Here is a 112,112-nt window from a genome sequence, read left to right on the forward strand (position 1 = left end):
TGCAGAGCAAGACGCCTATGCAGGCTATGAGTGGGTGGTATGATTCACACCCTCATTTGTTCCATCGGCGGCCTTATGATCGTCCGGGACTCGACAATTAAAGACATTTTTTTAAGACAGGAGGAGGAAACGGCGGAAAAAGCGGAACGCCCGATCCGCGCCTTTGCGGAACCGGCGGATGTGTTGCATTGCGCCACGTTGTTTTGGTGCGATGCGCCATACCCGGGCGTTCTACTGTGCCCAGGCATGGTGCGGGCCACCGCCCGGCGGCTACACTTCTCGGCCTGACACCCTCCGAAAGGCCGCCGTCGTGGGTTCATCGCTGCCATCCCGCCTGATTTCCCCGTTTTTCGTCCTGATCTGGAGCACCGGTTTCGTCGTCGCCCGCTACGGCCTGCCCTACGCCGAACCCCTGACTTTCCTGTCGATGCGCTTCGCCGGCGTGCTGATGGTGCTGGCGCCGTTCAGCGTCGGCATCGCCTGGCCGGGCCGGCGGCAGGGCGTCCACATGGCGGTGGCCGGCGTGCTGCTGCAGGCCGGTTACCTGGGAGGCGTCTGGATCGCCATCCACCTGGGCATGGGGGCGGGCCTGGCGGCGCTGGTGGTGGGGCTGCAGCCGCTGCTGACCGCGGTGGCCGGACGCTGGATGGGCGAGCCTCCTTCCGCGCGGCAGTGGGCCGGGCTGGTCCTGGGGTTCGTGGGCGTGGCCCTGGTCGTGGGGAACCGTATCGGCACGATGGGCCTGACCTGGCAGGCCCTGGCCTTTGCCGTGGCGGCGCTGCTGTCCATCACGGCGGGCACCGTTTATCAGAGACGCTTCTGTCCCGGGGTGGACCTGCGGGCCGGGCTGCTGCTGCAGTTCGGTGCTTCGCTGATCGTCGTGCTGCCGGCGGCGTGGATGTTCGAGACCATGGCGGTGCAGTGGACATGGCCGCTGGCGGGCGCCTGGGCATGGTCGGTCTTCGCCTTGTCGATAGGCGCCATCTGCCTGCTGTTCCTGTTGATCCGGCGCGGGGCGGCCACGCGCGTGGCCAGCCTGATGTATCTGACTCCGGCGGTGACGGCGCTGATGGCCTGGGCCGCCTTCGACGAGCCGCTGACCGCGACCATGGTCGCGGGCATGGCGCTGTCGGCGTTCGCGGTGGCCTGGGCTCAGGGGAAACGATAGGCGAAACCGTCACGGCTTCGTGGTTTCCATCCCTTAAACTCGTCTCACCGCCGCGGGAGTTGTCGGCTCGCGGCGCAACTATTTAACGAGGCAGGAGATAAAAGAATGGCTATCCACAAGAAAGCTGTGTCCGCGACGATCGGGGCCGCGGCCCTGGCCAGCGCGGCCGTCCTCGCACCTACGCAGGCGATGGCGCAGGGCTATCCCACTCGACCGGTCACGATGATCGTCCCGTTTGCCGCCGGCGGTCCCACCGACGTGGTGGCGCGCTCGCTGGCCGAGGCCATGCGCAAGTCGCTGGGCCAGACCGTGGTGGTCGAGAACGTCGGCGGTGCCGGCGGCACCATCGGTACCGCCCGCGTGGCCAAGGCGCCGAACGACGGCTATACCGTGCTGCTCATGCACATCGGCTTCTCGACCGCGCCCGCGCTGTACCGCAAGCTGAGCTACGACCAGGCCCATGACTTCCAGCCCATCGGGCTGACCGTCGACGTGCCGATGACGCTGATCGCGCGCGAAAACTTCCCGGCCGCCAACATCAAGGAATTCCTGACCTATGTGAAGGCCAACGCCGGCAAGCTGTCGATGGCCAATGCCGGCATCGGCTCGGCCTCGCACCTGTGCGGCCTGATGTTCATGAGCACGATAGGCTCGGAATTCCAGACCATTCCCTACAAGGGTACCGCGCCGGCCATGAACGACCTGCTGGGCAAGCAGGTGGACTTCATGTGCGACCAGACCACCAACACCACCGGGCAGATCAAGGCCGGCAAGGTCAAGGCCTACGCCGTCACCAGCAAGACCCGCGTGCCCAGCCTGCCTGACCTGCCCACGCTGGACGAGTCGGGCCTGAAGGACTTCTCGGTGGGCATCTGGCACGGCCTGTGGGCGCCCAAGGGCACCTCGCCCGAGATCGTCGCCAAGCTCCAGGCCTCGCTGCAGGCCGGCCTGGACGATCCCGCGTTCAAGCAGCGCATGACCGAACTGGGGGCCATCGTGCTGAACGACAAGGCCACGCCGGCGGCGCTCGACACGCTGGTGAAGTCCGAGACCGCCAAGTGGGGCGCGGTCATCAAAAAGGCCGGCGTCTACGCCGACTGACCTCGCCGTTTGCCGGGTGCGGGGGGCGGCTGTCCTGGGGATGCCGCCCCCCTCGTTGCATTTTTTGTAATTTTTGCCGTGGCATTTAAATAACGACTTAAAAAGTGCGCGCTAAGTCGTTCATTTAATGGAGATTTTTATCCAAAAATCTGATATGCTGCGGCGCCTGGGCTGAGTCGTTACCGGAGGAAACATGGCGCGCATCAGAAAGAGCATTCTGTCGGTTTCATTGATGTGCGCGCTAACCGCCGGGCTGGTCCTGCCCGCGGCTGCTCCCGTTGCCTACGCGGCCACCACCACGACGTCCAAGAGCGCCAAGGCGAAGCCGGCGAAAAAAGCCACCGCGACCAAGACCAAGTCCGCCAAGGCGTCCAGAACGGCTTCCGTTCCCGCCAAGAAAAAGCGCGTCGCCAAGGCCGCCCCCAGGAAGGCGGTCGCCTCGGCCGGCATCCGGCACGCTTCCTATGCGCCTTCCGCCCCGCTCGAGGATGCCGATGGCAATCTGTCGCTGCGTTCCAGCGTGGCCTTCGTGCAGGACCTGAATTCCTCGGACGTGCTGTTCGCCAAGAACGAGGGCGCGGTGGCGCCCATCGCCTCCATCACCAAGCTGATGACCGCGCTGGTCGTGGTCGACGCCGGCCTGCCGCTGGACGAGATGATCGAGGTCACCACCGACGACATCGATACGCACAAGTTCACGCATTCCCGCCTGTCGGTCGGTACGCGCCTGTCGCGTGCCGACATGCTGCACCTGGCGCTGATGTCTTCCGAGAACCGCGCCGCCAACGCGCTGGGGCGCAACTACCCCGGCGGCCTGCCGGCGTTCGTGCAGGCCATGAACGCCAAGGCCGCGGCACTGGGCATGCACGATACGCACTACGTCGAGCCTACCGGCCTGTCGAGCGAGAACGTCTCCAGCGCCCGCGATCTCGTGCGCCTGATGCGCGAAGGTTCACAACGCCCGCTGATCCGCCAGTACACGACCGATACCGAATATTCCGTCGATATCGGCGGCCGGCACCAGACCTTCCGCAACACGAATCGCCTGGTGGCCCGTTCCGACTGGAACATCATCGTGTCCAAGACCGGTTTCATCAACGAAGCCGGACGCTGCCTGGTCATGCTGGCCAATATCGGCGGCCGCGACATGGCCATCGTGCTGCTGGATTCGGTCGGCTCGCTCACGCGCACCGCCGACGCCCAGCGCATCCGCCAGTGGGTCCAGCGCGAGATCGGCTCGCTGTAGGCCACCCCGCCTTCCGGCCATGACGACGCCGCGCTTGCGCGGCGTTTTGTCTTTCCGGCGGCTTCAGGGCGCGTCGGGCGGGAATCTTTCCTCGTACAGGGCCCGCAGCCAATCGATGAACACCCGCACCCGCGGGGACAATTGGCGGTGCGAGGGGTAGAGCACCGACAGCGGCAGGCCCGGGCTGCGCCATCCGGGCAGCACTTCCACCAGCCGCCCGTCGCGCAGTTCGTCCTGGACGTGGAAGCGCGGCAACTGGATCAGCCCGCAGCCCCGCAGTGCGCAAGTCACGTAATTCTCGGCATCGTTCACCGACATCCAGCCACCCAGCGCATAGCTGCGGACCTGGCCGTCGACCACCAGCTCCAGCGGATAGTCGGACGTGCCCTGGCTGGCGAAAAAGCGTACGACCTGGTGCCCCGCCAGATCGTCGGGATGGCCAGGCGTGCCGAAGCGGGCCAGGTATCCGGGGCTCGCGCAGAGGACCTGGGGCATGACCGCCAGCGGACGTGCCACCAGGGACGAGTCGCGCGGATGGCCAGCCCGTATCACGCAATCGACGCCTTCGCGTACCAGGTCGACCAGCCTGTCGCCGCTGCTGACGACGAGGTCGATGCCCGGATAGCGGTCGTGGAACCGGTCTATGCTGGGCAGGACGATCCGGGTCGCGTGCGTGCCGTGCATGTCCACGCGCAGGACGCCGCGCGGATTCGACGCCACATGCTGCAGCGAGGATTCGGCCTCGTCCAGCTCGCTCAGCACGTGTACGCAGCGTTCGTAGAAGGCCTGTCCGTCCAGCGTCGGGCGGACATGGCGCGTAGTGCGCTCGAGCAGGCGTGTCGCCAGCCTGGCCTCGAGCTCCTTGATGGCGTGGGTGGCGGTAGCCCGGGGGATGTCCAGCGCCATCGCGGCCCGGCTGAAGCTGCCCAGTTCCACGATGCGGGTGAACAATTGGAGCGATTCGAAGCGGTCCACGGGGATTGTTGTCTGTCATTGAATTGAGATACCAATTTAGCAGGGTTTATCTCAACAACATAAACAAGAAGAATGCTCGCCATCCTTTCTTCTTTCCAGGATTCAGCATGAGCACGGACATCACGAAGGCCGCCATCGTCACCGGGGGATCGCGGGGCATCGGGCAGGCCATTTCTCGCCGGCTGGCGGCCGACGGCTATGCGGTGGTCGTCAACTACGCGGGCAATGCCGCCAAGGCCGGGGAAACCGTGGCCGCGATCGAGGCCGCCGGGGGCCGGGCGCTGGCGGTCCAGGGCGACGTGGGCCGCGAGGACGACGTGGCCGCGCTGTTCGCCAGGGCGCGGCAGGCCTATGGCCGGATCGACGTGGTGGTCAATAGCGCGGGCGTCATGCCGATGGTGCCTGTCGCCCCGGACAGCCTGGCCGACTTCGATCAGGTGATCGCCACGAACCTGCGCGGCGCCTTCCTCGTCCTGGCACAAGCCGCCGCGAGCATGGGCGAGGGCGGGCGGATCATCGCGCTTTCCACCAGCGTCATCGCGCGCGCCTTCCCGTCCTACGGCCCCTACATCGCTTCCAAGGCGGGGGTCGAGGGACTGGTGCGGGTGCTGGCGAACGAACTGCGCGGACGAGGCGTGACCGTCAACGCCGTCGCGCCCGGGCCGGTCGGCACCGAGCTGTTCTTCAATGGCAAGACGGCCGAGCAGATCGACCAGATCGCGCGGCTGGCGCCGTTGGAGCGCCTGGGCACGCCGGAGGAGATCGCCGCCGCGGTGTCATTTCTGGCGGGCCCGGACGGCGGTTGGGTCAACGGACAGGTATTGCGGGTCAACGGCGGCTTCGCCTGAGGCGGACCGGGCCGACGCCCGCGCGGGGTCAGGCCGCCGATACCGCGTGCGACGGTTCGTAGCCCAGGGCTTCGGAGATCTGGCTGGCGGTATCCACCAGCGCGTCGATCCAGCCGTCCTGCATGCGGTCGGCCGGCGCCGAGATCGACAGGCCGGCAATCAGCTTGCCCGTGTCGTCGTGGATCCCGGCAGCGATGCAGCGCACGCCCATTTCCAGTTCTTCATTGTCGCGGGCATAGCCCTTCGCGCGCACCTGGTCCAGCTCGCGCTCGAGCTTGGCCAGGTCGGTCAGGCTGTTGGAGGTGTGGCCTTGCAGGCCCGTGCGCAGCGCATAGGCGCGGATCAGGCGGGCATCGTCGGCCGACAGGAACAGCTTGCCCGTGGAGGTCAGGTGCAGCGGGGCGCGGCCGCCGATGGCGCGCACCACCTGCATGCCCGAACGTTCGCTGTAGGCGCGATCGATGTAGACGATCTCGTCTCCCTGGCGCACGGAAAGATTGACGGTCTGGCCCGTCAGGCGATGCAGCATGCGCATGGGCGTGATGGCGGCGTCGCGCACGTTCAGCCGGCCCTTGACCAGGTGGCCCAGCTCCAGCAGCCGCATGCCCAGGCTGTACATGCCGCTGTCGACGCGGTCGACGTAGCGGCCGGCGACTAGGTCGTTCAGGATGCGGTGGGCGGTGGAAGGGTGCAGGCCGGTGGCCTGGGCCAGCTCTTTCAGGCTGACCGGATCGGGGTGCCGGGCCAGGGCGTCGAGCAGGTGCATGGTGCGTTCGAGCACCTGGATGGCGATCTGCGGCGCGGGGGCCGCGGACGGGGCGATCATGGCCGCGTCGGGGGTCGTGACTCTTGGCATTGTCGTGGTGAGTCTCTACGCGATGAAGCTAGTTTATCCCATATGGTGAAATTTCATAGCTTTATTACACCGCAGATGGGTGGCCTTTCTGCGTTGCAGCAGGCCATTTCTTATTGGGTCAGTATAACGCCTGTGCACAGAATTTCCGCGACGCAGCATCCCCGTTGTCATACAAGGCACACGGGGATATCCCCAGTGCCTAGCTCCGAAGCCGCGAGACGGCCGACAGGCATTCCCCGACCAGCGCGGGGCCGCGATAGATGAGACCGGTGTAGAGCTGGACCGCGTCCGCGCCCGCCGCGATCTTCTCGGCCGCGTGGCGGCCTTCCAGGATGCCCCCCACGCCGACGATGGCAAGCGCGTTGCCGGCCTGGCGCCGCAGGCGTTCGACCACCCGCAGCGACATTTCCCGTACCGGCGTGCCGGACAGACCGCCGGCCTCGCCCGCATGAGGCAAGCCGCGGACGGCATCGCGCGACAGCGTGGTGTTGGTGGCGATGACGCCGTCGATGCCATGGCGCGGCAGCAGGTCGGCGATGGCATCGATCTGGCTCTCGTCCAGGTCCGGCGCGATCTTGACCGCCAGCGGCACGCGGCGGCCGTGCCGGGCCGCCAGGGTGTCCCGCGCCTGGTCGAGCTGGCGCAGCAGGACGGACAGTTCGTCGGCGCCTTGCAGGCTGCGCAGGTTCTGGGTGTTGGGCGATGAGATGTTGATGGTGACGTAGTCGGCGTGGGGATAGACCGCCTCGAGCCCGGCCAGGTAGTCGTCGGCCGCCTTGTCGATGGGCGTGTCGGCGTTCTTGCCTATGTTCAGCCCCAGGATGCCGCCGCGCGCCCGGTAGCCGCTGCGCTGGACGTTGGCCAGGAACACGGCCAGCCCGTCGTTGTTGAAGCCCATGCGGTTGATCAGCGCCTCGGCGCGGGGCAGGCGGAACAGGCGGGGCAGCGGGTTGCCGGGCTGCGGCCGGGGCGTGACCGTGCCGATTTCCATGAAGCCGAAGCCCAGGCTGCCCAGCGCGTCGATGTGCCCGCCGTTCTTGTCCAGGCCGGCGGCCAGGCCGACCGCGTTGGGCAGCGTCAGGCCCATGAGGGCGACCGGACGGTCCGGGGCGCGGGAGGGGCGTGTCCATCCCATGTCGTACACGCGCTGCAGCGTGGACAGGGTCAGGGCATGGGCGGTTTCGGGTTCCAGGGCGAACAGGGCTGGACGCAACAGCGGATAGGCTTGAAAAAACGCGGACATCAGGCGGATGGGGATCAGGAGGTGGAGGACGGCGCATCGTCGGGATGGCCGTGGCGAGAGGAGGCGTGCAGGCGGCTGGTATCGATGACGGCCGGCCCGGCTGGCCTGGCGGCCGGCGGGCCGGCGTATTCGCGCCATTCGCCGTTGACCAGCATTTCCAGGGGCCGGAAGTTCACCTTGTAGGCCATCTTCGGGCTTTGTTCTATCCAGTATCCCAGATAGAGATGGGGCAGTTCCAGCAGCCGGCATTGCTCGAGCTGCCAGAGTATGTTCCAGGTACCGAGGCTGCCCTTCATGTCGGGGTCGAAAAAGGTGTAGACCGACGACAGGCCGTCGGACAGCACGTCCATGATGGACACCATGCGCAGTTGTCCCTGCCGGTCGCGGAACTCGACCAGGCGCGTGTTGACGCGGCTCTGGAGCAGGAATTGCGCGTATTGCTCGCGGCTGTCCTGGTCCATGCCGCCGCCGCGGTGCCGGGTCGACTGGTAGCGCTGATAGAGCGAGTAGTGCTCGGACGAATAGGCCAGTTCGGCCACGAACACCTGCAGATCGGCATGACGCTTCCAGGTGCGGGACTGGGTGCGGTTGGGCCGGAAGCGGTTCACCGGCACCCGCACCGGCACACAGGCGCGGCAGCCGTCGCAGTGGGGCCGGTAGGTGAATACGCCGCTGCGGCGAAATCCCATGCGCACCAGTTCGGAATAGACGTCGGCGTTGATCAGGTGGCTGGGCGTGGCCACTTGCGAGCGCGCCATCCGGTCTCCCAGGTAGCTGCACGGGTAGGGAGCGGTCGCATAGAACTGCAGCGCGGCGAAGGGGAGTTCTCGAAGGTGGGTCATGCGCGGTTCAGCCGGGGTCGGCCGCAGCGTGGGGCGCGTCCAGGTCGACGATCTCGCCGTCGTGGCGCAGCCTGCCCGAGCGCCACGGAAGCTCGGGCATCCGGGTGAATTTTACAATCAGGCGCTCGAATTCCGCGCGGGCAATCGTGGCGCCACCCAGCGAGGCCAGATGGCGCGTGTCCTGCTGGCAGTCGATCATCTCCACGCCATGGCGACGCAAGAAACGCACCAGGTAGGCCAGCGCGATCTTGGATCCGTCGGCCACCCGGGTGAACATGGATTCCCCATAGAACATCCGGCCCAGGCAGACGCCGTACAGCCCGCCGGCAAGTTCGCCGTCGATCCAGGTTTCCACCGAATGCACCTGGCCTTGCCGGTGCCACAGCCGGTAGGCCCGCTGCATGGGCAGCGTGATCCAGGTGGCCGGACGCTCGTCGCTGCGTGGCGCCGCGCAGGCACGCATGACGTCGTCGAAAGCCGTGTCGACCCTGACCTCGATGGCGGGATCGCGTTCGACCTGCCGCAGCTTCTTGCGCAGCGAATGCGAGGGCGAGAAGCGGTCGGTGAACAGCACCATGCGGGGGTCCGGGCTCCACCACAGGATGGGCTCGCCCGGCAGGTACCAGGGGAAGATGCCGTGCGCGTACGCGGCGCGCAGCCGTTCGATGGACAGGTCGGCCCCCACGGCCAGCAGGCCCGGGGGATCCTCGAGCGCCTGCTCGAGCGGCGGGAAGGGCGTGTCCGGCTCCAGCAGGGCCGGCATGCGCGGGCGCGAGGGACTCAAGGGGCGGGCGTGGAGAACGCGGGAACCGGCTCGGGACCGCGCAGCAGGGTGTCGCTGTGGATCTGGAACGTGCCGCGCGCCCGGTCGGCGAAGAACAGCCTGAGCGCGGTGGAGACCGAACGGAAGGCCAGGTCGTCCCAGGGAATCTCGTCCTCGTCGAACAATCGGGCTTCCAGGCTTTCGGGGCCCGGCTCGAACTCGACGTCGGTCAGGCGCGCAAGATAGAAGATGTGGACCTGGTCCACGTGCGGAATGTCCAGCACGGCGAACAGCGGCCCCATCTCGATGCGGGCGCCGGCCTCTTCCTGGGTCTCGCGGGCCGCGCCCTGGGCCGTGGTCTCGCCCAGCTCCATGAAGCCGGCGGGCAGGGTCCAGTAGCCATGGCGCGGCTCGATTGCCCGGCGGCACAGCAGCACCTGCTTTTCCCAGACGGGAATGGTCCCGAGCACCATGCGGGGATTCTGGTAGTGGATCGCGCCGCAGTGGTCGCAGAGATCGCGTTCGCGGTTGTCGTCGTCGGGAACGCGGCGGGTCAGCAGGTTGCCGCATTGCGAGCAGTAGCGCTGGGAGCGCGGAGCCGGGAAATACGTGAGGGCGCGTTCGGAAGCGGTCATGGCGTGTCCAGGGGGCGGAAGCGGCGCTGCGCCCCGGCGGTTGCGGAGATCCGGGAGGTCCGTCAAGTATACGAGAGGTCGCCGGGCGAAGCGGGCTGGCGTTCGCAGCCCACCTCGTAGACCACCGAGCGGAAGAACTGGTTCGCCGGATCGCCGGCCACGCGCGAGTGCCAGTACTGGTGCACGTCGATGGACGGAATGCGCAGCGGCAGCCGCACTTTCTTGATCGGCGCGATAGGCTGGAACAGGTGGTAGACCTCGTCCGGAATGATGGCGATCAGGTCGCTGGCGGCCACGATGAAAGGAATCGCGGCCACGTGTTCGGTGGTGAGCCGCACCTGGCTCTGCGCGCCGTGCTTGCGCAACTGGTCGTTGATCCAGGCGAAGGTGATGGGCACGGACGGCGACTGGACCTGCGGCGTGCGGCCGAATTCGCGCAGGGTCATCGTATCGCCGATGCGCGGATGGTCGCGGCGCGCCACGCAGACGTAGGCGCGGCGATAGAGATGCTGGCGCAGCAGGGCGTCGTGCGGTCGCGGGACGTGTCCGGCGACGACGTCCAGTTCGCCCGATTCCAGCGCGGCGGCCATGGTGTCGGCCGAGACCTGCGTGGGGGCGAGGCGGGCGTGCGGGGCGACCTCGGCCAGGCGCTTCATCAGCTTGGGCACCAGCACGATGGCGCCGATCTCGTTGACGCCGATGCGGAACTCCCGGTTGGTCTGGGCGGGATCGAAACGCGCCAGCCCGGCGATCTCGGTTTCCACGATGCGCAGCACCCGCGAGGCCGGCTCGGCCAGCCGCTGGGCGAACGGCGTGGGCGCCATGCGGTTGCCCACGCGGACGAACAGCGGATCGGCGAAACGCTTGCGCATGCGGTCGAGGTGGTAGCTGAGCGCCGACTGGGTCAGCCCCAGGCGCCGGGCGGCGCGGGTGACGGTGCCGTCCTCGATCAGTGCCAGCACCGCCCGCAAATCGGCGATCTGCGGGTCCTGGTTATCTGAATTGTTCATAACCTATATCAAGGTAATGATCTTTCCAGAGCATCGCCGAATGCCTAAGCTGCTGTCAATTCAAGAACACAGGAAGGAGACGGCATGGCGGGCGAGACGCTGCTGGAGACCGACGTGCTGGTGATCGGGGCGGGCCCCGTTGGGCTTGCGCTGGCCATCGAGCTGGGCATGCAGGGGCGGCGCTGCCTGGTGGTGGAGCAGCACGACCGGGTGGGACTCGCGCCCCGCGCCAAGACGACCAACGTGCGTTCGCGCGAGCTGATGCGGCGCTGGGGCGTGGCGGGCAAGCTGGCGCAGGCGGCCCCCTTCGGTGTCGACTATCCGTCCAACGTGGTGTTCGCGACCAGGCTGGCCGGCCGGGAACTGGCGCGGTTCACCAACGCGTTCTATTGCTCGCCCAGGCGCGACGAGCGCTTTCCCGAGCACGCGCAGTGGGTGCCCCAATACAAGGTGGAAGAGGTGCTGCGCGACCACGCGCAGAGCCTGCCGGGCGTGCAGGTGCGCTTTTCGACCCGGCTGGAGGATTTTTCGCAGTCGGCGCAGGGGGTCGAGGCCGTGCTGGCAGGACCGGATGGACCGCTGCGCGTGCGGGCCGCGTACATGGCCGGCGCGGATGGCGCCCGCAGCACCGTGCGCGCCCGGCTGGACATCCGGATGGAGGGGGTCTCGCCGCTCTCGCATCACCGCAACATCATCTTCCACGCCCCGGGCCTGGCCGGCATGCACGGGCTGGGGCCGGCGGTCATGTACTGGCTCGTCAATCCGGAGGCGCCGGCGGTCGTCGCGCCGCTGGACGCCAACGACATGTGGACCTTCGGCTATGCCCGCCGCGACGGCGAGGAGCCGGCCATCGAAGGCCTGATGCGTGCCGCGCTGGGCCTGGACATCCCGATCGACATCCGCCATCGCGACGAATGGACCGCGCATCGCCTGACCGCCACGCGCTATCGCGACGGCAGGGTGTTCCTGGCCGGCGATGCCTGCCACCTGCACCCGCCCTTCGGCGGCCATGGCATGAACATGGGCATCGGCGATGCCGTGGACCTGGGATGGAAGCTGGCGGCGGCGCTGGACGGCTGGGGCGGTCCCGCGCTGCTGGACAGCTACGAAGTGGAACGCCGCCAGGTGCATCGCCGGGTGGTGGACGAGGCCGTGCACAACCTGTCGCACAGCTCGGGCAGCCTGTGGCGCGATGGCCTGGAGGACGACGGGCCGGCGGGGGACGCCGCCCGCCGGGAAGCGGAGCGAGCCATCCTTGCCTCCAAGCGCCAGGAATTCGATTCGCTGGGCGTGGTGCTGGGCAGCCGTTACGAGCAGTCGCCAGTGCTGGCGCACGGACCGGAGGCGGGCGGCGAGGCCTGGGACTCCACACGCTACGTGCAGAGCGCTCGCCCGGGCTGCCGCGCGCCGCATGCCTGGCTGGCGCCGGGCCGGGAGCGCGGGGCGTCGTTGTTCGACCATTTCGCCTTCCGCGGGATGACGCTGCTCGCCACCCGCCCGGCCGCGCGGGACGCGGCCCAGGCGCTGGCCGCGCAGGCGGGCACGGACGTTCCGCTGACGGTGGTCGCGCCTCCCATCGACGGCCTGCGCGAGCTCTATGGCGCCGACCTGGTCCTGATCCGGCCGGACCAGTACGTGGCATGGCGCGGCCACGATCCGCAAGAAGGCGCTATGGCACTGGAACTCGCGGCCGGGCGTGCCGCGGTCCACGCCTGAACCGGCATCGCACCACCACACAAGACAAGACCATCCAGGAGACAGACACATGAACGCATCACGACGCAAATGGATCGCCGCCGGCCTCGCGCTGGCGGCCTGCCTGGCCGGCACGGCCCAAGCGGCCACCTGGCCATCCCGGCCGGTGCGGCTGGTCCTGCCGGCTGCGGCCGGGACGGCGCCCGACATCATGGCCCGGCTCCTGGGCGACAAGCTGTCCAGGATCTGGGGCCAGCCGGTCATCGTCGAGAACAAGCCCGGGGCCGGCGGCCTGGTCGGGCTGGCGGCGGTGAAATCGGCCGAGCGCGACGAGCACATGTTCGTGTTCACCCCCGCTTCGGTACTGACGCTCACGCCCTACATGTACAAGAGCTCGCAGGTCGACATCGTCCGCGACTTCCAGCCGGTGGCCATGGTGGGCATCAGCCCGATGATGGCGGCGGTCAGCGCCTCGTCGCCCGCCAACACGCTGGCCGACGTGCTGGCCATGGCCCGTCGCCAGCCCGACACCTTCGTGGTATCGACCACCTTCCTGTACTCGGTGCCCAACCTGGCGGTGGACATGCTGTCGCGCGCCGCCGGCGTGCCGCTGCGCGCCGTGCCGTTCTCCAGCAGTTCCCAGAGCATATCGGCCGTGGTCGGGGGCGATGCCCAGATGCTGATCGACGGCGTGCCGCCCATCGAGCCCATGATCAAGGGCGGCCGGCTCAAGCCCATCGTGATGTTCTCCGAGGGACGGGTACCCAATCGTCCCGACCTGCCCGCGGCGTCCGAGTCCTATCCCTCGCTGGTCATCAACGGCTGGTTCGCGGTCGTCGCGCCGCAAGGCACGGGCAAGCCGGCCATCGAGCGCGTCAACCGGGACCTGGCCACGGTGCTGGCCGAACGTGACGTGATCGACAAGCTCGACACCCTGGGCGTCTACCCCAAGCCCATGTCGGTGGATGAGTTCGGCAACTACTGGCGGGCCGAGCGCACGCGCTGGGAAAAAGTGCTGCGCGACGTGAACGCCCAGCCGGTGCAGCAATAGGAGGCCGGTGTGAGGACAGGACTGGAAGCGGCCTACATCGGCCTGGACAGCACCGCGCCGGCGGACCTGGGGCGCTACCTGACCGACGTCGTGGGCCTGATGCCCGGCGAACCCGCCGCCGATGGGGCGGCGACCTGGCGCGTCGATGGCAAGGCCCAGCGGGTATGGGTGCGCGAGGGCGCGCGCAACGATGCCGCCTGCATCGCCTTCGAGGCGGTCGATGCGCAGGTATATGACCGCGTGCTGGGGCGCTTGTCGGCCCAGGGGTGGCGCATGCGCGCCGGCACGGCGGACGAGCGCGCGGCCCGGCGCGTGCGGGACCTGACGGTGATCCAGACTCCCTGGGACGTTCCGCTGGAGCTGGTGACGGGGCTGGAGGAGGCGGCAACGCCTTTCGCGAGCCCGCACTTTCCCGAAGGCTTCGTCACGCAGGGGCAGGGCTTCGGCCACTTCGTCTTCGCTGTGGGCGACGCCGGCGAATACGACGCGGCGCGCCGCTTCGCCATCGACGGCCTGGGCCTCGTCCTGTCGGACTGGCTGCGGCTGCCGATGGGGGAGATCGAGATGCACGTCTCCTTCTTCCATTGCAATCCGCGCCACCATTCGCTGGCCATCGCCTACCTGCCGCGGCCCGAAGTCCCGCAGCGCCTGCACCACATCAACTTCGAAGTCGCGCACGTGCGCAGCGTGGGACTGGCCTACGACCGCGCGCTGCGCGCCGGCACGCCGCTCGCCAACACGCTGGGCCAGCACGCCAACGACGGCATGGTCAGTTTCTACAGCCTGGGCCCCGACGGCTGGCGCGTCGAGATCGGCGCCACCGGCCGCACCGTGGGCGAGGACTGGAACGACGTGCGCGAATACGACCGCATCAGCGACTGGGGCCACCTGCCGCCCGACGCACTGGCGCAGGCCCTGGCCGGACCACCTTCTTCTTCCGCTTGAACAAGGAACCCATGAAACTCGTCACTTTCTCCCATCGCGGCAGGACCTCCATCGGCAAGGTCGAGGGCACGCGCGTGATCGACCTCGCGGCCGCCGACCCGGCGCTGCCCGCCACCATGCGTGGCCTGCTCGCCGGCGGGCGCGCGCTGCTGCAACGCGCGCGCGACGTCGATCCCGAACAGGCGCCGGCCTATCCGCTGGCCGACGTCAGGCTGGAGGCGCCCGTGCCCGATCCCGGCAAGTATCTCGCCATCGGCATGAACTACGGCAAGCACGTGATCGAGGCCAAGCGCGCCGGCGTGGACGTGCCCGACAGCCAGGTCTGGTTCAACAAACAGGTCAGCTGCATCAACGGTCCCTACGATCCGGTGCACATGCCGCGCGTCTCGGACAAGCTCGACTACGAAGCCGAACTGGGCGTGGTCATCGGCACCCGCTGCCGCCACGTCCCGGCCGAGCGGGCCCGGGAGGTCATCGCCGGCTACCTCGTGTGCAACGACGTCTCGGTGCGCGACTGGCAGCGGCGCTCGGCCACCATGACCCTGGGCAAGTCGTTCAACACCACCGGCCCCATCGGCCCATGGATCGTCACCGACGACGAAGTGCCCGATCCGCTGGCGCTGACGCTGCGCATGCGGGTCAACGGCGAAGTGCGCCAGGAAGCCCGGACCAGCGAGATGATCTACAGCATCTACGACCAGATCGCCTACCTGTCCACCGTCATGACGCTCGAGCCCGGCGACATCCTGGCCACCGGCACGCCCTCGGGCGTGGGCGCCGCCATGGATCCGCCTTCCTTCCTCAAGATCGGCGACGTGATGCGCGTCGAGATCGACGGCATCGGCCACATCGAAAACCGCGTCGTCCCCGAGCCGGCATAACGCCAGACCAGGAGCCTCTTCGTGCCCAGAAAAGTCATCATCACCTGCGCCGTCACCGGATCGGTGCACACCCCCAGCATGTCGCCGCACCTGCCCATCACGCCCGACCAGATCGCCGAACAGGCGGTGGACGCGGCACGGGCCGGCGCCGCCATCCTGCATCTGCATGCCCGCCACGCGGCCGACGGCAGGCCGGCCTTCGAGCCCGAGGTCTACCGCCAATTCCTGCCGCGCATCCATGCCCAGACCGACGCCGTCATCAACATCACCACCGGCGGCTCGCACACCATGACGCTCGATCAGCGCCTGGCCGGCGCCATCGATGCCTCGGCGGAAATGGCCTCGTGCAACATGGGATCGATGAACTTCGCCTTGTTCCCCGTGCTGGACAAGATGAAGGACTTCGACTTTCCCTGGGAGCGCGAGCACCTGGAGAAGACCCGCAACGCCATCTTCCGCAACACCTTCGGCGACATCGAAACCATCTTCGAGCGCCTGGGCCGCGCGCACGGTACGCGCTTCGAGTTCGAATGCTACGACGTCGGCCACCTGTACAACCTCAAGCACTTCGTCGACCGGGGCCTGGTGCAGGGGCCGATCTTCCTGCAATTCGTGCTGGGGGTGCTGGGCGGCATAGGCGCCGATCCCGAGAACCTCGTGCACATGAAACGCATCGCCGACAAGCTGTTCGGCGATAGTTACCAATGGTCCGTCCTGGCCGCCGGCCGCCACCAGATGCCGCTGGTCACCCAGGCCGCGCTGATGGGCGGCAACGTGCGGGTCGGGCTGGAGGATTCGCTGTCCATCGGACCCGGCGAAATGGCCACTTCCAATGCCCAGCAGGTGGGCAAGATACGCGGCATCCTGGAGTCCTTCGGCTTCGGCATCGCGACGCCCGACGAGGCGCGCGAGATGCTGGGATTGAAGGGCAGGGAGAAGGTGGCGCTGGCGGCGTGAGGCATGGCCGCGCGAGTACGTGTATAATCTTTTTCTTCAGACGCGGGGTGGAGCAGTCTGGCAGCTCGTCGGGCTCATAACCCGAAGGTCACAGGTTCAAATCCTGTCCCCGCAACCAAACAAGAAACGGCCTCGATCGCAATGCGACGAGGCCGTTTTGCTTTGTGTCTGCCTTGGTGCTCTCGTTCGAGATCACTCACGAAATAAACCGAGGAAATGATCCTAGCCGCCCCACTATCAATGGCTCTTGAATCATCGCGTATTGGTCTGCGCTCTTCCCTTCACTTCCAAGCCCCTATCGAGGTCGTGGCAACCTGAACGGCATTGGACACGCATGCGCCTTCGAAGCACCCATACCGAGGAATGGGCCGCGCAAATGCAAACGGCCTCGATGCGTAAAGCGATCGAGGCCGTTTCTTGTTTGGTTGCGGGGACAGGATTTGAACCTGTGACCTTCGGGTTATGAGCCCGACGAGCTGCCAGACTGCTCCACCCCGCGTCTGAGAAAAAGATTATATCCCTGTCATGTTCCCAATGCAAACTGGAGCATGGGAAGCTGCCTTCATGCGCGTTCCCTGCCTTGCCTTGCGCGGGAAGAAGAAAGATCGGCAACCTGCGGCGCCCATGCTTTCCTTGCCGGCTGCGTGCGGAAGAATGCCGTGTGTTCGGTCAGGTGCTCCGCGGCTTCCTCCAGCCAGCGGACGGCGGGCATGGTGGCGGAGGCGCCCGCCGCGCGGGCCCGGGTGGCGTAGTTCTGCAGCGTTGCACCGGCGTCGTGCGGCATGGCCAGCGGCTTGCTCATCGTGTGCAGGGCCTGGCCTATCCACGGCGCTTCCGGCGCGTCGGGGCGCCGGTCGAGCATGTGGCCCATGCGGGCAAGCGCGTGCCCCAGGGACAGCGCCGCCAGCGCGCCGTCGGCGGTGGCCGCCTCCGTGCCTGAGCGCGCGATCAGCGCCAGGATCAGGAAGCGCAGGCGAGCCAGGTGGCGCACCGCGCGCGCGGGCGTGCCGGCCTGCTGGGCGATGGCGGCGATCTCGGCGCGTATGGCGCGGTGGAGGTGCCGGCGGCGGCGCTGGGTGGTCATCGGGATCAGCCAGCGGTAGGCGGCGTAGCTGCATGCGATGCCTGTCAGCAGCATGAGCTCGACCGTGAGCAACGCCATCGGTTCGGCGGGTCCGATATTGACCGGCTGCGCCAGCACCGCGAACAGCATGTTGAAGGCCAGGCCGATGAATGCCGTGCCGCGGTGTGCCTGCGCCGTGGCAGCAGCCAGGATGAGCGGCGAGGCCAGGGCCAGCGACAGCCAGGGGTGGGACACGACGGGCGCGATGCCGACGCGCCACGCAAAGGCCGCGACCGCCGCGGCGGTCGCGCCGGCCAGCACGCGCCGCATCAGCGGCACGGGTTCGTCGACCGAGGCGAACAGGGCGGTGAAGATGCAGGCGCCCAGCATGAGGTAGCGCAGAGGTTCCCACCCTGACGCCAGCCACGCTCCTGCCGCCAGGGCCGGGATGGCCACGCCACGCCAGGCGGCGATGCGCACGCCGGCGATATCAGGATGGTGGACGCTGGCCGAGGCTGCGGGTTCCGGCAGGGTCGCCGCCATGTTCCGGTAGCTGGCCGCGATGGCTGCCAGCGCCTGTTCGAATTCGTCCAGGCAGGTGTCGAACAGGGGATCGGCGCCGCGCAGGCGGCGGGTCGCGGTGCGGACGATGGCCAGCGAGGTTCCGCGTCCCGCCTGGATGGTCTCGGCCAGGTCGTCCAGGCTGGCACGCAACTGGTCCAGGTCTTCCGCGTGGGCCGGGGCCAGCGCCGTCGCGTGCTGGCGCAGCGCCGGCATGACGGCGACCAGGTCGAGCAATCCCGCCAGCAGTCCGCGCAGGGGTTTGAGGCGGCGCCGTTGGGACAGGGACCCGGCGGTCGCGTCCTCGGCCGTGGTTTCCAGTTCCGCCAGGGCGGCCACGAGCCGGCGTGCACGCGGCACGAGGTCCGTCGGCAGCTCCGGCCCCAATTGCAGGGCGGCATGGGCAAGGGTGGCGCAAAGCAGGTCGCGGGTCTTCTCCAGCAAGGCGGCCGCGGGAGAGGGCGGATTCCATAGCGCGATGACGAGCAGCGAGGCGGCGATGCCTATCATGTTGTCGAGCATGCGCGCCGTGGCGAAGGTGGCCGTGTCGAGCGGCGTGCCGACGGTCAGCACGACGATGACGGCCGTGGTCAGCCCGCACAAGGCCGCGCCGTAGGCGCGCTGGTGCCGCAGCAGGTTGCTGGCGCCACAGCACAGGCCCAGCCACACGCAAAGCGCGGTCAGCAGCAACGCCGGGGCGCCGTCCGTCAGCGCGGCCAGTCCTACCGCGGCAAGGCCGCCGGCCAGGGTGCCGAGCAATTGCATCAGGCTGCGCTCGAGCAGCAGTCCGCGCGTGGGCTGGCCGATCATCCAGACGGCCATGGCGGCCCACCACGGGTTGGCGATGGAGAAAGCGGTGGCGGCCGCCATGGCCAGTATCGAGGCGGCGGCCAACCTCAGCGCGTAGCTGCGCGAGGCGGGATGGCGTAGAGCCGGGAACAGGAGGAAAGGCTGGATGTGCATCGATGGCCCGTTGAAACTGAGCCTCCTCCAGCTCCGCCGGATCATGGCGTCCGGCTTTGCGGTGCCGTCCAGGCGGACCGCGGGAAGATTATAGAGGCTCGGGCCCCATCGTCGTATTTCGGCGTTCGGCGCCGTCGGGCAAGGCCGTCAGACCTCGGACAGTACGATGCAGTCGCGGCCCCGGCGCTTGGCCTCGAGCAGGGCCGCGTCGGCCCGCTCGACGGTGTCGGAATAGTGCTCGCCATGGCGATAGGCGCTGATGCCCACGCTGGCGCTGATGGATTGGCCGACGTCCGGCGCGCCGGCGTGTTCGCGGATGCGTTTGCAGACCCGCTGCGCCAGCGTCTGGGCCGACACCAGGGTCGTCCCGGGCATGATCATCATGAATTCCTCGCCGCCCCAGCGCCCGCACAGGTCGTATTCGCGCAGCGAGCTTTGCAGGATGCGGCCCACCTCGATCAGGGCGCGGTCGCCGGCCGCATGGCCGAGCGTGTCGTTGATGCGCTTGAAGTGGTCGATGTCCAGCATGGCGATCGTGTAGGGCTGGCCCGAGCGCGAGGCGCGCTCGCTTTCTTCCTTCAATCGGTGCATCAGGTGCCGGCGGTTGGCCAGGCCGGTCAGGACGTCGCGGTTGGAGGCATCGCTCAGGGCGACGTTCAGGTCCTGCATCATGCGCTGGTAGTGGTCCGAGATGCGGGCCAGCTTCTCCAGCTTGCGCAACTGTTTCTGGAACCGCTCGTCCAGGTCGTTCTCGCGCTCCTTGGCCAGGGTCTGATAGCCGTCGGAGATGTGGGTGACGCGCTCCAGCCGGGTCGTCTGGTCGAGGAAGGCGCGCCAGAGTTCGTCCAGGGCCACGCGCAGCGGGTGGTCCTGGTACTCCGGCTGGGCCAGCAACTGCTCGATGCGCCGGCCTAGGTCCTCGATGTCGCGTTTCATGGTCGTCAGGTCAGTCGTGAGCGAGGATGGCGAAAGGAAAGCTGCAGTCTTCCTTGAATTCCTCGGCCAGCTCGGCCACCCGTTCGTTGCGCCTATCGTAATGCCAGTTGACCGCGACAGGGTGGCCGCGGCCATGCGCGTCCTCCAGCAGGTCGAATACGTCCATGATGGCGCGGACGCTGCTGGTGTTCAGGTAGAGCAGGTGCAGCTCCAGGGACAGGGGGCGCCTGGTTTCGGCCAGGAAGCGTTCGACCCAGTCGATGACCTGGTTAAACAGGTCGAAGGAATTTTCGGGATAGGAATCGCCGGCCATGGTCAGGACGCCGGCTTCCCAATCGCCCGAGATGGCGGGAGTGGACTGGCTGCCTGTAATCGTGAGGTTGCTCATGGTGCTGGTACTCGTTTGCTAGATGACGGCGCTCAGGCTGAAGAAAGCCCGGCCGGCGTCGATTTCCCGCAGCGAGGCGCTGAGCGGCTCGCTGGCCTTGCGGGCGATATCGATCAGGCCCAGTCCGGAGCCGCTGCTGGCGCCGGCTTCGCGCGGCTTGCGCAATTGTTCCTTGTAGCTGGCCTTGAGCTGGGCCTTGTCCTGCCGGGCCAGGGCGTTGATCCGTTCCAGCAGCGAGTGGCCATCGGCGATCTCCACCACGTTCCCGGCCGACACCACGTGGCGGCCGTCTTCCTTGTTGGCGACGATGACCGTGGCCGTCGCCTCGTGCTCGGCGTAGCCCTGGGCGCTGGCATAGTGCCGGATGTTCTGCGTCATTTCGATGTATGCGCCGAAAACATCCATGGCCGCCGAGGGCTGCACCTGCTCCGCCTGGAGATAGTTGCGCAGCGCGTTCCCGATTTCCTCGATCAGGCTGCGCGATATGGGTCCGTTGAAACACAGCATGATGCGGTCGCGGGTGAAGCTTTCGCGCATGGCGAAGAGGTCGATCGAATCCATCATGACTCCGCGCTAAGGTTGGCCTGCTCGAACTTGAATGACAAGACGGTAATATCGTCGCGCTGCGGTTGGCGGCCCTGGTAGTCTACCAATGCCTGGGTAACGGCGCGGGCCTGCTGGTCGAGCGGCAGCCCGGCCACCGATTGCAGCAGGCCGACCAGGCGCCTGTTTCCGAAACTGAAACCATGCTCGCCTCCGGATTGGTCCAGCAGGCCATCGGTGACGAGGTAGAACGTGCGGTCGGCCAGGGGCAGGGTGACATTGGCATATTCGCCGACGCGCTTTTCCCCCAGGGCGCGGCGGGCGCCCTTGTATTCCTCGACAGCGTCGCCGCTGCTGGCGTAGAGCGCCATTTTCGCGCCGGCGAAGCGCAACTGTCCAGCATGCCGGTCGACGTAGACCAGGGCCGCGTCCATGTTGGTGGCCAGCGCGCGCGGCAGTTCCGCATCGCTCAGCATGGCGCGCATGGCCGCGTCCGTGCGGGTCAGGATGGCTGCGGGGTCGCCCGGTCCGGCCTCGGCGATGGCGTGGTCGATGGCGGCGCGGGCCAGCATGGTCATCAGCGCGCCGGCGACGCCGTGGCCGGCGCAATCGACCACGCCCAGCAGGCAGTTGTCGCCATCGGCGCGGAATACGTAGAAATCGCCGCCCACCACGTCGCGGGGCTTCCACAGCACGAAATGGTGTCGTCCCAGGGACTGCACCAGCTGGCGGTCGGGCAGGATCGCGCGCTGTATCAGGCTGGCGTAGTCGATGGAGTCGTCGATGGTCTTGTGGGTGGCGGCCATGCGCTCGTTGGCTTCTTCCAGCGCCTGGGTGCGCTCGCGCACGCGCTGTTCCAGCTCGGCGGTATGCGAGCGGACCTTCTCGGCCATGACGCCGAAGGCCCGGCTGAGCTCGCCGATCTCGTCGCTGCCGCCTTCGGGCAGGGTGACGTCGTAGCGGCCGGCCGAGATCGCCTGCGCCGTGTGCTGCAGCCGGCGCAGGGGCGCCAGCATCAGCCGGTCCACGGCGTAGCCGAAACCCAGGAGCAGCAGGAACAGCACGGCGGCCAGAGCCAGCAGCGCCGGTACCAGCCACTGGTAGTTGACGATGCGCGCGATGCCCAGGTCCACCGACGTCAGGACGTACCACCGCAGTTCGGGCAGGTAGACCAGCGCGACGGCCGATTTCGCGCCGTTCAGCGTGGCGAACAGCGGAACGGCGTGGCCGGGGTTCGCCAGGGCGTCGGCCATGGCCTTCTGCAACTGGTTGCGCTCGGTATCGCGGCCCACCAGTCCCTGGACCGTGCGCTGGGCGGTTTCCTCGGCCGTCATGGACTTGTAGGCGATGCGGTCGGCGTCGGGATGGACCTGGATGTTGCCCTGGCGGTCGAAGATGATGGTGGTCACGCCCGGCTCCACTCCCTCCATGAAGCCCTTCAGGAAGGTGGTCAGGTCCAGGCCGGTGCCTATCATGCCCAGCCGCTGCTCGCCGTCGCGCACCTGCACGTTGAACCAGAACTTGGTCACGCCCAGGACGTGGTTCACGTCGATCTGCAGGTCGTAGGGCGAGCTGTCCTGCATGGTCGAGAAGAACCAGGCGTCCTTGGGTTCGGAACGTTTCAGTGTGTAGCGGGGCGTTTCGATCGTGGGCCCCTTGTCGTCGTTGTAGTAGTAGGAAGGCGTGCCGTCGATGACGAAATAGGAGTGGTCGCGGAAGTCGCGCTGGTAGCCCCGGGCCTCGCGGAAGAAGCGGCGGCGTTTTTCGGGGTCGGCCGGATCGCGCATCCAGTCCAGCGTCAGCGTCGAGTTGGCCATGCGCTGGGCCAGCGCCAGTTCGCGCATGACCGGCGCCAGCAGCTTCTGCTCGCTCAGCAGCGTATGGTTGCGGGCGTAGGCGACGCCGAAGTATTCCCGGACGGCGTTGATGCCCTGCCAGGCCAGCAGCGCCGCCGGCACCAGCGCCACGGCGCAGGCGAACAACAGTGCCAGCAGCGATTTTCCCCTCAGACCCAGCATGGCCATGCGGATTTCCTTGACAAGCGCGACATGCCGATCCGGCAAAGCCGCGATTGTGCCGGGCGCGCGCGGCGCATGCAACGAAACGTTGCACCGCCGCAAGCCGGATGGGTTGGGGCTTATGCATCGCATTACCCCGGGTGCAGTGGACGCGCGCGGCCATTGGGCCTAGAGTCAAGGATCGCGATGCGCGAATCGGTCGTCGCTAGGCCCTAGGGACGGCCGCTGGTTCAGACTATCGGAGACAGGCTTATGACCACGGAGCTTGCCAGAGAAGTCCGGCCCGCCGTGCTTGACGGCGCCGTTCGCTTCACCGCCCGATTCGAGGGCCGCAAATCCCAGGAGTTCGAGATTTCCGCCGATGTGCTGCGCGAGCACTTCGGCGCCTCGGATGCGTCCGCCGACGCGTTGCTGGCCGCGTTCCACCGGGGCCGGCACGAAATCCTCAGCGCGGCGGCGGAAACCCTCGGCACGCCCACCAGCGGAATCGTCCAGCTGGGAACGGGCGACTTCCGCCCCTAGCCGCGCCGGCCAGGCGCCGGTCTTTCCTCGTCACGATGACGGCCGCCGCCCGGCGGCCCGCCTGCGTGCGGCCGTCGCCAGCGCGATACCCGTCGCGATGAGGCCGATGCCGGCCAGATGGAAAAGGTGGACCCGCTCGCCCAGGAACACGACCGCCAGCAGGGTGCCGAACACCGGCATCAGGTGGATGAACAGGCTGGCGGGTCCCGCGCCTATCAGTTCCACGCCGCGGTTGTAGAAGAAGTTGGCGACGATGCCGGGCAGCAGGATCACGTAGGCGATGGCCAGTGCCCCCGGCAGGCCGGCTTCGATGCGCGCGCCTTGCGCGTGCTCGTACAGGTACAGGGGCAGGAGCATCAGCGTGCCCATCAGGAAGGTGACGGTCAGCAGGCTGAGGGGATGGATGGCGGGCCGGCGGGCGAGCAGGGTGGTGTACAGGCCCCAGACGGCGACCGCCGCGACGATCCAGGCGTCGCCCGGATTGAGCGCGAGGGCGAGCAGGTCCTGCGGGCGGCCGCGGGTCGCGATGGCGGCGATGCCCGCCAGGGAGATCGCCACGCCGGCGATCTGCGGCAGCGACGCGCGCTGGCCCAATAGCAGGAACGAGAACAGCAGCGTCACCATGGGGATCGCCGACTGCATCAACAGCGCGTTGACCGCGGACGTCTGCCGCAATCCGATGTAGACCAGCGTGTTGAAGCCGGCGATGCCCAGCAGCGACAGCAGGAGCAGGATCGGCACGTGCCGCCTGATGGCCGGCAGGTCGTTCAGCCAATGCCGGCGGGCCAGCACCAGCAGGATCAGCGTGCCGCCGGCCCAGCGCCAGAAGGCCAGCGCAATGGGCGGCACGGTGCCGCCGGCCGCGCGTCCCACGATGAAGTTGCCCGACCAGAACAGCACGGTGGTGATGAGCAGGAAATAGGCGGAGTTCCAGAGTCGGGAGGCAGGCATCGAGAGGCAGGAATGGGTTGGGGCCCGTCAACCGCGCGGGACCGGTTTGCCCGGAGGCTTGTGACAAGCGCGTGCAGACGCTACACTAAGAACCGCTGCAGGGGCTTGCGCCCGCGCCGACAAGGCGCGGCCGGTCTTGCCGGTGGTCACGAACCCGGCTCCCAAAACGCTCCCGCATCATCACAGGCCGGTTCAGCATAACGTAGAACTCCGCCAGCTCGCCTGAAGGTCGGTCGAGCCGGTCGTCCAGGCCACATGCTCTAAGAATCAGAACCCGTATTGGGAACCATACGGATTACGCCCGTTTGATCACACGCTCATGAACACCAGCGAGGCAAGGCTCGTGCTGGAGACTGCGCTCTTGTGCGCGCAGGAACCGTTGCAATTGTCGGAACTGCGCAAGCTGTTCGCCGACGAGGTCGGCAACGACACGATACGCGGCCTGTTGCAGGACATTCACCAGTCATGGGCCGAGCGAGGCATCGAGCTCGTGGCGCTGGCCAGCGGCTGGCGGTTCCAGAGCCGGCCCTCCATGCGGCCCTATCTCGAACGGCTCAATCCCGAGCGGCCGCCGAAGTATTCGCGGGCCGTCATGGAAACGCTGGCGATCGTGGCCTACAGGCAACCGGTCACGCGCGGCGACATCGAGGAAATCCGCGGCGTGACCGTGTCCTCGCAGGTCATCAAGACCCTCGAGGACCGCGGCTGGATCGAGGTGATCGGCCATCGCGACGCGCCCGGCCGTCCGGCGCTGTTCGGCACGACGCGACATTTCCTGGACGACCTGGGGCTGAAGGCGCTGGACGAGCTGCCGCCCCTGGAGTCCGCCGAATCCGTGGCCGCGTTGAGCGGGCTGGACGGATCCGGAGACCTGTCCCTGGCGGTGGACGGGGCCGAGCAGGACATCCCGGGCGAGGCCTCGGCGGCTGCCAATGATGACGCGGCCGCGGAGGCCGCCGGAGCCGGCGAAACGCGCGAGGCCGCCGTTGAAGAAGTGGCCGTCGCCGAGGGCGCGGCCACCGTCGAGGAAGCGGCCGCAGCGGATGAATGGACTGCCGTTGACGAGGTGGTCGCCGCGGAGGATGTGGCCGTCGCCGATGAGGTGACTGTCGCCGATGAAGTAGCCGTCGTCGAAGGCGCCGACTCCGGCGGCGCCGGGGCGGACGATGCTTCTGCCCAGGCGGCGCAGGCCCGGGAGCCGGTGGGCGAGGAAATCGCCGCCGGCGATGCGGCGGACGAGTCCGCCAGCCAGCAGGAAACCGAAATGCAAGCGCCCGACGCCGAGCCGGCGCCGAGTGTCGAGGACGAGGAGTCCTCGGTTACGAAGACAAGCAACCAAGACCATACATGAACGAAACCACGCACGATATGCCCCCCGCCGAAAGCGTGGAGGCGTCCGCTCCGTTGGAGGCAGGTGCGCCCACGCAGGAAAAGGCCCGGGGCCGGCGGAATTTGCGTACGCCTTTCCGTCGGCGCCGTCCGGCCGATGAGGCTGCTCCGGAAGCGGGGGCCCCGGCCGAGGCGCCTGCCGCCGAAGACGGCCAGGCTACGCTGTTTCCCGCCGAAGCCAAGCCGCCGCGCCGCAAGCCGCGCGAGGCGAAGGGTGCCCAGGATGCCAAGGGCCCCAGGGGCGCCAAGGGTCCGAAGCCACCGCAGCAGCGGCGCGCGGGGCAGAAGCGCCGCGAGGCGGGTGTCCAGGCCGATGACGGCGCCCAGATGGCGCTGCCCGAACTGAGTCCCGAGGAACTGCGCGCGGCCGAGAAAGAGGCCGAACAGGCGCTGTCCTTCCTCGACAAGGCCCCCGACCTCAAGCGCCGCCTGGGCAAGTACCTGTCCAGCGAGGCCGTCATGCCCAAGCTGCACAAGGTGCTGGCCGATGCCGGCATCGGGTCGCGGCGCGAAATGGAAGAGCTGATCGTGGCCGGCCGGGTGTCGGTCAATGGCGAGCCCGCCCACATCGGGCAGCGCGTGGCGCCCAATGACCAGGTGCGCGTGAACGGCAAGCTGGTGCAGCGGCGCCATACCTCGCGTCCGCCGCGGGTCGTGCTCTACCACAAGCCCGCGGGCGAGATCGTCACCCAGGACGACCCCGAGGGCCGTGCCACGGTGTTCTCGCGGCTGCCCAAGATCAAGAACGGCAAATGGCTGTCGGTCGGCCGGCTGGACCTGAACACCGAGGGCCTGCTGATCTTCACGACCTCCGGCGACCTGGCCAACCGCCTCAGCCATCCCCGCTATGGGCAGGAGCGCGAATATGCGGTGCGCGTGCTGGGCGAGATGACCGACGAGCAGCGCCGGGCGCTGGTCGAGGGCGTGCAGCTGGATGACGGCATGGCCGCGTTCGGTTCCCTGGACTACCTGGGCGGCGACGGCAGCAACCGCTGGTACCGCGTCACGCTGCAGGAAGGCCGCAATCGCGAAGTGCGGCGCATGTTCGAGTCGCAGGGCGTGGTGGTAAGCCGCCTGCTGCGTACCCGCTTCGGTGACGTGTCCCTGCCGCGCAACCTGCGCCGCGGACGGTGGGAGGAGCTCGATCCTTCGCTGGTGACGGCGTTGCAGGTCCAGCTGGGCCTGGTCCGCGCGGACGACGAGGAAGGCGGGCGCCGGGGACGGCGCAGCACGCAGCCCGTATCGCACGAGGCTGCGCTGCCCCCGGGGTTCGGTACGCTGGAGCAGAACGGCATGCATGGCGCCCGGGTCGGCCGCAAGGGGCGCATCCAGGGCGGCAAGGCCGCCATGCCGGGAGTGGGGCAGAGTTTCCCCTCCGACCCCTATGGCACGGGCCAGAGTTTCGCGGGCGGCCTGCCCAATGGACACCCCCACGGTGGTGCCGAGCGCGCCGGCGGACCCGGCGGCCGCAAGCACGGCAAGAAAGGCCCGGCCCGTCCGGGGGCGCGGCCCGACGGCCGCAAGCCCGAGGCCGGGGCGGCGGCCGGTCGCCGCGCCCAGCGCGGCCGGGGCAAGGGCGGCAACGGTCCCAAGGCGGGGAAGGGCGCCGGTCGTGGCGCCGGCGAAGATCGCCAGCCTCGCAGCGCTTCGGCGCACGAGTCCCACCTGGGATTCCTGGGCGGAGCGAACGGACGGGCACGCCGGGGCCGCGGCTAGGCCTCTCCTGTGGCGCGGTGGCCATTGGCTTGAAAAAAAGGCCGATTTGGCTTAACATCTACAGGCTAGACACCGCGTTTAGGGTTCAGTGCGCGAACAGGGCACTTTTCGAGCCGGTCTCCACCTTGCGCGATGGCTGTCCGACGTTTTGCGTGGGCGGCTGGTGTGTTGTAGGGCAGGAGGGTTCTCCGGTTGAAAGGCGGCTTGCGGCATTCGTGCCCGAAGGCTGGTCCCCGGTTGAGTCCTCCGACAACAGAACAGGCGGTCGTTCGGACCTCGCGGCGCGTAAGCGCGCGATCCGGGCGATGTCGCAAAATGGGCTGGGCCGTGCAGCCCATTTTTTTTTGGTTTTCCGGTTCGTGTCCGTCGGATCCCTGGCCAGCGCCGGGCGACGGGCCACGGCCGATACACGGCGGCATGCCAGGCATGCCGTTCACGAACGAGGGCGCATAACGAGGCATGGCAGATCTTTTTCAGCTTACCGAACAATCCCTGGCGGGCCTGGGGGTTGAACTGGTCGACGTGGAACGCGCCGGGCAGGGGCTGCTGCGTGTCACGATAGATCGCGAAGGCGGGGTGCGCATCGAGGACTGCGAGGCGGTCTCCCGGCAGTTGTCGCGCGTCTACGAGGTCGAGAACATCGACTACGCGCGGCTGGAAGTCGGTTCCCCCGGCACCGACCGGCCGCTGCGCACCGCCAGGGACTTCATCCGGTTCGCCGGCGAGCGCGCGCAGGTCAAGCTGCGCCTGCCGTTCGAGGGACGCAAGGTTTTCGCCGGCACGCTGGTCGTTCCGGAAGCCGATCCGGCCGCGCAGGCGGATGGGGCAGACAAGGGCGCCGAACCCGAGACGTTCGGCATCGAATTCGAAGCAAAGGAAGGGGATATCCAGGTATTGCGGTTCACGCTCGACGAGATCGAGCGGGCCAAGCTGGATCCGGTTCTGAATTTCAGGGGCAAAAAGCGATGAGCCGCGAGATTCTGTTGTTGGTGGACGCGCTGGCGCGCGAGAAGAACGTCACGCGCGACGTGGTGTTCGGTGCTCTCGAGAGCGCGCTGGCCTCCGCCATGAAGAAGCTCTACAAAGAGGATGTCGACATTCGTGTCGCGATCGACCGCGAGACGGGCGACCATGAGGCGTTCCGCCGCTGGCTGGTCGTGCCCGACGAGGCCGGCCTGCAGATGCCCGACCAGCAGACGCTGCTGTCGGAAGCGCGCGAGGTCGTGCCCAACATCGAGCTGGACGAATACATCGAAGAGCCGCTCGAGCCCATCGAGTTCGGCCGCATCGGCGCGCAGGCCGCCAAGCAGGTCATCCTGCAGCGGATCCGCGACGCCGAGCGCGAGCAACTGCTGAACGATTTCCTGGAGCGCGGCGAGTCGATCGTGTCCGGCACCATCAAGCGCATGGACAAGGGCGACGCCATCGTCGAGATCGGCAAGGTCGAGGCGCGCCTGCCGCGTTCGGAAATGATCCCCAAGGAAAACCTGCGCGTGGGCGACCGCGTGCGTGCCTACCTGAAGGGCATCGACCGCCAGGCCCGCGGCCAGCAGATCATCCTGTCGCGCGCCACGCCGCTGTTCATCGCCCAGCTGTTCGAGAACGAAGTGCCCGAGATCGAGCAGGGCCTGCTCGAGCTCAAGGGCGCGGCCCGGGATCCCGGCGTGCGCGCCAAGATCGCCGTGGTCGCCCACGACCGCCGCATCGACCCGATCGGCACCTGCGTCGGCATGCGCGGTTCGCGCGTGCAGGCGGTGCGCAACGAGCTGGGCGGTGAGCAGGTCGATATCGTGCTATGGTCCGAGGATCCTGCGCAGTTCGTGATCGGCGCGCTGGCGCCGGCCAACGTCCAGTCCATCGTGGTCGACGAAGACCGCCATGCCATGGACGTGGTGGTCGACGAGGACAACCTGGCGATCGCCATCGGCCGCAGCGGCCAGAACGTACGCCTGGCGTCCGAGCTGACCGGCTGGCAGATCAACATCATGACGCCTGACGAAAGCCAGGCCAAGCAGGAGCAGGAGCACAGCTCCCTGCGCCAAACCTTCATGTCCAAGCTGGACGTCGACCAGGAAGTGGCCGACATCCTGATCGAGGAAGGCTTCACGGGCCTGGAGGAAATCGCCTACGTGCCGATCCAGGAACTGCTGGAAATCGAAGCCTTCGACGAGGACACGATCAACGAACTGCGCAATCGTGCCCGCAACGCCTTGCTGACCGAGGCCATCGCGCAGGAAGAGCGGGTCGAGACCGCGCAGGATCTGCTGAGTCTGGAAGGCGTGACGCCCGAACTGGCCGCCAAGCTGGCGGAGGGGCAGGTGCTCACGCGCGACGACCTGGCGGACCTGTCCGTCGACGAACTGATCGAGTTGACCGGCATCGATGAAGAGCAGGCCAAGCAGCTCATCGTCCGTGCGCGCGCGCACTGGTTCGAGCAGGCTTGAGTTTGCCCATACCGTCGATCAGCCACACCGGGGAAGAGAAACGAATGTCGAGTAACACTGTCGCCCAGTTCGCAACCGAGCTGAAATTGCCCGCCAACGTACTGCTGGAGCAGCTGCGCGCCGCGGGAGTAAGCATCAAGTCGGTCGACGATACCGTCACCGAAAGCGACAAGGCACAACTGCTCGAATCGTTGCGCCGTGCCCATGGTGCGTCCGAAGACCGCAAGAAGATCACGGTCACCCGCAAGCAGACGTCCGAGATCAAGCAGGCCGATGCGACCGGCAAGGCCCGCACGATCCAGGTCGAGGTGCGCAAGAAGCGCGTCTTCATCAAGCGCGACGCGGGCGACGGCGCCGAACTGGAAACCAGCCAGGCGCGCCCCGAGGACGAGGCGCGCGCCAGCCAGGCGGAAGCCGAGGCCCAGGAAGCCGCGCGTCTCGAGCGCGAGCAGCAGGAGGCGCAGGCGCGCGAGCGTGCCGAAGCCGAGGAACGCGAGCGCCGCGAGGCCGAGGCGCGCCTGCGCGAAGTCGAGGAACAGGCCCGCCTGGCCGCCGAGCGCGCGGCCAAGGAAGCCGAGGAAGCCGCGGCCGAAGCCGAGAAAGCCAAGCGTGCCGCCGCCGAGGCAGCCGCTGCCCAATCTACCCACCCTGCCGTGCCCGAGGGAGGGGCTGCAGTGAGCGATGTCGTAGCAAACCAGGCTGCGTCGAGCGCCGAGGCGGCGCGCGTCAAGGCCGAAGAGGCCCGCAAGAAGGCGGAAGAAATGCGCAAGGCCGACGCCAAGGCCGCCGAGGCGCGCGACAAGGCGCGCCGCGCCGCCGAAGCCGAGGCCGCCGCGTTGCGCGAGATGCTGAGCCGTCCGCGCAACAAGGTCCTGCACGCTCCGCAACCGGCGCCCGCGCCGGCTGCCGCCCCGACGGCGCCGATCGCCGGTACGCTGCACAAGCCGGCCGCGAAGGCCGCTGCCGGCCAGGACAACAAGGCAGCCGCCGCGCCGGCCGCCAAGAAGGACGACAACAAGGCCGCGCCGGGCAAGAAGGTCCTGAAGGCCGGGGCCGTCGCCTCGACCTGGTCCGACGATGCCTCGCGCAAGAAGGGCCTGAAGACCCGCGGCGACGCGACCGCCGGCGCGAGCCGCGACGGCTGGCGCGGCGGTGGCCGCGGTGGCCGCAACCGTCACCAGGACCAGAAGGCGCAGCAGGTGGTCGAGAACATCGTGCGCGAAGTGCACGTGCCCGAGACCATTTCGGTGGCCGACCTGGCCCACAAGATGGCGGTCAAGGCGGCCGAGGTCATCAAGGTCCTGATGAAGATGGGCCAGATGGTCACCATCAACCAGGTGCTGGACCAGGAAACGGCGATGATCGTGGTCGAGGAACTCGGCCACACCGCGATCGCGGCCAAGCTGGACGATCCCGAGGCCTTCCTGGACCAGGCGCCGGCCACCGATGCCGTGGAGATGCCGCGTGCGCCGGTGGTGACCGTCATGGGCCACGTCGACCACGGCAAGACCTCGCTGCTGGACTACATCCGCCGCGCCAAGGTCGCCTCGGGCGAAGCGGGCGGGATCACGCAGCACATCGGCGCCTACCACGTGGAAACCGAGCGTGGCGTGGTGACCTTCCTGGATACCCCGGGCCACGAGGCGTTCACCGCCATGCGGGCGCGCGGCGCCCAGGCCACGGACATCGTGATCCTGGTGGTGGCGGCCGATGACGGCGTCATGCCCCAGACCAAGGAAGCGATCCACCATGCCAAGGCGGCGGGCGTGCCCATCGTGGTGGCGATCAACAAGATCGACAAGCCCGAGAGCAACCCCGATCGCGTCAAGCAGGAACTGGTGGCCGAGGAAGTCGTGCCGGAAGAGTACGGCGGCGATTCGCCCTTCGTGCCCGTGTCGGCCAAGACCGGCGCCGGCATCGACGAACTGCTCGAACAGGTGCTGCTGCAGGCCGAAGTCCTGGAACTGAAGGCGCCCGTCGATGCGCCGGCCAAGGGCCTGGTCATCGAAGCCAAGCTGGACAAGGGCCGCGGCCCGGTCGCCACCATCCTGGTCCAGAGCGGCACGCTCAAGCGCGGCGACGCCGTGCTGGCCGGCGCGAGCTTCGGCCGGGTGCGCGCGATGCTGGACGAAGTGGGCAAGCCGATCGCCGAGGCCGGCCCGTCCATTCCCGTCGAGATCCAGGGCCTGACCGAGGTCCCGGCCGCCGGCGACGAATTGATGGTGCTGAGCGACGAGCGCAAGGCGCGCGAGATCGCGCTGTTCCGCCAGGGCAAGTTCCGCGACGTGAAGCTGGCCCGCCAGCAGGCCGCGAAGCTGGAATCGCTGTTCGACAACATGGGCGAGGGCGTGCAGACGCTGGCGCTCATCGTCAAGACCGACGTCCAGGGTTCGCAGGAAGCGCTGGTGCAGGCGCTGACCAAGCTGTCCACCGACGAGGTGCGCGTGCAGGTCGTGCACGCGGCGGTCGGCGGCGTGTCGGAAAGCGACATCAACCTGGCCATCGCCTCGAAGGCGGTCGTCATCGGCTTCAACGTGCGGGCGGATGCCAGCGCCAAGAAGCTGGCCGAGAACAACGGCATCGACGTGCGCTACTACAACATCATCTACGACGCCGTGGATGACGTGAAGTCGGCCATGTCGGGCATGCTGGCCCCCGAGAAGCGCGAGGAGGTCATCGGCCTGGTCGAGATCCGCGAGGTCTACAACGTGTCCCGCATCGGCAACATCGCCGGCTGCATGGTGCTCGATGGCGTGGTCCGCCGCAATTCGCAGGTCCGCCTGCTGCGCAACAACGTGGTCCAGTGGACCGGCGAGGTCGATTCGCTGCGCCGCTTCAAGGACGACGTGCGCGAGGTCAAGTCCGGCTTCGATTGCGGTATCACGCTGCGCAACAACAACGACATCGCGATCGGCGACCAGCTCGAGGTGTTCGAGGTGAAGGAAGTGGCGCGTACCCTGTAAAGGGGCACGTGCAGGCAGATGAGTCGTCACAGGCAGAAGAAGCTCCCCGGCGGCCGCAACCAGCGGCTGGCCGACCAGATCCAGAAGGACCTGGCAGAGATGATCCAGCGCGAGGTCGATACGGCCCGCGCCGGACTGGTCACGCTCACGGGCGTGGACCTGACGCCGGACTACGCCCATGCCAAGGTGTATTTCACCGTCATGGGCGCCGAGCCGGCCGCGGCCGAAACCGCGCTGAACGAAAAGGCGGGCTGGCTGCATTCGCTGTTGTTCAAGCGGCTGCATATCCACACCGTCCCCACGCTGCATTTCTTCCACGACCGCCAGATGTCGCGCGGCATGGAAATGAACCGGCTGATCGCCCAGGCCAACACGCCGGGCGTCAAGGCCGACGAACTGACCGAATCCGGCCAGACCGGCCAGGACGAGCGCGAGGGCATCGCGCCGGCAGAACCGTCCGCTCCTGACGACGACCGCGCGTAAGCCGCGCCGCGTCCTTTTTTTCCGACGATTGCGATGGCTTCCCGACGCGGGCGTGCGCTGGATGGTGTGTTGCTGCTGGACAAACCCGAGGGCTTGTCCAGCAATCATGCCTTGCAGCGCGCGCGCCGCATCCTGGATGCGCGCAAGGCGGGACACACGGGGACGCTGGATCCGTTCGCGACCGGCCTGATGGTGCTGTGCTTCGGCGAAGCGACCAAGTTCTCCGGCGGGATGTTCGATGCCGACAAGAGCTATACCGCGACGCTGGCGCTGGGCGAGGAAACGGACAGCGGCGACCGTACGGGCATGCCGGTCGGTTTTCCCGGACAGGATCCCGCCCTGGCCGTGGACGAGGCGAGGATGCGCGACGTGTTGTCACGCTTCGTCGGCAGGATTTCGCAGGTGCCGCCCATGTATTCGGCGCTCAAGCGCGACGGCAAGCCCTTGTACGAATACGCGCGCGAGGGCGTCGAGCTGGAGCGGGAGCCGAGGCAGGTCACGATCCATGGGTTGCGGCTGCTGTCGCTGTCCGGACGATCGGCGACGATCGACGTCTCGTGCAGCAAGGGCACCTACGTCCGTACGCTGGCGCAGGACGTCGGCCGGGCACTGGGATGCGGCGCGCACCTGACGGCGCTGCGGCGCACGCGTACGGCGGGGTTCGACCTGGCACAGGCCTGGACCCTGGAACGGCTGGAGGCGCTGGCCGATCCGGCCGGCGCGCTGCTGCCGATGGAGTCGCTGCTGGCCGACCTGCCGGTCGTACGGCTGGAGGCGGCGGCGGCCCAGCGCTTCATGCAGGGGCGCAAGGAAAGAATGGCCGCCGGCGAGGCAACCGGCACGGCGGCCGCCGAGACAGAAGCAGGCAAGGTCCGGGTTGCCGGGCCGGACGGTGGATTCCTGGGAACGGCTCGCTGCGAGGACGGCTGGCTGCAGCCCGACCGATTGATTTCATTCAAGGAAACGACATGACACGCGCATTGCGCAACGTGGCGATCATCGCCCACGTGGACCATGGCAAGACGACCCTGGTGGACCAGCTGCTGCGGCAGGCGGGCACCTTCCGCGAGAACGAGCAGGTGGCCGAACGGGTCATGGACTCGAACGACATCGAAAAGGAACGTGGCATCACGATCCTGGCCAAGAACTGTGCGGTCGAATACGAAGGCACGCACATCAACATCGTGGACACCCCGGGGCACGCCGACTTCGGCGGCGAGGTCGAGCGGGTGCTGTCCATGGTGGACGGCGTGCTGCTGCTGGTCGACGCGGTCGAGGGGCCGATGCCCCAGACCCGCTTCGTCACCCGCAAGGCGCTGGCCCTGGGCCTCAAGCCCATCGTCGTTATCAACAAGATCGACCGCCCGGGCGCGCGTCCGGACTGGGTGATCAACCAGACCTTCGACCTGTTCGACAAGCTGGGCGCAAGCGAGGAACAACTCGACTTCCCGGTCGTCTACGCGTCGGGCCTGAACGGCTACGCGGGCCTGACCGAGGACGTGCGCAGCGGCGACATGAAGCCGTTGTTCGACGTGATCCTGGACAAGGTGCCCGTGCGCAACGACGATGCCGACGGTCCGCTGCAACTGCAGATCGTGTCGCTGGACTATTCCAGCTACGTCGGCAAGATCGGCGTGGGCCGCATCACGCGCGGCCGCGTGCGTCCGTTGCAGGACGTGGTGATCAAGTTCGGCCCCGAGGGCAACCCCATCAAGGGCCGGGTCAACCAGGTGCTGAAGTTCCGTGGCCTGGAGCGCGAGATCGTTCCCGAGGCGCAGGCCGGCGACATCGTCCTGATCAACGGTATCGATGAACTGGGCATCGGCTGCACGGTGTGCGCACCGGAGGCGCCCGAGGCCTTGCCCATGATCAAGGTCGACGAGCCGACGCTGACCATGAATTTCTGCGTGAACACGTCACCGCTGGCCGGCCGCGAAGGCAAGTTCGTGACCAGCCGCCAGCTGCGCGACCGCCTGGACCGCGAGCTCAAGTCCAACGTGGCGCTGCGCGTGCGCGAAACCGGCGACGATACCGTGTTCGAGGTGTCGGGCCGTGGCGAACTGCACCTGACCATCCTGCTGGAGAACATGCGCCGCGAGGGCTACGAACTGGCCGTCTCGCGTCCGCGCGTGGTCTTCAAGGAGATCGACGGCGTCAAGTGCGAGCCGTTCGAGCTGCTGACGGTGGATGTCGAGGACGGCCACCAGGGCTCGGTGATGGAAGAACTGGGCCGCCGCAAGGGCGAACTGCTGGACATGGCGTCGGACGGCAAGGGCCGTACCCGCCTGGAATACCGCATTCCCGCACGCGGCCTGATCGGCTTCCAGGGCGAGTTCATGACGCTGACGCGCGGCACCGGCCTGATCAGCCACGTGTTCGACGAATATGCCCCGGTTCGCGACGGCACCCTGGGCGAACGCCACAACGGCGTGCTGATCAGCCAGGAGGACGGCGATGCCGTGGCCTACGCGCTGTGGAAGCTGCAGGACCGCGGCCGCATGTTCGTCTCGCCCGGCGAGGCGCTGTACGAAGGCATGATCATCGGCATCCACAGCCGCGACAACGATCTGGTGGTCAACCCGATCAAGGGCAAGCAGCTCACCAACGTACGCGCCTCGGGCACGGACGAGGCCGTGCGCCTGGTCCCGCCCATCCAGCTGACGCTGGAGTACGCGGTGGAATTCATCGCCGACGACGAACTGGTCGAGATCACGCCCAAGAACATCCGGCTGCGCAAGCTGCACCTGAAGGAGCACGACCGCAAGCGCGCCAGCCGCGAAGCCGCCTGACGGCGGTTGGCAAAGCCAGGAAAAAGGGGAGCGAAAGCTCCCCTTTTTCTTTTCATGTTTGCCGGCTGGCCCGGTCCCGTGTTCCGCCATACAGATCCCGCCGGGCATGCCGTTAATGGCTTGAGTGAGTTTTCGTCGCCGCGCCGGTGCGCCATGCCCCGGCGGGTCGCGTGCAAGGGGATCGAATGAGCGCGGTAATGCATGATACGAGTGGTTTTTCCGGCGGCGAGACACGTCCCGCCCCGGCGTCCTTGACGGCCAGGTCGTCGCTGAAGGGCCGGCTGGCGGCGCTGGTGGCCCTGGCGGTGGTCCTGCTGCTGGCGGTGCAGGGATGGTCCATCTACAGCGAGCGGCAATTGCTGCTCGAAGCCAAGAAATCGGAGATCCTGGCCGTCGCCCAGGGCGCCTGGGGCGTCGTCAACCACTACCAGGAACTGCAGCAGAAGGGCCAGATGACCCAGCAGCAGGCCCAGGAGGCCGCCAAGGCGGCGTTGCAGGGCTTCCGTTATGGCGGCAGCAACGGCAAGACCGAATACATCTTCGTCACCGACGAGCAGGGCCTCATCGTGATGAACGGGGGCAATCCGGCGCTGGCTGGCTCCAACGCCATCACCCGCTCGGGCGACAAGCGCGATCCGGGCGTGGCCATGCAGGAGCGCCTGGCGGCGATGCGCGAGGGGGGCGGGCAGAGCACCATGCGCATCCTGTTCGCCCGGCCCGGCGAGACGGAGCCCGTGCCCAAGCTGAACATCTACAAGCATTTCCAGCCCTGGAACTGGGTGATCGGCACCGGCGTCTACATCGACGACCTGGACGAGGCCATCTCGCGCCAGCTCGTCACGGGCATCGGCACGGCGCTCGTACTGGCGGTGGTCCTGCTGCTGGCCAGCGGCCTCATCGCCCGCGGCGTCATCCGCCAGATCGGCGGCGAGCCCCGCGCCGTGCTCGAGATCATGCGCCGCGCCGCCGGCGGCGATCTCAGCCAGAAGCTGCCGGATGCCGAACCGGGCAGCCTGCTGGACGGCTTCGCCAGGATGTCGGAGTCCGTGCGCAACCTGATCTCGCGGGTTCGCGAGGAAGCGGCCACCATGAAGCGCGACGCCCATCGCATCGCCGAGTCGGTGAACCAGGTCTCCACGGCCGCGGTGCAGCAGAGCGACGCGACGTCCTCGATGGCCGCGGCGGTCGAGGAATTGACCGTGTCGGTGGCCCACATTTCGGATGCGGCCAGCCAGACCCAGCACAACTCCGAGGGCGTGGCCGAGAAATGCCGCGACGGCGAGACCCGCGTCATGAGCGCCGCCGAAAGCATGAAGCGCATCGCCAGTGCGGTGGGCGAGGCCTCGCACAAGATCCGGGGCCTGGAGGAAAGGGCGGTGCAGATCAACTCCATCGCCGCTTCCATCAAGGAGATCGCCGGCCAGACCAACCTGCTGGCCCTGAACGCGGCCATCGAGGCCGCCCGGGCCGGCGAGCAGGGCCGAGGCTTCAGCGTGGTGGCGGACGAGGTCCGCAAACTGGCCGAGCGTACGTCGTCGGCCACGGTCGAGATCGAGGAAATGGTCAGCGCGGTTCAGCGCGAGACGGCCGAGTCCACCGTGACGATGGAGCACATCCTGCCCATGGTGGCCGAGGGCACCAGCCTGGCCGACGAAGTGGCCGTGTCGCTGCGCGAGATCAGTTCCAGCGCGGACACCTCGCTCGAGCGCGTGCGCGAAGTGGCGCATGCGACCAAGGAGCAGTCGGCGGCCAGCACCTCGATCGCCCAGCAGGTGGAGAGCATCGCCCAGATGGTCGAGGAAACCACCGCGGCCATGGGCGAGACGGCCCGCTCGGCCGAGGAAATGCGCGAGATGGCCGAGCGGCTGGACCGGATGGTGGGAATGTTCCGGGTCTAGGCCCGGGGGAGGGGGCTCCCCAGGCGGCCCGGCTCAACCGGCCGCCGACCCCAGCCGCGCCAGGGCCTCGCCTGTGACGCGCACGATGCGCCAATCGGGCAGCACCTCGGCGCCCATGGCTTCGTAGAAGTCGATGGCGGGCTGGTTCCAGTCCAGCACGCTCCACTCGAAGCGGCCGCAGCGGCGCTCCACCGCCAGGGCGGCCAGGGCGCGCAGCAGGCGCTTGCCCAGCCCGCGGCCCCGCTGGTCGGGGTGTACGTAGAGATCCTCCAGGTACAGGCCACGGCGGCCGAGGAAGGTGGAGTAGTTGTGGAAGAAGAGGGCATAGCCCACCACTTCGCCTGCCACGTCCGCCACCAGGCATTCGGCCGCCGGATGCGGCCCGAATAAGGCGTCCCGCAGGTCCTCGTCGCGGGCCAGGAACAGGTGGGTCAGGTTCTCGTATTCCGCCAGTCCGCGCATCAGGGCGAGGATGGGCGCGACGTCCTGCGGCCGCGCCGGCCTGACCGAAGCATGCCCGCTCACTGGACTACCTTCCTGTCGCTGCGCGACATCCTCCCCGAGGGAGGTCGCGCGCCCTTCGGGCGGCCGGGCGGGCACGCTCATATCCCGCCCAGGCACACGTACTTCATCTCGAGGTAGTCGTCGATGCCGTAGACCGAGCCCTCGCGGCCCAGGCCCGACTGCTTGACGCCGCCGAAGGGTGCGACCTCGTTCGAGATCAGGCCGGTGTTGACGCCGACCATGCCGTATTCCAGCGCCTCGGCCACGCGGAAGATGCGGCCGATGTCGCGGCTGTAGAAGTACGAGGCGAGCCCGAACTCCGTGTCGTTGGCCAGGCGGATGACGTCGGCCTCGTCGCGGAAACGGACCACGGGGGCGACCGGCCCGAAGGTTTCCTCGCGCATGCACAGCATGTCCTCGGACACGTCGGCCAGTACCGTGGGTTCGTAGAAGCGGCCGCCCAGCGCATGCCGCTTGCCGCCCGCCAGGATCCGCGCGCCCTTGCCCACGGCGTCCTGCACGTGCTGGTCGACCTTGGCGATGGCGGCCTCGTCGATCAGCGGGCCCTGGGCGACGCCGGCGTCGAAGCCGCTGCCCACCTTCAGGCCGCCGGTGCGCTCGGCCAGCTTCTGGACGAAGGCATCGTAGATGCTGTCGTGTACGTAGAAGCGGTTGGTGCAGACGCAGGTCTGCCCGGCGTTGCGGTACTTGGAAGCGATGGCGCCGTCCACGGCGGCGTCCAGGTCGGCGTCTTCAAAGACGATGAAGGGAGCCAGGCCGCCCAGCTCCAGCGACAGCTTCTTGATGGTGGGTGCGCTTTGCTGCATCAGGATGCGGCCCACCGGCGTGGAGCCGGTGAAGGTGAGCTTGCGCACCACCGGGCTCGCGCACAGTGCCTTGCCGGCGGCGATGGAGCGTTCGCTGTCTGCCGTCACGATGTTCAGCACGCCGGCGGGCAGGCCGGCGCGGTGCGCCAGTTCCGCCAGCGCCAGCGCGGACAGCGGGGTCTGCTCGGCGGGCTTGAGCACCATGGTGCAGCCCGCGGCCAGCGCGGGGCCCGCCTTGCGGGTGATCATGGCCAGCGGGAAATTCCACGGCGTGATGGCCGCGCACACGCCTATGGGCTCGCGCAGCACCAGCATGCGCGTGCCGGCGGCCACGGGCGCCAGCGTATCGCCGGCGATGCGCTTGCCTTGTTCGGCGAACCACTCGACGAACGAGGCGGCATAGGCGACCTCGCCCTTGGCCTCGGCCAGGGGCTTGCCCTGTTCCAGCGTCATCAGCGCGGCCAGGTCGTCGGCATGCGCCAGGATCAGCTCGAACCAGCGCCGCAGGATGGCGGCCCGGTCCTTCGCCGTGCGCGCCCGCCAGGGGCCGAACGCCGCCTGGGCCGCGGCGATGGCTTCCTCGGTCTGCGAGGCGTCCAGGTCGGCGACGCGGGCCAGCGTCCCGCCGTCGGCCGGATTGTCGACCGCGAAGGTGGCGCCATCCCGGGCATCCACCCATGCGCCGCCTATGTAGGCCTGGTTTCTGAAAAGACGGGAATCCGCCAGTTGGGGCGGGGCGACAGGGCGATCCATGGACTCGTCTCCGGGCGTGGGGCTCCGTTCTGGAGCATCCCGTCCATTCTAGCGGATGGCTGCCCGCCGCTAGGGCGACTTGGGGGCCGGCGCAGCGGCGTCGCCCTGCGGCGTCGGCGAGGCGGACGGCATGTACTGTTCCAGCAACGCGAAGAAACGGCTGTAGAAATCATCCGAGGCGATGGTCTCGCTGCCGGTCTTGACCATGGAGTCGTCCGACGAGGTGAAGGGCATGGACACCGAGCCCAGCAGCCCGACGCCGACGCTGGCCGAGTTGTTGGTCTTCTTCAGCGCGAAGGTCGATTCGACCGCGTTGACGAAGGCGATCGACCGGGTGGTTCCGGCGTGGTCGGGTTCGCAGACCAGGCGGAAGGTGATCTCCTTGTAGTTGTCGCCGCTCTGGAACTGTTTGTGCCCCTCGATCGAGCGCGCGCCGGCGTCGGCCAGCGTGTAGCCCTGGCTGAGCAGCGAACGCTTGCCGGCCTCGCACACCATTTCGGGCGCCTTCGGATAGGCGCGCGAGTAGGTGTCGGTGCGGGCGAATTCGTTGCGGGTATAGGCCAGCGGATCGCTCGGGTGGGAACAGCCCGCGGCCATGGCGCCGGCCGTGGCCGCGCATACGGCGAACAGCCGAAGGCGGGGAACGAACATCATCGCGTACCTCCTGTACAAACCCGGCGCGCGTAGCTCGCAAGTTCCGTTCCCAGGAGCGGCGGGGTGCCGGCGGACGATATTGACAAGCCGCGGGGCGTCGGGTGAAGATGCAAACCGTCACAAGCGGGGGCCGCCAGGCCCCCGTTGATTGTAAGGTCGCCGCGGCGCTTCGCATCTGGCGCGACCCGTCCTGCTCACAGCGCCCGCAGTGGTGAGCATTGCTCTGGCAGGAAGGGCATGGAAGCCTATATCCTTGATTGGGCCAATCTGCTGCTGCGTTGGCTGCACATCATCACGGGCATCGCCTGGATCGGATCCTCGTTCTACTTCGTCTGGCTCGACAACAGCCTGATGAAGCCGCAAGACCCGGAACTGATCGACAAGGGCGTCTCCGGCGAACTCTGGGCCGTGCACGGCGGCGGGTTCTACAACCCGCAGAAGTATCTCGTCGCCCCCAAGCGCCTACCCGAACACCTGCACTGGTTCTACTGGGAAAGCTATTCCACCTGGATGTCGGGCTTCGCGCTGCTGGTGGCGCTATACCTGTTCAACGCCCAGACCTACCTGATCGACCGCAACGTGTTCGACTGGGGGCCGGTGGCGGCGGTGGTGGCGGTGCTGTGCTTCCTGGTGGTGGGCTGGCTGGTGTACGACATCATCTGCCGTGTCGCGGGCACCGACGAGCGCGCGGACCGCAAGGTCGGCATCGCGGTGGCGCTGTTCGTGGCGGCGGCGGCCTGGCTGGCCTGCCACCTGTTCGCGGGGCGCGCCGCCTTCCTGATCGTGGGGGCCATGATCGCCACCATCATGAGCGCCAACGTGCTCATGGTGATCATCCCGGGGCAGCGCAAGGTCGTGGCCGCCATGCGCGCGGGCGAGCCGGTCGATCCCATCCACGGCAAGCTGGGCAAGCAGCGCAGCGTCCACAACACCTACTTCACGCTGCCGGTGCTGTTCGCCATGCTGTCGAACCACTACAGCATGGTCTATTCCGCCCCCCACAACTGGCTGGTGCTGATCGCCCTGATGCTGGCGGGCGCCCTGATCCGACAGTTCTTCGTGCTGCGCCACAAGGGCGTCACCAACCCCTGGTATCCGGCGGCGGGCATCGCGCTGCTGCTGGGGGTGGCCGTGGCGATCGCGCCGCCCGGCCTGGACAAGGCCGCCGCACCGTCGGCGCCGCTGGGCGCCCAGGACATCGGGCAGGTCCGGCAGGTGGTGGCGCAGCGGTGCGTGGTGTGCCACAACGCCCAGCTCGCGAACAAGGGCATACAGCTGCAAACCCCCGAGCTGCTGAAATCGCATGCGCAGGTGGTCTACCAGCAGGCCGTGGTGCAGAAGACCATGCCGCTGAACAACGCCACCGGCATGACCGACGACGAGCGGGCCCTGCTGGCGCGCTGGTTCCAGGATGGGGCGCCGGTACACTGACGTGGCCGGGGGAATCGGGAAGGGGAAGAAGGGGGCTGCGGCGCAGCCCCTTTTCTATTTTGGCGTCGGTGCTAAAATTGTATGCGGTAGATTGTTTTTGTAGACAATTTTCGAATCGCAACCGCCCTCGCACAAGGTTCCCAGATGACGGACAAAGGACCCGGCAAGACGCTCTCGCAGACCGTGGCGGATCAACTGGCCGAGGAAATCGTGCGCGGCCGCTTCCAGCCCGGCGAACGCCTGGACGAACAATCCATCGCCACCCGCTTCAATGTCTCGCGCAGCCCGGTCCGGGATGCGCTGCGCCAGCTGGCATCGACCCGCCTGGTCGAGTATCTGCCGCGGCGCGGATTTTCCGTCGCGGTCATGGCCGAGTCCGACCTGGATGGGCTGTTCGAGGCCTCGGGCGAGGTCGAGGCGCTGTGCGCCAAGCTGTGTGCGTTGCGGGCCGCCCCCAGCGACCGCAAGCGGATCGAATTCATCCACCAGCAGGCGACCGACGCGGTGGCGCGCGGGGATTCCCAGGCCTATGCCGCCCTGAACGAGGAGTTCCATGCGCTCATCTATGCGGGCGCGCGCAACAAGACCTTGCAGGAAATCGCGCTGGGGCTGCGCCAGCGGCTGGCGCCTTTCCGCGCGCAAGGTTTTTTCGTGGCCGAGAACCGGCTGCAGCATTCCCACGTCGAGCACGAGGCCCTGGTCAAGGCCTTGCTGGAGCACGACGGCGAGGCGGCCGCCCAGGCCATGCACAGCCATGCGGCGAATTCCGCCATGAACGTCCTGCAGCATTTCGGCCGCGAGCGCCATCCATCGGCCTCCGCCGCCTGAACCTTCCCTCCGGCCGTTCGTCCTGAACGCCACTCCTTCATTCCCGCGCCTGGCGGGCCGGCTCCGTACCGGAGTTGGCCTCGTCCTGCCGCCGCCTCCCATTTCCTTCCTCTTGCCTGGCATCGTTTCTTCGCGTTTCCCCCTATGCATATTTTCTTGACCAATTTGCGTGCTGGAAAATAATATTGCACACAATTTATGGAAAGTGAATGCAAAGCCATGCCGGATGTCATCAACAGAGGAGTTGTCGAATGTCCTGGATTGCCCTTGCCACTTACCGCCGGTCCGACCGGCTGGCCCCCGCCCTGGTCCTGGACCAGCGCCTGTACGACCTGGACGCGGCCCTGGCGGCAGGATTGCCGGCCTTGCCCGAGGCCTGCCGCGGCGGCATCGCCCGCATGCTGGAAGCCTGGCCGCAGACCGCCCCATGGCTGCGCGAGGCAGGTCCGGCGGCCGAACGCCTGGCTGCCTCGGGCGCCATCCGGCCGGTGCCCGCCGGTGAACGCACGGTCGCCGCTCCCTACGTGCCGCAGCGCATCTTCTGCGCCGCCTCCAACTACGCGGCCCATGCCAACGAGATGGGCACCGTCCTGGCTGCCAAATCCCAAAGCAAGCCCTACATGTTCCTGAAGCTGTCGAACACCGTGGTGGGCGATGGCGACGTGGTCCAGCTTCCGCCGGAAACGGCCATGCTGGACTGGGAAGTGGAACTGGCGGCCGTCATCGGCACGCGGTGCCGGCGCGTGTCGGCCGAGCGGGCGCTGGACCACGTCGCCTGCTACACCATCCTGAACGACGTGTCGGCACGCGACCTGAACGTGCGGTCCGACTACCCCTTCAAGCACGACTGGTTCCAGGGCAAATGCCACGATACGTTCGCGCCGCTGGGGCCCTGGCTGGTGCCGTCCTGGCAGATTCCCGATCCCCAGGCCGTGCAGCTCAGGCTGGACGTCAATGGCGAGCCGATGCAGCAGGACAGCACCGCCAACATGATCTGGACGGTGCGCGAGCAGATCGCCTACCTGTCCACCATCGTCACGCTGGAACCGGGCGACGTCGTCGCCACCGGCACGCCCACCGGCGTGGGCATGGGACGGGGCATCTACCTGAAGGCCGGCGACACCATGGTCGCCACCGTCGACGGCATCGGCCGTCTGTCCAACCAGGTGCAAGCCGAGAAGGTCTGAGCGCGCCGGGTAGTCGTGGTCATTCGCTGTACGTCGTATGGAGAAGAAGACATGCAACCCTGCAAGCAAGGTTTTGCGGCGTGGGGCCGGGCACTGGGCCTGGCGGCGCTGATCGGTTGGGCCGGCGCGGCGCACGCCCAGGAGAAGGTCGCATACAACATGGCCTGGCTGCCCCAGGGCAGCTCCGTGGGCGTGATCGTCGCGCAGGAACTCGGGTATTTCAAGGAAGCGGGCCTGGACGTCAACATCCAGCGCGGCTACGGCGGCAACCGTACCGCGAACGAACTGGACCAGGGGCAGTACGAGTTCGGCTACGTCGACCCGATCAGCCTGGTCTTGAACCGGTCCAACGGCGGCAAGATCCGCATGGTGGGCGCGCTCAACACGCGCTGGCCGGCCGGCATCTGCTTCGATACCCGGCGGCACAAGCCCAAGTCGCCTGCCGACATGAAGGGGCTGACGCTGGGGGGCGGCTCGGCCTCGCCGGTCCACAACGTGGTGCCGGCGTGGCTGGAACTCAACGGCCAGCCGCGCGACGGCATCCGGCTGCTGCGCATGGACCCGGCCGTCGTGGACGCCTCGCTGATCGAGGGACGCATCGATCTGGCCGAATGCTGGCGCGCGAGCAACCGCGCGGTCACGCAGAAGCAGGCCGATGCGGCGGGCGTGCCGCTGGGCTGGGTCGAATACAGCGATTTCGGCCTGGATGCCTACGGCAGCGGCTTCGCCGCCAGCGAGGACACCATCCGCAAGCGGCCCGACATGGTGCGCAAGTTCCTGAAGGCTTCCTATCGCGGCTATGCATACGCATTCGCCAATCCCGAGCGGGCGGCCGACCTCATGGTCAAGATGTTCCCCGTCACCGACCGGAGCGTGGCGCTGGCCCAGATCCGCGACATGGCGGACCTGCTGGTCGACCCGCAGGCCAAGGACCAGGGTTGGGCTATCTGCGCGACGACCGCGTGCGCTCGACGGTGCAGTTCGTCGACAAGGCCTTCGGCCTGAACGGCAAGGTCAAGCCGCAGGACACCTATACCAACGATCTGCTGAAGTAGGAGGCAAGCATGGCGACTCGACCCTGCCCCCGCAGGCTGGGGCACGTCGTATTGAACGTGCGCGACCTGGCGGCCTCGGTGCGCTTCTATACCGACATCGTCGGGCTGGAGGTGTCGGACTACATCGAGGACCAGATGGCGTTCCTGCGTTGCGGCCGCGACCACCACGATCTGGCGCTGGCGCAGATGCCGGCGGTCCCTTGCGCGAAGCCACCTATGCGCCCGGGCGCCCGGGCATGGAACATTTCTCGTACGAGCTCGGCTCCCTGGCCGAGATAGAGGATGCGGCGCGCTACCTGCAGGACCGCGGCGTGGAGATCGTGCGCGGCATAGGCAAGCACGGGCCGGGCGAGAACCTGTTCCTGGTGTTCAAGGATCCCGACGGCAACTACTGCGAGTTCTATGCGGAAATGGTGCAGGTCACACCCGAGCAGCCGCATACGGCGCGGGTCTGGCGGAACGATCTCGCGGCCTTCGACCAATGGCATTTTTCCCGCTTCGTCGTGCCGGCTCCCGACTGGGGGCCCCGCGGCGGTGGGCAGGAGGGGCAGGCATGAACGCGCACGTACAACCCACCACGCTGCCCGCGGCCGGACGGCGCGCGCTGCGGCTGCTGCCATCCGGCGATGCCTGGCGCCGCGTGATCGATCCCGCCGTGCTCTGCCTGATGCTGGCGCTACTGTGGGAGCGGGCCGTCGACATGTTCGGCATCAAGCCCTACCTGTTGCCGCCGCTTTCCAAGGTGCTGGAAAGCCTGTGGGCCAATCGCGCCGCGCTGGTCCTGTAATCCTGGGTCACGACCCAGGAAGTGCTGGCCGGCTTCGCGATGGCGGTCATCGGCGGCATCGCGCTGGGGCTGGCCATCCATGCGATGCCGCTGCTGCGGCGGGCGCTGTATCCGCTGGTCGTGGTGTTCCAGGGGCTGCCCAAGATCGCGCTGGCGCCGCTGATGGTGATCTGGTTCGGCTACGGGTCGGCGTCCAAGATCCTGATGGCCTTCCTGTTCGCTTTCTTCCCGGTCGTGATCGCGACCATGGGGGGACTGGCCGGCACGCCCGCCCACCTGATCGAGCACTTCAAGGCCATACGCGCGCCGGCCTGGACCACGTTCCGCCGCCTGTACGTGCCGGCGGCGCTGCCCTCCATCATGGACGGGTGCCGCTCGGCCATGCCGCTGGCGGTCATCGGCGCCATCGTGGGCGAGTTCGTGGGCTCGGACAGCGGCCTGGGCCACCTGATACTCGAGGCCAACGCCAATGGCCGCACCGACTATCTGTTCGCCGCGCTCATCGTCGTCTCGGCCGTGGCCGGCCTGCTGTATCTCTTGGTCGAACTGGCGGCCAAGCGCATCTGGTGGCGAGGCTTCTGAGCCTCGCGTCCATCTCACATCTTTCAGGAGCATTTCGCATGGCCAAGCTACGTCACATCGCCCTTGCCGTTCCCGATCCCGAGAAGGCCGCCAAGTTCTACAGCGAGGTATTCGGGCTGGAGATCGTCGAACCCACGCATTCGCCGCTGGCCGATGGCGTGTACCTGTCGGACGGCACGATCTGCCTCGCGCTGCTCAACTACAAGACCGACGATGCCGCCGGCCGCGACCGGGGCAAGGATTGGGTGGGCACCCATCACTTCGGCTTCTGGGTCGACGACCTGGACGAGCAGCGGCGCCGCATCGAAGAGCATGGCGGCACCTTCTTCATGGACCTGCCGCACGACAAGAAGAGCCTGTACTACGAGATGAAGTTCCGCGACCTGGACGGCGTCGTGTTCGACATCTCGGAAGGGGGCTGGGTCGGGGCGCGCAAGTGAGAGCCGCGGCCATGACGGGCGGGGATGCGGGAGCGGTGCGGATCGAGACCGCCGTCCAGGTCGAGCGGACCGCCAAGACCTTTCGTTCGCGCAACGCCGTGCGGGCGCTCGACCAGGTCGATTTCTCCATCGCGCGCGGGGAGTTCGTGTCCATCCTGGGGCCGAGCGGCTGCGGCAAGAGCACGCTGCTGCGCATCGTCGCGGGCCTGATCCAGCCCGACGCGGGAGGCGAGATCCGGGTGTTCGGGCATTCCCAGACGCGCATGTCCAGCGACGTGGGCGTGGTGTTCCAGACCCACAACATGCTGCCGTGGGAAACGGTGGAGGCCAACATCCGGCTGGCGGCCGAGGTGGCGGGCGTGGCGCCCGCCGAGATCGACCGCCGCGTGGAGCAGATCCTGCCGGTGCTCAAGCTGGAGCGGTTCCGCCGCAACCATCCGCACGAACTGTCGGGCGGCATGCGCCAGCGCGCGGCGCTGGGGCAGATCCTGATCACGCATCCCAAGGTGCTGCTGCTGGATGAACCCTTCGGCGCGCTGGACGCGCTCACGCGCGACCAGTTGAACGTCGAGCTGCTGCGGCTCTGGCAGGAGATGCGGCAGACGGTGCTGCTGATCACGCACAGCATCGCGGAGGCCGTTTTCCTGTCCGACCGGGTGCTGGTCATGAGCGAGAGTCCGGGGCGCATCGTCGAGGACATGCGGATAGACCTGCCGCGTCCGCGCGACCCGCGCACCACCAAGGAACAAGCCGCTTTCGGGCAATACGTCGGCCGCCTGGGCCGGCTCATGGGCGTCGGCTACTGACATCGTCCTATACGGGAGTACACATGCAGATTTCGAAATTCCACGGCGTCGTGCCGGCCATGGCCACGCCCTTCACCCGCGACCACCGCCTGGACGAGGCGAGGGTGGGCGAACTGATCGACGGGTATATCCGGGCCGGGGTGCATGGCATCTCGGTGGCCGGCAGCCAGGGCGAGTTCTTCGCGCTGGACACCGACGAGCACATCCGGCTGCTGGAGCTGTCGATGCAGGCCATCGACGGCCGCGTGCCGCTGTATGCCGGCACGGGCGGCGCGACCACGCGCAAGTCCATCGAACTGACCAAGGCCGCCGAAGCCCTGGGCGTGGACCTGGCGCTGGTCATCACGCCGTATTTCGCGCAGCCGTCGCAGGACGAGCTGGTCGAGCACTACACCGCGGTCGCGCGCGCCACCCGGCTGCCGGTCATGCTGTACAACAATCCGCCGCGCACCAGCGTGAACGTGCTGCCGGCGACGCTGGCGCGCTGCATGCGCGCCGCGGAGAACATCGTGGGCATGAAGGACTCCAGCGGCGACCTGACGCAGTCGGTGGAGTACCTGTTGACCGCGCCGCGCCCCGCGCTGCTGTTCTCCGGGCGCGATACCGTGGCGCTGGCCATGATGTTCCATGGCGGGCAGGGCACGATCTCGCCGGCGGCCAACGTCTTTCCCGAGCTGATGGTGCGCATGTACGACGCGCTGCGGGCCGGCAACCAAGACGAGGCGGTGCGCATCTCCAACGTGTTCGCGCCGCTGCGCGCCGCCTGGGCCTGGGGATCGTTTCCGGTGGTGATCAAGGAGGCCATGGCGCTGGCCGGCCGCGATGCCGGTCCGGCGCGTCCGCCCATCGCCGGCCTGAGCGAGAAGGTCCGCGCGGACCTGGCCGCGGTGGTGGAACGAATCGGGGCGGCGGCCTAGGCGGCCGCCCAAATGAATGGCCCCGGGGCGCGAAGTCCGCACGTCCGGGGCCGGGGGTAAAGCGTCGTCAGCCAGTGCGCGGCGGTCAGGCCAGCGGCTTGAAGCGGTAGAGTTTCTCGGGATTCTCGACCAGCAGCTTGCGGCGCAGGGCGGGATCCGGGCAGAAGTCCAGCATCAAGTCGACCAGCTCGCCGTCGTTGGGCATGTCCTTCGAGATGTTCGGGTGCGGCCAGTCGGTGCCCCACAGCACGCGGTCCGGCGCGGCTTCGATCAGCCGGGCGGCGAAGGGCGCGGCATCGGCGAAGGGGCGCTTGCCCACGGACACGCGCTCGCCTCCGCAGACCTTGACCCAGGCCAGCGGGTTCTTCATCAGTTCCAGCAGCGCGCGGAAGGGCTCCTGGTCCAGGCCCTTGGCGGCCTGCACGCGGCCCATGTGGTCGATCACGAAGGGCACGTTGATGCGGTTGATGCGATCGCTGTAGGTCAGGATGTCCTGAGCGTCCAGGTGCAGCACGACGTGCCAGCCCAGGCCGTCCAGGCGCTCGATGGTCTTGTCGAAGATTTCCAGGTCGGGCGCGCCGCCCAGGTGCTGCACGAAATTGAAGCGCACCGCGCGCACGCCGCCGGCGTCCATGTCGGCCAGTTGTTCGTCGGTCTCGGAGCCGTTGACGATGGCCACGCCCAGGTAGCGGCCTTCGCTGCGGGCGATGGCGTCGAGCATGGCGCTGTTGTCGTCGCCGTGGCAGCTGGCCTGAACGATCACCGCGCGGTCCAGGCCCAGGAAGTCATGCAACTGGCGCAGGCGCTCGAAGGGCGCGTCGGGCGGCGTGTAGCTGCGGTCGGGCGCGTACGGGAACTTGTCGGCGGGGCCGAAGACGTGGCAGTGGGCATCGCACGCGCCGGCCGGCAGGGCCTCGCGCGGTTTGACGGGATTCGGATCGGGTGCGGCGCAGGTTTTCATGGTTCAGCTTCAGGTTCGGGGACTGCCGCGGCAGGCCGCGGCGAGGTCTGTTGGAGACGGGTCTCCCCCAAGGGGCGGTCTCAGCCGTTCAGTTCGTCCAGCGAGTCGACATAGCGCAGGCCGGCCTCGGCCAGCCTGGGTCGCATGTTGTAGATGTCCAGGCCGAGCTCGCCGGCGGCCAGGCGGGCGCGCTTGCCTTCCTCTTCCTGCACGCGCTTGTCGGCCTTCTGGATGACGGTGGCGACCTGGGCGTTGGGCACGATGGCCACGCCGTCGTCGTCGGCCACGATGGCATCGCCGGGATGGACCAGCGCGCCGCCGCAGACAATGGGCACGTTGACCGAGCCGATGGTGGCCTTGACGGTGCCGCGGGCATTGATGGCCTTGGACCAGACGGGGAAGCCCATCGCGGTCAGGGTGGCCACGTCGCGCACGCCGGCATCGATCACCAGGCCGCGCACGCCGCGCGCCTTGAGCGAGGTGGCGAGCAGGTCGCCGAACATGCCGTCGGCGTTCTCGGTGGTGCAGGCCACGACCAGGATGTCGCCCGGCGAGCACTGCTCGACCGCGACGTGCAGCATCCAGTTGTCGCCCGGTTGCGCCAGCACCGTCACCGCCGGCCCGGCAATCGACGCGCCCGCGTAGATCGGACGCATATAAGGCCGCATCAGGCCGACGCTGCGCCCCTGGGCCTCATGCACCGTGGCCACGCCCTGCGCAGCCAGCTTCTCCGCCGCGCCCTCGGGCAGCGCCGGCTTCTTTCGTACGACTACACCCAGCATTCTTTTCTCCAACCGTTAAGCAACACGTCGCATCGTGTCCACCACTACCAGCCAGCCCTGCCAACAAAACGCCAGTCATCGCCAGCCCATTGGTACCCCAGGAAACCGCGGATCCGGCTCCGCCGGTCCGCCAGTTTCGCCCCCTGGGGGGCGCGCGTAAGCGCGTAGGGGGGGGACTATTGTTTTTCTATTTTTGCCGTATCGATCACCTTGCTCCACTTCGCGATCTCGGCCACCAGGAAGTCCTGGAATTCCTTGGGCGTGTTCGTCTGCGGAATCATGCCGACCTCGACCAGCTTCTTGTTGATGGCCGGATCCTTGACCACTTCGCGCACGGCGGCGTTCAGCTTGTCGACGATGGCGGGCGGCGTGCCGGCGGGCGCGGCGAAGCCGTTCCACGATACGGCCGTGTAGCCCGGCACGGTTTCGGCGATGGTCGGGGTGTCGGGGAACAACTGGCCGCGCTTGACCGAGCCCACGCCCAGCACGCGCAGGCTGCCGCCCTTGATGTTGCCGATGACGGCAGGCACCGTCTCGAACATGACCTGCACGCTCTTGCCCTTGACGGCGCTCAGGACCTCGCCGCTGGACTTGAACGGAATGGTGGGGACGTCCAGGCCGGCCATGGAGCGGAACATCTCGGCCGACAGGTGCTGGGTGCTGCCGACGCCGATGGTGCCCAGGTTGAAGTGCTGCGGGTCCTTCTTGGCCGCGGCGATGGCGTCGGCGACGGTGTGCAGCGGGCTGCTCTGGTCCACGGCCATGACGATGTCGAACGAGCCGACCATGGAGACCATGGCGAGCTGCTTGACCGGATCGTAGGGCAGCGACTTGAACAGCGACGGGCTGACGGCCTGCTGGTTGCTGACCAGGAAGAGCGTGTGTCCGTCGGGCGTCGCGCGCGTTACGGTGACGGCGCCGGTGATGCCGCCGGCGCTGGGCATGTTCTCGACCACGACCGGCTTGCCGAACTTCTCGGCCAGGCCCTGGGCGACGATGCGGGCGGTGACGTCGGCCACGCCGCCGGGCCCGAAGGGCACGATCAGGCGCAGCGGCTTGGTGGGGAATTCCTGGGCCTGGGCGCCGGCGGCGACCAGGGTGGCGGTGGCGCCGAGACACAGGCGCGCGAGCAGGGTACGGATCATTGTCGTCCTCAAATCGTTGGAGGGGGTGGCGACGGGTCGCCTGCCCGCCTTCTGGTCATGGATGGCGCCACGGACGCCATCCAGTCAGCTTGCCATTTTGACCCGGAAATCCCCATTGGAAACCACAAATCAGAACTAGCTGTTATGCTTAAAAAACATGAATCGGGGCTTTCCATGGACTTGAAACAACTCGAGTGCTTCGTCCGGGTCGTCGAGTTCGGCAGCGTCACCCGGGCCGCGATCACCCTCAATCTATCGCAACCCGTGGTCAGCCGCCACGTCCGGCAGCTCGAGGTCGAACTCAAGGAGCACCTGCTCGAACGCAATGGCCGGGGCGTCATACCCACCGACGCCGGCAAGCGGCTGCTGGAGCGGGGCCGCGGCATCCTGCACCAGGTGCGCCTGGCCAGGCAGGAGATCGAGGACCTGCGCGGCTCGCCGGCCGGCAAGGTCGTGGTCGGCATGCCCCCCAGCGTCGGCAAGTCGCTGACGGTGGACCTGGTCAGCGATTTCCGTGCCGAGTTCCCGCGGGCCTCGCTGGGCGTGGTCGAGGCCCTGACGGTGTCCATGTACGAGTGGCTGCTGCTGGGCCGCCTGGATTTCGCGCTGTTGTACAACCCGCCCGTTACGCAGCAGGCGGCCTACGAGCATGTGTGGTCCGAGGACCTCTATCTGATCGGCAGCCGGGGACTGGACGGCAAACCCATGCCGGCCAGCGTCAAGATGCGCGAGCTGGCGAATTACCCGTTGATCACGCCGGGGCAGCCCAACGCCATCCGCAATCTGCTGGACGTGCAGTGCGCGCGCCTGGGCGTGCCCTTGTCGGTCTCGCTGGAGGTGGATGCGATCGAATCCCTGCTGGACCTGGTGGACCGGGGCATGGGCTACGCGGTCCTGTCGCGCAACGCCATCTACGGCCGCGCCCATCGTCCGAACCTGCACGCGTCCCGCATCGTCTCGCCGTCGCTGACCAGCCAGCTGGTGATCGCGACGGTGTCGCAGCGGCCGCTGACGCGCCTGGCCCAGGCCACCATCGACCTGATCCGCAAGCGCATCCAGGGCGGCATCCTGGCGGGCGACGGGCAGCGCGACGCGGCCCGGGGCAGGGCGTGACCAGATGTGAGCGCGCGGCCCGGCCGTGTTGCGACGCCGCATCGCCGCCGCCATAATCGGGCCATGTCCTGGAGGCGGCAAGCGATGGATTCCCCGATGAACAGGCAGGCGCCGATGGCGTTGCAGCCTGCCCCGCGTTGTACCCTGGTCATCTTCGGCGCGACCGGCGACATGACCGGCCGCCTGCTGGTGCCGGCGCTGTACAACCTGGCGCGCTTCAACCTGCTGAATTCCGATTTCCGCGTGATCGGCGTCGGCCACCGCAAGCTGGACGACGACGAGTTCCGGCGCGGATTGAAGCATTCCATGGACCAGGTCGTCGCCTCGCGGGGCGGGCAGGCCTCGGCCAGCTTCGACGTCCAGGCCTGGGACTGGCTGATGGGCCGCACGTCCTTCCTGATGGGCGATTTCGAGGGCGAGCAGACCTACGCCCAGCTCGCCACGATGCTGGCGCCCGAGCCGGGCGGCGTCATCTTCTATTTCGCCACCGCGCCCACGTTCTTCCAGTCCATCGCGCGCCACCTGCACGATGCCGGACTGTTGAAGCAGGGACACGGCCGCTGGCGCCGCGTGGTGATCGAGAAGCCGTTCGGCCGCGACCTGCCCTCGGCGCGCGAGCTGAACAAGCAGCTGACGCGGGTCGTGCACGAGAACCAGATCTTCCGCATCGACCATTTCCTGGGCAAGGAGACGGTGCAGAACATCCTGGTTTCCCGCTTTGCCAACAGCGTGTTCGAAAGCAACTGGAACCGGCTGTACATCGATCATGTCCAGATCACGGCGGCCGAGGCGATAGGCGTGGAGCGGCGGTCGCAGTTCTACGAGCAGACCGGAGCACTGCGCGACATGGTGCCCAACCACCTGTTCCAGCTGCTGGCCATGGTGGCGATGGAGCCGCCCAACTCCTTCGATGCCGACGCCGTGCGCACCGAGAAGGAAAAGCTGCTGGACGCCATCCGTATCCAGACGCCGGCCGAGGCGCTGCAGAACAGCGTGCGCGGACAGTACCGCGCGGGCCTGGTGGGCGGCCAGCCCATGCGCGGCTATCGCGAGGAAGAGGGCGTCGCTCCGGATAGCCGGACCGAGACCTACGTGGCCCTCAAACTGGGTATCGACAACTGGCGCTGGGGAGGCGTGCCGTTCTACCTGCGCACCGGCAAGGCGCTGGCGCGGCGCCAGACGCAGATCGTCATTGCCTTCAAGGATGCCGGCCATGCGCTGTTCCGCCAGAACGCGCAGGAAAAGCCGCCCTCCAACTCCCTGGTGCTGCAGATCCAGCCCGACGAAGGGCTGTTCTTCCACATGAAGGCCAAGGTGCCGGGATCGAAGATACGCATCGCGCCCGTCAGCATGGATTTCCGCTACGCGGATCATTTCATGACGGGGCACAGCTCGGGCTACGAGACCCTGATCTACGACTGCATGGTGGGCGACGCGACCCTGTTCCAGCGCGCCGCCGACATCGAACTGGGCTGGGAGGCGGTCATGCCGTTCCTGCAGGCCTGGGAGGACGGCGGCGAGATCCATCCCTACCGCGCCGGCAGCCAGGGGCCCGTGCAGGCCGACGTGCTGCTGGCCCGCGACGGGCGGCAATGGCTGTCGCTGGACTAGGGTCCGCTAAAAAGAGGCTCGCACGGGGCGGGAACGCTTCTTGCGGCAGCGGGCCGCATGAACACCGAGATCGATGGCAAGAGGCAAGGCGGCCCGGACGGGCTGACGTTCCGCGTCCTGACCGTGAATGTCCACAAGGGATTCAATTTTTTCAATCGCCGCTTCATCCTGCATGACCTGCGGGAGGCGGTGCGCAGCGTGTCGGCCGACATGGTGTTCCTGCAGGAAGTGCTGGGCACGCATGCCCGCCATTCGCTGCGGTTCGCCGATTGGCCCGCGACCCCCCAGTACGAATTCCTGGCGGACACCATCTGGACGGACTTCGCCTATGGACGCAACGCCGTTTATCCGGACGGCCACCATGGCAACGCGGTGCTGTCCAAGTTTCCCATCGTCCACTACGAGAACCGCGACGTTTCCATCAGCGGGCCGGAGCGGCGCGGCCTCTTGCATTGCGTGGTCCGGGCGCCCGGCACGACAGCAGACATCCACGCGATATGCGTCCATCTCGGGTTGCAGGAGCGCCATCGCGTGCGCCAGTTGCAACTGCTGTGCCACCTGGTGGAGAAGGAGATTCCCGCCGACGCGCCGCTGGTGGTGGCCGGCGATTTCAATGACTGGCGCCGCCGCGCAGGCAGGGTGCTGAACGGCTGCGCAGGTTTGCGCGAGGTGCACGCCCACGCGAGCGGGCGGCTGGTGCCCACCTTTCCCGCGTGGTATCCGGTGCTGCCGCTCGATCGGATCTACGTGCGCGGCGCGCGCGACCACTGGCCCATGCCCCTGGGGCGCCGGCCCTGGACGTCGCTGTCGGACCACGCGCCACTGGCGGCGGAGATCGTGCTATGAGCGGGCCGGCCCGTGGCAGCGGCGGCCGCCAGCGCGGCCCGCGCCGGCCCCCCGCCAGCACGCAATGGATGCCGGGCAACGCGGTGTCGCTGCTGGAGAACGGCGAAGCCTTCTTTCCCCGCGTGTTCGAGGTCATCCGAGGGGCCCGCCGCGAGGTGCTGCTCGAGACCTTCATCCTGTTCGAGGACAAGGTCGGACTGGCGCTGCGCGAGGTGCTGCTGGATGCCGCCAGGCGCGGCGTCTTCGTATCCGTGCTGGTGGACGGCTACGGTTCGGTGGACCTGTCGGAGGCGTTCCTGGCGGACCTGATCGCAGCCGGCGTGCATTTCCGCGTGTTCGACCCGCGTCCCAAGCTGCTGGGCATGCGCACCAATGTCTTCCGGCGCATGCATCGCAAGCTGCTGATCGTCGACGGCGAGACGGCCTTCGTCGGCGGCATCAATTTCTCGGCCGATCATCTGGCGGATTTCGGCCCGAGCGCCAAACAGGACTATGCCATCGAGGTGCGTGGCCCCATCGTCGCGCGCCTGCGCAGCTTCGTGCGCACGGGAGAGGTCAGGCGCGGCCACCCGGACGCCCGGCCGGGCACGGATGCCGAACGCGCCGGCGACGCGGAATGCCTGTTCGTGGTGCGCGACAACGATGCGCACCGGACGGACATCGAGCAGCACTACCGCATCGCCATCCGTGCGGCCCGCCGCGACCTGACGATCGCCAACGCGTATTTCTTTCCCGGCTACCGCCTGCTGCGCGACCTGCGCCATGCCGCGCGCCGCGGCGTGCGCGTGCGGTTGATCCTGCAAGGAGAGCCCGACATGCCCATCGTCAAGGTGGGCGCGCGCATGCTGCACGACTACCTGCTGGATGCCGGCGTGAAGATCTATGAGTATTGCGAGCGGCCGCTGCATGGCAAGGTGGCCGTGGCCGATGACGACTGGTCCACCGTGGGGTCGAGCAATCTCGATCCGCTGAGCCTGTCGTTGAACCTCGAAGCCAATCTCGTCATCCGCGACCAGCGGTTCAACCAGGTGTTGCGCGAGCGGCTGGATACGCTGGTCAGCAGGCATTGCCGCGAAGTGAAGGCCGTTGCGTCGCACCGGCGGCCGATATGGCGGGCGGCGGCGTCGTTCCTGGCCTTCCATTTCCTGCGGCGCTTTCCCGCCTGGGCGGGTTGGCTGCCCGCGCACACCCCCAAACTGGAGAAGGTCGAGGCGCCCCCGCGGGGCCAGGCCGAGCCACCCGATGCCCACTCTCGCCAAACCGGATAGAAGCTGCACACCGTCCCGCACCCGAAGCCGCCGCCGCTCGTGGTGGTGGTGGGGCCGGCACGCGCTCACGCTGCTCTTCATCGCCGTGGTGGTGCTGCTGCTGGCCGAACAGGTCACCAAGATCGACTGGAGCAAGGTGCTGCAAGCGCTCAAGGCCTACACGGGGTGGACCCTGGCCGCGGCGGCTGGCCTGACCATGGTCAGCCATCTCCTGTTCGGCGGTTTCGACCAGCTCGGCAGGCGCTACGTGGGCAGCCCGTTGCGTCCGGCCCAGGTCGCGGTGGTGGCGGGAATCTGCTATGCCTTCACCCTGAACATGGGAGCGCTGATCGGCGGCATCGCCTTTCGCTACCGGCTGTATTCCCGCCTGGGGCTGGCGGCGCCCGACATCACCAAGATCTATGCGCTGAGCGTATTGAGCAACTGGCTGGGCTACCTGATCCTGCTGGGAGCCCTGCTGCTTGCAGGCGCGGTGCATGTGCCGCCGCGCTGGGGGATACCGGCGGGCCTGCTGCCCGTGCTGGGCGTGGCATGCTGGGCGCTGGTGGCCGGGTATGCGGCGATGTGCGCCGGGGTGGGACGCCGCCGTTTCACGCTGAAGGGAGTGCCCATCGAGTGGCCGGGATGGCGGATGGCGCTCGTGCAGGGCGGAATGTCGATCGCCAACTGGCTGATCATGGGATGGATCATCCATCTCTTCATCGGGGGGCGGGTCGACTATCCCACCATCCTGGGCGTGATGTTGCTGAGCGCGGTGGCCGGGGCGCTGACGCATGTGCCGGCGGGACTGGGCGTGCTGGAGGCCGTGTTCCTGACGCTGCTGGCAGGCGCGCTGCCTCCCTACGAGATCCTGGCCGCGCTGCTGGCGTATCGCGCGATCTACTACCTGTGCCCGCTGGTGCCAGCGGTGGCCGCATACGCCGTGCTGGAAGCCCGGGCGCGCCGGTAGCTGCCGCCAGGGCTAGGCGCGCGCGCCGCGCACGATCTTGGCCAGCAGTTCGCCCAGTATCTGCCGTTCCCCTTGGGACAGCGGCGCCAGGACGGTTTCTTCCATGCCGTGCGACAGTCGCTCGGCCTCGAGCGCCAGCCGGCGGCCTTCCGGAGTCAGCACCACGTGATGGGCACGCCGGTCGGTGTCGCTACGCTCGCGCGACAGCAGTCCGCGCTCTTGGAGCCGGTCCAGGACCAGCGCCAGGCGCGGCGCGGACAGCGACAGGCTGCGGCACAGGTTCTGCTGGTTGGCCTTGTCGTTGTGGGCCAGCAGCACCAGGATGGCGAACTCCACGGGTCGCAGGTCCAGGTCCTTCATGTGCGAGAAGAAGGCCTTTTGCAGCTTGACGTGCGCGAGCGAGGTCTGGAAGCCCAGCAGGTGGGAGAGTCGGGATTGGTCCAGGTCGGATTTGGCCGGTCGCGGCGTGGTGGTGGTGCGCGGCGAGGTCTTGGGCATGTGGTGGCGAGTGCGAGTCGATGCGGGGGCGCGGGGGCTTTCCTCGGGGCGGCCCGGCGGCAAGAAATGCCCCCACGCTTGCCGCTACGCGGCGGCGCTGCCCTCCGAGGGGGCGCTTTTTGCTTGGGGGGCGGCCCGGCGGCAAAAAAAAGGCCGCCGCGAGGGCGGCCCGGTCCAGTGCCACAACATACCACACGGGGCGGCTGCGCGCCGCCCGGACTTCAGAAGCTGTGCCGCATGCCCAGCATGACGCCGGTCTGGTTCAGGCCGTTGGGAAGACCAGCCAAGGCCTGACCGCCGCTGACCGAGAGGTTGGCGTTTTTGTTGTTGTCCATGTAGCCCACCAGGCCGTAGACCGCCGTGCGCTTGGAGAGCGAATAGGTTGCGCGCACCGTGGCCAGCGTGGAGCGGGCGTCGGTGGTCTTGTTCTTCAGGCGGGCCACCTGGCCGTCCAGGGTCCACGCCGACGACAGGGCATACGTGACGCCCAGGTAGTACAGGTTGGCCTCCGAGCGGGTGGCCGCGCGCGTGATGCGGCCGATCCAGCCGCCGCCGATCTTCAGGTCGCCGAAGCGGTAGTAGCCGTTGAGCAGGGTGCGGGTGTCGGACGTGTCGCTGCTGGAGAGGCCGCCGGCGGCGCCGGTGCCGCCGCGCATCTGGTCGTAGGCGGCGGCGATGCCGCCCGGACCCATGTCGTACTTGAGCAGCGCGGTGACCTGGCGGCAGGCCTTGCGGTCGCCGGGAACCTCGCCCGCGCAATTGGTGGCGGCCGGACCGCCGGTGGCCGCGGCATCGCGGCCGAAGCTGTAGGTGGCGCCGACGGTCAGGCCCGAGAACGTGCCGCGATAGCCGATCGCGTTGTCCGACCGCGTGTTGGGGATGTAGTTGTCGAGCGACCCCAGGCCGTACACCGCGGGCCCCATGACGTCGGAGTCGAGCAGGGCGTAGAAGGTCATGTTGGACTGGCGGCCCAGCGTGACCGTGCCCCAGTTGCCCGACAGCCCGACCCACGCCGCGCGGCCGAACAGGCGGCCGCCCTGGCCCGATACCCCGGTATCCACGCCGAAGCCGCTCTCCAGGGTGAAGAGCGCCTTCAGGCCGTTGCCCAGGTCTTCCGTGCCGCGCAGGCCCCAGCGCGAGGGCATGAGCCCGCCGGTGTTGCTCGGCATGCGCCAGGTCGCGTCGCCTTGCGCGTTGGCGTGGTTCACGTATTCGATGCCCGTGTCGAGAATGCCGTACAGCGTGACGTTCTGCGCGTGCGCGCCGGTGGCGGCCAGTCCGAGGGCGCTGGCCAGCAGGATGCGTTTCATGTGTCTCCTTCCCTGTTTCCGGGTTTGATTTGTTTAACAATGATAAATATTAATTTTGTTAAGTAATTAGGGGCTTACCCGTATCGGATTGCAACAAGCACGAATTGTTCGCATTCCATGTTGTCCATGCACACTCGACCCAGATTGCGTCCGCCTCGCCCGTGTCCACCACTTCCAACTTCGCTCCCGCTCCGCCGCCCGTTTCGTCCCGCCGTTGGGAACTGGACGCGCTGCGCGGATTGATGCTGGTCCTGATGACTTCCACGCATCTGCCTACCTGGTTCGCGATACCCGCGGGCCAGCCTTTCGGCTTTGTCTCGGCCGCGGAAGGCTTCGTCTTCCTGTCTGCGTACATGGCCGGGCTGGTGTACACCCAGCGCGCCGTGCGCGACGGCATTCCCGCGATGCGCCGCGCGTTCCTGCGGCGCGCATTGGTTATCTACGCGTGCCAGGCGGCGTGCCTGCTCTTCCTGTTCACGGTCATTGCCGCGCTGGGCATGAAATTCCACCAGCCGGCCGCGAACAACCTCATGTCGTTCTATCTGCATGCGCCGCTGACCGGCCTATGGACCGGACTGTTGATGATCTACAACCCGCCGCTGCTGGATATCCTGCCGGTCTACATCGTCTTCATGCTGGCGAGCCCGTGGATCCTGAGCCATGTCCTGCAAGGGGGATGGAAAACCGTGATGGCGGCCAGCATCGCGCTGTGGGGCGCCGCCCAGTTCGGCCTGTCGCGCGTGCTGTACGACGCGCTGGTGGCGGCGACCGGCCTGCCGGTGCCGTTCCGCGAGACCGGCTCCTTCGAGACCTTCGCCTGGCAACTGCTGTGGGTGCTGGGCCTGTGCCTGGGGGCCTACCATGCGCGGGTGCCGTCCGAGCGCCGCATCGTCTTCCCGTCATGGCTGGTCAAGGCAGCGGTGGGTATCGCGATACTGTTCTTCGTCTGGCGCCACATGACCGGGCTGGAACCTTTTCCCCAGAACGATCCGCTCAACCTGTGGTTCGACAAGTGGCACGTCGGGCCGCTGCGGCTGCTCGACTTCCTGGCGCTGGTCGTGGTGCTGCTGCACTACGGCGGCTGGCTGACCCGTCATCTGCCCCGCCTGCGGCTGCTGGAAACGCTGGGCGCCGCGTCGCTGCCGGTCTTCTGCGCCCATCTGGTCATCGTCCTGGTGGCGCTGGCCGTGGTGGGCGAAAGCCATCCGGGCAGGCCGCCGTGGTTCGATCCGCTGATGTTCGCGCTCAGCATCGCCGCCATGTACGCCGTGGCCCGGCTGGTGCGCATGTTCGGCTCGGGGCCGAGGTCCGGGCAGGGCCGGCGGGCGGCGCCGGCGGCGCGTACGGGCGGCTCAGGGACGACGCTGAGCGTGGAGGCGGGGCAGGGCTAGGGACGCGCCTAGCGCACGTGGCTCGCGATGACCGACGTCCAGAGCGCGTAGCCGGCGTCGTTCAGATGCAAGGCGTCGTCGCGGAACAGCTCGGCCCTGGGCATGCCCTCGGACGTCAGCATGGGGGTGAAGACATCGATGTAGTCGGCGTTGGGCACGCTTTGCGTGTAGGCCTTGATGAGCGCGTTGGTGGCGCGTGCCTGCGGAATCAGCGAGTAGCGCGCCGGGCTCGGCTTGATCGAGATGTAGGCGATCCGGGTATCGGGCAGGGCATGGCGCACGCCTTCGACGAAGACCTTGAAGCTGTCCAGGATCTGGCCGGGCGACCGGCCCTCGGCCAGGTCGTTGTCGCCGGCGTAGACGAGGACGATGCGGGGCTGGTAGGGAACGACCAGCCGCGTCAGGTGGCGGGCGCAGTCGATCATGCGCGAACCGCCGAAGCCGCGCTTGAGGACGGGGAGATCCTTGAACCGGGTTTCCAGATCGTTCCACAGGCGTATGGACGAACTGCCTATGAACAGGATGCCGCCGGGAGCCGGCGCATGCAGGCGGTCGGCCTGATCGAACGCGGCGAAGCTGGCCGCCCACTGCGTATCGGGCACGGCCGGCGCGCTGTCCGCCGGATCGGCCGCGCAGGCGCTGCCCGCCGCGAGCAACAGGGCGAAAACGGCAAGGCGAGACCTCATGGGGCGTGCGGGAACAACGCGGCGACGAAACATCCATCATACCGGCAGCCGCGCGCCTGCGGCCTCGAATTTGTTGCCGATGTGGTGCCAGTCGCCACAAGAATGGCACGAATGTAAACTTTTGATAGCGCGGCGGACCTCTTCGTAAATCCTGCACTCCAATGGTCTAGGATCGAAAGACGGACTCTCGGAGGCCAGCCATGAACCAAGTCGTCGAACACGCCGCCGTTCAATATTTCCTGAAGTCCCGGGTGCACGATCTGCCGGAGGGACAGTTCCGGGGTTATGTCGAGGTGAAGGCCCGCTCCGGCAAGGACATGCTCGACAGCCGGCTCAAATACTGCCCGTTGATACGCGGTACCTGGAACGAGGCCATCGAGGACGCCGAGCGCCTGGCCGAGAGCATGCGCGCCTCGGAGTACCACGACGGGGAGTGCTTCGTCTTTTCCACCCGCGGCGCCAGCAGCTTCGACGCGCTGATGAACATGTTCGCCAGCGCGCGCTGATACGGTCTAGCCGTTGATGATTTCCCCACCGTTGGGGTGCAGCACCTGGCCAGTCATGTAGCTGGCGTCGTCCGACGCGAGGAATACGTAGCAGGGAGCCACTTCCTCCGGCTGGCCGGGCCGCTTCATGGGAACCTTGGACCCGAAGGTCGAGACCTCCTCGGCACTGAACGAGGCGGGGATCAGCGGGGTCCAGATCGGCCCGGGCGCCACCGCGTTGACGCGGATGCCACGCTCGACCACGGCCGACGACAGTGAACGGGTGAAGGCGACGATCGCTCCCTTGGTGGCGGCGTAGTCGATCAGATGCGAACTGCCGCGATAGGCGGTGACGGACGTGGTGTTGATGATGGCACCGCCGGACATCATGTGCGCGAGGGCTTCCCGGGTCAGGTTGAACATGCCGAAGAAATTCGTGCGGAAGGTCCGTTCCAGCTGGGCGCTGTCGATGTCTTCCAAGGCCCTGCGCGGATGTTGTTCGCCGGCATTGTTCACGAGGACGTCGATGCGGCCGAGCTCTTCCATTGCGCGCCGCACGACTTCCCGGCAGTGCGATTCGCTGCCGATGTCCCCCGCCATTCCCACGCAACGGCGTCCGGCCTGGGTCACCAGCCGGCGGGTTTCCTCGGCGTCGGCGGTCTCGTCCAGGTAGGTGAAGAGGATGTCCGCGCCTTCCTTGGCGAAGGCCACCGCCACGGCGCGCCCGATGCCGCTGTCGCCGCCGGTGACGATGGCGCAGCGGCCCTCCAGCTTGCCCGAGGCCCGGTAGTCCGGCCGTGTCGTCCTGGGCTCCGGATGCATGTCTTCCTGCATGCCGGGTTGCCGGGGTTGCTGCTGAGGGGGCAGGGTCTGCGGATTGGATTTGCCTGGCATCGTCGTTCTCCCATGAAAAAGAAACGGGCCGACGAGTCCAGCAACTTGCGTGCCGCGGCTTCTACCGCGGCGCGGCGAAGGCCTCCGGACTTTCGTACTGAATGTCCAGCAGTTCGAACACCTGCATGGCCAGCTCCACGCAGGCATTGGTGAGCTGCCAGGGAAGCGTGGCCGGGATGCGGTCCTGCAGCAACAGCTTGGTTGCCGCGAGGTGGGGGATAGGGTCCAGCAGCCGATGGCCGAAGGCGCCCAGCAGCTCGTCGGTAGCGGCCTGCGCCATGCGATGGGCCGCCGGGTCCGCCGGCCATTGCGAGGGCAGCCCCCAGGCGCGCGGCATCCACTCCAGGTCGCGCAGCACGGTGCGCATGTCTTCGTGAGAGTCGCGGAAGGGCAGCAGGACCAGATCGGCCAGGTTCGCGAGATGGCTGTCGGTGTCCGAACGGTTGCCGCCACCGTCGATGACGCCGAACCAGTCGCCCACGTCGTTCAGCGTGGCGACGACCTTGGCCAGGTTGCCGGCGTCGCGCGCGTCGAAAGGCAGGTAGAGCCGGTTTTCCTTGGACAGGCGTTCACGCTCGAGATCGGTCAGCACGCACACCACGCGCTTGCCCAGCAGCGCCATGCCGTGCGAGATCATGTGCGACAGCGTGGTCTTGCCGGTACCTCCCTTGTTTCCCAGCACGCATACGATCTGGGCCATGACCTCCCCTGGGCGGGCACGGACGCGGGCCGTACCTGTCCAGCAGTATGGACGGGGCACGGCCGCGCCGAAAGCGCGAATAACGGGGGATAGCGGCGGTTGTTCGGCGCCGGATGCTCAGGCGGCGCGGCGTTCGGCCGCGTTGGCCACGACCTGCCAGGCGGCGTCGATCAGGGCGGGATCATTGGCGGCCAGCAGGCGGTTGTCGGAAAGCATCTGGCGCCAGCGGCGGGCCCCGCCCTGCGTGTTGAACAGGCCCAGCATGTGGCGGACCACCGAGCGCAGCGGCACTCCGCCGGCCACCTGCCGGCCGGCGTAGTCCATCATCGCCCGCACCACGGCTTCGTCGCCGGGAATGGGGGTTTCCGGCCACAGCCGGCGGGACAGCTCGGACAGCACGCGAGGCCGGTGATAGGCCTCGCGCCCGAGCATGACGCCGTCCAGCTCGCCGCCGCCTTGGCCGACGTGCGCCAGCGTGTCGCCGGGGTCCGTCAGGCCGCCGTTGAGCACGATCAGGGTCCGCGGGAAGTCGCGCTTGAGCTGGCGCGCCACGTCGTAGCGCAGCGGCGGAATTTCGCGGTTTTCCTTGGGCGACAGGCCCTTGAGCACGGCGTTGCGGGCGTGGACGATGAAGACCTCGCAGCCCGCCTCGTGCACGGTGCCGACGAAGTCGCGCACGAAGCCGTAGGACTCGTCGTAGTCCAGGCCGATGCGGTGCTTGACCGTGACCGGGATATCGACCGCGTCGCGCATGGCCTTGACGCAATCGGCCACCAGCGCCGGCGTGGACATCAGGCAGGCGCCGAACGCGCCTTTCTGCACCCGGTCCGACGGACAGCCGCAGTTCAGGTTGATTTCGTCGTAGCCCCAGTCCTGGCCGGCCCGGGCCGCGCGCGCCAGGGCCTCCGGTTCGTTGCCGCCCAATTGCAGCGCGACCGGATGTTCGCTGTTGTCGAAATCCAGGTGCCGGGCCGCGTCCCCGTAGAGAATCGCGCCGGTGGCGATCATCTCGGTGTACAGGCGGGCATGCGGGGACAGCAGCCGGTGGAAGTAGCGGCAATGGCGGTCGGTCCAATCGATCATGGGCGCGACACACAGCGCCCAGCCGCCAAGTCGTTGATTTGAAAGCATAATGCCGCAATCATAACCCGCCGTGCGGCTTAACCGATATCATTGCCGTCACGTCCAGACCCGGAGATCTCCTTCATGCGCAAGCAATTCCTTGCCGCCACGCTGTTGCTGGCCGCCTCGGCGGGCACGGCCTACGCCGCCAATCTCAGCTTCCTGAACCAGTCCATCCTGGTGCGTATTCCCAAGGCCCAGGCCCCCGCGTTCTCGACCGAGGTGGGACGCGTCCTGAACGACGTGGCCGATGGCCAGCAGGCGACCTGGACCAGCAAGGCCGAGCGGTCGCGCCAGGTGCCCGTCAGCGTCACGCTGGCGCCGAAGAACACCACTCGCACCAGCAAGGGCCAGACCTGCCGCTTCCTGGCGGCCGACGTCGCGCAGGGAACGGCGAAGGAGAACTGGGGGTTCTGGTTCTGCAAGCAGGAGAACGGCGCCTGGCGCGCGAGCGGGATGTAGGCCGGCAAAGCGAATGCCGCGGCGCCTGCGCGCCGCTATTCCAGCTTGAGTCCCAGCCGCTTGATCACCCCGCCCCAGCGGCGCGTGTCGGTCTCGATGCGCGCCGCCATCTCGGCTGGCGAGCCGCCCGTGGCGTCCCAGCCCTGCGCCGCCAGCTTGGCCCGCACCGGGGCCGACCGCAGGATGGCGTTGATCTCTTTCGCCAGCATGGCCGCCACCGGCGCCGGCGTGGCGCGCGGCGCGTAGGCGCCTATCCACAGCTCCGCGGCAAAGCCCGGCAGGCCCGCGGCCTGGGCGACGGTCGGCACCCCCGGCGCCAGCGGCGAAGGCTGCGCCGACGTGACGCCCAGTACGCGCACCTTGCCCGCCTTGGCCTGTTCGATGGCCCCCGAGGGCGCCATGAACCCCGCCTGGATCTGTCCGCTCATCACGGCCATGGTGACCTGCGGGAAGCCCTGGTAGGGGACGTGCATCATCCGGATGCCGGTTTCCTGCGCGAACAGTTCGCCCGTCAGGTGCGAGCCCGAACCCACACCCACCGACCCGTACGAGATCTCCTTGTGGTGGGCGCGCGCGTCGTCCACCAGCTCGCGCAGCGTGGCATAGGGCAGCTTGGGATCGATGACCAGGATCTGCGGGCTGACCGCGGCCAGGGACAGCGGCTGCAGGTCCCGGGCGACGTCGTAGGGCAGGTTGGGATAGAGCAGGGCCGAGGTGGTCAGCGGACCGTGGGCGGTCACGCCGAAGGTATGGCCGTCGGTGGCGCGCGCCACCAGGTCGACGCCGATGTTGCCGGCGGCGCCGGGTTTGTTCTCGACGATGACCGGCTTGCCCAGCTTCTGCGACAGCGGCTCGGCGATCAGTCGGGCCACGGTGTCGGGCGAGGTCCCGGCGGGAAAGCCCACGATGAGCTTGACCGGCTGGGTGGGCCAGGGGGCGTCGGCGCCGCGCGCCATTCCCGTGGCGAGCAGGCCCCCCGACAGGACGGCGAAGGCGAACAGCGTGCGCCGACGCGGCGCGGAACGGTGCGAAAGGCAGGGCATGGGGTGTCTCCTGTTCTTGGATGGATGAAGGACGGGCGGGGATCTCAGGTTTCCAGGGCCACGGCGGGGGGCAGGACCTGGGCCATGCGGCGTATGCCCGCTTCGGCGGCCTCGCCCAGTTCGAACTCGAAATTGCCGAGCAGCGCGCGCAGCGCCGCGGGCGCCGAGGCCACGCCGTGGCGCGCGCAATGGCGTTCGATGGCCAGGTCCGGTTGGCTGGCATATCGGGACAAGGAGGCCGCCAGGCCGGCGCGCAGCGGTTCCAGCGCGTCGTCCGCCAGGTCCCGGCGGCGTACCCACACCGCCGAGACCACCGGGGTGCCTTGCCACTCCCACCATTCCCGCCCGAGGTCGTGGACGTGTGGGAAACGTCCACGCGCCGCTTCCTCGACAGCCTGGTCCTGGATCAGCAATCGGGGCATGGATGGGTCGGCGGGCAGACCGCGCCGCCAGCGGCCGATGCGCAGCCCGTACTTGTCGGCCAGGATGGCATGCAGCACCCGCAGCGACGTGGCGGTCTCGTCGCAGATCGCGATGTCCGCGCCGTCCAGCTCATGGATGGGGCGCGGCGAGAACAGCAGCACGCTGCCCGCGCGCTCGCGGTAGGCCAGGCCCAGCCCGCCCAGGCGCGGCCATTGGTCGCCGCGCGCCAGCCAGTCCACGGTGGCCATGGGCGTGGCGTCCAGCAGGCCGGCATCCGCCATGGCCAGGACCGTGCTGGAGACGCACGGAACGCGCCGGACGGGCCAGTCCTCGCTGCCGACGTAGAACGGGATCCAGGGCACCGACTGGAAATGCCCGACGCGCAGGCCGGCCTCACGCATAGTGGACGTAGGCGTAGCCGCGATGCATCAGCCGCTGGCCGCCCTGATAGTCCGCGGGCGAGGCCGAGTGCAGCGAGGCGCGGTTGTCCCAGAAGACCAGGTCGCCGACCTGCCATTTGTGGCGGTAGACCGCCTCGGGGCGGGTCGCGTGGGCGACCAGTTCGGCGGACAGCCGCTGCGCTTCCTCGTCGGAATAGCCGCTGATGCCCCGGACCAGGGTCGGGCTGATGAAATACAGCGGGCGGCCGGTTACCGGATGGCGCTGCACCAGGTCGTGTTCCCGATCGGGCCACTTGGCGCGGTCGGCTGCCGACAGGGGCCGGGCCGAGCCGGGGTTGCGGGCCAAGAGATAGTCGTTGTGCTGGTTGAAGTTGTGGACCACGGTCCTGCCGTCGATGCGGGCCTTCAGGTCCGCCGGCAGCGTGTCGTAGGCCCTGCCCATGCTGGCGAACAGGGTGTCGCCGCCGATTTGCGGCGTCATCACGCAGTACAGCATCGTGACCCCGTCGACGTGCTGGTCGCTGGCCGTGTCGCTGTGCCACAGGTTGCCGTAGCGGTCCAGGAAGGCCGACGGCGTGCCGTCGGGATGCCGGGTGTTGCCCACGCGGCCGATCTCGGGCGTGCCCGGCACGTGGAACTCCTTGCGCTGCGAGATCTTGGGCGTGCCGAAGCGGCGCAGCAGCCCGGCCTGCGCGGGCGCGGCCAGCGATTGCCCGCGCACGACGACGACGGAATGGCGGTGATAAGCGTCCAGCAGCGACTGGAACTGCTCGTCGTCCAGGGGTTGGCTGAGGTCGCAACCCAGGATTTCCACTCCCACGTCGGGGTGGAGGGGGCGCAAGGCAAGCGGCATGGCGGGGTCTCCGGAAAAGTTCTTGACGTGCCGCCACCTTAATCCTCATTCTATTTCTATAGAATCCACCAAAAAGCGCGATCATTGTTCGCGAAAACAGAGAGGTCATGGACACCATCGTCAATTTCCGGACCTTCATCGCCGTGGCGCAGGCCGGCAGCTTCTCCAAGGCGGCGCGCCAGTTGGGCATCGCCGCCTCCGTGGTGACCAAGCGCATCGACCAGCTCGAATGGCGCGCCCGAACCCGGTTGTTCGAGCGCAGCACCCGCCGCCTGGCCCTGACCGACGAAGGCCAGCGCCTGCTACCCGTGGCCCGGCGTATCGTCCACGACGTCGAGGACGCGTTCGGCAGCGCGCTGGGCCATGCGCACGAACTGGAGGGCCACCTGCGCATCAAGGTGCCGACGTCGTTGACCGCCACGTGCCTGGGCGATGCGCTGGGGCGTTTCCTGGAGGTCCATCCCAAGCTCAGCATGGACGTGGTGGTGATCGACCGGCCCGTGAACCCTATCCAGGAAGGCTTCGACATCGTGGTCGGCATGCTGCCGGCCTCGTACGACAGCGTGCTCGAGGCCGGACTGTGCCCGCTGCCGCGCATGGCGGTGGCGGCGCCGTCCTATCTGGCCGCGCGCGGCCGTCCCGCCCATCCCACGGATCTGGCGCGGCACGCACTATTGAATTTCCAGCCCACGGGGCCGGTCTGGACTTTCCAGGGGCCGAACGGGCCGATCGCGGTCGAGGTGACGCCGCGCCTGAGCACCAACGACGGACACGTGTTGCTCAATTCGGTGCTGCGGGGCAATGGCATCACGATCCTGTCGGCCTACATCGTCGACGGCGCGCTGGGCCGGGGCGAACTGGTCCGGGTGCTGGAGGACTTCGCCATTCCCGAATACTGGATCCGGGCCCTGGTGCCCCACAGCCGGGCCCACCTGGGCCGGGTGCAGGCCCTGCTGTCCTGGCTCAGGAATGAATTCACGCCGCTGCCGCCCTGGGCGCGGCACGAAAGTTGCGGCTTGCCGGCCTTCTCGTGAAGGAGTTCGCCATGCCGAATCATCCCGCATCCCCGCCCAGTCCCCGCCAGGCGGACGACCAGCCGCGCGAGCAGCAGCGCAGCCATGGCGATACGCAGAATCGCACCAAGAAGGACGGGCATACCGACCAGATCGGGACCGGCGGCAACCAGACCTCGCAGCGCCAGCGCGGCGGCGGCGCCAGGCGCACCGGGCCGTAGGCTTAGGGCAGGACCTTGCCCGGGTTCATCAGGCCGTCGGGATCCAGCGCCTGCTTGATCCGGCGCATCAGGTCCAGGGCCACCGCGCTCTTGTAGCGGGCCAGTTCGCCGCGCTTGAGCTGGCCGATGCCGTGTTCCGCGCTGATCGACCCGCCGTGCGCGTGCACGCTGTCGTGCACCAGGCGATAGATCTCGTCCTGGCGCAGCAGGAAGTCGGGCTCGGCCATGGCGGGCGGCCGGCTGACGTTGTAGTGCAGGTTGCCGTCGCCCAGGTGGCCGAAGGTGATGTGGCGCACGCCGGGGATGGCCGCCTGCAGCAGCGCGTCGGTCGCGGCCACGAAGGCGGGGATGCGAGAGGCCGGGACCGAGATGTCGTGCTTGATGTTCTTGCCCTCCCAGGACTGGGCGGCCGAGATGCTTTCGCGCAGGTGCCACAGCGCACGGCTTTGCGCGAGGCTGGCCGCAACCGCGGCGTCCTGGGCCAGGCCCTGCTCCAGCGCCCGCTGCAGGACCGCGTGAAAGCGTTCCTGGGCGTGTTCGGCGCTTTCGCTGTCGGATACCTCTAGCAGCGCGTACCAGGGCGTGGGGCCGAGCGGCAGTTTCTGGTCGGGGAAGGCGCGCGTCACCACGTCCAGGCTGGCATGCGACATGACTTCGAAGCCGGTCAGCGCCGCGCCGAATCCCGAGCGGGCCAGGGCCAGCAGCGCGACCGCGGTTTCCAGCGAGGGCAGGGCGACCAGGGCCGTGCATTGCGCCACGGGCAGGGGATAGAGCCGCAGGGTGGCGGCGGTGATGATGCCGAGCGTGCCTTCGCTGCCTATGTACAGGTCGCGCAGGTCGTAGCCGGTGTTGTCCTTGCGCAGGCCGCGCAGGCCGTCCCAGATCTCGCCCTGGGCGGTGACCACTTCCAGCCCCAGGGCCAGTTCGCGTGCGTTGCCGTAGCGCAGGACCTGGGTGCCGCCGGCATTGGTGGCCAGGTTGCCTCCCACCGTGCAGCTGCCTTCCGAGGCCAGGCTGAGCGGGTAGAGACGGCCGGCCTCGCGCGCCCAGTCCTGTACCGCCTGGAGCACGCAGCCGGCTTCGACGGTGATGGTGTCGTCGTCGATGTCGAGGGCGCGCAGCCGGTCCAGGCGCCGCGTCGACACGACCACCGCGCGGCCTCCGGCGTCGGGCGTGGCGCCACCCGCCAGACCGGTGTTGCCGCCTTGAGGGACGATGGGAACGGCGTGGCGGCGGCACAGGCGCACGACGCGCGCGACCTCGTCGGTCGTGCCGGGGCGGACGACCGCCAGCGCGGCGCCGGTATAGCGGCCGCGCCAGTCGGTCAGGAAGGGCGCGGCGTCCGGCCCGGTCAAGACCTGGCCGGCCCCCAGCAGGTTCGTGAGCTCGGTCAGCAGGTCCATGCCGGTGTCTCCTTGGCGGCGGTCAGCCCGCCTGTTTGTCCGCCGCCTTGGCGGCCTTGCGGGCGGCCTGCGCGGCGCGCTTGGCCGGGCGCACGTACAGGATGGCGCACCAGAAGAAGACCGTGGTCAGCGCGACCTCGGCCCAGGCCACGTGCGCGGACGGAGCTGGATCGGTGGTCGCGCGCACCACGCCTTCCATGAAATACAGCAGGATCAGCATCGATGCCCATTGGTAGGTGTACAGGTTGCCGCGCAGCACGCCGCGCAGCGGCAGCAGCAGCGGCAATGCCTTGAGCGCCAGCAGCGAGCCGGGCCGCAGGGGCGCCAGCACGGTTTCCCAGGCGATGCACAGCACGATCAGGGCCAGCAGCGAGATCGAGGCGACCAGGCGCAGCCGCGGGTTGAGGTCGACGGAGGGAGCGTTCATCGGGTGCGGGCCTGCCGGCCGGTGTGGAGTTCGAGGGCGGTGCGGGCCAGGCGCGTGCCCAGGGCTTCGGCCAGTTGGGTTTCGTCGCGCTGCATGGGCAGGCTGTTGTCGACCCCGGCCACGTGCGAGGCGCCATAGGGCGAGCCGCCATGGCGCGTGGCCATCAGCGCGGGCTCGGTGAAGGGCAGGCCCACCAGCAGCATGCCGTGATGAAGCAGCGGCAGCATCATGCTGAGCAGCGTGCTTTCCTGGCCGCCGTGCATGGAGCCGGTGGACGTGAAGACCGCTGCCGGCTTGCCCGCCAGGCTTCCCGCCAGCCACTGCTGGGTGGTATGGTCGATGAAGTGCTTCATGGGCGCGGCCATGTTGCCGAAGCGGGTGGGCGATCCCAGCGCCAGGCCCGCGCATTCTTCCAGGTCCGCCGGTTCGACGTAGGGAGGACCGCTGTCGGGAATGGCGGGGGCCGTGGCCTCGCACACGGCCGAGACCGGCGGAACCGTGCGCAGCCGTGCCCGCGCGCCGGGTACGCGTTCCACGCCCAGCGCGATGTGCTCGGCCAACTGGCGTGTCGCGCCGTGCCGGCTGTAGTACAAGATCAGAATATCCATAGGTCCGTATTATCTCTCGACATGGTCCAGAAAGCTCCCGCGCCCGCTACTTCTTCCACGCCGCCACCGCCTTCGGGCGCCGCTTCCATCCAGGCGCGCGCGATCGCGCTGCGCCGCAGCCTGCTCGCCAACGAATCCTGGCCCGTGCGCGTGGGGCGGCTCCTGCGGTTCGCATTGCAGCGCGCGGCCGACGAGCGCATCACCCAGGTCGCCTCCAGCCTGACCTTCACCTCGGTGCTGTCGATGGTGCCGCTGCTGGCGGTGGCGCTGGCCCTGTTTACCGCGTTTCCGCTGTTCCGCGAGTTCCAGGGCGCGCTGGAGGCGTTCCTGATCAGCAACCTGATGCCGCCGGCGGTGGCGGACAACATCATGGAATACCTGAACCAGTTCGCGCAGAAGGCGAGCCGGCTGACCGCCGTGGGCGGCATCTTCCTGATGATCACGGCCGTCTCGCTGATGCTGACCATCGACAAGGCGCTGAACGAGATCTGGCACGTGCGCAAGGGCAGGCCGCTGCCGCAGCGGGTGCTGATCTACTGGGCCACGCTCACGCTGGGGCCGGTGCTGATCGGCGCCAGCCTGTGGGCCACGTCCTTCCTGGCGCGCGAATCCATGGGCCTGGTGGGCGACGTGCCGGCGCCCATCGGCGTGCTGCTGTCCTTCATTCCGCTGATATTGACGGGCCTGGCCTTCGGCGCGCTGTTCATGGTGGTGCCCAACCGGCACGTCGAGGCACGCGACGCGATGACGGGCGGTTTCGCGGCGGCCATCGTGCTGGAAATCATGAAGTCCGGCTTCGCGTTCTACCTGACGCGCTTTCCCACCTACACCGTGCTGTACGGCGCCTTCGCCACGCTGCCTATCTTCCTGATGTGGATCTACCTGTCGTGGCTGGTGACCTTGTTCGGCGCCACGCTGGCGGCCAGCCTGCCGCTGATCCGGATGGGACGCTGGGAGACCGTCCGGCGCCCGGGGCGGCCGTTCGTGGATGCCTTGTCCATCCTGCGCGCGTTGTCCTCGGTGCGCGACCGCAATCCACCGGGCCTGAGCACCTTGGCGCTGCGCAGCAGGCTGAACCTGCATCACGACGAATTGATGGTGGTGCTCGACACCTTGTCCAGCATCGGCTACATCGCCCGCATCGGCGATGCCGGCGCCGCCCGCGAACGCTGGGCCATGGTCTGCGATCCCACCGTGGCCACCCTGGCGCCCGTGGTGGACCGGCTGCTGCTGGACCGGGCGCCGCTGGCCGACGACCCGATGTTGCTGCACGCGGTGAACGCCGCCTGGGAAAGCGGCTCGGTCACCATCGCCGAGGCCCTGAAACAGCGCCCCGAGGATGTCGAGGCGGAACTGGCCCTGGATCGAGAGCTGGAACTGGAGCCGGACCGGGAGGAACAGGAAGCCGAGGCCGGCGAAGAGGCGGCCGAGGGCGTCCAGGAGGAGCGGCTGCGCCGCCTGCGCGCGTCCTGACCCGGTGCGGCCTGCGCCCGCCGCGCCGTCATTCCAGCCGCCAGTACACGCCGCCCATGCCGCAGCGCATGGGTACCGACGGCACGTAGAACACCGTTTCCGCCCGGGCGTTGCCGCATACCGCGGCCGCGCCCATGGCGACCACCCAGGCCAGCAGTTCCCCCGCGCCGCCATCCCCGCCCGTCAGCAGTTTCTCGAAGGTCAGCTCGCGCTTGACCCGGTCGGCGTTGCCTTCCTCCATCAGCGCCAGGAACCAGCGGTCGAATTCCTCGTGCACCGTGAAGTAGTCCTTGCCGCCGGGATCGTGCGAGAGACCGCCCGTGCCCATGATCACCACTCGTTCGTCGGACGGGAAGGCCTGGACGATGCGCGCGATGGTTTCGCCCACGGCATAGCAGTGCGCCGCGGTCGGCACCGGCGGCACGATGGGGTTCATGTGGATGGGGACGAAACGCACGTCGTAGCGCGGGAACAGGAACTTGAGCGGCACCGACCAGTTGTCGTCGAACAACAGTTTGTCGGCGAACGCGTGGTTGATGCCCGCCTTGGCCGATTCGCGCACCAGTGCGCGGCCCAGGTCGCGGTGGCCGCGCACCGTGTAGTCCGGTACGTTCAGCCAGTCGCGGAACCAGGGCGCGGGGCCGGCCCATTGTTCGCCTATGCCCACGCAGAAGTCGGGAATGTTGTCGAGCGAGAAATTCAACAGGTGGTCGTTGGCGATGCCTATGACCACGTCGGGCCGCACTTCGTCCATCAGTTTCTGGAACTGCGCGTAGCCGGCCAGGACGCCGTCCTGCTCGTGCTGGGGCGCCTTGTCTATCCAGCCGGTGACGCCGGGGGCGTGGGCCACGCCCAGGGTTGCGACGATCTTTGCCATGTTCTTCTCCGGATCAGTCCTGCGACGCGATGCCCATCTTCTCGGCGTACAGGCGCGCCGCGTCGCTGTCGTTGTGGTTGCGCGAGCCGCCCTTGAAAAGCCGCGATATCTGCGGCAGGAAATAGGGATGCACGCCCATGGCGCCCAGCGCCTCGATGTCCATGTCGCGCCAGGCGCGCTTTTCTTCTTCCGAAAGGGCGTATGCGGTCATGGATGCCTCGATGTCCTGCTTGAACGCGAGGTATTTCTGCTCGTCGCGCCGCAGTTCGAACACCATGCGGTTCGATGGCAGGGTCTTGTCGGTGTCTCGGATTCCCATGTCGGCTCCTTGTTCGTTGGAAACGATAAGTCGTTCATTCGGCCGCGGCAACGTTGAGCCAGCGGTCGAGCGTCTCGGGCGATGCCCGCAGCGCCGCGCTCGAGGACTGATGCACGATGCGGCCGCGGTCCAGGATGATGGCGGTCGAGGCCATGGCCAGGGCGATGACCGGATGCTGCTCGACCACGATCGTGGTCATGCCTTCCTGCGTGTGCAGCGCGATGATGGCGGCGCCAAGCTCCTCGACGACGATGGGCGCCAGGCCCTCCATGGGTTCGTCCAGCAGGAGCAGGCGCGGGTTGGTCATGAGCGCGCGGCCCACGGCCAGCATCTGTTGTTCTCCGCCGGACAGCTCGTTGCCCAGGTTGGCGCGCCGCTCGCGCAGCCGCGGGAACAGGCCGTAGACCCGGTCCAGCGTCCATGGGCCGCGGCATGCGACCACGGTCAGGTTCTCCTCGACGGTCAGCGACGCGAACACCTCGCGCTCCTGCGGCACCCAGCCCAGGCCGGCGCGAGACCGCTGGCAGGCGTCCAGCCTGGCGATGTCGCGGCCCTGCCAGAGAATGCGCCCGCCCGTCAGGCGCGTGTTGCCCATCAGGGTTTCGAGCAGGGTGGTCTTGCCCACGCCATTGCGTCCGAGCACCGCCAGGCTGTCGCCGGCGCCCAGGCAGAACGAGAGATCGTCCAGCACCATCGCGTCGCCGTAGCCGGCGCGCACGTGCTCCAGTTGCAGCAGGCTGTCCGTCGCATTCATGCGGATGCCGCCTCCAGGGGGGCCGCCTGGCCGAGATAGGCCTCGCGCACGCGGGGGTCGCGGGCGATGTCGCCGGGTAGCCCGGTGGCGATGAGGCGGCCGGCGACGAGCACCGAAATGCGCTGCGCGAAGCGGAAGACGAGGTTCATGTCGTGTTCGATCAGAAGGATGGCGATGTCCTGGGGCAGTCGATCCAGGACCGCGAAGACATGGCGGCTGTCGGCCGCCGAGACGCCGGCAGCCGGTTCGTCCAGCAGCAGCACCTTGGGCTTGCGCGCCAGCGCGAGCGCGATTTCCACCAGCCGCTGCCTGCCGTAGGCGAGCTGCCGGGCAGGCCGGTGCGCGTCCTGCGCCAGGCCGATGCGCTCGAGCAGTTCCCAGGCCTCGCCGGCCGCCGGCTCATGCCGGCGCAGCGACCCGAACAGCGAGCGGACGGCTCCGGTGCGCGCCAGCACGACCAGCGTGACCGCCTCCAGCACGGTCATGTCCAGGAACAGCGTATTGATCTGGAAGGTGCGCACCAGCCCCAGGTCCACCCGTTTGTCGGGCGGCGCCGCGGTCACGTCCGCGCCGTCCAGCAGGACGCGGCCCGAGGTCGGGCGCAGCATGCCGGTCAGCAGGTTGATGAAGGTCGTCTTGCCCGCGCCGTTCGGGCCGATCAGCGCATGCCGGTCGCCGGGAGCGAGCGACAGGTTCACATGGTCGGTCGCCACCAGCGCGCCGAAGCGCTTGCACAGGTCGACGGTCTGTATCATTGTTGCGCCTCCTTGTGCGCCAGGCGCCGGGCCAGCCGCGCGGCGGTGCCCATGATGCCGCCGCGGGCAAAGAAGATGGTGAGCACCAGCAGCAGGCCCAGCCAGAAATGCCAGTAGGCGGGGCTGATGCCGGACAGCAGGTCGCGGCCCACGACGAATACCAGCGCGCCGATGAAGCCGCCGTACAGGTAGCCCACGCCGCCCAGCGCGGCGATGATCAGGATGTCGGCCGACCGCCCGAAACCGAGCGCATCGATGGTGATGAACTGCGTGATCTGCGTCGTCAGCGCGCCCGCGACGCCCGCCACCGCCGCCGAGGCGACGTAGGAGATCGCCAGGGTGCGGCCGTCGTCGATGCCCACGGCCAGCGCGCGCCGGCGGTTCATGCGCGTGGCATGCAGGGACAGGCCATAGGGCGAATTGACCAGCCTGCGCACGAGGTAGAGCGTGACGAAGGCTACGATGGCCGCGTATGCGTAGGCGGTCGATCCCATGAGGTCGAACGGGAAGAGGCCGAGCAGCGGCGCGAACTCGATGCCTTGCAGGCCATCGATGCCGCCGGTGATCGCGGTGGCCTTGTTGGCGGCCTCGTACAGCACGAGGCCGATGGCCAGCGTCACCATGAGCCGGCTCAGGTCGGTGCCCCGCACGACCAGCCGGCTGCCGAGCGCGCCCGCGCATGCCGTGACGGCGGCGGCGATGGCCAGCGCCGAGACCGGTTCGTGCCAGCCGTACTTGCCGAGCCAGCCGGCGGTGAACGCGCCCACGCCGAAGAACGCGGCATGTCCCAGGGTGACGATGCCCGCGTAGCCCAGCAGCATGTCGAGCGACAGCGCGAAGATGCCGGTTACCAGTACTTGCGCGCCCAGGCTGCGGTGATCGGGAAAGACGAAGAAGGCCGCGACGACGAGCGTCCAGAACACGAGCTCGGGCACGCGCCAGCGCGAGCGGTCCAGCAGGGGGCGCAGCGGGCTGCCGTTCATGCGGCCCTCCTGCGCGCGAAGAGGCTGTAGAGGCCTTGCGGCCGGTACAGCAGGACCAGCGCCATGAGCACGTAGATCATGAAGGCCCCGAACTCGGGGACGTAGTATTTGCTGCCGATGTCGCAGATGCCCAGCAGCATGGCGGCGAAGAAGGTGCCGTTGACCGAGCCGGCGCCGCCCAGCACCACCACGAGCAGGCACAGCACCAGCGTGCGCGTGGCGAAGGCCGGATCCAGGCCCAGCACCTCGGCCCCGAGCGCGCCGCCCAGCGCCGCAAGCCCGCTGCCGATCGCGAAGGCGATCATGAATACACGCTTGACCGGTATGCCCATCGCGGCCGCGATGCGCTGGTTGTCGACCGAGGCGCGGATCATCGCGCCCAGGCGGGTCGAGTCGAGTCCCCAGTTCAGCAGGGCGAGCAGGGCCAGGCCCGTGCCGAGCAGCATCAGCCGGTACTTGGAGACGCTGAGATCGCCCAGGTACCAGCGGCCGTCCAGGTACTCGGGCACCCGCACCGCCTGTTGCGACGGCCCCCAGAAATAGTGGACGATGCCGCCGGCCATCAGCATCAGGCCGAAGGTCAGGAGGCTCTGGTCGAGCGCCGTGGCGCGATAAAAGGGCGCATAGACCACGCGTTCCAGCACCAGGCTGGCCAGGGCGATCGCCGCCACGACCACCGCCACCGACGCGAAGAACGGCCAGGCCAACTGGTTGACCAGCGTGACGAGGAAATAGCCGCCGAACATGGCGACGGCGGTGTGCGCGAGGTTGACGAAACCCATCAACCCCAGCGTGATGGACAATCCGAGCGCGATCACGAACAGCATGGCGCCGTACGACGTTCCATCGATGATCACGCCGACGAAGTCGGTCAGCATGCGGACTCCTTTGGCTAGCGGGCCTTGACGGCCTCGATCTTGTCGAACTCGACGTTGTAGAGCTCGCCTCCGACCTTCTGGACTTTGCGGATGTAGATGTCTTGCACGATGTCGCGCGTGGCGGGGTCGATCGAGATCGGACCGCGCGGGCTGTCGAGCTTGAGCCCTTTCATCGCGGCGATGAGCTTGTCGCCGTCGGTATCGCCGCCGGTTTTCTTGACCGCGGCGTAGATGACGGCCATGGCGTCATAGGCGCCCACTCCGATGAAGTTGGGCCGCTTGCGTCCCTGATCCTGGACCGCCTTGACGAAGGCGCGGTTCAGGTCGGAGTCGTGCGCGGCCGAGTAGTGGTGGGCGGTGACGGTATCCAGCGCGACGTCGCCGATGGCCGGCAGCGAGTCGTCGTCGACCAGGTCGCCCGTGCCGATCAGGCGAATGCCCGCTTGCTTGAAACCGCGTTCGTTGTACGCCTTCATGAAGGCGATGGCGGCTTCGCTGCCCGGCACGAACACGAAGATGGCGTCGGCGCGCGCGTCGCGGGCCCGTTGCAGGAAGGGCGCGAATTCCATGCTGCTGACGGGCATGCGTATTTCGCCCGCCATCTGGCCGCCGGCGGCGGTGAACGCATCCTTGAAGGCCTGCGCGGCGTCGTGCCCGGGGCCGTAGTCGGACACCAGCGAGAATACGCGCTTGATGCCGTTCCTGGCCGCCCAGGTGGCCATGGGCGCCGACGTCTGTCCGAGCGTGAATGCGGTGCGCACGATATAGGGGGATTTCTCGGTGACGATGGCCGTGGCCGCGAGCGCGATCATCGGCGTCTTGGCCGCGGTGGCGATGGGCGCGGCGGCCAGCGCGTTGGGGGTGAAGTTGAAGCCCACCAGCGCGTCGACCTTGTCGCGGGTGACCAGTTCCTGCGCGTAGCGGCGCGCGTTCTCGGGCGAGATGCCGCCGGTGTCGCGCAGGATGAGCTCGACCTTGCGGCCAGCCACGGTGTCGCCGTTGAGCTTCATGTAGGCGCGCATCGCGCTTTCGATGGACTGCCCGGCGGAGGCATAGGTGCCGGAGAACTCGGTGACGACGCCGATCTTCAAGGGCTTGTCGGCGGCATGCGCAGGGCCGTGCGCGGCCGCGGCGGCCAGGGCGCATGATGCGAGGCAAGAGCGAAGACGCAGTTTCATGATTCGGGCTACTCCTTTATTCAGGTGTGGGCGCGGGAAGCGGCGCCGCGGTTGCGAAGGCCGATCTGTTCGAACATCGCCGCCAGCAGCGGGCCGTCGGGCCGGTTGAGCTCGTCGATGATGGAAAAATGGTCATGGCCCGGCATGGGCATGAAGCGCGAGGGGTAGCCCGCGGCGGCCCATGCCCGCGCATAGCCGGCGGACTGCTCGACGAATTCGGGCAACTCCTTTTCCCCCACGGCGCAGACCAGGGGACAGGCCACGCGAGGCAGGTGCAGGAGAGGGCTGTTGCGCGCGGCGCTTTCCGCATCCAGGCGCAACCACTCGTTCATCAGCGATCGGGCCATGGGCCGCATGTCGAAGATACCGCTTACCGTCGTGATGCCCTTGACGAGGTCGGCCGGCAGGCCGTGCGCCGCCCAGTCGGTGGCCGCCGCCATGCCGGCCAGATGGCCGCCCGCGGAGTTGCCGCAAAGGAAGATGCGGCCGGGATCGCCGCCGAAGGAGGCCGCGTGGCGATGGACCCAGGCCACGCCCTTGCGTACCGCCGCGACCATGTCGTCCACGCTCGCGGCAGGCGCCAGGGGATATTCCATGGAGACCCAGATGGCGCCCGCCGGCCCGAAGGTATCGGCGGGAAAGCCGCGGTCCGATTTGCTCGATCCCTTCCAGGCGCCGCCGTGCAGGTAGATCACCACGGGCGCGTGGGGAGCGTCCGCCAGATAGACGTCCAGCGTGTGCGCGGCTCCTTCGCCGTAGGCAAGGTCGAGCCGGGTCGGCCGTCGCTCGCGCGTGAGCCGGCTGGCTTCGGCGTAGCGCTGCAGGTGGGTGCGGAAATCGGGGACCGTGGCCTCGATGTCGTAGAGTGCGGGGCGTTCGTTCATGCGGATCTCGTGGTGACGCGGTTCGAAGAAAAATTCGCGGGGGCGAGCCAATCGCCGGGGCTGTGCAGCCGGGCGGACAAGCCCTGCTGGAAGTGGTAGCGCGCGAAGGCCTGCAGCACCTCCCGGTTGGCATCCAGGCCGTACGGCCAGTAGTCCTCGCCCATCAGGTCCACCGTGCGCTGGTATTCCGCCACGACCCAGGGCAGGGTGGCGGCCAGCTGGCAGACGTCCCGGAGGTCCTGGAGCGCCATGCGCCGGGCGGCCTCGAAGCCTTGGCAGATCGCCTGGGCCAGCCAGGGATGGCGCTCGTGCAGGTCGCGCCGTAGTCCCAGCACATGCATGATGGGAAAGAAGCCGGTGCGCCGGTAGTAGTCCTGCTCGACCCGTTGATGATCGGGGAACAACCGGGCCACGTCGTCCTGCCCGGGGCCGAAGCAGGACGGCACTTTGGCGCCGACGACCGCGTCGATCTCTCCACGGGCCAGCATGCCGGACAAGTCCTGGTCCGGCACGGCCAGGATGGAGACGCCCGGGACGGTGGTGGCGGTGGCCGGCCCCGGTTCGCCCGCTTCCATGGCGGCCTCCATCCACTGCATTTCGTGGGGCTGGACGCCGTGGTCGTGGGCCAGGAAAGCCCGGATCCAGACGTTGGCCGTCGTCTTGTAGTCCGGCGTTCCGATGGTCCTGCCGCGCAGGTCGGCCGGCGAGCGGATGCCGCGGCCCGCATGGACATAGATGCCGCTGTGGCGAAAGGCCCGCGAGGGAAAGACCGGCAGCGCGACATAGGTCGGCTTCCCGGCATCCAGCGAGCGCAGGTAGCCGCTCAAGGACAGCTCGGTCAGGTCGAACTCGGGCGCCTTCGCGCGCGCGAAGGCGGCCTCGGGGTGCAGCGTCGTCGCCCGCAGTTCGACGCCTTCGATGGCGACCCGCCCGTCGATCAGCGGCCGCGTTCGGTCATAGGCGGCGCAGGCAAGCGTCAGCGTCAGCATGGTCTGAGCCTGCCCAGGATCATTTCGCGATCCCCGCGTCGGCGATCACTTTCTTCCACCGGGTCGCCTCGGCGTCGATCAGCGACGAGAACTGCGCGCGGCTGGTATTGCCGGTCAGCATGCCCATCTCCGCATAGCGCTTGCGCACCTCCGGGTCGGCCAGCGCCTGCCGGACGGCCGCGTTGAGCTTGTCCAGCACGGCGGGATCCGTGCCCTTGGGCGCGGCCAGCCCTATCCAGCTGCCCGTCTGCAGGGCGCCGAAGCCCGCTTCCGCGGTGGTCGGCACGTTGGGCAGGATGTCGAGCCGTTCGCTGGCCGCGACCGCGATGGGCTGGATCGTGCCGGCCTTGAGCGGGCCCGCGATGGGGCCGGCGGTGTAGAAGGCGACGTTGACATCGTTGCGCAGCAGGGCGAGCACGACGGGGGGCGAGCCATTGAACGGGACATGGGTCATCGAGACGTTGGCCAGGTTCGCGAAGAACTCGGCTGCGAGATGGGGCGGGGTGCCGATGCCCGGCGAGCCGAAGTTCACCTTGCCCGGCCGCTCCTTCGCGTAGGCGGCCAGTTCGCGCAGGCTGCGGGCCGGCACGGCGGGATTGACGACGACGATCGTGGGCGCGTTGCTGATCAGCGCGATGGGATCGAACGCCGTCAGCGGATCGAAGGTCATGTCGCGGTAGAGATACTGGTTCGTCGCGAAATTGTTCACGGCACCCAGCAGCAGCGTATAGCCGTCCGGGGCGGCGCGCGCCACGTCCGCGGCGCCCAGGTTGCCGGAGGCGCCGGGCTTGTTCTCGATGACGAGCGGCTGCCCGAGCTGCTTTTCCATCAGCGGCGCGATCAGGCGGAAGCTGACGTCTCCCAGCCCACCTGCCCCGTAGGGATTCACGATGCGTATGGGCCGGGACGGATAGGCATTGTTTTGCGCCCAGGCCGCGCCATGGGCGGCCAGGGGCAGCAGCACGAGGGAATATCGGGCAAGGCGATGGTGGAACGGCTTCATGGAATCTCTCCTGGAGTGACGTTTCTCCTTACCGGTGGGCGCGCCGCAGGCCGGATGCCTGGCGGCGCGCCGCGCCTTTCGCTCCGTGTATCAGGGCTCCCCGTAGAAGTTGGCGGCGTTGTCGTACAGGAACTTGCGCTTCTGCTCCTTGGTGAGGTCCTGGCGCTCGATGATCTCCATCGCGGCGTTGTCCCGCCCTTCGCCATGGGGGAAATCCGAGGAATAGAGAAGCTGGCCATCGCCCAGCAGCTTGAGCTCGTGCGCCAGCATGGCGTCGCTGGATTCGGGGCCGAGGTAGATGCGGCCCGACTTGACCAGGTCGTCCACTTCGCTCTTGGGCAGCATGCTGGGGTCGGCCATCCGGCCCTTGTTGACCTCGGCGTACTGCTTCATGCGCCCCACCGAATAGAAGATCCATTCGCCGCCGAACTCCAGGAACGCGACCTTCAGGCTGGGATACTTGTCCAGCATGCCGTGGCCGGCCATGGCCATGAAGGCCAGTTGCGCGGGCATGGCCTTGCCGATCATGTTGGCGTCCTGGATCGACTCGCACAGCTGGGCCAGCGGCGGGAAGCTCATGGCCATGTGCACGCACAGGGGCAGCCCGGTGCGCGAGAACTCGTTCCAGATCGGCTCGAAGCTCGGGTGCGACAGCATGCGGTCGCCCACGGTCCCGAACACCACGGCGGCGGCCGCGCCCATGGCGACCATTTCTTTCATGGCCAGCCGGGCCTGCTCGGCGTCCCGCATGGGCAGCAGGCCGACCCAGCGCAGACGCTTGGCCGCGTCGCGGCAGCGCGTGCCGATGTAGCGGTTGTAGGCCCGGAAGAGTTCGCCTTCCAGCGTCGCGTCCGCGGCGATGGTGGCGTATATCGTGCTGGGGAACAGGACCTGGACGTCGATGCCCAGTTTGTCCATCGCGGTGAGCCGGTCGGCGACGTCGCCCAGCGTGACACAGCCGACGGGCAGGGAGAAGGCGGTGAAGTCGCCGGCCCGGGCGCGGTTGGCGCCGTATTCCTCCAGCACCATGCCGGGGGTGTTGGCGGCGTGGGTGCCGGGTCCGAACGGGTGCGGCTCGATGCGGCCGTCCACCAGCCATGCCGTGCCCCAGTTGCCGAGCTCGTGGCCGTCGCCGAACTTGACTGGCCGCGGACGCCGCAGCCAGTACTGTTTGGGAAGGGTTTCCCACATTTCCGGGGTCATTAGAACGTGGGCATCTGCATCATAAATCTTGAATCCTTCAAGCATGTTCAGTCCTTTCACGTAATGATGGGGAAAGCAGCAGGGCTACTGGGTCAGTGGGTGGGCAAGTTCCTCCTTCGCGGTGGCGGCATTCAACCCGACAGGCCCATCAGCCGCAGCGCGGCCTGGGAAAGGGCGGAGTCGGGGGCGTTCAGGTGGGTCACGATTTCGTAGTGATTCGTGGCGGGCAACTGCATCAATTCCACCTGCCTGTCCTGTTCCTGCGCGGCGCGGACGAAGTCGCGCGCCTGCCGCTGGAATTCGGGACTTTCGCGGTCGCCGATCGCGACGACCGCCGGGCAGTTCAGGCGGGACAGGTGCCGGATCGGGCTGTAGCGCTCGATCTCGTCCGGCTGGAGTTTGACGTAGCCGCTGCGGAAGCTGAGCATCACGGGATGCAGGTCGTACATGCCGCTGATCAGCAGCGCGCTCTTGACCAGGTCGGCGGGCAGGTGCAGGGATTCCCAGTCGGTGGTGGCCAGGACCGCGGCCATGTGCGCGCCGGACGAGTGGCCCGACAGGTGGATGCGGTCCGGGTCGCCGCCGAAGCGGGCGGCCTTGGCCCGGACCCAGGCCAGCGCGCGGCGGGTCTGGGCGATCATCTCGGGCAGGCGCACCTCGGGTATCAGCGAAAAGTCCAGCACCACCAGCACGCCGCCCGCGGGAACCACGGTGCGGGCCAGGAAGGACTCGTCGTCCTTGCTCAGATTGCGCCAACCGCCGCCGTGCACATGGACGTGGATGGGCGCGCCTTGCCGCTGCGCCGGAAAGATGTCCAGGGTCTCGTGGGGGCCCGGGCCATAGGGAACGTGCCGGTGGTGCGGATATTCCTCGCGGGCGCCGGCGCTGGCCTGCGCGTACCAGGCCAGCATGGCGTCCCGGTTGTCGGCCCAGGCGCGCTGGTCATAGGCGCGATCCAGTTCTTCCTGCGTGTAGTCCAGGTAGACGCGCGCGGACGGCGTCTTCCAATGCGGCGTGAGGTCGTCCAGCCGGGTCACGTCGCCCAGCAGGAAACGGACGTTGTTCAGCGTGGCATCGTGCGCGGGCTGCGTGTGCGAGGCCACGCAGTCCTCGGGCACGACGCAATGGAACCCCAGGGCGTTCGCGTGCCGCAGCGTGGCTTCGACGCAGATGTTGGTCTGGACGCCCGCGAAGACCAGGGTGCGGATGCCGCGGGCGCGCAGCTCGTGTTCGAGCGTGGTGCCGACGAAGCCGTCGTAGCTGTGTTTTTCCAGTACCGGTTCGCCGGACAGGGGTTGGACGCCGTACCAGTCGTAGCCCCAGGTGTCGCGGTCGCAGCAGACTTCGGTGATGCCTTGCTCGGCCAGCTTGGTGCGCATGGATGCGGGCAGCAGGTCAGGCCGGTAGCAGGCGCGCAGCCAGAAGACCGGGACGCCGCGTTCCCGGGCGGTGTCGACCAGCGACCGGAGCCGGGGCACGATGGCCCCGCAGGCGGCGATGTCCTTGCCGATGACTCGCTCGACGTAGCCGCCGGGGGCGCAGAAGTCGTTCTGCATATCGATCACGAGCAGCGCGGTGTGGGAAACGTCCACCCGGGCCGCCAGGGAAAGGAGGGGCTGCGCATCCGATAAATCGCGATAGGCGTCGGCTTTCAATTCCTTCTCCATAATCGATGATTTTTTTATTTTCGATTTTTGAGTTATTTTTAGGAATAATCGATTATCTGTCAATAGAAAGATGATTTGGGCCGCGTGTTACGATGAATCAAAAGACGAGGGGCATGATGAAACTGGCATCGGTCTTGCCGGCTGGGCAGCCGGCTCCGAGCACGGGGCAGAATTTCGCAAGCACGATTGCGACCCGGTTACGCAACGACATCGTTTCCGGCAGGCGTCCTCCAGGTGCCAGGCTTTCCATCGAAGAACTCAAGGGGGACTTCGGCGTCAGCCTTTCCCCGCTGCGCGAAGCCCTGGCCAGGCTGGCCACCGAGGGCTTCGTGGTCAACGAAGACAAGAAAGGGTTCAAGGTCGCGCCGGTGTCGCGCGAGAACCTGCTCGAGGTCGCGAAGCTGCAGTCCACGCTCGAACCCATGGCCTTGCGCGAATCGATCCGGCACGGCAACCGGGACTGGGAGGACGGCATCGTCCTGACCCACCACCGGCTGTCGCGCTACGAGCGTCCCGAACAGAAGGACGGCGGGGGCGTCGACGAGTGGGAGGCGCATCACCGCGAATTCCACCTGGCGCTGCTGGCGGCCTGCCGCATGCCGCTGGCCCTGATGGTGTGCGATTCGCTCCAGCATTTCAGCGCGCGCTACCGGCGCCTGTTTCTGGCGTACAAGCCCTTCGATCGCGACGTTGCCCAGGAGCACCGTTCGCTGGTGGACGCGACGCTGGACCGCAAGGAGGACCTGGCCGCGGAGATCCTGGCCGAGCACATCGAGCGAACAGCTCGAAACATCCTGGCGGCGCTGGATGCGGGCGGCGTGGCGGCGGCGAGTTGAAGCGCTTTTCGAGGCGCGCTAGGATAGCTACATGGCCATGCACGAGCCGATATATTTTCAGTTCCGCCCCATAAACAGAACCGGCGTGCGTGGCTCAGGAGGCCGTCATGATCAAAGTCAGTGAAATCCTGCGCGTCAAGGGCGACGCGCTTTATACCGCCAGCCCCGATACCCCCGTCGCGCAGGTCGTCGATACGATGGCCCTGCAGGACATCGGCTCGCTGGTCATCATGGAGTTCGGCGAACTGGTGGGCATGCTCACCTTCCGCGAAATCATCCGGCACCTGCAGGCCAACGGCGGCTCCCTGGGCACTACCACCATCCGGTCGATCATGGACGACGCGCCGGTCACGGTATCGCCCAACACCGAAGTCAACGAGGTGCGGCGCCTGATGCTCGACAAGCACGCCCGCTACATCCCCGTCATGGACGGCCGCATGCTGCTGGGGGTGATCTCGTTCTACGACGTCGCCAAGGCCGTGCTCGAGGCCCAGGGCTTCGAGAACCGCATGCTCAAGGCCTACATCCGCGACTGGCCCGGCGAGCAGCGCGAGACCGAAGGAACGCTGTAGGGAAGAATCCCCCCCTACGCGCTTACGCGCGCCCCCCAGGGGGCGAAACCGGCGGACTGGCGGAGCCAGATCCGCGGTTTCCTGGGTCTAGCGCTAGCTTCTTGGATTGCGGCAACCGTGCTTCGCTGGCTGCCAGCGGTAGCAACGGTGCTCCAGTCCAAGAAGCGAGCGCTAGACCAAGGATGCGGTGGATCCGGCTTTGCCGGTCCACCCGCATCGCCCCCTCGAGGGGGCCCGCGCAAGCGGGTAGGGGGTGGGCTTCCCTTCAGGGTGGGCTTCCCTTCAGGGCTACAATCGAGGGGTACAATACGGCGTCCCTATCGGAGTCCAGATTTCATGCCTGGCAGCACCCTCGGAGAGCTTTTTTGCGTCACCAATTTCGGTGAATCCCACGGACCTGCCGTCGGCTGTGTGATCGACGGCTGCCCGCCCGGGATGGCGCTGGCCGAGGCCGATATCCAGGTCGAGCTGGACCGCCGGCGTCCCGGCACGTCGCGCCACGTCACCCAGCGGCAGGAACCCGACCAGGTCGAGATCCTGTCCGGCGTGTACGAGGGCAAGACCACCGGCACCCCGATCGCGCTGCTGATCCGCAACCAGGACGCGCGCAGCAAGGACTACAGCAACATCGCGGAAACCTTCCGCCCCGGGCATGCCGACTACACCTATTGGCACAAGTTCGGCATCCGCGATCCCCGTGGTGGCGGCCGTTCATCGGCCCGCCTGACGGCACCCACGGTAGCCGCCGGGGCGGTGGCCAAGAAGTGGCTGGCCGAACGCTACGGCGTGCGGGTGCGCGGCTACATGAGCCAACTGGGCGACATCCAGATCCCGTTCGAGGACTGGGACGCGGTCCACACCAATCCCTTCTATGCGGCCGGCAACAGCCGCGTGGCCGAGCTCGAGGCCTACATGGACCAGTTGCGGCGCGACGGCGACTCGGTGGGCGCGCGCATCGAGGTGGTGGCCGAGAACGTGCCGGTGGGCCTGGGCGAGCCCGTGTACGGCCGCCTGGATGCCGACATCGCCTATGCCATGATGGGCCTGAACGCGGTGAAGGCGGTCGAGATCGGAGCCGGTTTCCACAGCGTCGAGCAGCGCGGCACCGAGCATGGCGACGAACTGGCGCCGGAGGGTTTCCTGTCGAACAACGCCGGCGGCATCCTGGGCGGCATCTCCACCGGCCAGCCGATCACGGTGTCGCTGGGCATCAAGCCCACCTCCAGCATCCGCAGCCCCCGCCGGTCCATCGACAAGCTGGGCGCGCCCACCGTGGTCGAGACCCACGGGCGCCACGACCCCTGCGTGGGCATCCGCGCCACGCCCATCGCCGAGGCGCTGCTGGCCCTGGTGCTGGCCGACCATGCGCTGCGCCACCGCGCGCAATGCGCCGACGTGTCGGTCGAAACCCCCCGGCTGGGCCTGGCGCGCGGATAAAGAAAGTAACAGGGGTTTTGGGGCAAAATTGCCGCCTTGGCGTTCTTGTCTCGGGGGCAGCATGAAAAAAACCCAACGTTCTCCTGTCTTGCGCCGCGCCGCGATGGCCGCGGCGGCCCTGGCGCTGGTGGCGGCGGCCGGCTGCGAGTCGGTCAACACCACCCAGGGCGGTACGATAGGCATCGACCGCACGCAGCGCATGTCCAGCCTGGTGTCCGAGCAGCAGCTCGACCAGCAGGCCGTCCAGCTCTACCAGCAGACGCTGTCGGGGGCGCGCAGCAAGGGGCAGCTCAACACGAACGCCTCTCAACTCGCCCGGGTGCGGACGATTTCCCAGCGGCTGATCGCACAGGTGGGCGTGTTCCGGCCCGATGCGACCAAGTGGAAGTGGGAAGTCAACGTCATCGACGACAAGGAAGTGAACGCCTGGTGCATGCCGGGCGGGAAGATCGCCGTCTATACCGGGCTGATCAATACGGTGAAACCGACGGACGATGAACTGGCGGCGGTGCTGGGCCACGAGATCGCGCACGCGCTGCGTGAGCACGCGCGCGAGCGGGCGTCGGAGCAGATGGCGACGAGCATGGGCTTGAGCGTGCTGGCGGCGATCACCGGATCGCAGGCGAGTTCTGACCTGGGCGGGGCGCTGGCCAATGTGATGTTCGGGCTGCCGAACAGCCGGTTGCACGAGACGGAGGCGGACCGGATGGGGGTGGAGCTGGCGGCCCGGGCGGGGTATGACCCGCGGGCGGCGGTGACACTGTGGACGAAGATGGGGCAGGTGGGCGGCTCCGCGCCGCCCGAGATCCTGTCCACCCACCCGTCGGCCGAATCCCGCATCGCGGACCTGCGGCAGGCTTCCGAGAAGGTGTTGCCGCTGTACCAGCAGGCCCGACGCTAGCGTCCTCAAGGCGGCCGTGGCGGGGCGCGCAAGCGCGTAGGGGGGGCTTAATATACAATCAAGAGTTCCCTATCCCTGAGCGGGTCCGTCGAGGCTGGTCCTCGCGCCTGGGCGACGCCGAGAGGCGCCGAGCCGCGCGGCTGTTCATGAGCCCGTTCACTTTTTGGCCGGAATCTCATGCCTCAGACCCTTTACGACAAGCTGTGGGACGCCCACGTCGTCCATCAGGAAGAAGACGGTACCTGTCTGATCTACATCGATCGCCACCTGGTCCACGAAGTGACCAGCCCGCAGGCGTTCGAAGGGCTGAAGCTGGCCGGTCGTCCGGTCTGGCGCATCAGCGCCAACCTGGCGGTGGCCGACCACAACGTGCCCACGCACAATCGTGACAAGGGCATTGCCGATCCGGTCTCGCGCCTGCAGGTGGACACGCTGGATGCCAACTGCCAGGACTACGGCATCGTCGAGTTCGACATGGGCGACCGTCGCCAGGGCATCGTGCACGTGATCGGGCCGGAGCAGGGCGCGACGCTGCCGGGCATGACCGTCGTCTGCGGCGATTCGCACACCAGCACGCACGGCGCCGTGGCCGCGATGGCCTTCGGCATCGGCACGTCCGAGGTCGAGCACGCGCTGGCCACGCAGACGCTGCTGGTCAAGAAGAACAAGAACATGCAGGTGCGCGTCGAAGGCAAGCTGCCCGCGGGCTGCACCGCCAAGGACCTGGTCCTGCACGTGATCGGCAAGATCGGCACGGCGGGCGGCACGGGGCATGCCATCGAGTTCGCCGGCAGCACGATCCGCGACCTGTCCGTGGAAGGGCGCATGACCATCTGCAACATGGCCATCGAGGCCGGCGCGCGCGTCGGGCTGGTGGCGGTGGACGAGAAGACCATCGAGTATTTCCGCGGCCGTCCCTACGCGCCCAAGGGCGAGGCCTGGGACCAGGCCGTGGCGTACTGGAACACGCTGCATTCGGACGAAGGCGCGCATTTCGATCGCGTGGTCGAGATCGACGCGGCCGAGATCCAGCCGCAGGTGACCTGGGGCACGTCGCCCGAGATGGTGCTGCCGGTGGGCGCGAACGTGCCGGATCCGGCCAGCGAGAAGGACGAAACCCGCCGTTCCGGCGTGGCCCGCGCGCTGGAGTACATGGGCCTGACGGCCAACATGCCGATCACCGATATCAAGATCGACAAGGTCTTCATCGGCTCGTGCACCAACTCGCGCATCGAGGACTTCCGTGCCGCCGCGGCGGTGCTGCGTGGCAAGCGCATCGCGTCCAACGTCAAGCTGGCGCTGGCGGTGCCCGGTTCGGGCTTGGTCAAGGCGCAGGCCGAGCAGGAAGGCCTGGACAAGATCTTCATCGAGGCCGGCTTCGAATGGCGCGATCCCGGCTGCTCGATGTGCCTGGCCATGAACGACGACCGGCTCGAGCCGGGCGAGCGCTGCGCCTCGACCTCGAACCGCAATTTCGAGGGCCGGCAGGGCGCGGGCGGCCGCACCCACCTGGTGAGCCCCGCGATGGCGGCGGCCGCCGCCGTGGCCGGTCATTTCGTCGACGTCCGCAAGGTCAACTGAGGTAGAACATCATGCAAGCATTCACCACTCATGAAGGCCTGGTGGCGCCGCTGGACCGCGAGAACGTCGACACGGACCAGATCATCCCCAAGCAGTTCCTGAAGTCCATCCATCGCAGCGGCTTCGGTCCCAACCTGTTCGACGCCTGGCGCTACCTGGACGAAGGCCAGCCCGGCATGGACAACAGCAAGCGGCCGCTGAACCCGGACTTCGTGCTGAACCAGCCGCGCTACCAGGGCGCTTCCATCCTGCTGTCGCGCAAGAACTTCGGCTGCGGCTCGAGCCGCGAGCATGCGCCGTGGGCGCTGGACCAGTACGGTTTCCGCGCGGTGATCGCGCCGTCGTTCGCCGACATCTTCTTCAACAACTGCTTCAAGAACGGCGTGCTGCCCATCGTGCTGTCGGAAGAGGACGTGGACAGCCTGTTCAAGGAAGTGGAGGCCAAGGAAGGCTACCGGTTGACCATCGACCTGGACCGCCAGGTGGTGGCGACGCCGTCGGGACGCGAACTGTCGTTCTCGATCGATACGTTCCGCAAGTACTGCATGCTCAACGGCCTGGACGAGATCGGCCTGACGCTGCGCCATGCGGACAAGATCAAGGCCTTCGAGCAGAAACGCCTGGCCGCCCAGCCCTGGCTGGACGTTCCGGCCCTGCGCGGCACCCAGGCCGGCCGCTGACACCGCACTCCGCCGGCCCCGCTGGGCCGGCCCCGACCCTGAATCAAGAGCCACAATGACACAACATATCGCAGTGCTGCCGGGCGACGGCATCGGTCCCGAGATCATCGAACAGGCCGTGCGCGTGCTGACTTCGCTGGGCGAATCGTTCAAACTCGAAGAACAGCCGGTGGGCGGCGCCGCCTATGAAGCGTCCGGCCATCCGTTGCCGCCGGCCACGCTCGAACTGGCCAAGAAGGCCGATGCGGTGCTGTTCGGCTCGGTGGGCGACTGGAAATACGACAAGCTCGAGCGCGCGCTGCGTCCCGAGCAGGCCATCCTGGGCCTGCGCAAGAACCTGGGCCTGTTCGCCAACCTGCGCCCGGCCATCCTGTATCCCGAGCTGGCCAATGCCTCGTCGCTCAAGCCCGAGGTGGTGTCGGGCCTGGACATCCTGATCATCCGCGAACTGACCGGCGATATCTATTTCGGCCAGCCGCGCGGCGTGCGCACGGCCCCGGACGGCGCGTTCGCGGGCCAGCGCGAAGGCTTCGACACGATGCGCTACGCCGAGCCGGAAATCCGCCGGATCGCGCACGTGGCCTTCCAGACCGCCCGCAAGCGCCGCGGGAAGTTGTGCAGCGTCGACAAATCCAACGTGCTGGAGACCTTCCAGTTCTGGAAGGATATCGTCACCGAGGTCGGCAAGGAGTATCCTGACGTGGAGCTCAGCCACATGTACGTGGACAACGCCGCCATGCAACTGGTGCGCGCGCCCAAGCAATTCGACGTGATCGTGACCGGCAACATGTTCGGCGACATCCTTTCCGACCAGGCTTCCATGCTGACGGGTTCCATCGGCATGCTGCCGTCCGCCTCGCTGAACGAGACGGGCAAGGGCCTGTACGAGCCCAGCCACGGCTCGGCGCCCGACATCGCGGGCAAGGACATCGCCAATCCACTGGCGACCATCCTCTCGGCGGCGATGATGCTGCGCTATTCGCTCGACAAGGCGGCCCAGGCCGACCGGATCGAGGCAGCCGTCAAGAAAGTGCTGGAGCAGGGCCTGCGCACGGCCGACATCTACGAAGAAGGCACGACTAAGGTCGGCACTGCCGAGATGGGCAGTGCCGTGATCAAAGCTCTGTAACCAGCCTGCGTGTCGCGCCCCCCGGGTGTGATGCGCCCGGCAAACAGTTTCAATCTGGACTACTTGTTAGGGGTGTGTAAATGAAAGCAGTTGGTCTGGTCGGCTGGCGTGGCATGGTCGGTTCCGTGCTCATGCAGCGCATGCGCGACGAAAACGATTTCTCGCTGATCGAGCCGGTGTTCTTCTCCACCAGCAACGCCGGCGGCGCGGCGCCCTCGTGGGCGCAGGGCGCCGGCCCGCTGCAGAACGCGTTCGACATCGAGGCGCTGAAGAAGCTGCCCATCATCGTCACGGCGCAGGGCGGCGACTACACCTCCGAGGTCTATCCCAAGCTGCGCGCCGCCGGCTGGGACGGCATCTGGATCGACGCGGCCAGCACGCTGCGGATGAAGGACGACGCCGTCATCGTGCTCGATCCCGTCAACCGCAACGTGATCGACCAGGCGTTGAAGAAGGGCGTCAGGAACTACATCGGCGGCAACTGCACGGTCAGTTGCATGCTGATGGGCCTGGGCGGCCTGTTCGAGCACGACCTGATCGACTGGATGACCAGCATGACCTACCAGGCCGCTTCCGGCGGCGGCGCGCAGCACATGCGCGAGCTGCTGACCCAGTTCGGCCTGCTCAACGCCACGGTGTCCGGCCTCCTGGCGGATCCGGCCTCGGCCATCCTGGAAATCGACCGCACGGTGCTGGCCAAGCAGCAGGACGGGTCGCTGCCGCAGGAACACTTCGGCGTGCCGCTGGCGGGCAACCTGATCCCCTGGATCGACAAGGACCTGGGCAACGGTACCTCGCGCGAGGAATGGAAGGGCGGCGCCGAGACCAACAAGATCCTGGGCCGGGGCGAGGGCTTCGGCTCGTCGCCCATTCCCATCGACGGCCTGTGCGTGCGCATCGGCGCCATGCGCTGCCACAGCCAGGCGCTGACCATCAAGCTCAAGAAGGACGTGCCGCTGGACGAGATCGAGGGCATGCTGCGCGAGAACAACCAGTGGGCCAAGGTCGTTCCCAACACGCGCGAGGCGTCGATGCAGTCGCTCACGCCCGTGGCCGTCACGGGCACGCTGGACATCCCGGTCGGCCGCATGCGCAAGCTGGCGATGGGCCCCGAGTACCTGAGCGCCTTCACCGTGGGCGACCAGCTGCTGTGGGGCGCGGCCGAGCCGCTGCGCCGCATGCTGCGCATCGCCCTGGGCGAACTCTGATCCCCGGGCTTGCATCAGAACGTACCTGAGCTTGCGACGGTAAGTCTCTGATGCTACAAGGAGGCCCGGCAGGCGCCGACCTGCCGGGATGACCAACCGCCAGACTGTTCGCGGGGGCTTTTGCGCATGGGATTAGGATGAACGGACTTTCCGACCGAGAGACAGGCCGTCCGGCCTTGACACACAAGCGTCCGCGCGCGGGCGGTCCATCGGCGGGGCTGCTGGCGCTGGGATTGGCGGCCGGGGCCCTATCGGCGGCGCAGGCCGCCGACCTGGGGGCGTTGAAGGTCCTGTCCGCATCCGGCGAACCGCTGCGTGCCGAGATCGCGGTCAATGCCGCGACACCCCAGGAAGCCGGCACGCTGAAGGCGGCCATCGCGCCGCGGGACGTCTACCGCCAGACCCAGTTGGAATACAGCGAGGCGCTGGCCAACCTGACGCTGCGCATCGAAGACCGTCCGGACGGACGCAAGGTGGTCAGCATCGCGTCGGCGGCGCCGCTGGACGTTCATGTTCTGGACCTGCTGGTGGAGCTGACCTGGAACATGGGCCGCTTCATCCGCCAGTACACCTTCATCCTGGATGCGCAGGCGCCCAAGGCGCAGGCGGCCGAGACGCAGTCCGCGCCCGCGGCCCTGGAGGTCAAGCCCGGCGATACCTTGTTCGGCATCGCGGGCCGCCTCAAGCCCGAAGGCGCGTCCATCTACCAGACCCTGGCGGCGCTGCTGCGCGCCAACCCCCAGGCCTTCGTCGACGGCAACATGAATCGGCTGCGCGCCGGCGCATCGCTGTCCGTGCCCGGCGCGGACGACGTGGAGGCGATCGACGCGGCGCAGGCGGCGGCCTTGTTCTCCAGCCAGGCCGAGGCCTTCGAGGCTTATCGCCAGCGGGTGGCGGGCGGCGCGAGGCAGGTGCCAGCCGGCGCGTCCACGGGCGGCGCCGAGTCGCGGGGCGATATCGCGTCTTCGGCCGGATCGCAGGCGGAGTCCGGCTCGAAGGAGGGCGATGCCCTCAAGCTTTCCAGTGGCGGCCAGGAGACGGCCGCCGGCGGCGAGCAGACCACGCGCGACCGCCTGGAGGAAGAGCGCGACGCCACCGCCAAGGCCATGCGCGAGGCGCAAGAGCGGGTCGAGGCCTTGCAGGGCAATGTCGAGGCCATGCGCGGCCTGCTCGAGGCGCAGAACGAAACCCTGGCGAAGATGGAGCAGCAGGCCCGCGACCGCGCGGCCGATGCCACGGGTCCCGCGGAAGCCGCGCCAACCGCGCCAACCGCGCCAACCGCAGATCCCGAGGCACGGCCTTCTCTGGCCGCCTCGGTGGCCAACAAGGTCCGCGACCACAGCGTGGCGGTGCTGGGCGCCATCGTCGCCGTGCTGGCGGCCCTGCTGGGGGCCTTCGCGCTGCGCCGCCGTTCGGCCCGCGCCGAGGCGGAAGAGGCGCGCGAGGCGGCGCGCATCGAGGCCGAGAACGCCAATGAGGAGGCCGACGCGTTGCCGCCGGCCGGGAGTGCCGCACCCGTCAACCACCTGCGCGACTGGGATGACATTCCGCCGTTCCCCATTCCCGATGATCTGCCGCCACGCGTGGAAGGCGAGCCCGACGACTATCCGGACGACGACGAGCCCGAGGACGCCGGCCGTCCCGTGGCGGTGCCGCCGGCCGCCGCGGCGGCCTTCGGCCTGGACCTGAACCTGGATGCCCCCGCGCCGGCCTTGCCTGCCCAGGACGCGTCCAGGCCGCCTCCCGCGCCGGGCATCGACCTGAATACGGACCTGGATGCGCCGGCCGGCATGGCCGCCAAGCTGGACCTGGCCAAGGCCTACGCCGACATGGGCGACCGCGCCGGCGCGCGCGAGCTGCTGGAAGAGGTCCTGCGCGACGGCGACTCGGACCAGCGCGAACGGGCGCGGGCGCTGCTCGCCTCCTGGTAGGGCCGCCCGCATGCCGCGCATCGCGCTGGGGCTGAGCTACGACGGCGCCCCCTGGTTGGGCTGGCAGACCCAGCCGCACCGGCGAACCGTGCAGGACCGGCTGGAGTCGGCCCTGGCCGACTTCGTCGGCCAGCCGGTGGCCACCACCTGCGCGGGCCGCACCGATACCGGCGTGCATGCCGCCCAGCAGATCGTGCATCTGGATACCGGGGTATTGCGTCCCGAACAGGCCTGGGTGCGCGGCGTGAACGCGCACCTGCCGCCCAGCATCGCGGTGCGCTGGGCCCGCGAGGTGCCGGCCGATTTCCACGCCCGTTTCTCCGCGCGTTCGCGTTCCTATGTCTACCTGCTGCTGGACGATCCCGTGCGCTCGCCGCTGTGGACGGGCCGCGCGGGCTGGAGCTTCCGGCCACTGGACCTGGAGGCGATGCGGTCGGGGGCTGCCCATCTGCTGGGCGAACACGACTTCAGCAGTTTCCGCTCGTCCGAGTGCCAGGCCGCCTCGCCGGTGCGTACGATGCACGAACTCGGCATCGAACGGCGCGGCCGGCTGGTGGTCTTCACCCTGCGCGCCAATGCCTTCCTGCACCACATGGTTCGCAACATCGTGGGGGCGCTGGTGTACGTGGGGCAGGGCAGGCAGCCCGCCGACTGGATGCCCGCGCTGCTGGCCGAGCGCAACCGGACCAAGGCCGCGCCCACGTTCTCGCCCGACGGCCTGTACCTGACGGCCGTGGGCTATCCCGGCGACTACGGCCTGCCGTCCACCGACGCGACCGACGAGATCCGCCTGGGGTGCTGATCCGCCGGCCGCCTGGCCGGCTTCCTAGCGGCAGCTGTAGTTCGCGCCGTCGGTGGCGGAACCGCTGCCCTTGTAGGTGGCCTTTTGCGGGTGGACGCAGATCGGCATGCTGACGCTGGCATCGGCCGACTTCAACATCAGCGGTCCGGGCTGCGTGCCTTTCTCGACCCAGGCGACCAGGGCGTCGAAGAACTGGTTGGCGGCGGGCAGCGGCACGGTGTCGGCCGTGGCTGCCGGCCCCGCGCTGCCGCTGACGGAGCCCACGCCGGCGCAGTGGCCCATGCCGGGGACCAGGTACAGCCGGTTGAAGGCCTGGACCGCCTCGATGCCGCCCATCTTGTCCGCCACGCGGCTCAGGTAGTTCAGCGAGCCGGCGGGCGTGATCAACTGATCGGCCAACCCGTGATAGCTGATGACCTTGCCGCCGCCGTCGCGCAGCTGCGTCAGGTCGGGATTGTCGGTGTTGATATGGCCGAAGGCCGCTTGCAGCGCGATGCCGCGGTCATAGGCGTTGGCCAGGTCGGCGTAGCTCATGTCCTTCCACTTGTCGGCGCCGTTGCCGGTCGCGTTGATGAAGGACGAGGTCGCATAGGCCGGGTTCTGCAATTCCAGCGCGACCATGTCGGTGGCGATGGTGAACGGGCGGGCGACCGGGGGCGTGCCCGAGGATCCGGCCAGGCCGCTGAGGTCGGTACCGCGCGTCAGGCCCCACCAGAGCTGCCTGCTGGCCAGCGTGGTGCCGCTGGCGTTGTCCGCCTGCGGGTCGGGGGCGCTGCCGTCGGCGGTCTGGCCGTACCAGATCTTGTTGATGGTACGGGCTTCGGCCAGCGAGACGCAGGCGGCGTCGGTGCTGGTGCCGACCACGCCGTTGCCGGCGACGCCCGCGCACAGCGCCGAGGCGTCGCGCGTCGGGTCGTATCGGCATTGGCCGGGATCGGCGATGAAGCCCAGGTGCTGGCCGCCCACCGTGTCGCAGGCGCTGACCGCGGCCGCGCTGACGCGGCGCAGCTTGTCGGCGGCGATCGGGCCGCCCAGGTCGCGCTGCATGGCCACCTGCGGATACAGCTCGTTGGTGATGAACCGGGTCCAGTTGAAGGCGGGCGCGCCGTTCAGGTAGCCGTCGTAGTCGTCCGGGTGTTCCTGGGCGATCTTGTAGCCCTGGCGGCCGCCGGTCGAGCAACCCTCCCAGTACGCGTACTGCTGCGGCTTGCCGTAGTACGCCTCGACCAGGGCCTTGGTCTTGACCGCGAGCTCGTGCAGGCTGCGTTCGGCGAAATCTCCCCACAGCGCGCTATTGATCGTGCCGTCCTCCTTCATCGCGAACGAGCCGTTGCCCGCGATGGCGTGGCCGGTGTCGGTGGTGCCGACCGCATAGCCCAGCGCCGCGGTGGCGGCGGCCCCGGCGTTGCCGATCTGCGTGGCCGAGGCCTGGCTGCCGCCGGCCCAGCCACCGCCGCCCAGGTTGCGGATACGCTGGTTCCAGTTGGCGGGCGTGGGCAGCCAGACCTCGAGGCCGATGCCGGGCGAGGTCGACGGTGCGCCCGCGGTGCCCGCATTGCCCGGACCGACCACCATCTTGACCAGGCACATGTCCTGGCTGGCCTTCGCCGGCGCGGGCGTGGCGGGAGTGTCCGCCAGCGCCAGGGCATCGCCCTGCCTGAACGCCTTCGCCAGGATGACCCGGGTATTCGCATCGGGTTTGAACGCCGTCTTCATGCTGTCGTCGCAGCTGAGCGTGGCCGAGGGCGAGGGAGGGGGCGGGGCGGGCGGATCGTCGCTGCCGCCACAGGCGCCCAGGGCGGCCAGCAGGCCCGCGGCCCAGGCGCGCGGTGGCAGGGTCGGGAGGGGGCGAAGGAGGGGGGAGGGATGCTGCTTCGGGCGTGCCATGATGATCTCCTCGGTAGGCAGCCGGGCTGCCGTCTTTCTTATGGGTGGAACCGCAGGCAGATGAACGCTTTCATGCAGGATAGTTCTTGTTTTTGTGATCGAATCATGCATATTGATGCATGATTGCTCAATCTAGGGCTTGTACCTAGCCTGCCCGACAGGCCGGCGACGGACGAAAGCCGCGGGGCGGTATGATGGCGGGATGTCCCGTACCCGTATCAAGATCTGCGGCCTGACCCGCGAGGAAGACGTCGCCGCCGCCGTCGGCGCGGGCGCCGATGCCATCGGCCTGGTCTTCTATCCCCCCAGCCGGCGGGCGCTGTCCCCGGCGCGCGCGGCCGAACTGCGGCGCCTCGTTCCGCCGTTCGTCGACGTGGTGGCCCTGTTCGTCAATGCCTCCGACGCGCAGGTCCGGGAGGTGCTGGACGTGGTCCGGCCCGACCTGCTCCAGTTCCATGGCGACGAGACGCCGCAGCAATGCGAGCGCCACGGCCACCGCTACCTGCGCGCCTTCCGGGTGGGCGGGCCGGGCATGGAAACGTCGCAGGCTTTGCTAAAATCGTGCCTACAGTACGGTTCCGCCGCAGGCTGGCTGTTCGACAGCCATTCCGACGGCTACGGCGGTAGCGGGAGAGTGTTCGATTGGTCTCTGGTCAGCAGCGAAAGCGCGCGTCCGGTCGTTTTGTCTGGTGGGTTGCATGCCGCAAATGTGGCGGCAGCCATTGAGTCCGTGCGCCCGTTCGCTGTCGACGTAAGCAGCGGCGTGGAAGAATCGCCAGGCATCAAATCCGCCGCCAAGATTGCCCAGTTCGTGGCGCAGGTGCGGCAAGCCGACGGCTATTGACGCCGCATTCCCCAATCCTTCCGGCGCGCGCCAGGCGCGCGGGCCGGGCTTCATAGCCGGGACCATCCCAGTGAAAACCTACGATTTCCCCGATGCGAGGGGCCATTTCGGCCCATATGGCGGCGTGTTCGTGGCCGAGACGCTCATGCACGCCCTGGACGAACTGCGCCAGAACTATGCGCGCTACCAGCACGATCCCGATTTCATCGCCGAATTCAACTATGAGCTCGAGCACTTCGTGGGCCGCCCCAGCCCGGTCTACCACGCCAGGCGCTGGTCCGAGGAACTGGGCGGCGCGCAGATCTGGTTCAAGCGGGAAGACCTGAACCACACCGGCGCCCACAAGGTGAACAACTGCATCGGGCAGGCGCTGCTGGCCCGCCGCATGGGCAAGCGCCGGGTGATCGCCGAGACCGGCGCCGGCCAGCACGGCGTGGCGACCGCCACGGTCGCGGCCCGCTACGGCATGGAGTGCGTGGTCTACATGGGCAGCGAGGACGTCAGGCGGCAGGCCGCCAACGTCTACCGGATGAAGCTGCTGGGCGCGACCGTCGTGCCCGTGGAATCGGGCTCGCGCACGCTGAAGGATGCGCTGAACGAAGCCATGCGCGACTGGGTGACCAACGTCGAGGACACCTTCTACATCATCGGCACGGTGGCCGGTCCGCACCCGTATCCGATGATGGTGCGCGACTTCCAGACCGTCATCGGCAACGAGTGCCTGGTGCAGATGCCCAAGGCCGCCGGGCGCCAGCCCGACGTCGTGATCGCGGCGGTGGGCGGCGGCTCGAACGCCATGGGCATCTTCCATCCCTACCTGCCGTACGACGACGTTGCGCTGGTGGGCGTGGAAGCCGCCGGAGAAGGCATGGAGACCGGGCGCCACGCGGCCTCGCTGGCCGGCGGCGCGCCGGGCGTGCTGCACGGCAACCGCACCTACGTGCTGCAGGACGCGAACGGACAGGTGATCGACACCCATTCCATCTCGGCCGGCCTGGACTATCCGGGCGTGGGCCCCGAGCATGCATGGCTGATGGACAGCGGCCGGGCGACCTACGTGGGCGTCACGGACGAGGAGGCCCTGGCGGCCTTCCATCACTGCTGCCGGATCGAGGGCATCATCCCGGCGCTGGAGTCGTCCCATGCCATCGCGCATGCGGTCCGGCTGGCGCCCACGCTGCCCAAGGACAAGATCCTGCTGGTCAACCTTTCCGGACGTGGCGACAAGGACATGCATACCGTCGCCGAACGTTCGGGCATCGTGCTCTGAGGGCGGTCTCCATGTCGTCATCCTCCCGTATCGCGGCCGCGTTCGCGCGCCGCGCCGCCGCTCCGGGCGCCTGCGCCCTGATTCCCTACGTCACCGCCGGCTACCCCACGCCGGCCAGCACGGTACCCATCATGCACGAACTGGTGGCCGCCGGCGCCGACGTGCTGGAACTGGGCGTGCCGTTCTCCGATCCCATGGCCGACGGGCCGGTCATCCAGCGCTCCAGCCAGCACGCGCTGGAACAGGGCGTGGGCCTGCGCGACGTGCTGGCCATGGTCAAGGAATTCCGCCGCACCGACAGCCAGACGCCGGTGGTGCTGATGGGCTATGCCAACCCCGTCGAGCGCATGGGGCAGGCCGCCTTCGCCGCCGCCGCCCGGCAAGCCGGCGTGGACGGCTGCCTGGTGGTGGACTATCCGCCCGAGGAAGCCGGCGAATTCGGCGCATTGCTGGAAGAACATGGCGTCGACCCCATCTTCCTGCTGGCGCCGACCACCACCGACGAGCGCATCCAGGCCGTGGCCCGGGTCGCCCGAGGCTACGTGTACTACGTGTCGCTCAAGGGCGTGACGGGCGCCGGCCACCTGGACGTCCGGGACGTCTCGCGCAGGCTGGCGCACATCCGGCAGTTCGTCTCGCTGCCGGTGGGCGTGGGCTTTGGCATCCGCGACGGCGACAGCGCCCGGGCGCTAGGCGCCGAGGCCGACGCCGTGGTCATCGGCACCCGGCTGATCCAGGAAATCGACGCCGCCGCCCAGGGCACTCCCCCGGAACGACAGCCCGAAATCTGCGCTCGCGCAGCGGGGGCATGGTTGCGTACAATCCGGGGGGCGCTAGATGCCCCGCCTCCGGGCGGGGCCTCCCAAGAATCAAGGAAATCCGCATGAGCTGGATAGAAAAACTGCTCCCTCCCCGCATCAAGACCACCGACGGCTCTCCGCGCCGCGTGCCGGAAGGCCTGTGGGTCAAGTGCCCGTCGTGCGAGTCGGTGCTGTACCGCGACGACCTGGTCAAGAACCTGAACGTCTGCCCCAAGTGCGAGCATCACATGCGCATCGGCGCGCGCCAGCGCATCGACGCGCTGCTGGACGCCGAGGGCCGCTACGAGATCGGCATCGGCACGCTGCCGGTGGACAGCCTCAAGTTCAAGGACACCAAGAAGTATCCCGACCGCCTGCAGGACGCCATGGCGCAGACCGGCGAGACCGACGCGCTGGTGGTCATGGGCGGCGCCATGCACACCCTGCCCGTGGTGGTGGCCTGCTTCGAGTTCGAGTTCATGGGCGGTTCGATGGGCTCGGTCGTGGGCGAGCGCTTCGTGCGTGGCGCGCAGGCCGCCATCGAGCAGAAGGTGCCGTTCATCTGCGTGACCGCTTCGGGCGGCGCGCGCATGCAGGAAGGCCTGCTGTCGCTGATGCAGATGGCCAAGACCACCGCCGCGCTGACGCTGCTGTCCTCGCGCAAGCTGCCGTTCATCAGCGTGCTGTCCGATCCCACCATGGGCGGCGTGTCGGCCAGCTTCGCGTTCATGGGCGACGTCGTGATCGCCGAGCCCAAGGCGCTGGTCGGCTTCGCCGGTCCGCGCGTGATCGAGCAGACCGTGCGCGAGAAATTGCCCGAGGGCTTCCAGCGCGCCGAGTTCCTGCTGGAGAAGGGCGCCATCGACATGATCGTCGATCGCCGCAAGATGCGCGAGGAGATCGCGCGCCTCCTGGCGCTGCTGACGCAGCAGCCTGCGGACGCGGTGGCCTGAGGCAGGAAAGAAACTGCGGCTAGTCTGCAACGCGACCGGTCATCGGTCGTATGCAGATGTAACGGGTTTGTTATAGTCGGAGTTTCCTTTCCCTCTTTCCGCGGGGGACCGCATCCTGCCCCCGCGGGGCAGGCGATCTTGGCGGTGCCCGCGCGAAGCTTCACAGGCAGCCGATCCGATGAAAAAAACCGCCCTAGCAGCCGCGCTTCTCGCTCTTGCTTCCTTCTCGGCCCACGGGGCCGATCCCACCGGCGGTTTCGCCAACGGCGGCTGGAGCGCACAGTACGGCGTGATCGACGGCAACCATCGCGCCACGCTCAACTACGAAACCTCGCCGCTCTGGCACATGAAGCTCGGCTCGACCCGCCTGGAACTCGTGGGAGAACTGGGCGGCTCGTACTGGTGGACCTCGAGCGCGCTGCCGGGCTACGCCCGCCACATGTGGCAACTCAACGCCATCCCGATGTTCCGCTGGTGGCCCACCGAACGCTTCTACATCGAAGGCGGCATCGGCGCCACGGCCGTCAGCGAGACCAAGTTCCACGACAAGGACATCAGCTCCACCTTCCAATTCGGCGACCACATCGGCGCCGGCTTCAAGCTGGCCGACAACATGCGCCTGGGCCTGCGCGTGTCGCACTTCTCCAATGGCGGCATGAAGAAACCCAACCAGGGCCTGAACCAGGTCCAGCTGAACTTCGCCATGGGTTTTTAGCCCCTCCTACGCGCTTCGCGCGCCCCCCAGGGGGCGATGCGCGTGGACCGGAAGGGAAGCCCACCCCACGCGGCCCATGGCCGCGCCCCTCAAGGGGCGGCGCTGGCGGACCGGCAAAGCCGGATCCGCTGCGCCCTGGGTCAGGGGCGGTCGCGGATACAAGAATGGCCTTGCATCATATGCAGGGCCGTTTTTATTGAGCCCAAGCGGCTGCCAGGTAGTATCGCCGTTCTCAGCCAGCCCGTTGGTACCCCAGGATGCGGTGGATCCGGCTCCGCCGGTCCACCCGCATCGCCCCCTGGGGGGCGCGCGTCAGCGCGTAGGGGGGGGGCCTCGATCACCCGCCGATGTAGCTCATTTCTATGCGGCCGGAGCGGGGCGTGTCGGCGGAGCGGCGTTCGGAGTAGTTGTCGGTGCGGGCCCGCCAGATGCGGGCGATGGCGGTGGCCAGTTGTTCGTCGCTGGCGCCGCCGCGCAACAGGGTGCGCAGGTCGTAGCCCTGGTCGGCGAACAGGCACAGGTAGAGCTGGCCCTCGGTGGACAGGCGGGCGCGGGTACAAGATGAACAGAAGGCCTGGGTGACGCTGGAGATGACGCCCACTTCGCCGCCGCCGTCGCGATAGCGCCAGCGCTGGGCGACTTCGCCAGCATAGTGCGGCTCCAGGGTTTCGAGCGGCCAGCGGGCGCCCAGGCGGCGCAGGATGTCGGCAGAGGGCACGACTTCATCCATCTTCCAGCCGTTGGAGGCGCCCACGTCCATGTACTCGATGAAGCGCAGGGTGTGGCCGGAGTGGCGGAAGTGCTCGGCCATGGGTTCGATCTGGTCGTCGTTGAGGCCCTTCTTGACCACCATGTTGACCTTGATGGGCCCCAGGCCCGCCTCGGCCGCGGCATCGATGCCCTGCAGCACGTCGGCAACGGCGAAGTCGACGTCGTTCATGCGGCGAAAGACCGTGTCGTCCAGCGCGTCCAGGCTGACGGTGACCCGGTTCAGGCCGGCGTCGGCCAGGGCGCGAGCCTTGCGCGCCAGCAGCGACGCGTTGGTGGTCAGGGTCAGGTCGAGCGGCTTGCCCGATGGCGTGCGCAGCTCGGCCAGCCGGGCAACCAGGGTCTCGATATTCTTGCGCAGCAGCGGTTCGCCGCCGGTCAGGCGGACCTTCTCGACGCCGTGGGCCACGAACAGCCGCGCCAGCCGCACGATTTCCTCGAAGCTGAGCAGGGCGTCGTGCGGCAGGTAAGGGTAGTCCTTGCCGAAGACTTCCTTGGGCATGCAGTACACGCAGCGGAAGTTGCAGCGGTCGGTGACGGAGATGCGCAGGTCGTGCAGCATCCTGCCGCGCGTGTCCGCCAGTTGGCCGGAGGGCGCGATGAGGTCACTGGCGTCGACGGGAACAGGGCGGCGCGCGCGGTAATCGGTCAGCAGGATGGTTTTTTCGGTCACGGTGCGAAGGACGGCAACAGGGGCGGGACTGGCCCGCCATGTTCTGTAATACTACCCCATGGCACGGGTGGAGCCTGCATCGCTACAATGGCCGGCATCGCCGGAACGCGGTTCTTGCAAGGGAATGGGATGAGACGTGGACGGGGCCTGCTCGGGGCGGGCATGATGGTGGCGCTTGGCGCCTGCGGAGGCGGGGATTCGGGCGATGGCGGCGGCCCGGCCGCGGTGCAGCAGTATCCGGCGGGCATCTATACCGGCAAGGCCGGGCCGCTCGCCACACAGCGCGATTTCATCGGCATCGTCGACGGCGGCCGCAATGGCACCGGCGGCAATTTCTATTTTGCCCTGGATACCGGAACCAGCCGCGGGTACGACGGCCTGTACGGTGGCCTGAGCGTCACGCTGGCCACGTTGCGCGCAACCAATGCCACCTACTATTCCACGGTCGATGGAAAATTCGTCGCCAATGGGGTGACGGTGTCGGGCATCGTGACCGGCGCGGCCTCCGCCGAGAACCCCGGAGCCCGTATCAGCGGGAACTACAGCAACCCCGCGGGCACGGCCGCGGCCACGTCGTCGCCCCTGGTGCCGTTTACGCTGGATTACCGCGAGGATCTGTACGTGCGGGCGTCGTCGCTGGCGACGATGGCGGGTACGTACCAGGGGGGAGGCCCGTTCGGCGGAGCCTGGAACATGACGGTGGACACCGCGGGCCGCCTGACCGGCAGCAACAGCGGATGCGCCCTGACCGGCTCGGTGTCCACGCCGAATCCGGCACGGGGCGTCTACGGCATCGTGCTGAATCTCGCCGGTACCGGCTGCTCGCGTCCGGGTTCCACGCAAACGGGATGGGCGGTCCTGACCTACGACGCCAAGGGCGCCAAGAGCGGCATCTGGGTGTTCACCACCGATGCCGACTCCAAGGCGCTGAACACGTTCATCCTGAACGGCCTGGCCGACAACAGCGTCGAGCCGCCGGACCCCGCCACGCCGCAGTTCGCCGAAGGGTACTGGACGCCCACCAGCGGCGCTTTCGAGGGTGTCGTCACGCCCGACAGCTACTATTTCCTGTATCGACGCAACGGAGCGGGCTATGACGTCCTAAGCGGACGGCTGACGCGGGTCGCGGGCAGCAACAGCAAGATGACGGACGAGGCGGCGACGTTCTACAGCGCGCAGGGCACGACCGCGGCCACCTCGCTGAACGGGACCGTCATCGGCGATGCATTCACGGGCAGTTTCGCGGATCCGGCGGCGGGCAATGCCGCCACGCAATTCGCGATGGCGAAGGACGGCATCTATCAGGCCGCGCCCGCCAGGCTGGCGGCCGTGGCGGGCAAGTCCTACCAGACCCCGTCGCTGGAGCCGCTTTCCATGACCGTGAACGTGGCCGCCGACGGCGTGCTGAGCGGTTCGCGCGAGGCATGCCGGATCGTCGACAGTTCGACCGATGGCGGACCGATCAGCCGCATCGGGCCTTATCCGGGGATCACCACGCAGAACCTGTTCCAGGTGAAGCTGATATTCACCGGCGCGGCGTGCGCGGGGAGCGAGGACGGCATCGCGGTGGCCGTATATGATCCGGGCGCCCAGACTGCCAAGGGATTGCGGATCTTCACCCTGGGCACGCTGACCAGCAGCACGCAGCGCGTTGCCAAGGTGGCGCAGTTGGCGACCCCGGCCCCCTAGCGCTAGTTGCCCGGATACAGCGACCGGTACGGCGTAAGCGGATACGCCACCGGTCCGCTGTATGGATGGAAGGCATAGCGCAGGTACACGCCGCCCATCAACTGGCGGTAGTCGCGCGCGTTGTCCATCGCCAGTTGCCCTCCCAGCGTCAATTGCGGCGCGATCTGGTATTCCATGGCCGCGGCCAGGCTGTAGCCCAGGCCGGTCTTGGTCTGCCCCGGATAGAAGGCGCCATTGGCGTTGGAGGTCAGGCCGAAGGCCGCGGCATCGATGGCGGCCTGCTGGGCGGCCGATTGCAGCGAGCCGTTGGTCGGGAAGTAGGGCGCCGAATCTTCCTTGAAGCGCTGCACGCCCAGCGATCCCTTGACCAGGTAGGAAAGGCGGCCGCTGCGCTGCGTCCACGAGACGGGCACACTGGCGGCGAAGAATTGCTGCGGGCTGAAGTAGCCGCCGTGGCCGTAGGTGAAGTAGCGCAGGTTCTTGTCGTAGCCGATGCCGGTGAAGTTGACGCCCGCCGTCAGTTCCGAGTCGGGCGTGCGGACCAGCCGCCAGTACAGGCCGCCGCCGCCTTCCAGGCGGGTGTTGGAGGCGACGTTCTCGCCGGTCAGCGCATGGAAGGCGCCGTAGCCGTAGACGCCGTAGTCGCCGTTGTCCCAGGTCAGTTCCAGGCGGCCGCCGGTGGCTGAGACGCCGCCCCAGGTCTGGCCGGTGCGCGCGTCGCGCGCGCCGGCGAAGGACAGCAGGCTGTCGGTGACGGGGCGGCGGGAGACGTCGGCCGAGTACGAGACTTCGCTGTTGATCGGGCCCTTGAATTTGAGGCCGGCGTTGATGTCCGTGTGGCGAAAGCCGAGCGGCGTGGTGCCCACGTCGGCCTGCAGGCGCTCGGATTCGTAGGCCACGGCCAGGCCGACGCCCGACTGGCTTTGCGAACCGGCGCCGCCGGTCGAACCCGCGGCCTGCTGAAGCGCGGCGACGGGGCCGGCGCCGAAGCGGCTGGACGCATCGTAGGAACTGCCCGGGGTGCCCGCATCGAGCGAGACGGGCGTGGCGCGCAGGGCCATCCTGCCGTCTCCCACCGGGAAGCGGTATTCGATCGGGGCCTGGATGTCGGTCAACTTGCCCAGGCCTTCTTCGCCCTGGCGCGTGCGCACGGTGCCGCCCACCGTCAGCGCGGGGCTGCGGGCTTGCTGGATGTCGTTGAGTTCGTCCATGGCCGTGCGGGGCCGGTCGGCCTGGGCCGCGGCCGGATCCCAGGGCCGGGCCTGGGCCGGCTGCACGGCGTAGCCGCCATAGCCGGGCGGCGGCGTCTGGGCGGCCACGGGCGGGGCATAGTAGGGCAAGGCGGCCTGGGGCGCGGTCTGCAACGGCATGGGCACGTAGGCGGGCGCCGCCGCTTGCGCGGGATAGGGCGGATAGGCGGGCGCCGGGGCGGCATTGCGCGCGGCCGGTTGTGTGCCGGGTTTGCGGCTGCCGGCCGTCGTCCGCGCGGCCGGCGCGGCGGGCTGGGCGGCGGCCGGTGCCAGGTACTCGGCCGGCGTGGGCGGAGCGCTGGGCGCCGGCGTGCCGTAGGGCGTGTAGCCCGATGCCGCGGCAAGCTGCACGGGCTGGGCTGCGAATCGCGAGGCGCCCGCCGGCGGCGGGATGTAGGGTTGCGGCGCGCCGGCATAGGCGGGTTGCGGCGCGGCCTGGGCCGGCAGCATGGCCGTTTGCGCCGCCGCGTAGGCCGGAGCGGGGGCGTAGCCGCCCGCCATCGGCACCGGGGCCGCGCCCCCATAGGGGGCGGGCGCGAAGGGACGTGGCGCCAGGGTCGAGCTGGAGCGCTGGCCCGGCAGCCCGACGAAGGGATTGCCGGAGCGCCCGGGGGCGGCGCCGGGCTGGCCGTTGGCCGCATAGGCCGGCGCGATGCCGCGCTGCCGGTTCTCGGCCTGGACGGCCGCGGCGAAATACTGTTCGGCCTTGCTGGACTTGCCCTGCGCGCGGTAGAGCCGGCCGGCGGCGGTCAGCACTTCCGGATTCTGGGGCGCCTGCCGCAGCGCGTTGTCGAGCACGTTCTCGGCATAGCCGTATTCCTTGGCCGAGGTCGCCATCGACGCGGCGGCCAGCATGGTCTCGAGATTGCGCGGGTCCTTCTGCAGCAACTGGTTGTACAGGCCCAGCGCCTGCTGGTAGTCGCGCGCGTCGGCGTACATGCGGGCCAGGGCGCCGACCACCTGCGGGTCGTCGGGCCGTTCGGCCAGCAGCGGCGCGAGGGTGTCGTAGGCCATGACGAGATCGCCCGACGTGCGCAGGCCGTCGGCCTGCCGCACGATGTAGGCCACGCGGATGTCCTCGTAGCTCCTGCGCTGGGTCGGGTTCATGGTCTCGGACTGGAGCTGGCGCAGGATGCCCGCCAGTTCGACGTCCTGCCGGGTGCGCAGCAGGATCGCGGCGTATTGCAGCCGCAGGCCGATGTCGGGCCGCGTGGTGCGCGACAGCAACTGGCGCATCATGTTGAGCGCGCGTCCAGTGTCGCCGGCGTCGGTGTAGCCCAGCGCGATGGCGCCCAGCAGTTCCGGATCCTGGCCGGCCTGGGGCTCGGCCTGGGCCAGCAGCGCGATCGCTTCCTGCGCGCGTCCCTGCCTGGCCAGCTCGGCGGCATCGGCGGCCTGGACGTGCACCCAGGCGCGCTTTTGCAGCGCGGCCATGTCGCGGGTGCGGCTTTGCGCGGGAATGTTGTCGAGCGTGTTCAGCGCGCCGCGCCAGTCCTGCATCTCGGTGGCCAGCAGCGCGCTCGCGTACTGTGCCTCGGGCAGGTCGGGGTTGGAGACGAGCAGACCGTCCATGACGCCGCGGGCATCGTTGTAGGCGCCCATCTTCATGTACAGGCGCGCCAGGTCCAGCCTTATCCAGGGGCTGGTGGGATCGTTCAGCAGGGCGTCCTCCAGGGCCACCCGCGCGCCGGCATCGTCGCCGCGCTGCGCGGCCGCCTTGGCCGCTCCCACCGCCTGGGCGGCGCGCAGCCGCCCCAGTTCGCCGATCCGTTCCTGCTGCTGCGGGGTCAGCTTCTCGACCAGGGCCAAGGCCTGGTCGGGCTTGTTGTTCTGCGCCATTACTCCCACCAGGCCGCGCAGCGCGTCGGGATTGTCGGGCTGGCGCGCCAGTACGCGGCGGTAGGCCGCTTCGGCGGCATCGAGCTGTCCGCTTTCGGCCAGCACGTCGCCCAGGCTGTTCTGGCCGGTCGGTTCGGCCGGATCGAGTTTGATCGCCTGTTCCAGCGTGCGCCGGGCGCCGTCCAGGTCGCCGTTGGCGCGCTGGGCGCCGGCCTGGCCGATCTGACTCCAGTAGGCGGCGCTGTTCAGGGCCGAGCGCCAGCGGGACGCGGAACCCTGCCGCGAGGCGCGTTCCAGCAGGTCGCGCGCCTGGGTGAAGTTTTCCTGCCGCAGGCGGATCAGGCCCATCCCGCCCAGCGCGTCGCCGTCGGCCGGCCGTGCCGCCAGCACGGCCTGGAAATCGCTTTCGGCCTTGACCAGGTCGCCGTTGTCCAGCGCCTGGAAGCCTTCCATCACGCGGCGGCGCTGCGGATCCGCCGACACCGCGGCGGCCTGGCGGGTCTGCTGCTGTTGCCGCTCGATCTCGTCGAGCTTGGTCTTGACGCCCGTGTCGTCGGGATAGACGTCCAGATAGGCCCGGTACAGCGGGGCATCGGCCGGCCGCGTGCCGGCCCAGGCCAGCGCCTTGCGCCAACTGTCGGCGGCGGCCTTGCCCACATCCTGGCGCCGGGCCAGCGCGGCCAGTTGCTGGATGCCTTCGCGCCGGGTCGATTCGCGGTAGGTCAGGTGCTGGGCCAGCGCCAGTGCGATCTGCGGATCGTTGGGGGATTCGCCGGCCAGCTTCTGCAGGCCGCGGCGGGCTTCCTCCCAGCCTTGCGGGGTGCCGCCCAGGGTCTGGTAGTACTCCAGCGCCAGCGGGCCTTCCGGGGCCTTGCCGCCCAGCGCCGTCTGGTAGGTGGCCAGCGCCTGGTCGGTCTGGCCGCTGCGCGCCTGCTGGCGGGCCTGTTGCAGCACCTGGGCATTGCCGCCCAGGTCGATGGCCTGCTCCAGGCGGCCGATCAGCGGGCTGCCGGGATGGCTGCGCCGGAGTTGGGCCAGGTAGGCGCGGGCCTGCTCCGGGCGGCCGCCATCGAGTTCGATCTGGGCCAGGCCGTACAGCGCGTCGGGATGGTTGGGCGCGAGCCGCAGCAGCTTCTGCCACGCTTCGGCGGCGCGTTCGCCGTTGCCGCGCGACTGCCAGTACTGGCCCTGCTCGACCAGGACCTTCACGGGGTCGCTCTGGGCCAGCGCGCCGCCGTGCAGGGCCGCGGCCAACAGGCCCAGGATTACCGTGTTGTGGCGTGCTGACATGCCTTCTCCCAGCTCAGCTTGAGTGTCCCCGAGGACAGGAATCGATACCGTTGTTGGTCCCAGCCGATCCCGAACAGTCCCAGCACATGATCGTAATAGCGTGGCGCCTGTTCGGGCGGGGCCCGGGGATCCGCGGGCAGGCTGGCCTGGACGCGGGTCCGCTGGCGCTTGAGCTCGTCGCTCGCGCCGCGCGCCGCGAGATAGGGTAGCAGCGCCGCCGAAAAACCTACAGGGGCCTCGCCCTTGGCGGCGCCGGTGGCGGCGTCGACCGATTCGGGCGGCAGGCCGGTGGCGGCCGTGGCCTCCTGCATGCCGGAGAGGGCCTGCAGCAGTGTCTTGCGCGCGGGATCGCCGGCCGGGGTCATGCCCGCCCACAGGTAGTTGCGGATGGCGTCGTAGCTGCCGACGGCACCCTTCTCGGGGTCGGCCACGAAGCCCGCGGCCTTCCCCTCGGGGGCCTGGTAGGCGACCCAGTCGGCCACGAAGCCGCGCGGCGCGGTGGCCTGGATCATGCGGACGGTGTTGGCGGCGATGGCCTGCCAGGGACCGTCGCGGTCGATCAGGGCGAACCGCCGCAGCAGGGGCACGGGCAGGTAGCTGGGGTTGAGCCGCCACAGCGGGCCGGACAGCGCGAAGCCGGTGGGGCCGGGCAGCAGCATCCTGCCCAGGCCGGGCAGGTCGGCCACTTCGTCGGCGGCCACCCGCGCCAGCAGGGCGCGCGCATCGCGGGCGTAGTCGGCGCGGTTCCACAGGCGGCCGGCCTCGGCCAGCGCGTACACGAACCACAGGTCGGCGTCCGAGGCCGCGTTGGCGTCGATCACGCCCCAGCTTCCATCCTGGCGCTGGCCCCATTGCCAGGCGGGCAGGCGGCCGCCGATGTCGCCCGCGGCCAGGTTGTCGATGCTCCAGCGCCAGACGCGGTCGAAGACCGCGCGGTCGTTGGCGACCAGCGCGAAGAACATGGCGTAGGACTGGCCTTCGGACGTGGAGGGGCGCTGGGCGACGCTATGGTCGATGACACGGCCGTCGGCTTGGACGAAGCGGCGCTGGAAATCGCTCCACAGCGGCCAGTCTGCCGGTTGGCAGGCCTGGGCCCAGGCGCCCGCCGGCAGTATCGCGGCGAGCGCCGACAGCGCCGCCAACCGGCGCCGCCATCGCGCCGCCAGGCCGCGGCTCGGAGCCTGGCGCGGAGGCGGCAGGATCCCGGCCATGGCCTCAAAGCGCGAGCCGGCGCCTGGCCCGGGCTCGCAGCGACAGGTACAGCACGACGGCCAGCAGCAGTGCGGCCACGATGCCAAGCAGGGCCAGCAGCAGCGGGTGGTTGGCAAGGTACCACTGGACGTGGAGCAGCGGGTTGAGCGAACCGACGAAGTAGGTCTGGTCGGCCGCCAGGCTGTCCACCTGCTTCTCGCGGATCACGACCGCGCTGCCTTGGATGGATTTGACCAGGTCCGGGTCGAGCATGGCCCGCATGGCCTCGTGCAGGCCGGCGGGCTGGTTGGCCGAGATGACGACCACGCTGCGCCCGCCGGACAGCGGCGACTCGAAGCCGGCGATGATCGCGTCGGAGCTGGCGCTGTTGAACGCCAGCGTCTGGCGGGTCGGCTTGGCGTTGGTGCGCGAGTCGCTGTCGCGCCACGAGAACAACTGGTAGACCTTGTCGGACAGCGAGAAGCGCTTGGCGTTGCCGTCCAGGCTGACGGGCATGTATTGCGCCCACTGTTGCAGCAACGGCTGGCGCCCGCCCGACGAGATCACCAGCAGGTCCTTGCCGCCCAGCGTTTCCGCCTGCCGCGCCGCCGCCACGGTGACGCCGGTGGCGGGGTAGCCGGTGGCATCGCCCAACCGGCCCAGCACCGTCAGGTAGGTGGAGTAGTCGGCCGGGGTCGGCGAGTCGGGCAGCACCACGGCGGTGTCGGACAGGTCGGCCATGCGGGTGAAGGGGAAGCCGCTGTTGCTGAACGCGGCCAGGTCAGGCATGGCGATGAAGTGCGAGAAGTGCGAGATGTCGATGGTCGAATCGGGCTCTATCGTGCCGCGCACGTTGTCCAGCACCACGTCCTTGCATTCGCCCTGCTTGATGTAGTCGTAGTAGTAATGGAACTGCATCTGCGTCTGCGCGGGCAGCATGAACAGCGGGATCTGGAACTTCGCGCGGGCCGGCACCGTGCCGTCGGGCATGACCTTGTCCAGCAGCCGGTCGACGCGGCTGGTGGCGTCGTGGCGGATGGCCAGCAGCGGCTCGGAGCGCAGGAAGCGCTGGTTGATGTTGATGTTCAGCGTGGACTTGTCGGGTTCGGCGCGCGGCGTGTAGCGGTAGCGCAGGTCGACCGGGATGCCTTTTTCGCGCCAGGCGAACAGGTCGGGCGGCATGCGGAAATTGACCCGGATCAGGTCGGGGGAATAGCCCGAGACATTCAGCGCGGCGGCGTCGGCCAGTTCGCCGAACTTGACCGCGCGGTCGGCGCGCAGCCAGTTGGGCGCATCGTAGGGCTTGCGCGGCTTCTGCTGCTCGATCCCGGTGATGGTGGCGGCCTGGCCCGACAGCGTGGGCGCGCCCACGGCAAGCGCGGTGGCCGCCGTCTTGAGTTCGGCCGCGTCGCGTCCCAGCACGAGCAGCAGCTTGCCGTAGGGATCGTTGGGGTTGGTCGCGACGGCCACGGTCGGCCCCTGGACCTGGGGCCAGGTCACCCCGGCGACGCGTTCGTTGGCCGTGGCCAGGATGACGGCGTTGCCGTGGTCGGGAATGGCGTTCTGCGTGACCGGGAAGGTGGCGCCGCGGTAGCTGGCCAGCGCGCCGAACCACGAGGACAGCACGCCCGCCGCTTCCAGCGCGGCGCCGCCCGGCGCCGAGGCGAAGACGAA

104 protein-coding genes, 2 tRNA genes and 1 pseudogene (1 of these 107 running past the window's edge) are annotated in these 112,112 nt (G+C 68.3%); 58 read left to right on the forward strand and 49 right to left on the reverse strand.

Features of this window, described 5'->3' with window-relative positions; genetic code table 11:
- Window positions 1-39: 39 nt before the first annotated feature.
- From ABD104_RS21500 to pbpG, 4 genes are all read left to right on the forward strand, one after another.
- A complete protein-coding gene (locus tag ABD104_RS21500) occupies window positions 40-288 on the forward strand; it encodes a hypothetical protein (protein WP_343928195.1) in 249 nt (82 codons plus the stop codon).
- 22 nt (window positions 289-310) lie between these two features.
- Window positions 311-1,168, forward strand: coding sequence for a DMT family transporter (locus ABD104_RS21505; RefSeq protein ID WP_343928178.1), 858 nt, complete (start codon window positions 311-313; stop codon window positions 1,166-1,168).
- A 105-nt stretch (window positions 1,169-1,273) separates the two neighbouring features.
- Window positions 1,274-2,269 (forward strand): tripartite tricarboxylate transporter substrate binding protein BugD, encoded by a 996-nt coding sequence (locus ABD104_RS21510; RefSeq protein ID WP_087839133.1) that lies wholly within the window; start codon window positions 1,274-1,276, stop codon window positions 2,267-2,269.
- Between the two features lie 193 nt (window positions 2,270-2,462).
- Complete coding sequence (pbpG, locus tag ABD104_RS21515) at window positions 2,463-3,515, forward strand: D-alanyl-D-alanine endopeptidase (protein WP_132980428.1); 1,053 nt, start codon at window positions 2,463-2,465, stop codon at window positions 3,513-3,515.
- Between the two features lie 63 nt (window positions 3,516-3,578).
- On the opposite strand, the gene ABD104_RS21520 is transcribed toward pbpG, so the two are convergent.
- Window positions 3,579-4,490 (reverse strand): LysR family transcriptional regulator, encoded by a 912-nt coding sequence (locus tag ABD104_RS21520; RefSeq protein ID WP_338615592.1) that lies wholly within the window; start codon window positions 4,488-4,490, stop codon window positions 3,579-3,581.
- A 107-nt stretch (window positions 4,491-4,597) separates the two neighbouring features.
- Between ABD104_RS21520 and ABD104_RS21525 the strand changes: the two genes are divergently transcribed.
- Window positions 4,598-5,338, forward strand: a complete 741-nt coding sequence (locus tag ABD104_RS21525; RefSeq protein ID WP_087839135.1) for an SDR family oxidoreductase — start codon at window positions 4,598-4,600, stop codon at window positions 5,336-5,338.
- 28 nt (window positions 5,339-5,366) lie between these two features.
- Here the strand turns inward: ABD104_RS21525 and ABD104_RS21530 are convergent, their stop codons facing one another.
- From ABD104_RS21530 to ABD104_RS21555, 6 genes are all read right to left on the reverse strand, one after another.
- On the reverse strand, window positions 5,367-6,194 hold the full coding sequence (locus ABD104_RS21530; RefSeq protein WP_087839136.1) for an IclR family transcriptional regulator: 828 nt from the start codon (window positions 6,192-6,194) through the stop codon (window positions 5,367-5,369).
- A gap of 199 nt (window positions 6,195-6,393) precedes the next feature.
- Window positions 6,394-7,437, reverse strand: a complete 1,044-nt coding sequence (locus tag ABD104_RS21535) for a quinone-dependent dihydroorotate dehydrogenase (RefSeq protein ID WP_087839137.1) — start codon at window positions 7,435-7,437, stop codon at window positions 6,394-6,396.
- A gap of 14 nt (window positions 7,438-7,451) precedes the next feature.
- Complete coding sequence (locus ABD104_RS21540; protein ID WP_087839138.1) at window positions 7,452-8,279, reverse strand: arginyltransferase; 828 nt, start codon at window positions 8,277-8,279, stop codon at window positions 7,452-7,454.
- A 7-nt stretch (window positions 8,280-8,286) separates the two neighbouring features.
- Window positions 8,287-9,042, reverse strand: coding sequence for a leucyl/phenylalanyl-tRNA--protein transferase (gene aat / locus ABD104_RS21545; RefSeq protein WP_132980471.1), 756 nt, complete (start codon window positions 9,040-9,042; stop codon window positions 8,287-8,289).
- 17 nt (window positions 9,043-9,059) lie between these two features.
- Window positions 9,060-9,677: an NUDIX hydrolase gene (locus tag ABD104_RS21550; protein WP_087839140.1), complete on the reverse strand. Its 618-nt coding sequence runs from the start codon at window positions 9,675-9,677 to the stop codon at window positions 9,060-9,062.
- Between the two features lie 62 nt (window positions 9,678-9,739).
- Window positions 9,740-10,687 (reverse strand): LysR family transcriptional regulator, encoded by a 948-nt coding sequence (locus ABD104_RS21555; RefSeq protein WP_087839141.1) that lies wholly within the window; start codon window positions 10,685-10,687, stop codon window positions 9,740-9,742.
- An 84-nt stretch (window positions 10,688-10,771) separates the two neighbouring features.
- Here ABD104_RS21555 and ABD104_RS21560 point away from each other — a divergent pair, with 84 nt between their 5' ends.
- The 6 genes from ABD104_RS21560 (at window position 10,772) to ABD104_RS21585 (ending at window position 16,334) form a co-directional block, all read left to right on the forward strand.
- Window positions 10,772-12,403: an FAD-dependent monooxygenase gene (locus ABD104_RS21560; RefSeq protein ID WP_087839142.1), complete on the forward strand. Its 1,632-nt coding sequence runs from the start codon at window positions 10,772-10,774 to the stop codon at window positions 12,401-12,403.
- Between the two features lie 49 nt (window positions 12,404-12,452).
- Window positions 12,453-13,433: a Bug family tripartite tricarboxylate transporter substrate binding protein gene (locus ABD104_RS21565; protein ID WP_087839143.1), complete on the forward strand. Its 981-nt coding sequence runs from the start codon at window positions 12,453-12,455 to the stop codon at window positions 13,431-13,433.
- A 9-nt stretch (window positions 13,434-13,442) separates the two neighbouring features.
- A complete protein-coding gene (locus tag ABD104_RS21570; RefSeq protein WP_087839144.1) occupies window positions 13,443-14,378 on the forward strand; it encodes a VOC family protein in 936 nt (311 codons plus the stop codon).
- A gap of 11 nt (window positions 14,379-14,389) precedes the next feature.
- Window positions 14,390-15,259: a fumarylacetoacetate hydrolase family protein gene (locus ABD104_RS21575; RefSeq protein WP_087839145.1), complete on the forward strand. Its 870-nt coding sequence runs from the start codon at window positions 14,390-14,392 to the stop codon at window positions 15,257-15,259.
- A gap of 21 nt (window positions 15,260-15,280) precedes the next feature.
- The gene (gene kce / locus ABD104_RS21580) at window positions 15,281-16,216 is read left to right on the forward strand and encodes a 3,5-dioxohexanoate:acetyl-CoA acetone transferase (RefSeq protein WP_087839146.1); all 936 of its coding nucleotides are present in this window, start codon (window positions 15,281-15,283) and stop codon (window positions 16,214-16,216) included.
- 41 nt (window positions 16,217-16,257) lie between these two features.
- Window positions 16,258-16,334 (forward strand) — tRNA-Met (locus tag ABD104_RS21585).
- Window positions 16,335-16,638: 304 nt separating this feature from the next.
- Here the strand turns inward: ABD104_RS21585 and ABD104_RS21590 are convergent.
- From ABD104_RS21590 to siaA, 6 genes are all read right to left on the reverse strand, one after another.
- A tRNA-Met gene (locus ABD104_RS21590) sits at window positions 16,639-16,715 on the reverse strand.
- A gap of 63 nt (window positions 16,716-16,778) precedes the next feature.
- Window positions 16,779-18,803, reverse strand: coding sequence for an FUSC family protein (locus tag ABD104_RS21595; RefSeq protein ID WP_176400756.1), 2,025 nt, complete (start codon window positions 18,801-18,803; stop codon window positions 16,779-16,781).
- A 147-nt stretch (window positions 18,804-18,950) separates the two neighbouring features.
- Complete coding sequence (siaD, locus tag ABD104_RS21600; RefSeq protein WP_087839148.1) at window positions 18,951-19,739, reverse strand: biofilm regulation diguanylate cyclase SiaD; 789 nt, start codon at window positions 19,737-19,739, stop codon at window positions 18,951-18,953.
- 10 nt (window positions 19,740-19,749) lie between these two features.
- Window positions 19,750-20,127: a biofilm regulation phosphoprotein SiaC gene (gene siaC / locus ABD104_RS21605; RefSeq protein ID WP_087839149.1), complete on the reverse strand. Its 378-nt coding sequence runs from the start codon at window positions 20,125-20,127 to the stop codon at window positions 19,750-19,752.
- Between the two features lie 18 nt (window positions 20,128-20,145).
- The gene (gene siaB / locus ABD104_RS21610) at window positions 20,146-20,688 is read right to left on the reverse strand and encodes a biofilm regulation protein kinase SiaB (RefSeq protein WP_087839150.1); all 543 of its coding nucleotides are present in this window, start codon (window positions 20,686-20,688) and stop codon (window positions 20,146-20,148) included.
- Window positions 20,688-22,694, reverse strand: a complete 2,007-nt coding sequence (siaA, locus tag ABD104_RS21615; RefSeq protein ID WP_087839151.1) for a biofilm regulation protein phosphatase SiaA — start codon at window positions 22,692-22,694, stop codon at window positions 20,688-20,690. Before siaA ends, siaB begins: the two co-directional genes overlap by 1 nt.
- A gap of 246 nt (window positions 22,695-22,940) precedes the next feature.
- On the opposite strand from siaA, the gene ABD104_RS21620 reads away from it, so the two are divergent.
- On the forward strand, window positions 22,941-23,210 hold the full coding sequence (locus ABD104_RS21620) for a DUF1488 family protein (protein WP_087839152.1): 270 nt from the start codon (window positions 22,941-22,943) through the stop codon (window positions 23,208-23,210).
- A 30-nt stretch (window positions 23,211-23,240) separates the two neighbouring features.
- On the opposite strand, the gene ABD104_RS21625 is transcribed toward ABD104_RS21620, so the two are convergent.
- Window positions 23,241-24,161 carry a DMT family transporter gene (locus tag ABD104_RS21625; RefSeq protein ID WP_087839153.1) on the reverse strand — a complete coding sequence of 307 codons (921 nt, stop codon included), beginning with the start codon at window positions 24,159-24,161 and terminating at the stop codon, window positions 23,241-23,243.
- Between the two features lie 319 nt (window positions 24,162-24,480).
- Between ABD104_RS21625 and scpB the strand changes: the two genes are divergently transcribed.
- The 9 genes from scpB (at window position 24,481) to ABD104_RS21670 (ending at window position 37,843) form a co-directional block, all read left to right on the forward strand.
- The gene (scpB, locus tag ABD104_RS21630) at window positions 24,481-25,512 is read left to right on the forward strand and encodes an SMC-Scp complex subunit ScpB (protein WP_343928179.1); all 1,032 of its coding nucleotides are present in this window, start codon (window positions 24,481-24,483) and stop codon (window positions 25,510-25,512) included.
- Window positions 25,509-27,266, forward strand: a complete 1,758-nt coding sequence (rluB, locus tag ABD104_RS21635) for a 23S rRNA pseudouridine(2605) synthase RluB (RefSeq protein ID WP_343928180.1) — start codon at window positions 25,509-25,511, stop codon at window positions 27,264-27,266. Before scpB ends, rluB begins: the two co-directional genes overlap by 4 nt.
- A 459-nt stretch (window positions 27,267-27,725) precedes the next feature.
- Window positions 27,726-28,235: a ribosome maturation factor RimP gene (gene rimP / locus ABD104_RS21640; RefSeq protein WP_087839155.1), complete on the forward strand. Its 510-nt coding sequence runs from the start codon at window positions 27,726-27,728 to the stop codon at window positions 28,233-28,235.
- Window positions 28,232-29,710 (forward strand): transcription termination factor NusA, encoded by a 1,479-nt coding sequence (nusA, locus tag ABD104_RS21645; protein WP_087839156.1) that lies wholly within the window; start codon window positions 28,232-28,234, stop codon window positions 29,708-29,710. The genes rimP and nusA overlap by 4 nt, the downstream gene beginning before the upstream one ends.
- A 44-nt stretch (window positions 29,711-29,754) precedes the next feature.
- On the forward strand, window positions 29,755-32,673 hold the full coding sequence (infB, locus tag ABD104_RS21650) for a translation initiation factor IF-2 (RefSeq protein WP_087839157.1): 2,919 nt from the start codon (window positions 29,755-29,757) through the stop codon (window positions 32,671-32,673).
- A gap of 18 nt (window positions 32,674-32,691) precedes the next feature.
- Window positions 32,692-33,156 carry a 30S ribosome-binding factor RbfA gene (gene rbfA, locus ABD104_RS21655; protein ID WP_087839158.1) on the forward strand — a complete coding sequence of 155 codons (465 nt, stop codon included), beginning with the start codon at window positions 32,692-32,694 and terminating at the stop codon, window positions 33,154-33,156.
- A gap of 33 nt (window positions 33,157-33,189) precedes the next feature.
- On the forward strand, window positions 33,190-34,128 hold the full coding sequence (truB, locus tag ABD104_RS21660; RefSeq protein ID WP_087839159.1) for a tRNA pseudouridine(55) synthase TruB: 939 nt from the start codon (window positions 33,190-33,192) through the stop codon (window positions 34,126-34,128).
- A complete protein-coding gene (gene typA, locus ABD104_RS21665) occupies window positions 34,125-35,945 on the forward strand; it encodes a translational GTPase TypA (protein WP_087839160.1) in 1,821 nt (606 codons plus the stop codon). Before truB ends, typA begins: the two co-directional genes overlap by 4 nt.
- Before the next feature lie 197 nt (window positions 35,946-36,142).
- The gene (locus ABD104_RS21670; protein WP_343928181.1) at window positions 36,143-37,843 is read left to right on the forward strand and encodes a methyl-accepting chemotaxis protein; all 1,701 of its coding nucleotides are present in this window, start codon (window positions 36,143-36,145) and stop codon (window positions 37,841-37,843) included.
- Window positions 37,844-37,876: 33 nt separating this feature from the next.
- Here ABD104_RS21670 and ABD104_RS21675 read toward each other — a convergent pair whose 3' ends face one another.
- The 3 genes from ABD104_RS21675 to ABD104_RS21685 form a co-directional block, all read right to left on the reverse strand.
- Window positions 37,877-38,305, reverse strand: coding sequence for a GNAT family N-acetyltransferase (locus ABD104_RS21675; protein WP_371696133.1), 429 nt, complete (start codon window positions 38,303-38,305; stop codon window positions 37,877-37,879).
- 140 nt (window positions 38,306-38,445) lie between these two features.
- Window positions 38,446-39,927, reverse strand: a complete 1,482-nt coding sequence (locus tag ABD104_RS21680; protein WP_087839163.1) for an NAD-dependent succinate-semialdehyde dehydrogenase — start codon at window positions 39,925-39,927, stop codon at window positions 38,446-38,448.
- 69 nt (window positions 39,928-39,996) lie between these two features.
- Window positions 39,997-40,581: a DUF2242 domain-containing protein gene (locus ABD104_RS21685; RefSeq protein ID WP_087839164.1), complete on the reverse strand. Its 585-nt coding sequence runs from the start codon at window positions 40,579-40,581 to the stop codon at window positions 39,997-39,999.
- A gap of 237 nt (window positions 40,582-40,818) precedes the next feature.
- Between ABD104_RS21685 and ABD104_RS21690 the strand changes: the two genes are divergently transcribed.
- The 10 genes and pseudogenes from ABD104_RS21690 (at window position 40,819) to dapA (ending at window position 48,614) form a co-directional block, all read left to right on the forward strand.
- A complete protein-coding gene (locus tag ABD104_RS21690; protein ID WP_087839165.1) occupies window positions 40,819-42,012 on the forward strand; it encodes a urate hydroxylase PuuD in 1,194 nt (397 codons plus the stop codon).
- A 144-nt stretch (window positions 42,013-42,156) separates the two neighbouring features.
- On the forward strand, window positions 42,157-42,840 hold the full coding sequence (locus ABD104_RS21695; protein WP_087839166.1) for a GntR family transcriptional regulator: 684 nt from the start codon (window positions 42,157-42,159) through the stop codon (window positions 42,838-42,840).
- Between the two features lie 251 nt (window positions 42,841-43,091).
- Entirely contained in the window at window positions 43,092-44,027 is a 936-nt protein-coding gene (locus ABD104_RS21700) for a fumarylacetoacetate hydrolase family protein (RefSeq protein ID WP_087839167.1), read from the forward strand.
- A gap of 51 nt (window positions 44,028-44,078) precedes the next feature.
- On the forward strand, window positions 44,079-45,032 hold the full coding sequence (locus ABD104_RS21705; protein WP_279815155.1) for an ABC transporter substrate-binding protein: 954 nt from the start codon (window positions 44,079-44,081) through the stop codon (window positions 45,030-45,032).
- Window positions 45,033-45,091: 59 nt separating this feature from the next.
- Window positions 45,092-45,639 (forward strand): annotated as a pseudogene (locus tag ABD104_RS21710) (VOC family protein).
- Window positions 45,636-45,869, forward strand: a complete 234-nt coding sequence (locus tag ABD104_RS21715) for a hypothetical protein (protein WP_279815157.1) — start codon at window positions 45,636-45,638, stop codon at window positions 45,867-45,869. The pseudogene ABD104_RS21710 and the gene ABD104_RS21715 overlap by 4 nt, the downstream one beginning before the upstream one ends.
- A 21-nt stretch (window positions 45,870-45,890) precedes the next feature.
- On the forward strand, window positions 45,891-46,451 hold the full coding sequence (locus ABD104_RS21720; protein ID WP_279815158.1) for an ABC transporter permease: 561 nt from the start codon (window positions 45,891-45,893) through the stop codon (window positions 46,449-46,451).
- 38 nt (window positions 46,452-46,489) lie between these two features.
- Window positions 46,490-46,891 (forward strand): VOC family protein, encoded by a 402-nt coding sequence (locus ABD104_RS21725; RefSeq protein WP_130358070.1) that lies wholly within the window; start codon window positions 46,490-46,492, stop codon window positions 46,889-46,891.
- An 11-nt stretch (window positions 46,892-46,902) separates the two neighbouring features.
- Window positions 46,903-47,697, forward strand: coding sequence for an ABC transporter ATP-binding protein (locus ABD104_RS21730; RefSeq protein ID WP_343928182.1), 795 nt, complete (start codon window positions 46,903-46,905; stop codon window positions 47,695-47,697).
- Window positions 47,698-47,720: 23 nt separating this feature from the next.
- Window positions 47,721-48,614 (forward strand): 4-hydroxy-tetrahydrodipicolinate synthase, encoded by an 894-nt coding sequence (gene dapA, locus ABD104_RS21735; protein WP_087839172.1) that lies wholly within the window; start codon window positions 47,721-47,723, stop codon window positions 48,612-48,614.
- 85 nt (window positions 48,615-48,699) lie between these two features.
- Here the strand turns inward: dapA and ABD104_RS21740 are convergent, their stop codons facing one another.
- From ABD104_RS21740 to ABD104_RS21750, 3 genes are all read right to left on the reverse strand, one after another.
- Window positions 48,700-49,575, reverse strand: coding sequence for an amidohydrolase family protein (locus ABD104_RS21740; protein WP_087839173.1), 876 nt, complete (start codon window positions 49,573-49,575; stop codon window positions 48,700-48,702).
- An 80-nt stretch (window positions 49,576-49,655) separates the two neighbouring features.
- Window positions 49,656-50,357, reverse strand: coding sequence for a 4-carboxy-4-hydroxy-2-oxoadipate aldolase/oxaloacetate decarboxylase (locus ABD104_RS21745; RefSeq protein WP_087839174.1), 702 nt, complete (start codon window positions 50,355-50,357; stop codon window positions 49,656-49,658).
- A 176-nt stretch (window positions 50,358-50,533) separates the two neighbouring features.
- Complete coding sequence (locus ABD104_RS21750; protein WP_087839175.1) at window positions 50,534-51,502, reverse strand: Bug family tripartite tricarboxylate transporter substrate binding protein; 969 nt, start codon at window positions 51,500-51,502, stop codon at window positions 50,534-50,536.
- A 174-nt stretch (window positions 51,503-51,676) separates the two neighbouring features.
- Between ABD104_RS21750 and ABD104_RS21755 the strand changes: the two genes are divergently transcribed.
- The 5 genes from ABD104_RS21755 (at window position 51,677) to ABD104_RS21775 (ending at window position 57,289) form a co-directional block, all read left to right on the forward strand.
- The gene (locus ABD104_RS21755) at window positions 51,677-52,615 is read left to right on the forward strand and encodes a LysR family transcriptional regulator (RefSeq protein WP_087839176.1); all 939 of its coding nucleotides are present in this window, start codon (window positions 51,677-51,679) and stop codon (window positions 52,613-52,615) included.
- A 96-nt stretch (window positions 52,616-52,711) separates the two neighbouring features.
- Window positions 52,712-54,226: a glucose-6-phosphate dehydrogenase gene (gene zwf, locus ABD104_RS21760; protein WP_243724640.1), complete on the forward strand. Its 1,515-nt coding sequence runs from the start codon at window positions 52,712-52,714 to the stop codon at window positions 54,224-54,226.
- A gap of 57 nt (window positions 54,227-54,283) precedes the next feature.
- The gene (locus ABD104_RS21765; RefSeq protein ID WP_087839178.1) at window positions 54,284-55,072 is read left to right on the forward strand and encodes an endonuclease/exonuclease/phosphatase family protein; all 789 of its coding nucleotides are present in this window, start codon (window positions 54,284-54,286) and stop codon (window positions 55,070-55,072) included.
- Window positions 55,069-56,340 carry a cardiolipin synthase ClsB gene (gene clsB / locus ABD104_RS21770; protein ID WP_087839179.1) on the forward strand — a complete coding sequence of 424 codons (1,272 nt, stop codon included), beginning with the start codon at window positions 55,069-55,071 and terminating at the stop codon, window positions 56,338-56,340. Before ABD104_RS21765 ends, clsB begins: the two co-directional genes overlap by 4 nt.
- Complete coding sequence (locus ABD104_RS21775; protein ID WP_087839180.1) at window positions 56,315-57,289, forward strand: lysylphosphatidylglycerol synthase domain-containing protein; 975 nt, start codon at window positions 56,315-56,317, stop codon at window positions 57,287-57,289. Before clsB ends, ABD104_RS21775 begins: the two co-directional genes overlap by 26 nt.
- A gap of 12 nt (window positions 57,290-57,301) precedes the next feature.
- On the opposite strand, the gene ABD104_RS21780 is transcribed toward ABD104_RS21775, so the two are convergent.
- On the reverse strand, window positions 57,302-57,787 hold the full coding sequence (locus ABD104_RS21780) for a MarR family winged helix-turn-helix transcriptional regulator (RefSeq protein WP_087839181.1): 486 nt from the start codon (window positions 57,785-57,787) through the stop codon (window positions 57,302-57,304).
- 221 nt (window positions 57,788-58,008) lie between these two features.
- A complete protein-coding gene (locus ABD104_RS21785; RefSeq protein ID WP_087839182.1) occupies window positions 58,009-59,097 on the reverse strand; it encodes a porin in 1,089 nt (362 codons plus the stop codon).
- A 161-nt stretch (window positions 59,098-59,258) separates the two neighbouring features.
- Here ABD104_RS21785 and opgC point away from each other — a divergent pair, with 161 nt between their 5' ends.
- Window positions 59,259-60,488: an OpgC domain-containing protein gene (gene opgC / locus ABD104_RS21790; protein ID WP_243724641.1), complete on the forward strand. Its 1,230-nt coding sequence runs from the start codon at window positions 59,259-59,261 to the stop codon at window positions 60,486-60,488.
- A gap of 8 nt (window positions 60,489-60,496) precedes the next feature.
- On the opposite strand, the gene ABD104_RS21795 is transcribed toward opgC, so the two are convergent.
- On the reverse strand, window positions 60,497-61,174 hold the full coding sequence (locus ABD104_RS21795; protein ID WP_087839184.1) for an SGNH/GDSL hydrolase family protein: 678 nt from the start codon (window positions 61,172-61,174) through the stop codon (window positions 60,497-60,499).
- A gap of 200 nt (window positions 61,175-61,374) precedes the next feature.
- Between ABD104_RS21795 and ABD104_RS21800 the strand changes: the two genes are divergently transcribed.
- On the forward strand, window positions 61,375-61,680 hold the full coding sequence (locus ABD104_RS21800; protein ID WP_087839185.1) for a hypothetical protein: 306 nt from the start codon (window positions 61,375-61,377) through the stop codon (window positions 61,678-61,680).
- Between the two features lie 6 nt (window positions 61,681-61,686).
- Here the strand turns inward: ABD104_RS21800 and ABD104_RS21805 are convergent, their stop codons facing one another.
- The 3 genes from ABD104_RS21805 to dusA all read right to left on the reverse strand — a co-directional run bounded on the left by ABD104_RS21805 (window position 61,687) and on the right by dusA (window position 64,384).
- Window positions 61,687-62,553 (reverse strand): SDR family oxidoreductase, encoded by an 867-nt coding sequence (locus ABD104_RS21805; RefSeq protein ID WP_087839186.1) that lies wholly within the window; start codon window positions 62,551-62,553, stop codon window positions 61,687-61,689.
- Between the two features lie 61 nt (window positions 62,554-62,614).
- Entirely contained in the window at window positions 62,615-63,253 is a 639-nt protein-coding gene (locus tag ABD104_RS21810; protein ID WP_087839187.1) for a P-loop NTPase family protein, read from the reverse strand.
- A 117-nt stretch (window positions 63,254-63,370) separates the two neighbouring features.
- Window positions 63,371-64,384, reverse strand: coding sequence for a tRNA dihydrouridine(20/20a) synthase DusA (dusA, locus tag ABD104_RS21815; protein ID WP_087839188.1), 1,014 nt, complete (start codon window positions 64,382-64,384; stop codon window positions 63,371-63,373).
- A 75-nt stretch (window positions 64,385-64,459) separates the two neighbouring features.
- On the opposite strand from dusA, the gene ABD104_RS21820 reads away from it, so the two are divergent.
- On the forward strand, window positions 64,460-64,837 hold the full coding sequence (locus tag ABD104_RS21820) for a hypothetical protein (RefSeq protein ID WP_338615487.1): 378 nt from the start codon (window positions 64,460-64,462) through the stop codon (window positions 64,835-64,837).
- A gap of 35 nt (window positions 64,838-64,872) precedes the next feature.
- Here ABD104_RS21820 and ABD104_RS21825 read toward each other — a convergent pair whose 3' ends face one another.
- From ABD104_RS21825 to ABD104_RS21835, 3 genes are read right to left on the reverse strand one after another with little or no spacing between them, the layout of a single operon-like run.
- Complete coding sequence (locus ABD104_RS21825; protein ID WP_343928183.1) at window positions 64,873-65,880, reverse strand: Bug family tripartite tricarboxylate transporter substrate binding protein; 1,008 nt, start codon at window positions 65,878-65,880, stop codon at window positions 64,873-64,875.
- Window positions 65,881-65,924: 44 nt separating this feature from the next.
- Window positions 65,925-66,704 (reverse strand): menaquinone biosynthetic enzyme MqnA/MqnD family protein, encoded by a 780-nt coding sequence (locus tag ABD104_RS21830; RefSeq protein WP_338615485.1) that lies wholly within the window; start codon window positions 66,702-66,704, stop codon window positions 65,925-65,927.
- Entirely contained in the window at window positions 66,697-67,557 is an 861-nt protein-coding gene (locus ABD104_RS21835; protein WP_343928184.1) for a TauD/TfdA dioxygenase family protein, read from the reverse strand. Before ABD104_RS21835 ends, ABD104_RS21830 begins: the two co-directional genes overlap by 8 nt.
- 107 nt (window positions 67,558-67,664) lie before the next feature.
- Between ABD104_RS21835 and ABD104_RS21840 the strand changes: the two genes are divergently transcribed.
- Window positions 67,665-68,591 carry a LysR family transcriptional regulator gene (locus ABD104_RS21840; protein ID WP_132980446.1) on the forward strand — a complete coding sequence of 309 codons (927 nt, stop codon included), beginning with the start codon at window positions 67,665-67,667 and terminating at the stop codon, window positions 68,589-68,591.
- 11 nt (window positions 68,592-68,602) lie between these two features.
- Complete coding sequence (locus ABD104_RS21845; protein ID WP_087839227.1) at window positions 68,603-68,791, forward strand: hypothetical protein; 189 nt, start codon at window positions 68,603-68,605, stop codon at window positions 68,789-68,791.
- A 2-nt stretch (window positions 68,792-68,793) separates the two neighbouring features.
- Here the strand turns inward: ABD104_RS21845 and ABD104_RS21850 are convergent, their stop codons facing one another.
- The 3 genes from ABD104_RS21850 to wrbA are packed head-to-tail and all read right to left on the reverse strand — an operon-like array spanning window position 68,794 to window position 71,229.
- Complete coding sequence (locus tag ABD104_RS21850) at window positions 68,794-70,194, reverse strand: FAD-binding oxidoreductase (RefSeq protein ID WP_087839194.1); 1,401 nt, start codon at window positions 70,192-70,194, stop codon at window positions 68,794-68,796.
- Window positions 70,195-70,216: 22 nt separating this feature from the next.
- A complete protein-coding gene (locus tag ABD104_RS21855; protein WP_087839195.1) occupies window positions 70,217-70,621 on the reverse strand; it encodes a DUF2069 domain-containing protein in 405 nt (134 codons plus the stop codon).
- A complete protein-coding gene (wrbA, locus tag ABD104_RS21860; protein ID WP_087839196.1) occupies window positions 70,618-71,229 on the reverse strand; it encodes an NAD(P)H:quinone oxidoreductase in 612 nt (203 codons plus the stop codon). Before wrbA ends, ABD104_RS21855 begins: the two co-directional genes overlap by 4 nt.
- 21 nt (window positions 71,230-71,250) lie before the next feature.
- Between wrbA and ABD104_RS21865 the strand changes: the two genes are divergently transcribed.
- The gene (locus tag ABD104_RS21865; RefSeq protein WP_087839197.1) at window positions 71,251-72,702 is read left to right on the forward strand and encodes a YihY family inner membrane protein; all 1,452 of its coding nucleotides are present in this window, start codon (window positions 71,251-71,253) and stop codon (window positions 72,700-72,702) included.
- A 28-nt stretch (window positions 72,703-72,730) separates the two neighbouring features.
- Here ABD104_RS21865 and ABD104_RS21870 read toward each other — a convergent pair whose 3' ends face one another.
- The 12 genes from ABD104_RS21870 to ABD104_RS21925 all read right to left on the reverse strand — a co-directional run bounded on the left by ABD104_RS21870 (window position 72,731) and on the right by ABD104_RS21925 (window position 84,180).
- Window positions 72,731-73,579, reverse strand: a complete 849-nt coding sequence (locus ABD104_RS21870) for a DODA-type extradiol aromatic ring-opening family dioxygenase (protein WP_087839198.1) — start codon at window positions 73,577-73,579, stop codon at window positions 72,731-72,733.
- Window positions 73,580-73,592: 13 nt separating this feature from the next.
- Window positions 73,593-73,898, reverse strand: a complete 306-nt coding sequence (locus tag ABD104_RS21875) for a hypothetical protein (RefSeq protein ID WP_087839199.1) — start codon at window positions 73,896-73,898, stop codon at window positions 73,593-73,595.
- Window positions 73,899-73,932: 34 nt separating this feature from the next.
- Window positions 73,933-74,652, reverse strand: coding sequence for an ABC transporter ATP-binding protein (locus tag ABD104_RS21880; protein WP_087839200.1), 720 nt, complete (start codon window positions 74,650-74,652; stop codon window positions 73,933-73,935).
- Window positions 74,649-75,407, reverse strand: coding sequence for an ABC transporter ATP-binding protein (locus tag ABD104_RS21885; protein ID WP_279815184.1), 759 nt, complete (start codon window positions 75,405-75,407; stop codon window positions 74,649-74,651). The genes ABD104_RS21880 and ABD104_RS21885 overlap by 4 nt, the downstream gene beginning before the upstream one ends.
- The gene (locus ABD104_RS21890; RefSeq protein WP_087839202.1) at window positions 75,404-76,390 is read right to left on the reverse strand and encodes a branched-chain amino acid ABC transporter permease; all 987 of its coding nucleotides are present in this window, start codon (window positions 76,388-76,390) and stop codon (window positions 75,404-75,406) included. Before ABD104_RS21890 ends, ABD104_RS21885 begins: the two co-directional genes overlap by 4 nt.
- Window positions 76,387-77,268, reverse strand: coding sequence for a branched-chain amino acid ABC transporter permease (locus ABD104_RS21895; protein ID WP_087781085.1), 882 nt, complete (start codon window positions 77,266-77,268; stop codon window positions 76,387-76,389). The genes ABD104_RS21890 and ABD104_RS21895 overlap by 4 nt, the downstream gene beginning before the upstream one ends.
- Window positions 77,269-77,282: 14 nt before the next feature.
- Complete coding sequence (locus ABD104_RS21900) at window positions 77,283-78,446, reverse strand: ABC transporter substrate-binding protein (RefSeq protein ID WP_279815185.1); 1,164 nt, start codon at window positions 78,444-78,446, stop codon at window positions 77,283-77,285.
- Between the two features lie 20 nt (window positions 78,447-78,466).
- Window positions 78,467-79,330 carry an alpha/beta hydrolase gene (locus tag ABD104_RS21905; RefSeq protein WP_087839204.1) on the reverse strand — a complete coding sequence of 288 codons (864 nt, stop codon included), beginning with the start codon at window positions 79,328-79,330 and terminating at the stop codon, window positions 78,467-78,469.
- Window positions 79,327-80,319, reverse strand: coding sequence for a substrate-binding domain-containing protein (locus tag ABD104_RS21910; RefSeq protein WP_343928185.1), 993 nt, complete (start codon window positions 80,317-80,319; stop codon window positions 79,327-79,329). The genes ABD104_RS21905 and ABD104_RS21910 overlap by 4 nt, the downstream gene beginning before the upstream one ends.
- Before the next feature lie 19 nt (window positions 80,320-80,338).
- Window positions 80,339-81,322 (reverse strand): Bug family tripartite tricarboxylate transporter substrate binding protein, encoded by a 984-nt coding sequence (locus tag ABD104_RS21915; RefSeq protein ID WP_087839206.1) that lies wholly within the window; start codon window positions 81,320-81,322, stop codon window positions 80,339-80,341.
- Between the two features lie 90 nt (window positions 81,323-81,412).
- Window positions 81,413-82,513, reverse strand: coding sequence for an amidohydrolase family protein (locus tag ABD104_RS21920; protein WP_279815187.1), 1,101 nt, complete (start codon window positions 82,511-82,513; stop codon window positions 81,413-81,415).
- 143 nt (window positions 82,514-82,656) lie between these two features.
- Window positions 82,657-84,180 carry an isochorismatase family protein gene (locus ABD104_RS21925; protein ID WP_343928186.1) on the reverse strand — a complete coding sequence of 508 codons (1,524 nt, stop codon included), beginning with the start codon at window positions 84,178-84,180 and terminating at the stop codon, window positions 82,657-82,659.
- Window positions 84,181-84,305: 125 nt separating this feature from the next.
- On the opposite strand from ABD104_RS21925, the gene ABD104_RS21930 reads away from it, so the two are divergent.
- From ABD104_RS21930 to truA, 10 genes are all read left to right on the forward strand, one after another.
- Window positions 84,306-85,028 (forward strand): GntR family transcriptional regulator, encoded by a 723-nt coding sequence (locus tag ABD104_RS21930; RefSeq protein ID WP_279815191.1) that lies wholly within the window; start codon window positions 84,306-84,308, stop codon window positions 85,026-85,028.
- A 107-nt stretch (window positions 85,029-85,135) separates the two neighbouring features.
- Window positions 85,136-85,600, forward strand: coding sequence for a CBS domain-containing protein (locus tag ABD104_RS21935; RefSeq protein WP_176400758.1), 465 nt, complete (start codon window positions 85,136-85,138; stop codon window positions 85,598-85,600).
- Between the two features lie 336 nt (window positions 85,601-85,936).
- The gene (gene aroC / locus ABD104_RS21940; protein WP_087839209.1) at window positions 85,937-87,037 is read left to right on the forward strand and encodes a chorismate synthase; all 1,101 of its coding nucleotides are present in this window, start codon (window positions 85,937-85,939) and stop codon (window positions 87,035-87,037) included.
- A 61-nt stretch (window positions 87,038-87,098) separates the two neighbouring features.
- Window positions 87,099-87,938 carry a M48 family metallopeptidase gene (locus tag ABD104_RS21945; protein WP_371696101.1) on the forward strand — a complete coding sequence of 280 codons (840 nt, stop codon included), beginning with the start codon at window positions 87,099-87,101 and terminating at the stop codon, window positions 87,936-87,938.
- A 177-nt stretch (window positions 87,939-88,115) separates the two neighbouring features.
- A complete protein-coding gene (gene leuC, locus ABD104_RS21950) occupies window positions 88,116-89,519 on the forward strand; it encodes a 3-isopropylmalate dehydratase large subunit (protein WP_087839210.1) in 1,404 nt (467 codons plus the stop codon).
- A gap of 11 nt (window positions 89,520-89,530) precedes the next feature.
- Window positions 89,531-90,199, forward strand: coding sequence for a 3-isopropylmalate dehydratase small subunit (gene leuD / locus ABD104_RS21955; RefSeq protein ID WP_087839211.1), 669 nt, complete (start codon window positions 89,531-89,533; stop codon window positions 90,197-90,199).
- 55 nt (window positions 90,200-90,254) lie between these two features.
- Window positions 90,255-91,328 (forward strand): 3-isopropylmalate dehydrogenase, encoded by a 1,074-nt coding sequence (gene leuB / locus ABD104_RS21960; protein ID WP_087839212.1) that lies wholly within the window; start codon window positions 90,255-90,257, stop codon window positions 91,326-91,328.
- An 80-nt stretch (window positions 91,329-91,408) separates the two neighbouring features.
- Window positions 91,409-92,536, forward strand: a complete 1,128-nt coding sequence (gene asd, locus ABD104_RS21965) for an aspartate-semialdehyde dehydrogenase (protein WP_087839213.1) — start codon at window positions 91,409-91,411, stop codon at window positions 92,534-92,536.
- Between the two features lie 176 nt (window positions 92,537-92,712).
- The gene (locus tag ABD104_RS21970) at window positions 92,713-94,467 is read left to right on the forward strand and encodes a motility hub landmark protein FimV (RefSeq protein WP_343928187.1); all 1,755 of its coding nucleotides are present in this window, start codon (window positions 92,713-92,715) and stop codon (window positions 94,465-94,467) included.
- A 10-nt stretch (window positions 94,468-94,477) separates the two neighbouring features.
- Entirely contained in the window at window positions 94,478-95,269 is a 792-nt protein-coding gene (truA, locus tag ABD104_RS21975; protein ID WP_338615467.1) for a tRNA pseudouridine(38-40) synthase TruA, read from the forward strand.
- Window positions 95,270-95,293: 24 nt separating this feature from the next.
- On the opposite strand, the gene ABD104_RS21980 is transcribed toward truA, so the two are convergent.
- Window positions 95,294-97,156 carry a tannase/feruloyl esterase family alpha/beta hydrolase gene (locus ABD104_RS21980; RefSeq protein ID WP_343928188.1) on the reverse strand — a complete coding sequence of 621 codons (1,863 nt, stop codon included), beginning with the start codon at window positions 97,154-97,156 and terminating at the stop codon, window positions 95,294-95,296.
- 202 nt (window positions 97,157-97,358) lie between these two features.
- On the opposite strand from ABD104_RS21980, the gene ABD104_RS21985 reads away from it, so the two are divergent.
- From ABD104_RS21985 to ABD104_RS22005, 5 genes are all read left to right on the forward strand, one after another.
- Window positions 97,359-98,000, forward strand: coding sequence for a phosphoribosylanthranilate isomerase (locus tag ABD104_RS21985; RefSeq protein ID WP_087839217.1), 642 nt, complete (start codon window positions 97,359-97,361; stop codon window positions 97,998-98,000).
- A 70-nt stretch (window positions 98,001-98,070) separates the two neighbouring features.
- The gene (gene trpB, locus ABD104_RS21990) at window positions 98,071-99,270 is read left to right on the forward strand and encodes a tryptophan synthase subunit beta (RefSeq protein WP_087839218.1); all 1,200 of its coding nucleotides are present in this window, start codon (window positions 98,071-98,073) and stop codon (window positions 99,268-99,270) included.
- Window positions 99,271-99,281: 11 nt separating this feature from the next.
- A complete protein-coding gene (trpA, locus tag ABD104_RS21995; RefSeq protein ID WP_087839219.1) occupies window positions 99,282-100,157 on the forward strand; it encodes a tryptophan synthase subunit alpha in 876 nt (291 codons plus the stop codon).
- Window positions 100,154-101,023, forward strand: coding sequence for an acetyl-CoA carboxylase, carboxyltransferase subunit beta (accD, locus tag ABD104_RS22000; RefSeq protein WP_087839220.1), 870 nt, complete (start codon window positions 100,154-100,156; stop codon window positions 101,021-101,023). The genes trpA and accD overlap by 4 nt, the downstream gene beginning before the upstream one ends.
- 178 nt (window positions 101,024-101,201) lie before the next feature.
- Window positions 101,202-101,738: an acyloxyacyl hydrolase gene (locus tag ABD104_RS22005; RefSeq protein ID WP_087839221.1), complete on the forward strand. Its 537-nt coding sequence runs from the start codon at window positions 101,202-101,204 to the stop codon at window positions 101,736-101,738.
- A gap of 337 nt (window positions 101,739-102,075) precedes the next feature.
- Here the strand turns inward: ABD104_RS22005 and moaA are convergent, their stop codons facing one another.
- On the reverse strand, window positions 102,076-103,179 hold the full coding sequence (gene moaA / locus ABD104_RS22010; RefSeq protein WP_087839222.1) for a GTP 3',8-cyclase MoaA: 1,104 nt from the start codon (window positions 103,177-103,179) through the stop codon (window positions 102,076-102,078).
- 129 nt (window positions 103,180-103,308) lie between these two features.
- Here moaA and ABD104_RS22015 point away from each other — a divergent pair, with 129 nt between their 5' ends.
- Entirely contained in the window at window positions 103,309-104,868 is a 1,560-nt protein-coding gene (locus ABD104_RS22015) for a hypothetical protein (protein WP_132980448.1), read from the forward strand.
- A 2-nt stretch (window positions 104,869-104,870) separates the two neighbouring features.
- On the opposite strand, the gene ABD104_RS22020 is transcribed toward ABD104_RS22015, so the two are convergent.
- The 3 genes in view from ABD104_RS22020 to bcsB are tightly spaced (at most 4 nt apart) and all read right to left on the reverse strand, a layout consistent with a single transcriptional unit that may run on beyond the window.
- Complete coding sequence (locus tag ABD104_RS22020) at window positions 104,871-109,247, reverse strand: cellulose synthase subunit BcsC-related outer membrane protein (protein ID WP_132980449.1); 4,377 nt, start codon at window positions 109,245-109,247, stop codon at window positions 104,871-104,873.
- Window positions 109,223-110,458: a cellulose synthase complex periplasmic endoglucanase BcsZ gene (gene bcsZ / locus ABD104_RS22025; RefSeq protein ID WP_087840492.1), complete on the reverse strand. Its 1,236-nt coding sequence runs from the start codon at window positions 110,456-110,458 to the stop codon at window positions 109,223-109,225. Before bcsZ ends, ABD104_RS22020 begins: the two co-directional genes overlap by 25 nt.
- Window positions 110,459-110,462: 4 nt before the next feature.
- On the reverse strand, window positions 110,463-112,112 hold the 3' portion of the coding sequence (bcsB, locus tag ABD104_RS22030) for a cellulose biosynthesis cyclic di-GMP-binding regulatory protein BcsB (protein ID WP_343928189.1). 660 nt of this gene lie beyond the right edge of the window; 1,650 of the gene's 2,310 nt are visible here — the last part of the coding sequence; its start codon lies off the right edge, out of view; the stop codon is at window positions 110,463-110,465.

Origin of the sequence: Pigmentiphaga daeguensis (assembly GCF_039523035.1) — a bacterium.
GTDB classification, from domain to species: Bacteria; Pseudomonadota; Gammaproteobacteria; order Burkholderiales; family Burkholderiaceae_B; genus Pigmentiphaga; species Pigmentiphaga daeguensis.

Bases quoted from the DNA above. Each gene is read 5' to 3' on its own strand.
- trpA (WP_087839219.1), top strand. From the start codon at position 99,282: ATGTCGTCATCCTCCCGTATCGCGGCCGCGTTCGCGCGCCGCGCCGCC.
- ABD104_RS21985 (WP_087839217.1), top strand. From the start codon at position 97,359: ATGTCCCGTACCCGTATCAAGATCTGCGGCCTGACCCGCGAGGAAGAC.
- ABD104_RS21855 (WP_087839195.1), bottom strand. From the start codon at position 70,621: ATGAACGCTCCCTCCGTCGACCTCAACCCGCGGCTGCGCCTGGTCGCC.
- ABD104_RS21675 (WP_371696133.1), bottom strand. From the start codon at position 38,305: ATGCGCGGACTGGCGGAATACGAGAACCTGACCCACCTGTTCCTGGCC.
- ABD104_RS21670 (WP_343928181.1), top strand. From the start codon at position 36,143: ATGCATGATACGAGTGGTTTTTCCGGCGGCGAGACACGTCCCGCCCCG.
- ABD104_RS21685 (WP_087839164.1), bottom strand. From the start codon at position 40,581: ATGATGTTCGTTCCCCGCCTTCGGCTGTTCGCCGTATGCGCGGCCACG.
- ABD104_RS21555 (WP_087839141.1), bottom strand. From the start codon at position 10,687: ATGAACAATTCAGATAACCAGGACCCGCAGATCGCCGATTTGCGGGCG.
- ABD104_RS21915 (WP_087839206.1), bottom strand. From the start codon at position 81,322: ATGAAGCCGTTCCACCATCGCCTTGCCCGATATTCCCTCGTGCTGCTG.
- ABD104_RS21680 (WP_087839163.1), bottom strand. From the start codon at position 39,927: ATGGATCGCCCTGTCGCCCCGCCCCAACTGGCGGATTCCCGTCTTTTC.
- siaA (WP_087839151.1), bottom strand. From the start codon at position 22,694: ATGGCCATGCTGGGTCTGAGGGGAAAATCGCTGCTGGCACTGTTGTTC.
- ABD104_RS21830 (WP_338615485.1), bottom strand. From the start codon at position 66,704: ATGCGTGAGGCCGGCCTGCGCGTCGGGCATTTCCAGTCGGTGCCCTGG.
- ABD104_RS21785 (WP_087839182.1), bottom strand. From the start codon at position 59,097: ATGAAACGCATCCTGCTGGCCAGCGCCCTCGGACTGGCCGCCACCGGC.
- asd (WP_087839213.1), top strand. From the start codon at position 91,409: ATGAAAGCAGTTGGTCTGGTCGGCTGGCGTGGCATGGTCGGTTCCGTG.
- ABD104_RS21820 (WP_338615487.1), top strand. From the start codon at position 64,460: ATGCGCAAGCAATTCCTTGCCGCCACGCTGTTGCTGGCCGCCTCGGCG.
- ABD104_RS21625 (WP_087839153.1), bottom strand. From the start codon at position 24,161: ATGCCTGCCTCCCGACTCTGGAACTCCGCCTATTTCCTGCTCATCACC.
- ABD104_RS21740 (WP_087839173.1), bottom strand. From the start codon at position 49,575: ATGAAAACCTGCGCCGCACCCGATCCGAATCCCGTCAAACCGCGCGAG.
- scpB (WP_343928179.1), top strand. From the start codon at position 24,481: ATGAACACCAGCGAGGCAAGGCTCGTGCTGGAGACTGCGCTCTTGTGC.
- ABD104_RS21695 (WP_087839166.1), top strand. From the start codon at position 42,157: ATGACGGACAAAGGACCCGGCAAGACGCTCTCGCAGACCGTGGCGGAT.
- ABD104_RS21850 (WP_087839194.1), bottom strand. From the start codon at position 70,194: ATGGACCTGCTGACCGAGCTCACGAACCTGCTGGGGGCCGGCCAGGTC.
- ABD104_RS21525 (WP_087839135.1), top strand. From the start codon at position 4,598: ATGAGCACGGACATCACGAAGGCCGCCATCGTCACCGGGGGATCGCGG.
- ABD104_RS22020 (WP_132980449.1), bottom strand. From the start codon at position 109,247: ATGTCAGCACGCCACAACACGGTAATCCTGGGCCTGTTGGCCGCGGCC.
- ABD104_RS21595 (WP_176400756.1), bottom strand. From the start codon at position 18,803: ATGCACATCCAGCCTTTCCTCCTGTTCCCGGCTCTACGCCATCCCGCC.
- ABD104_RS21745 (WP_087839174.1), bottom strand. From the start codon at position 50,357: ATGCTGGGTGTAGTCGTACGAAAGAAGCCGGCGCTGCCCGAGGGCGCG.
- typA (WP_087839160.1), top strand. From the start codon at position 34,125: ATGACACGCGCATTGCGCAACGTGGCGATCATCGCCCACGTGGACCAT.
- ABD104_RS21945 (WP_371696101.1), top strand. From the start codon at position 87,099: ATGAAAAAAACCCAACGTTCTCCTGTCTTGCGCCGCGCCGCGATGGCC.
- ABD104_RS21895 (WP_087781085.1), bottom strand. From the start codon at position 77,268: ATGCTGACCGACTTCGTCGGCGTGATCATCGATGGAACGTCGTACGGC.
- rluB (WP_343928180.1), top strand. From the start codon at position 25,509: ATGAACGAAACCACGCACGATATGCCCCCCGCCGAAAGCGTGGAGGCG.
- ABD104_RS21535 (WP_087839137.1), bottom strand. From the start codon at position 7,437: ATGTCCGCGTTTTTTCAAGCCTATCCGCTGTTGCGTCCAGCCCTGTTC.
- clsB (WP_087839179.1), top strand. From the start codon at position 55,069: ATGAGCGGGCCGGCCCGTGGCAGCGGCGGCCGCCAGCGCGGCCCGCGC.
- ABD104_RS21730 (WP_343928182.1), top strand. From the start codon at position 46,903: ATGACGGGCGGGGATGCGGGAGCGGTGCGGATCGAGACCGCCGTCCAG.
- infB (WP_087839157.1), top strand. From the start codon at position 29,755: ATGTCGAGTAACACTGTCGCCCAGTTCGCAACCGAGCTGAAATTGCCC.
- ABD104_RS21930 (WP_279815191.1), top strand. From the start codon at position 84,306: ATGATGAAACTGGCATCGGTCTTGCCGGCTGGGCAGCCGGCTCCGAGC.
- siaB (WP_087839150.1), bottom strand. From the start codon at position 20,688: ATGGATTCGATCGACCTCTTCGCCATGCGCGAAAGCTTCACCCGCGAC.
- siaC (WP_087839149.1), bottom strand. From the start codon at position 20,127: ATGAGCAACCTCACGATTACAGGCAGCCAGTCCACTCCCGCCATCTCG.
- ABD104_RS21920 (WP_279815187.1), bottom strand. From the start codon at position 82,513: ATGTGGGAAACCCTTCCCAAACAGTACTGGCTGCGGCGTCCGCGGCCA.
- ABD104_RS21900 (WP_279815185.1), bottom strand. From the start codon at position 78,446: ATGAAACTGCGTCTTCGCTCTTGCCTCGCATCATGCGCCCTGGCCGCC.
- ABD104_RS21575 (WP_087839145.1), top strand. From the start codon at position 14,390: ATGAAACTCGTCACTTTCTCCCATCGCGGCAGGACCTCCATCGGCAAG.
- ABD104_RS21550 (WP_087839140.1), bottom strand. From the start codon at position 9,677: ATGACCGCTTCCGAACGCGCCCTCACGTATTTCCCGGCTCCGCGCTCC.
- ABD104_RS21725 (WP_130358070.1), top strand. From the start codon at position 46,490: ATGGCCAAGCTACGTCACATCGCCCTTGCCGTTCCCGATCCCGAGAAG.
- ABD104_RS21865 (WP_087839197.1), top strand. From the start codon at position 71,251: ATGGTCCAGAAAGCTCCCGCGCCCGCTACTTCTTCCACGCCGCCACCG.
- ABD104_RS21805 (WP_087839186.1), bottom strand. From the start codon at position 62,553: ATGCCAGGCAAATCCAATCCGCAGACCCTGCCCCCTCAGCAGCAACCC.
- ABD104_RS21510 (WP_087839133.1), top strand. From the start codon at position 1,274: ATGGCTATCCACAAGAAAGCTGTGTCCGCGACGATCGGGGCCGCGGCC.
- ABD104_RS21500 (WP_343928195.1), top strand. From the start codon at position 40: ATGATTCACACCCTCATTTGTTCCATCGGCGGCCTTATGATCGTCCGG.
- rbfA (WP_087839158.1), top strand. From the start codon at position 32,692: ATGAGTCGTCACAGGCAGAAGAAGCTCCCCGGCGGCCGCAACCAGCGG.
- ABD104_RS21845 (WP_087839227.1), top strand. From the start codon at position 68,603: ATGCCGAATCATCCCGCATCCCCGCCCAGTCCCCGCCAGGCGGACGAC.
- ABD104_RS21800 (WP_087839185.1), top strand. From the start codon at position 61,375: ATGAACCAAGTCGTCGAACACGCCGCCGTTCAATATTTCCTGAAGTCC.
- ABD104_RS21775 (WP_087839180.1), top strand. From the start codon at position 56,315: ATGCCCACTCTCGCCAAACCGGATAGAAGCTGCACACCGTCCCGCACC.
- ABD104_RS21875 (WP_087839199.1), bottom strand. From the start codon at position 73,898: ATGGGAATCCGAGACACCGACAAGACCCTGCCATCGAACCGCATGGTG.
- ABD104_RS21715 (WP_279815157.1), top strand. From the start codon at position 45,636: ATGAACGCGCACGTACAACCCACCACGCTGCCCGCGGCCGGACGGCGC.
- accD (WP_087839220.1), top strand. From the start codon at position 100,154: ATGAGCTGGATAGAAAAACTGCTCCCTCCCCGCATCAAGACCACCGAC.
- ABD104_RS21565 (WP_087839143.1), top strand. From the start codon at position 12,453: ATGAACGCATCACGACGCAAATGGATCGCCGCCGGCCTCGCGCTGGCG.
- ABD104_RS21530 (WP_087839136.1), bottom strand. From the start codon at position 6,194: ATGCCAAGAGTCACGACCCCCGACGCGGCCATGATCGCCCCGTCCGCG.
- zwf (WP_243724640.1), top strand. From the start codon at position 52,712: ATGAACAGGCAGGCGCCGATGGCGTTGCAGCCTGCCCCGCGTTGTACC.
- ABD104_RS21835 (WP_343928184.1), bottom strand. From the start codon at position 67,557: ATGCCGCTTGCCTTGCGCCCCCTCCACCCCGACGTGGGAGTGGAAATC.
- ABD104_RS21560 (WP_087839142.1), top strand. From the start codon at position 10,772: ATGGCGGGCGAGACGCTGCTGGAGACCGACGTGCTGGTGATCGGGGCG.
- aroC (WP_087839209.1), top strand. From the start codon at position 85,937: ATGCCTGGCAGCACCCTCGGAGAGCTTTTTTGCGTCACCAATTTCGGT.
- ABD104_RS21810 (WP_087839187.1), bottom strand. From the start codon at position 63,253: ATGGCCCAGATCGTATGCGTGCTGGGAAACAAGGGAGGTACCGGCAAG.
- ABD104_RS21905 (WP_087839204.1), bottom strand. From the start codon at position 79,330: ATGAACGAACGCCCCGCACTCTACGACATCGAGGCCACGGTCCCCGAT.
- ABD104_RS21780 (WP_087839181.1), bottom strand. From the start codon at position 57,787: ATGCCCAAGACCTCGCCGCGCACCACCACCACGCCGCGACCGGCCAAA.
- ABD104_RS21750 (WP_087839175.1), bottom strand. From the start codon at position 51,502: ATGATCCGTACCCTGCTCGCGCGCCTGTGTCTCGGCGCCACCGCCACC.
- ABD104_RS21620 (WP_087839152.1), top strand. From the start codon at position 22,941: ATGACCACGGAGCTTGCCAGAGAAGTCCGGCCCGCCGTGCTTGACGGC.
- dapA (WP_087839172.1), top strand. From the start codon at position 47,721: ATGCAGATTTCGAAATTCCACGGCGTCGTGCCGGCCATGGCCACGCCC.
- ABD104_RS21755 (WP_087839176.1), top strand. From the start codon at position 51,677: ATGGACTTGAAACAACTCGAGTGCTTCGTCCGGGTCGTCGAGTTCGGC.
- rimP (WP_087839155.1), top strand. From the start codon at position 27,726: ATGGCAGATCTTTTTCAGCTTACCGAACAATCCCTGGCGGGCCTGGGG.
- ABD104_RS21885 (WP_279815184.1), bottom strand. From the start codon at position 75,407: ATGATACAGACCGTCGACCTGTGCAAGCGCTTCGGCGCGCTGGTGGCG.
- ABD104_RS21935 (WP_176400758.1), top strand. From the start codon at position 85,136: ATGATCAAAGTCAGTGAAATCCTGCGCGTCAAGGGCGACGCGCTTTAT.
- aat (WP_132980471.1), bottom strand. From the start codon at position 9,042: ATGCCGGCCCTGCTGGAGCCGGACACGCCCTTCCCGCCGCTCGAGCAG.
- dusA (WP_087839188.1), bottom strand. From the start codon at position 64,384: ATGCTTTCAAATCAACGACTTGGCGGCTGGGCGCTGTGTGTCGCGCCC.
- nusA (WP_087839156.1), top strand. From the start codon at position 28,232: ATGAGCCGCGAGATTCTGTTGTTGGTGGACGCGCTGGCGCGCGAGAAG.
- ABD104_RS21870 (WP_087839198.1), bottom strand. From the start codon at position 73,579: ATGGCAAAGATCGTCGCAACCCTGGGCGTGGCCCACGCCCCCGGCGTC.
- leuC (WP_087839210.1), top strand. From the start codon at position 88,116: ATGCCTCAGACCCTTTACGACAAGCTGTGGGACGCCCACGTCGTCCAT.
- leuD (WP_087839211.1), top strand. From the start codon at position 89,531: ATGCAAGCATTCACCACTCATGAAGGCCTGGTGGCGCCGCTGGACCGC.
- pbpG (WP_132980428.1), top strand. From the start codon at position 2,463: ATGGCGCGCATCAGAAAGAGCATTCTGTCGGTTTCATTGATGTGCGCG.
- truA (WP_338615467.1), top strand. From the start codon at position 94,478: ATGCCGCGCATCGCGCTGGGGCTGAGCTACGACGGCGCCCCCTGGTTG.
- wrbA (WP_087839196.1), bottom strand. From the start codon at position 71,229: ATGGATATTCTGATCTTGTACTACAGCCGGCACGGCGCGACACGCCAG.
- ABD104_RS21840 (WP_132980446.1), top strand. From the start codon at position 67,665: ATGGACACCATCGTCAATTTCCGGACCTTCATCGCCGTGGCGCAGGCC.
- ABD104_RS22015 (WP_132980448.1), top strand. From the start codon at position 103,309: ATGAGACGTGGACGGGGCCTGCTCGGGGCGGGCATGATGGTGGCGCTT.
- ABD104_RS21910 (WP_343928185.1), bottom strand. From the start codon at position 80,319: ATGCTGACGCTGACGCTTGCCTGCGCCGCCTATGACCGAACGCGGCCG.
- ABD104_RS21690 (WP_087839165.1), top strand. From the start codon at position 40,819: ATGGAAGCCTATATCCTTGATTGGGCCAATCTGCTGCTGCGTTGGCTG.
- ABD104_RS21880 (WP_087839200.1), bottom strand. From the start codon at position 74,652: ATGAATGCGACGGACAGCCTGCTGCAACTGGAGCACGTGCGCGCCGGC.
- leuB (WP_087839212.1), top strand. From the start codon at position 90,255: ATGACACAACATATCGCAGTGCTGCCGGGCGACGGCATCGGTCCCGAG.
- truB (WP_087839159.1), top strand. From the start codon at position 33,190: ATGGCTTCCCGACGCGGGCGTGCGCTGGATGGTGTGTTGCTGCTGGAC.
- ABD104_RS21705 (WP_279815155.1), top strand. From the start codon at position 44,079: ATGCAACCCTGCAAGCAAGGTTTTGCGGCGTGGGGCCGGGCACTGGGC.
- ABD104_RS22005 (WP_087839221.1), top strand. From the start codon at position 101,202: ATGAAAAAAACCGCCCTAGCAGCCGCGCTTCTCGCTCTTGCTTCCTTC.
- ABD104_RS21980 (WP_343928188.1), bottom strand. From the start codon at position 97,156: ATGGCACGCCCGAAGCAGCATCCCTCCCCCCTCCTTCGCCCCCTCCCG.
- ABD104_RS21765 (WP_087839178.1), top strand. From the start codon at position 54,284: ATGAACACCGAGATCGATGGCAAGAGGCAAGGCGGCCCGGACGGGCTG.
- ABD104_RS21890 (WP_087839202.1), bottom strand. From the start codon at position 76,390: ATGAACGGCAGCCCGCTGCGCCCCCTGCTGGACCGCTCGCGCTGGCGC.
- ABD104_RS21795 (WP_087839184.1), bottom strand. From the start codon at position 61,174: ATGAGGTCTCGCCTTGCCGTTTTCGCCCTGTTGCTCGCGGCGGGCAGC.
- bcsZ (WP_087840492.1), bottom strand. From the start codon at position 110,458: ATGGCCGGGATCCTGCCGCCTCCGCGCCAGGCTCCGAGCCGCGGCCTG.
- ABD104_RS21700 (WP_087839167.1), top strand. From the start codon at position 43,092: ATGTCCTGGATTGCCCTTGCCACTTACCGCCGGTCCGACCGGCTGGCC.
- siaD (WP_087839148.1), bottom strand. From the start codon at position 19,739: ATGAAACGCGACATCGAGGACCTAGGCCGGCGCATCGAGCAGTTGCTG.
- ABD104_RS21825 (WP_343928183.1), bottom strand. From the start codon at position 65,880: ATGCCCTGCCTTTCGCACCGTTCCGCGCCGCGTCGGCGCACGCTGTTC.
- ABD104_RS21540 (WP_087839138.1), bottom strand. From the start codon at position 8,279: ATGACCCACCTTCGAGAACTCCCCTTCGCCGCGCTGCAGTTCTATGCG.